At 71.3% G+C, this 113,469-nt stretch carries 111 protein-coding genes (1 of these 111 only partly in view); 67 read left to right on the top strand and 44 right to left on the bottom strand.

All coding sequences use genetic code 11. From position 1 onward, the window contains the following. The 13 genes from DEJ01_RS00550 to DEJ01_RS00490 form a co-directional block, all read left to right on the top strand. Positions 1–766, top strand: the 3' portion of a protein-coding gene (locus DEJ01_RS00550; RefSeq protein ID WP_181433136.1) for a glycosyltransferase family 4 protein. Its footprint begins 314 nt before the window's first position; only the last 766 of its 1,080 coding nucleotides appear in the window; its start codon lies off the left edge, out of view; the stop codon is at positions 764–766. After that, positions 759–1,625 carry a glycosyltransferase family 2 protein gene (locus DEJ01_RS00545; RefSeq protein WP_111091917.1) on the top strand — a complete coding sequence of 289 codons (867 nt, stop codon included), beginning with the start codon at positions 759–761 and terminating at the stop codon, positions 1,623–1,625. Before DEJ01_RS00550 ends, DEJ01_RS00545 begins: the two co-directional genes overlap by 8 nt. After that, positions 1,622–2,923 (top strand): hypothetical protein, encoded by a 1,302-nt coding sequence (locus tag DEJ01_RS00540; protein WP_111029780.1) that lies wholly within the window; start codon positions 1,622–1,624, stop codon positions 2,921–2,923. Before DEJ01_RS00545 ends, DEJ01_RS00540 begins: the two co-directional genes overlap by 4 nt. Beyond that, the gene (locus DEJ01_RS00535) at positions 2,920–3,987 is read left to right on the top strand and encodes a glycosyltransferase (protein ID WP_111091916.1); all 1,068 of its coding nucleotides are present in this window, start codon (positions 2,920–2,922) and stop codon (positions 3,985–3,987) included. The genes DEJ01_RS00540 and DEJ01_RS00535 overlap by 4 nt, the downstream gene beginning before the upstream one ends. Before the next feature lie 59 nt (positions 3,988–4,046). After that, a complete protein-coding gene (locus tag DEJ01_RS18500; protein WP_309147052.1) occupies positions 4,047–4,553 on the top strand; it encodes a DapH/DapD/GlmU-related protein in 507 nt (168 codons plus the stop codon). After that, positions 4,546–5,634, top strand: coding sequence for a hypothetical protein (locus DEJ01_RS00525; RefSeq protein ID WP_146247528.1), 1,089 nt, complete (start codon positions 4,546–4,548; stop codon positions 5,632–5,634). Before DEJ01_RS18500 ends, DEJ01_RS00525 begins: the two co-directional genes overlap by 8 nt. Positions 5,635–5,777: 143 nt before the next feature. After that, positions 5,778–6,605 carry a hypothetical protein gene (locus DEJ01_RS00520; RefSeq protein WP_111091914.1) on the top strand — a complete coding sequence of 276 codons (828 nt, stop codon included), beginning with the start codon at positions 5,778–5,780 and terminating at the stop codon, positions 6,603–6,605. Continuing rightward, positions 6,602–8,056: an oligosaccharide flippase family protein gene (locus DEJ01_RS00515; RefSeq protein ID WP_146247527.1), complete on the top strand. Its 1,455-nt coding sequence runs from the start codon at positions 6,602–6,604 to the stop codon at positions 8,054–8,056. The genes DEJ01_RS00520 and DEJ01_RS00515 overlap by 4 nt, the downstream gene beginning before the upstream one ends. Positions 8,057–8,192: 136 nt before the next feature. After that, the gene (locus DEJ01_RS00510; protein ID WP_181438313.1) at positions 8,193–9,116 is read left to right on the top strand and encodes a beta-1,6-N-acetylglucosaminyltransferase; all 924 of its coding nucleotides are present in this window, start codon (positions 8,193–8,195) and stop codon (positions 9,114–9,116) included. 21 nt (positions 9,117–9,137) lie between these two features. Beyond that, positions 9,138–10,166, top strand: a complete 1,029-nt coding sequence (gene gmd / locus DEJ01_RS00505) for a GDP-mannose 4,6-dehydratase (RefSeq protein ID WP_111053820.1) — start codon at positions 9,138–9,140, stop codon at positions 10,164–10,166. Further along, the gene (locus DEJ01_RS00500; protein WP_111091911.1) at positions 10,166–11,137 is read left to right on the top strand and encodes a GDP-L-fucose synthase; all 972 of its coding nucleotides are present in this window, start codon (positions 10,166–10,168) and stop codon (positions 11,135–11,137) included. The genes gmd and DEJ01_RS00500 overlap by 1 nt, the downstream gene beginning before the upstream one ends. Before the next feature lie 35 nt (positions 11,138–11,172). Then, positions 11,173–12,993 carry a DUF4012 domain-containing protein gene (locus tag DEJ01_RS00495; RefSeq protein WP_111091910.1) on the top strand — a complete coding sequence of 607 codons (1,821 nt, stop codon included), beginning with the start codon at positions 11,173–11,175 and terminating at the stop codon, positions 12,991–12,993. A 379-nt stretch (positions 12,994–13,372) separates the two neighbouring features. After that, positions 13,373–13,930 (top strand): hypothetical protein, encoded by a 558-nt coding sequence (locus tag DEJ01_RS00490; protein WP_111029789.1) that lies wholly within the window; start codon positions 13,373–13,375, stop codon positions 13,928–13,930. A 69-nt stretch (positions 13,931–13,999) separates the two neighbouring features. On the opposite strand, the gene DEJ01_RS00485 is transcribed toward DEJ01_RS00490, so the two are convergent. Beyond that, positions 14,000–14,464, bottom strand: a complete 465-nt coding sequence (locus DEJ01_RS00485; RefSeq protein ID WP_111046648.1) for a VanZ family protein — start codon at positions 14,462–14,464, stop codon at positions 14,000–14,002. Positions 14,465–14,723: 259 nt separating this feature from the next. Here DEJ01_RS00485 and DEJ01_RS00480 point away from each other — a divergent pair, with 259 nt between their 5' ends. The 3 genes from DEJ01_RS00480 (at position 14,724) to DEJ01_RS00470 (ending at position 21,290) form a co-directional block, all read left to right on the top strand. Continuing rightward, a complete protein-coding gene (locus DEJ01_RS00480; RefSeq protein WP_071248415.1) occupies positions 14,724–15,053 on the top strand; it encodes a hypothetical protein in 330 nt (109 codons plus the stop codon). A 101-nt stretch (positions 15,054–15,154) separates the two neighbouring features. After that, entirely contained in the window at positions 15,155–15,484 is a 330-nt protein-coding gene (locus tag DEJ01_RS00475; RefSeq protein WP_217499688.1) for a hypothetical protein, read from the top strand. A 271-nt stretch (positions 15,485–15,755) separates the two neighbouring features. Further along, on the top strand, positions 15,756–21,290 hold the full coding sequence (locus DEJ01_RS00470) for an Ig-like domain-containing protein (protein ID WP_146247526.1): 5,535 nt from the start codon (positions 15,756–15,758) through the stop codon (positions 21,288–21,290). Between the two features lie 86 nt (positions 21,291–21,376). Here DEJ01_RS00470 and DEJ01_RS00465 read toward each other — a convergent pair whose 3' ends face one another. From DEJ01_RS00465 to DEJ01_RS00455, 3 genes are all read right to left on the bottom strand, one after another. Next, entirely contained in the window at positions 21,377–22,108 is a 732-nt protein-coding gene (locus tag DEJ01_RS00465; protein ID WP_111091907.1) for an SOS response-associated peptidase, read from the bottom strand. 108 nt (positions 22,109–22,216) lie between these two features. After that, entirely contained in the window at positions 22,217–22,858 is a 642-nt protein-coding gene (locus tag DEJ01_RS00460) for a hypothetical protein (RefSeq protein ID WP_111091906.1), read from the bottom strand. 3 nt (positions 22,859–22,861) lie between these two features. Beyond that, positions 22,862–23,548 carry a hypothetical protein gene (locus DEJ01_RS00455; RefSeq protein ID WP_111091905.1) on the bottom strand — a complete coding sequence of 229 codons (687 nt, stop codon included), beginning with the start codon at positions 23,546–23,548 and terminating at the stop codon, positions 22,862–22,864. Between the two features lie 228 nt (positions 23,549–23,776). Here DEJ01_RS00455 and DEJ01_RS00450 point away from each other — a divergent pair, with 228 nt between their 5' ends. From DEJ01_RS00450 to DEJ01_RS00440, 3 genes are read left to right on the top strand one after another with little or no spacing between them, the layout of a single operon-like run. Then, the gene (locus DEJ01_RS00450; RefSeq protein WP_027465016.1) at positions 23,777–24,202 is read left to right on the top strand and encodes an organic hydroperoxide resistance protein; all 426 of its coding nucleotides are present in this window, start codon (positions 23,777–23,779) and stop codon (positions 24,200–24,202) included. 10 nt (positions 24,203–24,212) lie between these two features. Next, positions 24,213–24,599 (top strand): YchJ family protein, encoded by a 387-nt coding sequence (locus tag DEJ01_RS00445; RefSeq protein ID WP_027465017.1) that lies wholly within the window; start codon positions 24,213–24,215, stop codon positions 24,597–24,599. A 34-nt stretch (positions 24,600–24,633) separates the two neighbouring features. Next, positions 24,634–25,587, top strand: coding sequence for an SDR family NAD(P)-dependent oxidoreductase (locus DEJ01_RS00440; protein ID WP_111091904.1), 954 nt, complete (start codon positions 24,634–24,636; stop codon positions 25,585–25,587). Between the two features lie 34 nt (positions 25,588–25,621). On the opposite strand, the gene DEJ01_RS00435 is transcribed toward DEJ01_RS00440, so the two are convergent. After that, a complete protein-coding gene (locus DEJ01_RS00435) occupies positions 25,622–26,488 on the bottom strand; it encodes a shikimate dehydrogenase (RefSeq protein WP_181438312.1) in 867 nt (288 codons plus the stop codon). Positions 26,489–26,546: 58 nt separating this feature from the next. Between DEJ01_RS00435 and DEJ01_RS00430 the strand changes: the two genes are divergently transcribed. After that, a complete protein-coding gene (locus DEJ01_RS00430) occupies positions 26,547–27,554 on the top strand; it encodes an iron-siderophore ABC transporter substrate-binding protein (protein WP_258375608.1) in 1,008 nt (335 codons plus the stop codon). A 127-nt stretch (positions 27,555–27,681) separates the two neighbouring features. Here DEJ01_RS00430 and DEJ01_RS00425 read toward each other — a convergent pair whose 3' ends face one another. Then, a complete protein-coding gene (locus tag DEJ01_RS00425) occupies positions 27,682–28,086 on the bottom strand; it encodes a DUF1304 domain-containing protein (protein ID WP_111024254.1) in 405 nt (134 codons plus the stop codon). Positions 28,087–28,146: 60 nt separating this feature from the next. Here DEJ01_RS00425 and DEJ01_RS00420 point away from each other — a divergent pair, with 60 nt between their 5' ends. Beyond that, complete coding sequence (locus DEJ01_RS00420; RefSeq protein ID WP_111024253.1) at positions 28,147–28,470, top strand: chorismate mutase; 324 nt, start codon at positions 28,147–28,149, stop codon at positions 28,468–28,470. Further along, on the top strand, positions 28,467–29,555 hold the full coding sequence (locus tag DEJ01_RS00415; RefSeq protein WP_111091901.1) for a beta-propeller fold lactonase family protein: 1,089 nt from the start codon (positions 28,467–28,469) through the stop codon (positions 29,553–29,555). The genes DEJ01_RS00420 and DEJ01_RS00415 overlap by 4 nt, the downstream gene beginning before the upstream one ends. 16 nt (positions 29,556–29,571) lie before the next feature. Here the strand turns inward: DEJ01_RS00415 and DEJ01_RS00410 are convergent, their stop codons facing one another. Genes DEJ01_RS00410 through purS form a run of 4 tightly spaced genes read right to left on the bottom strand, consistent with a single transcriptional unit; the run spans position 29,572 to position 33,857 of the window. Further along, positions 29,572–30,492 (bottom strand): 2-hydroxyacid dehydrogenase, encoded by a 921-nt coding sequence (locus tag DEJ01_RS00410; protein WP_111091900.1) that lies wholly within the window; start codon positions 30,490–30,492, stop codon positions 29,572–29,574. Positions 30,493–30,505: 13 nt separating this feature from the next. Beyond that, positions 30,506–32,887, bottom strand: coding sequence for a phosphoribosylformylglycinamidine synthase subunit PurL (purL, locus tag DEJ01_RS00405; protein WP_258375607.1), 2,382 nt, complete (start codon positions 32,885–32,887; stop codon positions 30,506–30,508). A 17-nt stretch (positions 32,888–32,904) separates the two neighbouring features. Then, a complete protein-coding gene (gene purQ, locus DEJ01_RS00400) occupies positions 32,905–33,600 on the bottom strand; it encodes a phosphoribosylformylglycinamidine synthase subunit PurQ (protein ID WP_027465024.1) in 696 nt (231 codons plus the stop codon). Between the two features lie 5 nt (positions 33,601–33,605). Beyond that, positions 33,606–33,857 carry a phosphoribosylformylglycinamidine synthase subunit PurS gene (purS, locus tag DEJ01_RS00395; RefSeq protein WP_017886272.1) on the bottom strand — a complete coding sequence of 84 codons (252 nt, stop codon included), beginning with the start codon at positions 33,855–33,857 and terminating at the stop codon, positions 33,606–33,608. A 178-nt stretch (positions 33,858–34,035) separates the two neighbouring features. On the opposite strand from purS, the gene DEJ01_RS00390 reads away from it, so the two are divergent. Together DEJ01_RS00390 and DEJ01_RS00385 are read left to right on the top strand one after the other, a co-directional pair. After that, positions 34,036–34,644 carry a PadR family transcriptional regulator gene (locus DEJ01_RS00390; protein WP_111091898.1) on the top strand — a complete coding sequence of 203 codons (609 nt, stop codon included), beginning with the start codon at positions 34,036–34,038 and terminating at the stop codon, positions 34,642–34,644. After that, positions 34,641–36,185: a DHA2 family efflux MFS transporter permease subunit gene (locus DEJ01_RS00385; protein WP_111091897.1), complete on the top strand. Its 1,545-nt coding sequence runs from the start codon at positions 34,641–34,643 to the stop codon at positions 36,183–36,185. The genes DEJ01_RS00390 and DEJ01_RS00385 overlap by 4 nt, the downstream gene beginning before the upstream one ends. Positions 36,186–36,289: 104 nt before the next feature. Here DEJ01_RS00385 and DEJ01_RS00380 read toward each other — a convergent pair whose 3' ends face one another. Together DEJ01_RS00380 and DEJ01_RS00375 are read right to left on the bottom strand one after the other, a co-directional pair. Next, on the bottom strand, positions 36,290–37,111 hold the full coding sequence (locus DEJ01_RS00380; protein ID WP_258375606.1) for a cytochrome c oxidase assembly protein: 822 nt from the start codon (positions 37,109–37,111) through the stop codon (positions 36,290–36,292). A gap of 165 nt (positions 37,112–37,276) precedes the next feature. Next, positions 37,277–38,590, bottom strand: a complete 1,314-nt coding sequence (locus DEJ01_RS00375) for an acyltransferase (protein ID WP_111091895.1) — start codon at positions 38,588–38,590, stop codon at positions 37,277–37,279. Positions 38,591–38,759: 169 nt separating this feature from the next. Between DEJ01_RS00375 and DEJ01_RS00370 the strand changes: the two genes are divergently transcribed. Further along, positions 38,760–39,266: a Fur family transcriptional regulator gene (locus DEJ01_RS00370; RefSeq protein ID WP_246552610.1), complete on the top strand. Its 507-nt coding sequence runs from the start codon at positions 38,760–38,762 to the stop codon at positions 39,264–39,266. A 95-nt stretch (positions 39,267–39,361) separates the two neighbouring features. Then, positions 39,362–40,879: a catalase gene (locus DEJ01_RS00365; RefSeq protein ID WP_111091894.1), complete on the top strand. Its 1,518-nt coding sequence runs from the start codon at positions 39,362–39,364 to the stop codon at positions 40,877–40,879. Between the two features lie 76 nt (positions 40,880–40,955). On the opposite strand, the gene DEJ01_RS00360 is transcribed toward DEJ01_RS00365, so the two are convergent. Then, on the bottom strand, positions 40,956–41,522 hold the full coding sequence (locus tag DEJ01_RS00360) for a GNAT family N-acetyltransferase (RefSeq protein WP_071405850.1): 567 nt from the start codon (positions 41,520–41,522) through the stop codon (positions 40,956–40,958). A 104-nt stretch (positions 41,523–41,626) separates the two neighbouring features. Here DEJ01_RS00360 and DEJ01_RS00355 point away from each other — a divergent pair, with 104 nt between their 5' ends. The 6 genes from DEJ01_RS00355 (at position 41,627) to DEJ01_RS00330 (ending at position 46,346) form a co-directional block, all read left to right on the top strand. After that, positions 41,627–41,908, top strand: a complete 282-nt coding sequence (locus DEJ01_RS00355; RefSeq protein WP_111091892.1) for a hypothetical protein — start codon at positions 41,627–41,629, stop codon at positions 41,906–41,908. Then, positions 41,909–42,514 carry a hypothetical protein gene (locus DEJ01_RS00350; RefSeq protein WP_146247525.1) on the top strand — a complete coding sequence of 202 codons (606 nt, stop codon included), beginning with the start codon at positions 41,909–41,911 and terminating at the stop codon, positions 42,512–42,514. Next, the gene (locus DEJ01_RS00345; RefSeq protein WP_111091890.1) at positions 42,514–43,557 is read left to right on the top strand and encodes a peptidoglycan-binding protein; all 1,044 of its coding nucleotides are present in this window, start codon (positions 42,514–42,516) and stop codon (positions 43,555–43,557) included. Before DEJ01_RS00350 ends, DEJ01_RS00345 begins: the two co-directional genes overlap by 1 nt. Continuing rightward, positions 43,548–44,150 (top strand): ATP-binding cassette domain-containing protein, encoded by a 603-nt coding sequence (locus tag DEJ01_RS00340; protein WP_111053800.1) that lies wholly within the window; start codon positions 43,548–43,550, stop codon positions 44,148–44,150. Before DEJ01_RS00345 ends, DEJ01_RS00340 begins: the two co-directional genes overlap by 10 nt. Beyond that, positions 44,147–45,238, top strand: a complete 1,092-nt coding sequence (locus tag DEJ01_RS00335; protein WP_146247524.1) for a hypothetical protein — start codon at positions 44,147–44,149, stop codon at positions 45,236–45,238. Before DEJ01_RS00340 ends, DEJ01_RS00335 begins: the two co-directional genes overlap by 4 nt. A gap of 223 nt (positions 45,239–45,461) precedes the next feature. After that, complete coding sequence (locus tag DEJ01_RS00330; RefSeq protein ID WP_111091888.1) at positions 45,462–46,346, top strand: VOC family protein; 885 nt, start codon at positions 45,462–45,464, stop codon at positions 46,344–46,346. A 26-nt stretch (positions 46,347–46,372) separates the two neighbouring features. Here the strand turns inward: DEJ01_RS00330 and DEJ01_RS00325 are convergent, their stop codons facing one another. Further along, positions 46,373–47,158 carry an SDR family oxidoreductase gene (locus DEJ01_RS00325; RefSeq protein ID WP_111091887.1) on the bottom strand — a complete coding sequence of 262 codons (786 nt, stop codon included), beginning with the start codon at positions 47,156–47,158 and terminating at the stop codon, positions 46,373–46,375. Between the two features lie 127 nt (positions 47,159–47,285). Between DEJ01_RS00325 and DEJ01_RS00320 the strand changes: the two genes are divergently transcribed. From DEJ01_RS00320 to DEJ01_RS00305, 4 genes are read left to right on the top strand one after another with little or no spacing between them, the layout of a single operon-like run. Next, entirely contained in the window at positions 47,286–47,861 is a 576-nt protein-coding gene (locus DEJ01_RS00320) for a hypothetical protein (protein WP_146247523.1), read from the top strand. Then, complete coding sequence (gene lepB, locus DEJ01_RS00315; protein ID WP_111091885.1) at positions 47,858–48,505, top strand: signal peptidase I; 648 nt, start codon at positions 47,858–47,860, stop codon at positions 48,503–48,505. The genes DEJ01_RS00320 and lepB overlap by 4 nt, the downstream gene beginning before the upstream one ends. Continuing rightward, positions 48,481–49,320, top strand: coding sequence for a helix-turn-helix transcriptional regulator (locus DEJ01_RS00310; RefSeq protein ID WP_111091884.1), 840 nt, complete (start codon positions 48,481–48,483; stop codon positions 49,318–49,320). The genes lepB and DEJ01_RS00310 overlap by 25 nt, the downstream gene beginning before the upstream one ends. A gap of 38 nt (positions 49,321–49,358) precedes the next feature. Further along, complete coding sequence (locus tag DEJ01_RS00305) at positions 49,359–50,216, top strand: helix-turn-helix domain-containing protein (RefSeq protein WP_181438311.1); 858 nt, start codon at positions 49,359–49,361, stop codon at positions 50,214–50,216. Positions 50,217–50,266: 50 nt separating this feature from the next. Here the strand turns inward: DEJ01_RS00305 and DEJ01_RS00300 are convergent, their stop codons facing one another. Beyond that, the gene (locus tag DEJ01_RS00300) at positions 50,267–50,806 is read right to left on the bottom strand and encodes a hypothetical protein (RefSeq protein ID WP_111029819.1); all 540 of its coding nucleotides are present in this window, start codon (positions 50,804–50,806) and stop codon (positions 50,267–50,269) included. Between the two features lie 283 nt (positions 50,807–51,089). On the opposite strand from DEJ01_RS00300, the gene DEJ01_RS00295 reads away from it, so the two are divergent. Both DEJ01_RS00295 and DEJ01_RS00290 read left to right on the top strand, forming a co-directional pair. Then, on the top strand, positions 51,090–51,821 hold the full coding sequence (locus DEJ01_RS00295) for an alpha/beta fold hydrolase (protein ID WP_111091882.1): 732 nt from the start codon (positions 51,090–51,092) through the stop codon (positions 51,819–51,821). A gap of 81 nt (positions 51,822–51,902) precedes the next feature. Continuing rightward, a complete protein-coding gene (locus tag DEJ01_RS00290) occupies positions 51,903–53,522 on the top strand; it encodes an MFS transporter (protein WP_181438310.1) in 1,620 nt (539 codons plus the stop codon). Positions 53,523–53,544: 22 nt separating this feature from the next. On the opposite strand, the gene DEJ01_RS00285 is transcribed toward DEJ01_RS00290, so the two are convergent. Beyond that, positions 53,545–53,862: a hypothetical protein gene (locus tag DEJ01_RS00285; RefSeq protein WP_071405843.1), complete on the bottom strand. Its 318-nt coding sequence runs from the start codon at positions 53,860–53,862 to the stop codon at positions 53,545–53,547. Positions 53,863–53,950: 88 nt separating this feature from the next. Here DEJ01_RS00285 and DEJ01_RS00280 point away from each other — a divergent pair, with 88 nt between their 5' ends. Beyond that, positions 53,951–55,156, top strand: coding sequence for a PP2C family protein-serine/threonine phosphatase (locus DEJ01_RS00280; protein ID WP_111091880.1), 1,206 nt, complete (start codon positions 53,951–53,953; stop codon positions 55,154–55,156). A gap of 355 nt (positions 55,157–55,511) precedes the next feature. Here DEJ01_RS00280 and DEJ01_RS00275 read toward each other — a convergent pair whose 3' ends face one another. Both DEJ01_RS00275 and purD read right to left on the bottom strand, forming a co-directional pair. Continuing rightward, the gene (locus DEJ01_RS00275) at positions 55,512–56,381 is read right to left on the bottom strand and encodes a phosphoribosylaminoimidazolesuccinocarboxamide synthase (protein ID WP_071248348.1); all 870 of its coding nucleotides are present in this window, start codon (positions 56,379–56,381) and stop codon (positions 55,512–55,514) included. Further along, positions 56,378–57,646 carry a phosphoribosylamine--glycine ligase gene (gene purD / locus DEJ01_RS00270; protein ID WP_111091879.1) on the bottom strand — a complete coding sequence of 423 codons (1,269 nt, stop codon included), beginning with the start codon at positions 57,644–57,646 and terminating at the stop codon, positions 56,378–56,380. The genes DEJ01_RS00275 and purD overlap by 4 nt, the downstream gene beginning before the upstream one ends. A gap of 57 nt (positions 57,647–57,703) precedes the next feature. Here purD and DEJ01_RS00265 point away from each other — a divergent pair, with 57 nt between their 5' ends. Then, complete coding sequence (locus DEJ01_RS00265; protein WP_071248502.1) at positions 57,704–58,075, top strand: sterol carrier family protein; 372 nt, start codon at positions 57,704–57,706, stop codon at positions 58,073–58,075. A 320-nt stretch (positions 58,076–58,395) separates the two neighbouring features. Here DEJ01_RS00265 and DEJ01_RS00260 read toward each other — a convergent pair whose 3' ends face one another. Further along, positions 58,396–60,984 carry a LuxR C-terminal-related transcriptional regulator gene (locus DEJ01_RS00260; RefSeq protein WP_146247521.1) on the bottom strand — a complete coding sequence of 863 codons (2,589 nt, stop codon included), beginning with the start codon at positions 60,982–60,984 and terminating at the stop codon, positions 58,396–58,398. 108 nt (positions 60,985–61,092) lie between these two features. Between DEJ01_RS00260 and DEJ01_RS00255 the strand changes: the two genes are divergently transcribed. Beyond that, the gene (locus DEJ01_RS00255; RefSeq protein WP_110858851.1) at positions 61,093–61,494 is read left to right on the top strand and encodes a hypothetical protein; all 402 of its coding nucleotides are present in this window, start codon (positions 61,093–61,095) and stop codon (positions 61,492–61,494) included. Between the two features lie 84 nt (positions 61,495–61,578). Here the strand turns inward: DEJ01_RS00255 and purF are convergent, their stop codons facing one another. Further along, positions 61,579–63,036 (bottom strand): amidophosphoribosyltransferase, encoded by a 1,458-nt coding sequence (gene purF / locus DEJ01_RS00250; RefSeq protein WP_027465037.1) that lies wholly within the window; start codon positions 63,034–63,036, stop codon positions 61,579–61,581. A gap of 73 nt (positions 63,037–63,109) precedes the next feature. Between purF and purM the strand changes: the two genes are divergently transcribed. Continuing rightward, positions 63,110–64,225, top strand: a complete 1,116-nt coding sequence (gene purM / locus DEJ01_RS00245) for a phosphoribosylformylglycinamidine cyclo-ligase (protein WP_110858852.1) — start codon at positions 63,110–63,112, stop codon at positions 64,223–64,225. 219 nt (positions 64,226–64,444) lie between these two features. Here purM and DEJ01_RS00240 read toward each other — a convergent pair whose 3' ends face one another. Further along, the gene (locus DEJ01_RS00240) at positions 64,445–64,663 is read right to left on the bottom strand and encodes a DUF3073 domain-containing protein (protein ID WP_017886249.1); all 219 of its coding nucleotides are present in this window, start codon (positions 64,661–64,663) and stop codon (positions 64,445–64,447) included. 158 nt (positions 64,664–64,821) lie between these two features. Between DEJ01_RS00240 and DEJ01_RS00235 the strand changes: the two genes are divergently transcribed. Further along, a complete protein-coding gene (locus DEJ01_RS00235; RefSeq protein ID WP_111091877.1) occupies positions 64,822–65,967 on the top strand; it encodes an NAD(P)-binding domain-containing protein in 1,146 nt (381 codons plus the stop codon). A 128-nt stretch (positions 65,968–66,095) separates the two neighbouring features. Here DEJ01_RS00235 and DEJ01_RS00230 read toward each other — a convergent pair whose 3' ends face one another. The 4 genes from DEJ01_RS00230 to DEJ01_RS00215 form a co-directional block, all read right to left on the bottom strand. Continuing rightward, the gene (locus tag DEJ01_RS00230; RefSeq protein WP_071405836.1) at positions 66,096–66,536 is read right to left on the bottom strand and encodes a DoxX family protein; all 441 of its coding nucleotides are present in this window, start codon (positions 66,534–66,536) and stop codon (positions 66,096–66,098) included. Between the two features lie 120 nt (positions 66,537–66,656). After that, positions 66,657–66,932: a DUF3072 domain-containing protein gene (locus DEJ01_RS00225; RefSeq protein WP_017886246.1), complete on the bottom strand. Its 276-nt coding sequence runs from the start codon at positions 66,930–66,932 to the stop codon at positions 66,657–66,659. A gap of 97 nt (positions 66,933–67,029) precedes the next feature. Next, positions 67,030–67,785 (bottom strand): hypothetical protein, encoded by a 756-nt coding sequence (locus DEJ01_RS00220; protein WP_111091876.1) that lies wholly within the window; start codon positions 67,783–67,785, stop codon positions 67,030–67,032. Between the two features lie 11 nt (positions 67,786–67,796). Further along, positions 67,797–70,040: an APC family permease gene (locus DEJ01_RS00215; protein ID WP_111091875.1), complete on the bottom strand. Its 2,244-nt coding sequence runs from the start codon at positions 70,038–70,040 to the stop codon at positions 67,797–67,799. Positions 70,041–70,170: 130 nt separating this feature from the next. Between DEJ01_RS00215 and DEJ01_RS00210 the strand changes: the two genes are divergently transcribed. Further along, entirely contained in the window at positions 70,171–70,623 is a 453-nt protein-coding gene (locus DEJ01_RS00210; RefSeq protein ID WP_111091874.1) for a MerR family transcriptional regulator, read from the top strand. Positions 70,624–70,764: 141 nt separating this feature from the next. Here the strand turns inward: DEJ01_RS00210 and DEJ01_RS00205 are convergent, their stop codons facing one another. From DEJ01_RS00205 to DEJ01_RS00195, 3 genes are all read right to left on the bottom strand, one after another. Then, complete coding sequence (locus DEJ01_RS00205) at positions 70,765–71,346, bottom strand: PadR family transcriptional regulator (RefSeq protein WP_071405831.1); 582 nt, start codon at positions 71,344–71,346, stop codon at positions 70,765–70,767. Next, positions 71,343–72,203 carry a DUF4097 family beta strand repeat-containing protein gene (locus DEJ01_RS00200; protein WP_111029828.1) on the bottom strand — a complete coding sequence of 287 codons (861 nt, stop codon included), beginning with the start codon at positions 72,201–72,203 and terminating at the stop codon, positions 71,343–71,345. Before DEJ01_RS00200 ends, DEJ01_RS00205 begins: the two co-directional genes overlap by 4 nt. A gap of 145 nt (positions 72,204–72,348) precedes the next feature. After that, a complete protein-coding gene (locus tag DEJ01_RS00195) occupies positions 72,349–73,038 on the bottom strand; it encodes a YitT family protein (protein ID WP_111091873.1) in 690 nt (229 codons plus the stop codon). A 61-nt stretch (positions 73,039–73,099) separates the two neighbouring features. Here DEJ01_RS00195 and DEJ01_RS00190 point away from each other — a divergent pair, with 61 nt between their 5' ends. From DEJ01_RS00190 to DEJ01_RS00180, 3 genes are all read left to right on the top strand, one after another. Then, positions 73,100–74,551 carry a PLP-dependent aminotransferase family protein gene (locus DEJ01_RS00190; RefSeq protein WP_258371332.1) on the top strand — a complete coding sequence of 484 codons (1,452 nt, stop codon included), beginning with the start codon at positions 73,100–73,102 and terminating at the stop codon, positions 74,549–74,551. 87 nt (positions 74,552–74,638) lie between these two features. After that, positions 74,639–75,313 (top strand): DUF6518 family protein, encoded by a 675-nt coding sequence (locus DEJ01_RS00185; protein ID WP_111091871.1) that lies wholly within the window; start codon positions 74,639–74,641, stop codon positions 75,311–75,313. Positions 75,314–75,422: 109 nt separating this feature from the next. Further along, a complete protein-coding gene (locus DEJ01_RS00180) occupies positions 75,423–78,899 on the top strand; it encodes an efflux RND transporter permease subunit (protein ID WP_111091870.1) in 3,477 nt (1,158 codons plus the stop codon). Here the strand turns inward: DEJ01_RS00180 and DEJ01_RS00175 are convergent. After that, a complete protein-coding gene (locus DEJ01_RS00175; protein WP_111024960.1) occupies positions 78,896–79,192 on the bottom strand; it encodes a hypothetical protein in 297 nt (98 codons plus the stop codon). The two genes, DEJ01_RS00180 and DEJ01_RS00175, sit on opposite strands and share 4 nt — an antisense overlap. Before the next feature lie 110 nt (positions 79,193–79,302). Then, positions 79,303–80,319 carry an alpha/beta hydrolase gene (locus DEJ01_RS00170; protein WP_111091869.1) on the bottom strand — a complete coding sequence of 339 codons (1,017 nt, stop codon included), beginning with the start codon at positions 80,317–80,319 and terminating at the stop codon, positions 79,303–79,305. A gap of 106 nt (positions 80,320–80,425) precedes the next feature. On the opposite strand from DEJ01_RS00170, the gene DEJ01_RS00165 reads away from it, so the two are divergent. Then, positions 80,426–81,280: a polyphosphate kinase 2 family protein gene (locus DEJ01_RS00165; RefSeq protein ID WP_181438309.1), complete on the top strand. Its 855-nt coding sequence runs from the start codon at positions 80,426–80,428 to the stop codon at positions 81,278–81,280. Between the two features lie 9 nt (positions 81,281–81,289). On the opposite strand, the gene DEJ01_RS00160 is transcribed toward DEJ01_RS00165, so the two are convergent. Further along, complete coding sequence (locus tag DEJ01_RS00160; RefSeq protein WP_111091868.1) at positions 81,290–82,450, bottom strand: mannosyltransferase family protein; 1,161 nt, start codon at positions 82,448–82,450, stop codon at positions 81,290–81,292. Positions 82,451–82,524: 74 nt separating this feature from the next. Between DEJ01_RS00160 and DEJ01_RS00155 the strand changes: the two genes are divergently transcribed. Continuing rightward, on the top strand, positions 82,525–83,268 hold the full coding sequence (locus DEJ01_RS00155; RefSeq protein WP_111091867.1) for a polyprenol monophosphomannose synthase: 744 nt from the start codon (positions 82,525–82,527) through the stop codon (positions 83,266–83,268). Between the two features lie 274 nt (positions 83,269–83,542). Next, positions 83,543–85,702 carry a DEAD/DEAH box helicase gene (locus DEJ01_RS00150; RefSeq protein ID WP_111091866.1) on the top strand — a complete coding sequence of 720 codons (2,160 nt, stop codon included), beginning with the start codon at positions 83,543–83,545 and terminating at the stop codon, positions 85,700–85,702. 145 nt (positions 85,703–85,847) lie between these two features. Here DEJ01_RS00150 and DEJ01_RS00145 read toward each other — a convergent pair whose 3' ends face one another. Both DEJ01_RS00145 and DEJ01_RS00140 read right to left on the bottom strand, forming a co-directional pair. Continuing rightward, positions 85,848–86,357, bottom strand: coding sequence for a DinB family protein (locus DEJ01_RS00145; RefSeq protein ID WP_111091865.1), 510 nt, complete (start codon positions 86,355–86,357; stop codon positions 85,848–85,850). Between the two features lie 36 nt (positions 86,358–86,393). After that, positions 86,394–86,972 (bottom strand): MarR family winged helix-turn-helix transcriptional regulator, encoded by a 579-nt coding sequence (locus DEJ01_RS00140; RefSeq protein ID WP_111091864.1) that lies wholly within the window; start codon positions 86,970–86,972, stop codon positions 86,394–86,396. A 208-nt stretch (positions 86,973–87,180) separates the two neighbouring features. Here DEJ01_RS00140 and DEJ01_RS00135 point away from each other — a divergent pair, with 208 nt between their 5' ends. The 4 genes from DEJ01_RS00135 (at position 87,181) to DEJ01_RS00120 (ending at position 93,263) form a co-directional block, all read left to right on the top strand. After that, entirely contained in the window at positions 87,181–87,780 is a 600-nt protein-coding gene (locus tag DEJ01_RS00135; RefSeq protein ID WP_110864334.1) for a hypothetical protein, read from the top strand. Positions 87,781–87,848: 68 nt separating this feature from the next. Further along, on the top strand, positions 87,849–89,048 hold the full coding sequence (locus tag DEJ01_RS00130; RefSeq protein ID WP_111091863.1) for a S24/S26 family peptidase: 1,200 nt from the start codon (positions 87,849–87,851) through the stop codon (positions 89,046–89,048). A 61-nt stretch (positions 89,049–89,109) separates the two neighbouring features. After that, positions 89,110–90,273 carry an exonuclease SbcCD subunit D gene (locus tag DEJ01_RS00125; RefSeq protein ID WP_111091862.1) on the top strand — a complete coding sequence of 388 codons (1,164 nt, stop codon included), beginning with the start codon at positions 89,110–89,112 and terminating at the stop codon, positions 90,271–90,273. Beyond that, a complete protein-coding gene (locus DEJ01_RS00120; RefSeq protein ID WP_111091861.1) occupies positions 90,273–93,263 on the top strand; it encodes an AAA family ATPase in 2,991 nt (996 codons plus the stop codon). Before DEJ01_RS00125 ends, DEJ01_RS00120 begins: the two co-directional genes overlap by 1 nt. A gap of 22 nt (positions 93,264–93,285) precedes the next feature. Here DEJ01_RS00120 and DEJ01_RS17985 read toward each other — a convergent pair whose 3' ends face one another. Then, entirely contained in the window at positions 93,286–93,462 is a 177-nt protein-coding gene (locus DEJ01_RS17985; RefSeq protein WP_156463787.1) for a hypothetical protein, read from the bottom strand. Continuing rightward, the gene (locus DEJ01_RS00115) at positions 93,459–94,268 is read right to left on the bottom strand and encodes a class E sortase (protein ID WP_258375605.1); all 810 of its coding nucleotides are present in this window, start codon (positions 94,266–94,268) and stop codon (positions 93,459–93,461) included. Before DEJ01_RS00115 ends, DEJ01_RS17985 begins: the two co-directional genes overlap by 4 nt. A 94-nt stretch (positions 94,269–94,362) precedes the next feature. Between DEJ01_RS00115 and DEJ01_RS00110 the strand changes: the two genes are divergently transcribed. Next, complete coding sequence (locus DEJ01_RS00110) at positions 94,363–94,818, top strand: GNAT family acetyltransferase (RefSeq protein ID WP_111091860.1); 456 nt, start codon at positions 94,363–94,365, stop codon at positions 94,816–94,818. Between the two features lie 175 nt (positions 94,819–94,993). On the opposite strand, the gene DEJ01_RS00105 is transcribed toward DEJ01_RS00110, so the two are convergent. Further along, positions 94,994–95,917: an EamA family transporter gene (locus DEJ01_RS00105; protein WP_111091859.1), complete on the bottom strand. Its 924-nt coding sequence runs from the start codon at positions 95,915–95,917 to the stop codon at positions 94,994–94,996. A gap of 36 nt (positions 95,918–95,953) precedes the next feature. Between DEJ01_RS00105 and DEJ01_RS00100 the strand changes: the two genes are divergently transcribed. The 6 genes from DEJ01_RS00100 (at position 95,954) to DEJ01_RS00075 (ending at position 102,138) form a co-directional block, all read left to right on the top strand. Next, on the top strand, positions 95,954–97,102 hold the full coding sequence (locus DEJ01_RS00100; protein WP_111091858.1) for a CPBP family intramembrane glutamic endopeptidase: 1,149 nt from the start codon (positions 95,954–95,956) through the stop codon (positions 97,100–97,102). Between the two features lie 9 nt (positions 97,103–97,111). Next, on the top strand, positions 97,112–98,980 hold the full coding sequence (gene recQ, locus DEJ01_RS00095) for a DNA helicase RecQ (RefSeq protein WP_111091857.1): 1,869 nt from the start codon (positions 97,112–97,114) through the stop codon (positions 98,978–98,980). A gap of 87 nt (positions 98,981–99,067) precedes the next feature. After that, positions 99,068–99,814 carry a 1-acyl-sn-glycerol-3-phosphate acyltransferase gene (locus DEJ01_RS00090; RefSeq protein WP_111030846.1) on the top strand — a complete coding sequence of 249 codons (747 nt, stop codon included), beginning with the start codon at positions 99,068–99,070 and terminating at the stop codon, positions 99,812–99,814. Positions 99,815–99,949: 135 nt separating this feature from the next. Further along, positions 99,950–100,306 carry a hypothetical protein gene (locus DEJ01_RS00085; RefSeq protein WP_111039938.1) on the top strand — a complete coding sequence of 119 codons (357 nt, stop codon included), beginning with the start codon at positions 99,950–99,952 and terminating at the stop codon, positions 100,304–100,306. A 307-nt stretch (positions 100,307–100,613) separates the two neighbouring features. Then, on the top strand, positions 100,614–101,228 hold the full coding sequence (locus DEJ01_RS00080; protein WP_111091856.1) for a M23 family metallopeptidase: 615 nt from the start codon (positions 100,614–100,616) through the stop codon (positions 101,226–101,228). Between the two features lie 61 nt (positions 101,229–101,289). Beyond that, positions 101,290–102,138 carry an NAD(P)-dependent oxidoreductase gene (locus DEJ01_RS00075; RefSeq protein WP_258375604.1) on the top strand — a complete coding sequence of 283 codons (849 nt, stop codon included), beginning with the start codon at positions 101,290–101,292 and terminating at the stop codon, positions 102,136–102,138. Positions 102,139–102,192: 54 nt separating this feature from the next. Here DEJ01_RS00075 and DEJ01_RS00070 read toward each other — a convergent pair whose 3' ends face one another. Next, the gene (locus tag DEJ01_RS00070; RefSeq protein ID WP_027465064.1) at positions 102,193–102,396 is read right to left on the bottom strand and encodes a hypothetical protein; all 204 of its coding nucleotides are present in this window, start codon (positions 102,394–102,396) and stop codon (positions 102,193–102,195) included. Between the two features lie 10 nt (positions 102,397–102,406). Next, positions 102,407–102,925, bottom strand: a complete 519-nt coding sequence (locus tag DEJ01_RS00065) for a MarR family winged helix-turn-helix transcriptional regulator (protein WP_111091855.1) — start codon at positions 102,923–102,925, stop codon at positions 102,407–102,409. Between the two features lie 131 nt (positions 102,926–103,056). Here DEJ01_RS00065 and DEJ01_RS00060 point away from each other — a divergent pair, with 131 nt between their 5' ends. Further along, entirely contained in the window at positions 103,057–103,950 is an 894-nt protein-coding gene (locus DEJ01_RS00060) for an alpha-E domain-containing protein (RefSeq protein WP_071406023.1), read from the top strand. Between the two features lie 196 nt (positions 103,951–104,146). Here the strand turns inward: DEJ01_RS00060 and DEJ01_RS00055 are convergent, their stop codons facing one another. Next, positions 104,147–105,484: an MFS transporter gene (locus tag DEJ01_RS00055; protein ID WP_372444931.1), complete on the bottom strand. Its 1,338-nt coding sequence runs from the start codon at positions 105,482–105,484 to the stop codon at positions 104,147–104,149. Further along, positions 105,481–105,891: a MarR family winged helix-turn-helix transcriptional regulator gene (locus DEJ01_RS00050; protein WP_071248270.1), complete on the bottom strand. Its 411-nt coding sequence runs from the start codon at positions 105,889–105,891 to the stop codon at positions 105,481–105,483. Before DEJ01_RS00050 ends, DEJ01_RS00055 begins: the two co-directional genes overlap by 4 nt. A 95-nt stretch (positions 105,892–105,986) precedes the next feature. Here DEJ01_RS00050 and DEJ01_RS00045 point away from each other — a divergent pair, with 95 nt between their 5' ends. Continuing rightward, positions 105,987–106,739 carry an SDR family NAD(P)-dependent oxidoreductase gene (locus DEJ01_RS00045; RefSeq protein WP_071406021.1) on the top strand — a complete coding sequence of 251 codons (753 nt, stop codon included), beginning with the start codon at positions 105,987–105,989 and terminating at the stop codon, positions 106,737–106,739. Between the two features lie 180 nt (positions 106,740–106,919). On the opposite strand, the gene DEJ01_RS00040 is transcribed toward DEJ01_RS00045, so the two are convergent. The 3 genes from DEJ01_RS00040 to DEJ01_RS00030 form a co-directional block, all read right to left on the bottom strand. Continuing rightward, entirely contained in the window at positions 106,920–107,861 is a 942-nt protein-coding gene (locus DEJ01_RS00040) for an acetamidase/formamidase family protein (protein WP_111091854.1), read from the bottom strand. Positions 107,862–108,055: 194 nt separating this feature from the next. Beyond that, on the bottom strand, positions 108,056–108,325 hold the full coding sequence (locus DEJ01_RS00035) for a hypothetical protein (RefSeq protein WP_111091853.1): 270 nt from the start codon (positions 108,323–108,325) through the stop codon (positions 108,056–108,058). Positions 108,326–108,336: 11 nt separating this feature from the next. After that, a complete protein-coding gene (locus DEJ01_RS00030) occupies positions 108,337–109,494 on the bottom strand; it encodes an inorganic phosphate transporter (protein ID WP_071406018.1) in 1,158 nt (385 codons plus the stop codon). Between the two features lie 105 nt (positions 109,495–109,599). Here DEJ01_RS00030 and DEJ01_RS00025 point away from each other — a divergent pair, with 105 nt between their 5' ends. From DEJ01_RS00025 to DEJ01_RS00015, 3 genes are all read left to right on the top strand, one after another. Next, complete coding sequence (locus DEJ01_RS00025; RefSeq protein ID WP_111091852.1) at positions 109,600–110,469, top strand: alpha/beta hydrolase; 870 nt, start codon at positions 109,600–109,602, stop codon at positions 110,467–110,469. A 131-nt stretch (positions 110,470–110,600) separates the two neighbouring features. Then, the gene (locus DEJ01_RS00020; protein ID WP_027465073.1) at positions 110,601–111,650 is read left to right on the top strand and encodes a biotin/lipoate A/B protein ligase family protein; all 1,050 of its coding nucleotides are present in this window, start codon (positions 110,601–110,603) and stop codon (positions 111,648–111,650) included. Between the two features lie 165 nt (positions 111,651–111,815). Beyond that, positions 111,816–112,145, top strand: coding sequence for a hypothetical protein (locus tag DEJ01_RS00015; RefSeq protein WP_110864355.1), 330 nt, complete (start codon positions 111,816–111,818; stop codon positions 112,143–112,145). A gap of 37 nt (positions 112,146–112,182) precedes the next feature. Here the strand turns inward: DEJ01_RS00015 and DEJ01_RS00010 are convergent, their stop codons facing one another. Then, positions 112,183–112,473 (bottom strand): GNAT family N-acetyltransferase, encoded by a 291-nt coding sequence (locus tag DEJ01_RS00010; RefSeq protein WP_027465074.1) that lies wholly within the window; start codon positions 112,471–112,473, stop codon positions 112,183–112,185. A 120-nt stretch (positions 112,474–112,593) separates the two neighbouring features. On the opposite strand from DEJ01_RS00010, the gene DEJ01_RS00005 reads away from it, so the two are divergent. Beyond that, on the top strand, positions 112,594–113,466 hold the full coding sequence (locus DEJ01_RS00005; protein WP_111030830.1) for a site-specific DNA-methyltransferase: 873 nt from the start codon (positions 112,594–112,596) through the stop codon (positions 113,464–113,466). Positions 113,467–113,469: the final 3 nt, after the last annotated feature.

Raw genomic sequence — 113,469 nt, 5'->3', positions numbered from 1 at the left:
AGCGCTGTGGGGTCACGGTGCTGACGTCGTGAAGGTGCCGTCCCGCTTCGAACGCCTGTACAGCCGCCTGATCACGCGAAAGGCCGCCTGGTTCTTTGCGTACACGCCTTCCGGTGCCGAGTGGGCAGCCGAGATCGGTAGGGATCCACGGCGTACCACGATCTTGTACAACAGCATCGACGTGGGGCAGCTACAGGAGGACCTTCGATCCGTTCAGACAACGACGTCGGCGCACCAGGTCTGCTTCATCGGCGGGCTCGACGCCAGCAAGAAGATATCCGAGCTGATCGCGATCGGAGAGGCCGCACACCGTGCGGATCCTGCCTTCCGCCTGGCGGTCGGGGGCGACGGACGGCTTCGAGGTGCGGTCCAGTCCGCTGCTGACCGTTTTCCGTGGCTCGACTATCGTGGCCCCGTGTCAGGACGCGCGAAAGCGTCGATGCTCTTCGAAAGCGAGTTGCTCCTGCTTCCAGGTCGAGTCGGCTTGACAGCAATCGACAGCCTCGCAGCAGGCCGGCCGATCGTCACGCTCGCCTCTTCCCTGCACGGACCGGAGTTCGGGTACCTCGAGCCAGGCCGGACCTGCGTCGTGTCTGATGGTGTCGAGGACGCCGCCCGGTCTATCGTGACGCTCCTTCGCGATCGACAGGCACTTGCGACAATGCAAGACAGCTGCCGCCGGGCATCTCAGAAGTACTCCATCGAGAACATGGCGCAGTATTTCCACGGCGGGCTGAAGGAAGCGATCAAGGACGACGATGAGTAAGTTGCACGTGATCGTGGCCAGCCACAACCGCGCTGAGACCACCGGAAGCGCGTTGCGGTCGCTCCACGAGGCGGCTTCCGGTGCGGGTGTCGAGTACGACGTGACGTTGTTCGACGACGGTTCGTCAGACGACACCATCGCGCAAGCCACCGCCGCCGTGGGTCGACTGACGGTGCTGCAAGGTGACGGCTCGGCTTTCTGGGCGCTGTCCATGGCCACTGCAGAGGCAGCGGTGCTGGCACGGGACGACGTCCGGGACGACGACTGGTTGCTCTGGTTCAACGACGATGTCCAGCTCGAGCGCTCGGGGCTCCGGGCACTGTTCGAAGCAGCATCACGCCTCCCGGATGGCATCCTCATCGGGAGTACCGTCGACGCTGTTTCGGGCGAGCTGACCTACGGAGGTCTCCGGCGCGCGGGTGTCCACCCGCTCTCGTTCGCTCTCGTCGAGCCGTCAGGACTCGTCGAGGAAGCGAAGCGAGTCGACGCGTTCAACGGCAACATCGTGCTCCTACCCGTCCATGTCGCTCGGGCGGTCGGATCGATCGACGGAGGATTCAGTCACGCGTACGCGGATGTCGATTACGGGATGCGGGCGACCTCGGCAGGTGTGCCGATCTGGGTGACCGGGGGCACCGTCGGCTACTGCAGCCGGAACCCGACCGTCTCGCACCGATCCCTCATCACCGCCTGGCGGTCCTTCACCAGTCAGAAAGGGGCGGGCAATCCGCGCTCGCTGCGGCGTTACCTGCGCCGGCACAGTGCACGCTCGTGGTGGTTCTTCTACACAGCGTCCTACGCGCTCTGGTGGATCCGGACCCTCCGTCGGACAGCGCGCGGCGAAGGAGCAAGCCGATGACGACCTTGCTCTTCCTCGTCGTGGCGATCATCTTCATGGTCCTCGCGATCGGTCTGGTGCGGATGCAGCCGCGCGTCGTCTACTGGGTCGCGTCCTTGTACGCCGTGACGGCATGGGAGTACCCGAACTTCGGAACGATCGGCACTTTCGGAGGTACGACCATCACCCTTGGCGACGGGCTAGCGGTGAGCCTGATCGTCGCGGGACTCCTGGACGCTCGGGCGGTGGTCCGGCGTTTCCCACCTGTTGCTGTCATCGCTGGTGCGGTGCTCGTCGCACTGCTCGCGATCTCGCTCGTTCAGGGGATCGCGACCTTCGGCCTCGGCGTCGCCGTCAACGAAGCACGTGGCTTCTTGTACGTCCTCGGCATCTTGTTCTGGGCGGTGACGCGTCCCTGGCCGCAATCCGAGGTCGTCTACGCGGAGAAGTTCCTCGTCATCGTGCAGGGCGTCGGACTGTGCGTCGTGGGCCTGTACCACGTCGCGCGGTACGGGTTGGGCGGGACCGCCGACTTCGTTCTCGTCAGCGGAGAACTCAGCCAGACTGGCCGGCCTCTGGTCTCGGGGCAAGCCCTGCTCCTCACGCTCTGTGCGGTTCTTGCTCTCCGGCTCTGGCAGCGCAATGCGCAATCGCGCTGGGTCTGGTTGTTCGGCTTGTTCATGGTGTTCGTGATCGTCAGTCAGCAGCGGACTGTCTGGTTGACGGCCCTTGCAGTCGCACTCGTCCTCCTGGTCCGCGGACCTCGTGCGCTTCGCCAGAAGCTCGTGCTGCTCTTCGGGGTGCTCCTCGTCGGGGGCGTCCTGGTGTCGGCAGCCCAGTCGTCGACGAGCAGCATCGTGGCTGAGTTCGCCGGCTCAGCATCGAACACCGGAACGTACTCCGCGCGACTCACGAGCTGGATCGGGCTCATCGTGCAATCGGTGGGCGAGGGCGTGCTGACCGTCCTGTTCGGAGCACCCTTCGGTCACGGGTTCGGCAGGTTCGAGGGCGTCGGCCGATGGGTGGTCTTCGCTCCCCACAATTGGTACGTCACGGTGTACCTGCGGGAGGGGCTGATCGGGCTCGGCGCGATGTTGGTCATCTTCCTGCCCCGGTTCTTCGCCGGGTTCAGGGCCAAGCGAGATGTCTTCCTGACTGCCGTTCTCGTGTGCTTCCTCGTCTACGGATGGACGTACTCGTGGCAGTGGTGGACCTGTCTGCCCCTCGCCCTGGCGTTCCTCGACCGAGACTTCCCCGAGGCGATCTCCCCGCAGAAGCCCGCGCTCCATGGCTCCCGGCGGCTTGAGGTGCACAGGTGAAGCCCGGGATTCGGGTCCTGCACGTCCTCGGGGAACTCAAACCGAGCGGCATGGAGCGAATGCTCGTCTCCGGAGCACAGGAGTTCGAAGCGGCGGGTGTCGACGGTCATGTCCTCGGCGTGGGCCTCCATCACCCGTTCGAGAGCGCGATCCGGGACGCTGGCTACTCGGTGACCACCACCGACCGCGCGTTGCACACCGCCGCTGGGCGCGAGATGCTGCGACGCCTCCTCGCTGACGTCGAACCGGATGTCGTCCACATCCACACCGAGGGCCGGTACTTGCAGACGGTGCTCGCCTTCCGGAGGCTGAACCGGCGACTGCCCGTCGTGAGGACCATCCACAACGTGTTCGACGCGCGCGGTCGGTGGTTTGTCCGTCGTGCCGCGCAGGCGCTCGTCGCTGACCGGTTGATCAGCGCTCTCATCGCTCCGAGCCCTGACGTGGCGGAGAATGAGACGCGCTTCGGCCGTCGGCCCCAGGTGATCTACAACTGGGTGGAGGACCGGTTCTTCGATCTGGCGAGGCAGCGTGCCGAAGCGGCGGTGGCGCCCTCGGCCCCGATCGTCATCGTCGGGAACTGCTCGAGGATCAAGAACCACGAAGTGGCACTCGAGGCAGCGCTCCTCGGGAACCTCCGCGTTGCCCACGTCGGTTCCGAAGAAGATGCCGGGCCCGTTGAAGGGGAACTCCTCGAACGACTCGAGCGAGCGGGACTCCTCGTCGCTCGCGGGGTAGCGGATCCGGGAGCAGCGCTCGTCGCTGGGCGCGTGTTCGCGATGCCCAGCCGTCACGAGGGCATGCCTGTTGCGCTTGCTGAAGCGTTGGTCGTCGGCCTGCCCGCGATCGTTTCGGACGTTCCGGGGCTCCGGTGGGCCGTGGGGCAGAGTGGTGTCGTCGCACTCGCAGACCGGGAACCGGCGAAGTGGAGCGAACGTCTCCGCGCGGGAGCCGTGGCGAGTAGCGGTCCGACGATCGACTTCCATGCCTCCAGGGGAGTCGCCGAGTACACGGCGGTGTACCGAGCCACCACCACCAGACGACGAAGAAGGGCTGCCCCGTGATCCGAGGAGTGCTGACAGGCATCCGGCGGCGGCGGTGGTTCCGGGCGCTGCCGACGACCGTGGCGTGCGAGCGCGGCCTGCGCTTCGGCGCACGCGTCCGTCTCTGGGCGCCGACGTCGCTGACCATCGGCTCGGATGTCCATCTCGGGTCCGACGTCCGTATCGAAGTCGACGGCAGCATCGGCGACGCGGTCCTCATCGCCAATCGGGCGGCCATCATCGGTCGACGTGATCACGACATGACTGTCGTGGGGGTCCCCATCACCGCGAGTCCTTGGGTGGGTGACACTCCGGCCCTCAGCGCCGTCACGACGATCGGAAGTGACGTCTGGATCGGGTTCGGAGCGATCATCTTGTCCGGCGTCACGGTCGGGGACAGCTCCGTCATCGCGGCTGGCTCAGTCGTCACGCAGGACGTCGAGGCGAACACGGTCGTCGCCGGCAACCCGGCGAAGGTCCTCAGGCCTCGATTCCGCGAAGGAGAACTGAGCGCGCACTGGGACGCCTTGCGAGGACAGGGTGTCCGGCTCGCCGTTGACGAGGCGGCAGGTGCACCCGATGTCTGAATCGTCTCCACGGATCTTCTACGTGCCGAACGAGTTCGGCGGTTTCCGCCAGCTCGGCTTCCGTGATCCGCTGGAAGCGCTGGTCAGGGCCGGTCGCGTCGCTTCACTCGCGACCTTCAGCGTCCTGGACGCGATCCGGAACGGTGGAGATGCCGAGCGTCACCGGGAGGAGCTCGTGCGACGGGTGTCGGATTTCCGCCCGGACATCCTGCTCATGCAGCACCTCGGACACACCGGACTGCGTCGGCAGCACTTCGCGGCCCTGCGCGCAGCCTGCCCTGGTGATTTCATCTACCACGAGGCTGATCCCTACTCGAGGTACCTCCATCCGATCCCTCCCGAAGCTAAGGCGGCAGGCAGGGCCGCGGACGTCGTATTCACCGTGGGGAGCAGCGGGTTCAGCGAGAACTTCCGGAGGGCGGGGAGCGCCGACGTCCGCTGGATCCCCTCGGCCTACGAACCGACGAGGAGCGCCAACTTCGACCGACCGATCCGGAAGGACCGCCCGTACGACGTCGTCATCGTCGCCAATCGGAATCGTCCTCGGCTCCGAGGTCTGCCGGACTGGCGGGAACGCATTCGATTCGTCGAGTTGATGCAGCAGCACTTCGGAGACCGGCTCGCTGTCTTCGGGAGAGGCTGGGACGGAACGACGGCCAAGGGGCCCGTGCCCTTCGAAGCGCAAGACGAGGCCATCACCTCAGGCTGGGTCAGTGCCAACTGGGATCACTTCGCGGGCGAAGCGTCCTACTTCTCGAACAGGCTGCCCATCTCGTTGGCTGCAGGGTCGATCCATGCGACGACCGAACACCCCGGATACGACGAGATCTTCCCCGCGAGCAGCAGCAGATTCCTGTTGCGCGGACGGACGCCGGAGGCCCTCATCGGTTCCATCGAGCAGGTGCTGGCCGAGACCACCACGAACGACCGCCTCGACTCGATCGCCGCGGGTCGTCGCTTCGCTGACGAGAACTTTCGGCAGGACGATCTCATGGTCCAGATGCTGAACTGGCGCACCCGGTGGATCGACCCAGCGGACGCCCGCGCAGTCTGGGGCCGGACGACGGGAGGAGCGCTGTGAGGATCGGACCGATCAGTACGCTTCCCCTGCGTGCTTCGCTTCGGATCGAGCGGGGCAAGAACGCCAAAGAGCTCCGCAGGAAGAGTGATGGACGAACTGCGCCCGGGGACTGGACACCTCCGCGAAACTTGCTGGGACTCCGTGTGCGCATCGATCCGTACCCCGATCTCGGCCATCAGCTGTCGACGTGGATCGCGGGGTACCTCTGGTCCGGCGATCTCGGGGTGCCGTACCTCGGCGGGGAAGTGACGAAGGACACGAAAGGGCTCTTCGACCTGGCGCAGCTGACCGCTGCCGCACCGTCCGGGAACGTGCGCGAGCATCGCCTCGCCGCGACTGGGTTCGAGACCGACGATTGGTCGCTTCACGCTCTCCAAGAATCGACGAGCCGTGCAGCACCTCGTTCGAGCCGTCCGTGGATCGGGCGCCTGGCCTTGGACCAGCGTCGCTGGGACCAAACGACGGCTGCAGAACCGCTCCGACGCGCAGTCCTCGGAGGATACCTCGGCGACCAGCTCCGGAGCCTCGAGTCGAAGGCGGACTACATCGCTGTCCACGCTCGGCGCGGTGACATCGGCCCTCAGTCACATCCCGACCGCTGGATCGGTCTCGACTACTACCAAGGCCTGATCAACGAGATCAGGGGCGTGCCAGCACTCAGCAGCATGCCGATCAGGCTCTTCACGTCGGGAGATGCTGCGGACCTGCGCGACCTGGAGCGCGTCGGAGTGTCGATCAGTGACGGAGGGCAGCGCGATCAGGACTTCATCGAGATCGCGGCAGCTCGGGTGGTCGTAGCGGCACCGAGTTCGTTCGGTTTCCTCGCCGCGCTCGTGTCGCGTGCACCTGTCATCGCCCGGACCCCCTGGTGGCACCATGTGCCCGACTCCGGCCGCTGGCTTGCGTACCAGGCTGACGAAGGCCTCGACATCGCTCGTCTCGGCCGTCTGGTCGCCGGTGCCCCTTCGTGACCTCGAACGGGCGACGCCTCATGGCGGGGGCGTCATGGGTCTACGGGCTGCAACTCCTCACCGTCGTCGTGCAACTCGGCTACGCGGCCCTGACGTCGAGGCTCGCTGCTCCGGGCGTCTTCGGTGCGTACAGCGTTGCGCTCTCCATCGCGGCGCTCGTCAACCTCCTGGGGTCCGGTGGACTGTCGCAGACGGCCGCTCGTGCACCTGATGCGGAACGTTCGTCGACACGGCCCCTCGCGACCTACGCCCTACTCCTCGGAGTGGCGGCTGGCCTCTTCACCTTGGTCACAGCCGATCTCTGGAGCGCATTCTGGGGCGCTCCGCAGGCCGCCGGTGCTGTTCGTCTCCTCGCCGTGAGCGCGCTGGTGATGCCGTTCCTCAGCCTGAGTACGGGCCTTCTGCGCCGCCAAGGCGCTTTTCGTGAGATGGCGATCGCCACCTTCTGTTCCAACGTCGTCGGAATGGTCGCGGGTGCCGGAGCCGTGCTCCTCTTCCGAAGCCCGGAATCACTCGCCGTGTCCGCAATCATCGGACAGTGGGGCACCCTGCTCTGGGCGGCTTCCCGGCTCCGCGGCGCTCTGGTTCCGGGGCGGCTCGCCCTCCGATCGGACAACGTTCGGTTCAGCACCAAGCTCGTCGCAGTATCTGTCTTCCAGTACATCTCCGGCAACGCTCCGCGGTGGAGCGTGAGCCAGTTCGTCGGAGCCGGCGTGCTCGGGGCATGGAACCGGGCAGATGTCCTGTCAACGGTCCCGTTCTCGCAGCTGCAGAACGCGCTGATGCAGGTGATCTACCCGGAATTCCGTCGCTACGAGGTCGGCACGTCGGATGCGAAAGCCGTGTGGCTGGACATGCTGACCCTGGTCGCATGGCTCACCCTGCCAATCGGTGCCGTCATCGCTGGAGTAGGACCGGAAGTCGTCCACCTCGCGCTCGGGCCGGGGTGGGAACTCGCAGGCCAAATCCTGCCGCTGCTCGCGGTGCTGGGAGCCGTGCAACCGTTGATGATCCTCCTCGCCGGCGCCCTCGAGTCCGCGGCGCTGTTCAAAGCGATCTGGCTGTCCGAGGCCGTCGCCTTCGTCATCAGTGCTGTCGGCGTCGCGATGGTCGTGGTCCATCAGCAGTACGTCTTCGCCCTCCTAGCACTCATCGCGGCGATGATCGGTCGGCACGTGGTCCACATCATCCAGGCGCAACGCGTCCGAGCGCTCGGCTTCCGGCAACTCGCGCTCGGGTACGCACAGCCAGCGGGATTCGCCCTGGTTCTCTACGGCTCACTCGTGGTGCTGTTCCACGATTTCGGCGTCGGCCCCGTCCGCGTGGCGGTAGGACTCATCGGCCTTGCTGCCCTCGCTGCATGGGTGGGCGTGACGCGTCGATCCTTCCCGCCACTGGAGATCCTCCACCGCCGGGGGATTCTCGGTCGTCGCGGCGAAGGTGCGCCGTGAGGCTCGGAACCTCCGCGGGACGCAAAGGAGTTCGGTCTGGCGGTCTTCGCTGACGCTCGTACGGTAGATTCAGCCGATCAGGGGGCCGAGAGGTCGGATGTTCCGGTTGATCCCTCTCGATCACGAAGGGGCGGCTGTGAAACCGATCTTCCTCGTCTACACCTTCCAGGACGCGGAACACCTCCGGGAACTCGTCGAAGCGCTGTCACCGTACGAAGTGATCGTGCACGTTGACGCGAAGGTCGATCTGTCCCCGTTCGCAGTCGCTGTCGAGGACTGTGCCAACGTCCGAATGGTGAGGGACAGGGTGCAGGTCAACTGGGGTGGCTACTCGCAGGTCCGTGCGATCCGAGCCCTCGTTCGGCACGGACTCGAGTTCGCGGACGACGACGACTACCTCGTCCTGCTCTCCGGGTCTGACTACCCACTCCGTACCGTCGACCACTTGATTGCCCACCTGGAGGAGCACCAGGGTCGGCAGTTCCTCCGCGCATTCGAAATCTCGGCGAGTGAAGAGAAATACCGTAGTCAAGTCGACCGGCATCACCACCGTGACATGCGTCTCTTGTCGACCCGGACCGGTAACAAAGCTCTCCGAAAGCTCCGTAACGGGATCATCCGGCTCATCGACGGCCCCTTCAGCGTGAAGCGACCTCCGGCTCTCCCGGGCGGGCTGCGCGTTGGTCACGGCGGTACGCACTTCGCGGTGACAGCATCGTGTCTCCGCGAGATGGAAGCCCTGGTAACGCCGGAAATCGAGCGCTACTTCGCAGCGATATTCTGCCCGGAGGAAAAGTTCTACCAATCCCTGGTCATGTGCACCCGCTTCGCTTCGGCGACGCCAGCAGGCGGCTTCGAGGACTACGTCGGCCCGGGGAACTGGCGATACGCCAACCTTCACCTGATCGACCCGACTCTCATCCGGGTGTTCACCGAAGAGGATTGGCCGGAAGTGGCGTCCTCCGATGCCTTCTTCATCCGGAAGATCGTGACCGGACCGAGCACCGGTCTTCGCACCAAGATCAAGACCGAGCGGCTGACGGCCGCGCGCTCCAACTAACGACGTGAGGACGGGAACCAGTTGCCCAAGAAGGCCTTGATCACAGGCATCACCGGACAGGACGGCTCGTACCTGGCCGAGCTGCTGCTCCGGAAGGGGTACGAGGTGCACGGACTCATCCGTCGTGCGTCCACGTTCAACACCTCGCGGATCGACCACCTGTACGTGGACCCGCACAACCCCGACGCCAAGCTCTTCCTGCACTACGGGGACCTCGGCGACGGTGCGCGGCTCGTCAGTCTCCTCAGCGAGCTGAAGCCCGACGAGGTCTACAACCTCGCGGCGCAGTCGCACGTGCGGGTCTCGTTCGACGAGCCGGAGCACACCGGTGATGTGACCGGTGTCGGCACGATGCGCATGCTCGAGGCCGTCCGGGTGTCCGGCATCCACACGCGCTTCTACCAGGCGTCCTCCTCCGAGATGTTCGGCGCGACCCCGCCGCCGCAGAACGAGGAGACGCCCTTCTGGCCGCGTTCTCCGTACGGTGCCGCGAAGGTCTACAGCTACTGGGTGACCCGGAACTACCGCGAGGCCTACGGGATGTTCGCGGTCAACGGCATCCTGTTCAACCACGAGTCACCGCGTCGCGGTGAGACGTTCGTCACCCGGAAGATCACCCGCGCGGTCGCTCGGATCAAGGCTGGCCTCGAGGACCACGTGTACCTCGGCAACCTCGACTCCGTCCGCGACTGGGGGTACGCCGCTGAGTACGTCGAGGGCATGTGGCGGATGCTGCAGGTCGACGAGCCGGACGACTTCGTGCTGGCGACCGGTGGCGACTTCACGGTCAAGGACTTCCTCACCACCGCGTTTTCGCACGCCGGGCTGAACTGGGAAGACCACGTCCGGTTCGACGAGCGTTACCTGCGACCGAGCGAGGTGGACGCCCTGGTCGGCGACGCCTCGAAGGCCAAGGAGAAGCTCGGTTGGGAGGCGACCGTCGACACCGCCGAGCTGGCGAGGATCATGGTCGACGCCGACATCTCCGCGCTCGAGCACGAGGGCCGTCCCTGGATCGACACCGTCCGTCTCGAGAGCTGGGGTTCCTGATGACCACGACCGACTTCACCCCCGGTCCGATCGATCGAGCTGACCGCGTCTACGTCGCGGGGCACCGCGGCCTGGTGGGTTCGGCGGTCTGGCGCAAGCTCGCGTCGGAGGGCTTCACCGACGTGGTCGGACGGACCTCGTCCGAACTCGACCTGAAGGACCGCGGCGCGGTCTTCGCCTTCTTCGCGGACCAGCAGCCGAAGCACGTCGTGCTCGCCGCCGCCAAGGTGGGCGGGATCATGGCGAACAACACCTACCCGCACGATTTCCTGAGCGAGAACCTGCAGATCCAGGTCAACGTGATGGATGCCGCGGTGGAGCACGGTGTCGAACGGCTCGTGTTCCTCGGCTCGTCCTGCATCTACCCGAAGATGGCCGAGCAGCCGATCCACGAGGACGCACTGCTCACGGGCCACCTCGAGCCCACGAACGACGCGTACGCCATCGCCAAGATCGCTGGCATCCTGCAGGTGCAGGCCGTCCGTCGGCAGTTCGGCCGCCCGTGGATCTCGGCGATGCCGACCAACCTCTACGGCCCCGGCGACAACTTCTCGCCGACCGGGTCCCACGTCCTGCCGGCGCTCATCCGCCGGTACGACGAAGCCGCTCGCAGCGGTGCATCAACCGTTGAGAACTGGGGGACCGGGTCGCCTCGTCGTGAGTTCCTGCACGTCGACGACATGGCGGCGGCGGTGTTCCATCTCATGGAGCACTACGACGGTCCTGACCAGGTCAACGTCGGTACCGGGTCGGACGTCACGATCAAGGAGATCGCCGAGACGATCGGCAAGATCGTCGGGTTCGAGGGCGAGACGGTCTGGGACACCACCAAGCCGGACGGGACCCCGCAGAAGCTGCTCGACGTGTCGAAGCTGGCGGATGCCGGTTGGACGGCACAGATCGGCCTCGAGGACGGGCTCCGCAGCACCGTCGACTGGTACCGCGAACACGCGGACTCCGTCCGTCAGTGACGGGTGTGGGACGTACGGAACCGTAGGATCGCCTCATGTCCGACCAGCCCGAGTCGCGACGCACTGCAGTACGCCGGGGGTCCAGGGCCCGGATCGTCCTGTGGGTCGTCCTCGCCCTTGTCCTGCTGCTGATCCTCGCCGTCGCCTGGGTCGGTGTCCGCGGCCTGCTCGCAAAGGGGCACCTGGAGCGGGCCGTCGGGGACGTCGACACCCTCCGGTCGCAGCTGACCAGTGGTGACACCGGCGCCGCGCAGAAGACCGCGAGGCATCTCGAGGACGAAGCAGCGTCGGCTCGATCACTGACCGGCGACCCCGTGTGGGGCGCAGCACAGTCCGTACCCTTCTTCGGGACCAACCTGCGGGCCGTGCGCGACATCTCGGTGATCGTCGACGACGTCGCCAGCGATGCCGTCAGTCCCGTCGCCGGCGTCATCGACGGCCTCGGGTCGGATTCGTTCGCGCCGAAGAACGGCAAGATCGACCTCCAGCCGATCGAGGACGCGCAGCCGGCGGTCGCCCAGGCCACGAAGACGCTCCAGCAGGCACGCGCCGACGCGGCGCGGATCGACACCAGTGGAACGCTGTCGCCGGTCACCACCGCCGTGGGACAGCTGCGGAACGCGCTGTCGTCAGCGTCCGAGCAGGCGGTGGCGGCGAACCGCATCGTGCAGCTCGCGCCGGCCATGCTCGGTCACGACGGGCAGCGGCGGTATCTGCTGCTCTTCCAGAACAACGCCGAACTGCGAGCCGGGGGAGGTATCCCCGGTGCGGTGGCGGCGCTCGACGCGAAGGACGGTTCGCTCCGTCTGTCGGCCCAGGCCTCGAGCGGGGACTTCGGGCCGTACGAGGAACCGGTCCTGCCACTGACGGCTGACACGCGTGGGCTCTACGGGGAGATCACCGGGGAGTACATGCAGGATGTCACCCTCACACCACGCTTCGACGTCTCGGCGAAGCTCGCGCGGGAGATGTGGAAACAGAAGTTCGGCCAGCAGGTGGACGGCGTGCTCGCCATGGACCCGGTGACGCTCAGCTTCATCCTCAAGGCGACCGGCCCCGTGCAGTTGCCGACCGGAGACACTCTGACCTCCGACAACGCGGTGCAGCTGCTGCTCAGCGACGTCTACGCCAAGTACCCCGACCCGGCGGTGCAGGACGCCTTCTTCGCGTCCGCCGCCAGCGCGGTGTTCGCCAAGGTCTCTTCTGGCGGATTCGACGCGAAGGCATTCGTGTCGGCGCTGACGCAGAGCGCTGACGAGGGCCGTTTGCGGCTCTGGAGCGCCGACAAGGCGGAGCAGCGCCGCATCAGCGGGACTCCGGTCGCGGGCGAACTACCGACGGCCAGCGTCGACTCGAACCAGTTCGCCGTCTACCTGAACGACGGCACCGGCGCGAAGATGGACTACTACCTCCAGAAGCGCGTCTCCGTTGGCAGTTCGGTGTGCCGGAAGGACGGACGACCGACGTCGGTCGTCGAGATCACCGTGAAGAACGCGGCACCGGCCGATGCCGCGACGACCCTGCCGCGCTACGTCACCGGGGGCGGTGACTTCGGCGTGGAGCCCGGCAAGATCAAGACCCTGCTCGCTGCGTACGCGCCCGAGAACGCGATCTTCCTCGGCGCCACGAAGGACGGCAAGACCACTCCGGTGCAGACAGCGACCGACGGCGGGCACCCGGTGGCCCAGCTGCAGACCCTGCTCGCCCCCGGCGAGAGCCTGACCTACCGTGTCGCGTTCCTCGGCGAGGCGAAGTACGCGAAGGCGGCGGTGCAGGCGGACTCGACTCCTGGCGTCCGGCAGAACGAGACGAAGCCCCTCACGTTCGACTGCGAGCGGCCGCTCACCGCGGGCTGACAACGGAACCTCCGCAAAGCGAACCGCGAGTGTGCCCCCACTCCGAGGGGCAACGCGCCAACCTGTCCGGGCGCAAAGGTCCTTGATCGAACGCACAGTGTGCTCTGGTTCACACCGTTGAGCCCTCTCACCTGGGGTTTCTGTTATGTGAAGCCTCGATGGACCGACGGTAGGGCCGTGGGACGGGTAGTTGGCGCGGATGAACACACGTCGACCAATGAACAAAATCCACGTGATCTGGTATCAAGCTGGGAAACTCCGCTAGATTGAGACAACTTCGCCATAACAACCGCCATTTCTGTGGCTGGGGTCAACCACCGGCGAACAGCGGGCTCTGGGTGTCAGGGTCTGGATTTTCAGATCTTTAGGGGAACCATTCATGAAGAAGCTCATCGCAGCGGTGGTGCTGGCTGGCGCCGCACTGCTCGCCACTCCGGCCGTCGCCAACGCCGCCGGTTACACGCCTGACTCCGACGTCTCCGTCTCCGGCACTGCCGTCGCCGGTGGCACCGCTTCGGTGAACTTCACCGAGGGCGCGTTCCAGGACAACGAGACCGTCAACGTCCAGGTCACCGGTGCCGGTGCGGTCACGCTCGGCGCGCTGCCGACCACGACCGTCTCGAAGACCTACACGGCCGCTTCGGACGGCTCGCTCGTCGTCAAGGTCACGTTCCCCCAGGGCGCCTCGGGCACCTACAACCTGACCGCCACCGGCGCCACCTCGGGCGTCGTCGGCTTCGCGGCCTTCACCGTCGCCCCGGCCGACGCTGCTGCGGTTCCCGCCGCTGGTGCTGGCAACGGCACCGACGGCACGCTGGCCTTCACGGGTTCGACCGTCTCCGCCCTGGCCCTCTGGGTCGCCGGCGGCGCAGTCGTCCTCGGTGGTGGCCTCCTGCTGGTCCGCGGCTCGGTCCGCCGCCAGCGCGAGTCCGTCTGAGTCTCGACACACTGAACGAAGCCCCCGGAGCATCTGCTCCGGGGGCTTCTTCGTGTGCGGAGGACGTCGTCAGCGACGCCGGGCCGCCCGGCTGAGCAGCAGCACACCCGCCACGGCCCCCAGGAGCGCCCCCACGCCGTTGGCGACGACGTCGTCGATGGTCGCGGTGCGGGCGGGCAGGAACAGCGCCTGACCGGTCTCGATGCACGTGCTGACGACGAGCCCCGCGGCGATGGCGGCCCACCACCAGCGGGCACCGGCGAGCAGCACCACGAGCAGGCCGAGCGGCACGAAGTAGACCACATTCGCCAGGGACTCCACGGTGGCGTAGTCGATGCGCTCCGGCAGGCCGTGACGGTGCGCGGCTGCGAGGACGCGGGTGAGCCACGGGGCCCCTGCAGCGTCGACGGGGGAGCCCCAGAACCCGACGAGCGCCAGGGCGACGCCGTAGGCGATCGCCAGCCCCGTCGCGAACCGACGGCTGCGCCAGGTGGCCGGGGCGCGGTCGTCGACGCGGGGCTTGTCGGAGGTCACGTGCCGACGCTAGCGAGTCGCGCCTCCAGGCAGGTGTCCGCACCGTCTCGTCCCCCGATCCCGGCGATCCGGAAAACGAGTACCCCGATCCTGGCGCTGTACCCCGGAAGTGCGACGCACCTGCCCGGAAATCCGGGGCTGCCCAATGGATGGCATTGACGAAACCCGTGAATCGACGGGCCTGGCTGGCGATCCCCTCGGCACTTCTCGTAGCGTTCTGGTGTCAGCAGATGTACCCCGGATCGTGAAGGAGAGCGACATGAGCATCACCGTGAACAACGCGACGCAGGCCGAGGTCACCCTCGACACCGACACCGTGGACACCATCGCGATCCTCGAGGCCGATGCAGCGCTCTCCTCGCGCCCCAAGCGCGCCAAGGTCACCTGGGTGCAGGAAGACCAGGGCGAGTGGATCGCCGGCTACGGCGGGTACTTCGGCGGCAGCGTCGACAAGCGCGACGACCGTTACGTGGCCTCCGACACCTTCGGGCTCGTCGTGGGCGAGTTCTCCTCCCTCGAAGAGGCACAGACCAAGCTCGAGGACCAGCTGCACGTCATGCTCCCGCCGGTCATCCGGCCGGTCGAGTGACGACGACGGACACCAGCTCCACCGGCGCCGATCGTGACGCCCGCACCACCCGGAACCACCGGCACCACCCAGTACGCAGCACAGCACGAAGGAGCAGCACCATGAGCACGACCGTCGCCCACCGCCAGCAGGCCGAGGTGACCCTGGACACCCAGACGATCGAGGTCATCGCCGAGATCGAGGCCCAGGTCGTGGCTCCCGTGCAGGCAGCCCCCGTCCGCATCTCGTGGGCCCAGGCCGACACCGGTCTGTGGGTCGCGAACTACGGCGGCTACTACGGCGGCACCGTCGACCGCCAGGGCACCCACTTCTTCGTCTCCGACACCTTCGGTGAGTACGTCGGGGACTTCCGGTCCCTCGACGAGGCGAAGGCGCGTCTGTCCGAGCGCCTGCACGTGCTGCTGCCGGACGTGATCCGTCCGACCGCGTGATCCGCTGCTGATCGCTCGCTGATCGTCGAACCCCCGCCGGCCTGCCGGCGGGGGTTCTTCCGTGCGCCCGGGGCGCGAACGGGTCGCGACGGCGGACCGAGACGTGCCGGACCGCCGCGTACCCCCTGAACGAGTGGTCCCCCCTATTGGGGACCCGGATTGTCCCCATCCGAACACGAGGAACTGCCAGGATCAACCTGGCGCCAACGACCGTTCCCCCTGATCCTCCGGTCGGTCTCGGTGCCCGCATCGTCTCGACCCGAAAGTGATCATGCAGCGTACGAACCCGGGCACCGCTGTGCCCAGAAGCCGTCCCGGCCTGCGCGCCGTCGCCATGCTCGGCGCCGCGCTCCTCGCCGGCGTCGGTCTGACCCAGGCCGTCGTGGCCGACCCCGCCGCCGCAGCCGGCGCGCTCGCCTGCGACCAGAACACGCTGTACGGCATCAACACCGCCGCGAACCAGCTCGCCGCCATCGACGCCACCACCGGTGCCGTCACGAACGTCACGAGCATGGCGCCGGGCGACAACGCCCTCGCGGTCGCCCGCAACGGTGTCGCCGCGTACGCGTCGATCAACAACGGCAACACGATCACCGGGTACGACGCGGTGAACGATGCCCGGATTGCCGACGTGACCGCCGCGGACCCGAACGGCAGCCACCAGCTGCTCCGTGGTGCGATCAACCCGGCGACCGGCATCTACTACTACGCGAGCGGCGCGAACCCCGCGTACCTCGGTGCGTACGACACGAAGACCGGCGCGAAGATCGGCCAGGTCGGCACCATCGGCAACCTGCTCACCAACAAGAACGGTGACATGGCGTTCAGCACCCGCGGGCTGCTGTTCGTCGTCACCGGCAACGAGATCCGTCGTGTCGACACCGAGACGGTCCCGACGACCGCGGGCACCACGGCTCTGACGACCTCGAAGGTCGCGACCCTGCCGATCGACGCGAGCACGAGCGGCAGCCCCGGCATCGCGTTCTCGTCCGACGGCTACCTGTTCGCCTCGGTCGGCTCCACCATGTACAAGATCGATCCGGGGTCGGGCGCGCAGGTCAGCACGTTCACGATCGCGAACGGCTACGCGCCGAGCGACCTCGCGTCCTGCAACTACGCCAACACCCTGGCGGCGCAGTCGAGCGTCGACCAGCGGTGGAGTCCGTCCGACCAGTTCGGTCTGGCGGTGACCGGCGGCGGCGTCTCGACGGGCAACACGGCCACCACCAACGGCACGGCCGCCGGCACCCAGCCCCAGAAGGCGGGCGCGGTCCTGTCGACCCCGAACAAGACCTACACGGCCCGCCAGACGGCGGTGGGCACCACCGACCTGTCGAACTACACGACCACGTGGAAGGCCGTGAACCTGAACAGCGACGCGGTCGTCGCCAGCGGCACCGGCACGACGGGGACCTTCACGTTCCCGGCAGCCACCACCGCGGACGGCACGGACGTCCTGGTCACCTTCACGAACACGCTGAAGGCCACGCACGTCACCACCAGCAGCGACACCGCCACGACCCCCACCGGCACGGCGCTGTCGGTGCCGGCTGCCTCGGGTGTGCTCGCGAACGACCAGGGGACCGGCCTGTCCGTGGTCTCGAACACCACGCCGGCGCACGGCACCGCCACGGTCGCGGCCGATGGCTCGTACACGTACACCCCGGCCGGCGGGTTCTCCGGCTCGGACACGTTCCAGTACACGGCGAAGGACTCGTCGGGGCAGACCTCGACCAGCACCGTGACCGTCACCGTCGCACCGAAGGGCTCCGACGACGCCTACAGCGTGCACGCGGGCACCGTGCTCACGGTGGACGCCGCGGAGGGCGTCCTGACGAACGACCGCGGGTCGGACCTGACCCTCACCGGCCACGGTCAGCCGTCGCACGGTCTGGTGAAGATCGGCCCCGACGGGTCGTTCTCCTACGGCGCCGACAAGGGGTACTCCGGTCCGGACTCGTTCACGTACACCGCGAAGGACGGCTCCGGCGCGACCGTCACCGCGACGGTGCGACTCACCGTCCTGCCGACCGCGACGGCCGATGCCGTCACCGCGACGGCCGGGTCATCGACGACCGGCAACGTGCTCGACAACGACCTGGGCACCGGCCTGACGGTCACTGGCAACAGCACCCCCGCGCACGGTTCGGCGACGGTGCGTCCGGACGGCTCGTACTCGTACACCCCGGCCGCCGGGTTCTCCGGCACCGACTCCTTCACGTACACCGTGACCGACGGCAGCGGCGGGACCGACACCGTCACGGTCACCGTGCAGGTCGCCCCGGCCGCGCAGGACGACACCGTCAAGGTCGCCGCGGGGGGCACGGCCACGGCCGGCACCCGGGCGACCGGCGTGCTCGGCAACGACGCCGGCACCGGGCTCACCGTGGCGTCGAACACGTCCCCCTCGCACGGTGCGCTGACGCTCGACAAGGCCACCGGCACGTTCACGTACACGCCGGCCGAGGGGTACTCCGGCCCCGACGCGTTCACGTACACGGCGGTCGACGGCTCCGGTTCGCCGAGCACCGCGACCGTCACCATCACGGTCAACCCGACCATCGGCGCCGACACCGCGTCGACGGACTCCGGCGCCCCGGTGACGATCGACGTGCAGGCCAACGACCGTGGTGCGGACCTCGAGACCACGATCGTCACCGGTCCGTCCCACGGCACGGCCGTCGTCGCAGCAGACGGCTCGGTCGAGTACACGCCGACCGCCGGAGCGTCCGGCACCGACTCGTTCACCTACACGGTGACCGACGGCAGCGGAGTCACCACCGGTGCGGCGCCCGTCACGATCACCGTGCGACCCGTCGCGACCGCCGACACGGTGTCGACCCGGGCCGACCAGGCGCTGACCATCGACGCCGCCACCCTGACCGGCAACGACCGGGGCACGGGGCTGACCGTGACCGACGTGACCGCAGGCGGGGCCGCCGGCGGCGACGGCAGCGGCACCGGCAACAGCACCGGCGAGACAGGCACCGGCACCGGCGAGACCGGCGCCGCCCGCGGCACCGTCACGCTCGACCGAGCCACCGGCCACGTCGTCTACACCCCGGCCGACGGCTTCTCGGGCACGGACACCTTCACCTACACGGTGGTCGACGGAGCAGGCCGCTCCACGACCGGCACGGTCACCGTCGTCGTCGGCCCGCGCGCCACGGCCGACACCGCCACCGCCACGGCCGGCTCGACGCTGACCGTCGCGAAGGGCGACGGCGTGCTCGCGAACGACCGGGGCACCGGCCTGACCGCGGCCGTCGACCAGCAGCCCGCACACGGCACGGTCGAGCTCGCCGCGAACGGCTCGTACACGTACACGCCGAAGGACGGCTTCTCGGGCACGGACACCTTCACCTACACGGCGATGGACCCCGCCGGCCGCACCACCACCGGCACCGTGACGGTCACGGTCCGCCCCGGCACGGAGCCCGACACCGTCACCGTGGCGGCGGGCGGCAGCACCACGGTCACCTCCGGCGCCCTGACGGGCAACGACCACGGCACGGGCCTGACGGTCGTGTCCGTCACCGACGGGAAGAACGGCACCGCGACCCGCAACGACGACGGCACGATCACGTACACGCCGAAGGACGGCTTCTCCGGCACGGACACCGTCACCTACACGGTGACGGACCCGTCGGGCACCACGAACACCGGCACCGTGACGGTCACCGTGACCCCGGTCGCCAGTGGCGGGTCGACCTCGGCCGAGGCCGACGCCACCACCACCGTGCCGGCCGGCACCGGACTGCTCGACGGTGCGAAGGGCACCGACCTGGCGGTCACCGACCACACGAAGCCCTCGCACGGCGAGGTCACGGTCGACGAGGACGGCTCGTACACGTACAAGCCCGAGCCGGGCTACTCCGGCCCGGACGAGTTCGACTACACGGTCACCGACGGCTCCGGCGGGACGACCACGGGCACCGTGACCATCGTCGTCGCCCCGAAGGCCGCCGCGGACACCGCGACGACGAGCGCCGCGACCCCGGTCGACGTCGCCGTCACCGGCAACGACTCGGGCACGAAGCTCGCCGTCACCGCGGTCTCGAAGCCCGGCCACGGCACCACGACGATCACCGGCAGCACGACGGCCGGCGGAACCGGCGGCGCAACCGGCGGCCCGACCGGTGCCAGCTCGGTCACGTACACGCCCGCCGACGGGTTCTCCGGCACGGACACGTTCACCTACACGGTGACCGACCCGACCGGCGGCACCGCGACGGCGACCGTCACCGTGACCGTCACGCCGACCGCGGTCGCCGACGCCTTGCGCACCGCGGCGAACACCGCGCTGCCGATCAGCGGCGCGACCCTGACCGGCAACGACCGCGGCACCGGTCTCGCCGTCACCGCGCACGGCCGCGCCGAGCACGGCACCGTGACCGAGGGCACCGAGCCTGGCTCGCTCGTCTACACCCCGGCGAAGGGCTTCTCCGGCGCGGACACGTTCGACTACACGGTGACCGACGGCGCCGGACGGACCTCGACCGCGACGGTCACGGTCGTCGTCGGCGTCGCCGCGGTCGACCACTGGCACACCATGTCGACGAACCGCAGCATGCGCATGACCGCCGACAAGGGCGTGCTGGTCGGTGACTCCGGTCGTGGGCTCTGGGCCGCCATGGAGACGAAGCCGTTCAACGGCACACTGTCGCTCGAGAAGGACGGCTCGTACGTCTACACGCCCACGTCGAACTGGTCCGGTCGTGACTGGTTCACGTACTCGGCCAACGACGCCGACGGCACCGCGGCGTTCGCCCGCGTCGTCATAGACGTCGCCCCGGCCGCGAAGGACGACAAGGCCACGACCACGGCCGGCAAGACGGTCCGGGTCGCCGGCCACGGCGTGCTCGGCAACGACCACGGTGACGCCCTGACGGTCGTCGCGGTGGGTCAGGCCCGTCACGGCACGGCCTCCATCGCCGCCGACGGCACGTTCGTCTACACCCCGGCGAAGGGCTTCTCGGGTACCGACACCGTCACGTACCGTGCGCAGGACTCGATGGAGCAGCAGGTCGACGCCACCGTCACGATCACGGTCGGCATCGCCGCGGCGGACGACTCCGGGCACACCGTGTCCGGCACGCCCGTCACCCGTGACGCCCGCCACGGCCTGCTCGCCGACGACCAGGGCACCGGCCTCACCGCCGCCCCGGCCCGGAAGCCCGCCCACGGCACCGTGACGATCCAGCGGAACGGCGCGTACGTCTACACGCCGGCCGCCGGCTTCACCGGCACGGACACCTTCACCTACACGGTGAAGGACGCCTCGGGGCAGACGGCCACCGCCACCGCGACCATGACCGTGGTCGCCGCGGCGGTCGCCACCGACGACTCCGCCACCGGGATCGTCGGACACCGGGTCGTCGTGGATCCGCTCGACAACGACTCCGCCTCCGGCGGCGCCACGTTCGAGCCGGGCACGCTGCACCTGCTCCACCCGGAGTCCGGCGCACCGACCGACCGCGTGGTCGTCGCCGACCAGGGCACGTGGACCATCCGCGACGGCCGGGTCGTCTTCACCCCTGAGAGCGGGTTCACCGGAACCACCTTCGTCGGTTACGAGGTCACCGACAGCGCGGGACAGACAGTTACCGCGACCGTCACGGTCCGGTTCCCGACCGGGCTCGCCGCGATCGTCCACGGCACCGAGCTCGCCTTCACGGGCGTGACCGGGCTGGTCGGCCTCGGGCTCGCGGCACTCGCGCTCATGCTGGCGGGCGTGCTCCTGGTGACCCGACGACGGATCGCGGTCCGCGTCACGCCGGGCATCCGCCGCAGCGCACGTCCGTAACAGGGCACCGGACTGGAGGCCCGGACCACCGAAGCAGACCCGCTGCGGTGATCCGGGCCTCCTGTCCGCGCGCGGGGCGCGACCGCCTACTCGACGGGCGCGATGAGCTGCGGTCCGTCGTTCCGCACGCTGTTCACCGTGCGGGAGACCTCGTACTGCGCAAGGCCCGCGGCCACCGCCAGCGACTCGTGGTCGAGCAGGGCCAGCAGGTCGTCGGCGTGCAGGTCGCCGCCGAGCCAGTCGTCGTAACCGTCGGGCGTCAGGAACGCGGGCATACGGTCGTGGACCTCGCCCGGGGCGACGTGGGCGTCACGGGTGATGATCGCGAGCGACAGGCGCCACTTGTCCGGGTCGCCCTCGGGCTTCGTGGGGTCGGGCCAGGCGCTCACGACGCCGGCCATCGCCAGGGCGCCGCCTGGTTCGTGCACGAAGTGGGGTTCCTTGCCGTCCTCGCGCACGACCCACTCGTAGTACCCCTGCGCCGGGACGATGCAGCGGTTCGTGGCGAAGGCCCGCTTGAACATGCCGCTCGTCGCGACGGTCTCGATGCGGGCGTTGATCGGCTTCGGGCGCTGCTTCTGGAAGTCCTTCGCCCAGCTCGGCACGAAGCCCCAGCTGATCTGCGGCAGTTCCCGTTCGCCGTGCCGCTGGCGGACGGCGTACACGGGGTCGGTCGGGGCGACGTTCCAGCTCGGGGCGAGGCCGGGGTGCACCTCGCCGGTGTCCTCGTCGACGTGCTCGGTCCGGGCGGCGAGCTCGCCCATGAGCTCGGGCAACAGATCGGCCGTGGTGTCGGAGACGACGAACCTTCCACACATGCGCCCAGTGTGCCCGTCGCCGCCGACAGTGGTGCGCGTCGGGGTGCGCCGTTCACGCTTCGTGAGCAGGAATGGTCGCGTGCCTCACAGTGACTCGACCGCTTCTGCTCACGAAGTGGGGCGTGCGGGCGTATCGGGTGCGGGTGCGGGTGCGGGCTCGAGGGACTCGGCGGCCAGGCGGGCTCGTTCGGAGCGGCCGAGGTGGACGAAGTACTCCGACAGCCCGATCGTGTACACGGCGATCAAGAGCACGTGGAACCAGCTGGCGGGCCCGAGGACGAACGCCCCGAGGACGGCGACGAGCCCCGAACCGAGCAACGGTGTGACGCGGGCGAGCATGCCGATCAACCCCCGCCGCAGCAGGACGGTGTCGGTGCGGACGATCTCGCGGTGCTCCGGCAGGACCGGCACCGGCCGACGCTGCACGTACAGCTGCGTGGCTCCCCGGGCGGCGAGCTGCCACGAGGGCCGCACCTGCCGACCGTTGATCGTCGTCGAGGGGTCCGGCGGCTGCCACGTCGGGATGCACGCGAAGGCGAGCAGTCCGACGCCGAGCGCCAGCAGCACCATCGCGACCACGCTGCGGACCGGAGTGGTCCCCGTCCAGTCGACCCGGGCCTCCAGGACGGCCATGCCGACCAGCGCGACGACCGCCGCGATGCCGGACCACAGGGCGGCACGACGGACGCGTGCCGGATCCAGCACGTCCGTGACGTGCCGGCGGAAGACCTGCCAGCCGAGCGTGAACACGGGTCACTCCTCCGGCAGGGCGAGCTTGCTGCCGCTCCGTGCGCCGGGACGGCCTCGGGGTGGCAGGGGCGGGGGAACCGGCGGGAGCGCTTCGGCCTCGACGCGGAGCTGCTTCTGGCGGCCGAGGGTGCGCAGTCCTCCGATCGCGGTGACGGCGCCGCTCAGGGGCACGACGAACCAGAAGGCGGATAGCCCGACGAGCCCGTCGCCGGCCGGCACGGTGGCGACGTTGACCACCACGGTCCCGACGAGTGCCAGGGCCGAGCCGCCGAGCATCAGGAAGCCCCGGAACGCGCCGCGGACGATCAGGTCGCGGGTCTCGGGCATGCGGTCGAGGACGGCGTCGCGGTGTTCCGGGGCAACCGGAGGCGGATTGCGGCGGTAGTACCGGGCGACGGCCTCCTGGGTGCGCCATCCGATGCCGGGGATCGGCGGGACCGCCCACCCCTTCGGGCCGATCGGGACGAAGCACGAAACGATGCCGCCGACCCCGGCCGCGAACAGCGCCGATGCGACCAGCCACACCGCGAGGGGGACCGAACTGTCGTCGACGAGCAGCGCCAGCCCCTGGAACCCGATGAACGCGACCGCCGTGACGACGGCGGCGACGACCACGACACGACGGCGGTACTGCGGCCCGATGAGTGCGGGGAAGCGCTCCCGGAACACCTGCCACCCGATCTTGAACACTCATCATGTCTACCCGGCGCTGATGTTGGGTGCCCGCGCGCTTTGCGTTCAGTGAGCAGAAGATGTCGGGTGCTGGCGGGGGACTCGACATCTTCTGCTCACTCGATGCACGGCGCACCCGCATCCCACACCCGGACACGCCCGAGCGCTGCGCGCCCGGAGCCGCCGCACCCGCGACGTGATGCTGCCGCTCAGGATTCGTCCAGGCGAGCACGGTGACCTCGGACCATGAGTCTCGACATCGTCTACACCGCCGCTGCCCACGCCACCGGAGGCGGCCGCGACGGGCACGTCCGCAGCGAGGACGACCGGCTCGACCTCGACACCCGCCCGCCCAAGGAGATGGGCGGCAGCGGCGAGGGCACCAATCCCGAGCAGCTCTTCGCCGCCGGGTACGCCGCGTGCTTCCTCGGTGCCCTGCACGCCGCCGGCAAGGAGCTCGAGGTCGACACCACCGGCGCCGAGGTCTCCGCCGAGGTCGGCATCGGCGGCACCGGCAACGGCGCCTTCGGCCTCGCCGTGGAGCTCGACGTCTACGCCCCGAACGCCCCGCAGGAGCAGCGCCAGCGCCTGGCCGAGCGTGCACACGAGATCTGCCCGTACTCGAACGCCACCCGCGGCAACATCACCGTCACGCTGTCCATCGTCGACTAGCGTTCGGCCGGTGGTCACCGACACGACGCGCTGCCCCTGCCTGAGCGGCAACCCCTACGGGGAGTGCTGCGGCCCCCTGCACGCCGGGGCCGTGGCGCCGACCGCGGAACGGCTCATGCGCTCCCGCTTCAGCGCCTTCGCGCTGGGCCTGCCGGAGTACCTGCTGCTCACCTGGCATCCGCGCACCCGTCCGGCGGGTCTCGAGTTGGACCCGACCCAGCGCTGGACCCGGTTGGACGTGTTGGCGACCACCTCGGGAGGCCCGTTCGACTCCCACGGCACCGTCACGTTCCGCGCGTGGTGGCGTTCCGACGACGAGCGCGGCACGCTCGAGGAGACGAGCGACTTCGTCCGCGAGCAGGGACGATGGTTCTACGTGGACGGCGTGGTCGCCTGACGACTGCGCACCACGCCAGCTGACAGGAGCCCACATGCCCGCACGCGACCTCACCCGCTTCGGCGACCGGACCACGGCCGCCGAGGTCGTCGACGGCCTCGACCTGTCGGGGCGCACGGCGATCGTCACCGGTGCGGCGTCCGGCATCGGCGTGGAGACCTCCCGAGCACTCGCCGGAGCCGGAGCGCGCGTGACGCTCGCGGTGCGGGACGTCGATGCCGGCCGACGGGTGGCGGACGACATCGCCCGGACGACGGGGACGGAAGCACCGGCCGTCCTGGAGCTGCACCTGGACCGGCCGGCTTCCGTCGAGGCCTTCGCCGCAGCGTGGTCGGGGCCGCTCGACGTGCTCGTCGCCAACGCGGGCATCATGGACGCGCCCGAGTCGTACACGCCCGCCGGGTGGGAGTCGCACTTCGCGACCAACCACCTCGGGCACTTCGCCCTCGCGCTCGGGCTGCACGACTCCCTGGCCGCCTCGGGTTCGGCACGGATCGTCTCGGTGTCGTCGAGCGGACACGGTGGTTCGCCCGTCGTGTTCGACGACCTGTTCTTCCGCCGGCGCCGCTACGAGCCCGGACTCGCGTACGGGCAGTCGAAGACCGCCAACGTGCTGTTCGCCGTCGCTGCCGGCCGCCGGTGGGCCGCCGACGGCATCACCGCGAACGCCCTCATGCCCGGCGGGATCTGGACCGGGCTGCAGAAGCACTGGGACCCGGAGGTGCTGGCCGCCACGAAGATCGCCGCGGCCGACGCCGTGAAGTCCCCGGAGCAGGGAGCCGCGACCTCGGTCCTGCTCGCCACCGCACCGGAACTCGACGGGGTCACGGGCCGGTACTTCGAGGACTGCCACGAAGCGGCGGTGGTGGAGCGGATCGAGGACGGCCTGCACGGCGTGCTGCCCTGGGCCCTCGATCCGGACCAGGCCGATCGCCTGTGGGACGTCTCCGTCGCGCTCCTCGACGCCGAGGCGCGGTCCCGCGGCTGATCGAGGGCGCCAGGGTCGTCGTCGTCGTCGCCGGCTAGCTGCCGATGACGGCGGGCAGGTCGACCGCGGTGCGCATCGCCCGGCGGACCCCGGCCTCGTCGGGGAGCAGCTCGTCCTCGTCACCGGTCAGGAAGAACCGGATCTGCCCGATCGCCTGCTCGGTGAGCATGTCGAGGCCGTTCAGCACGCGGCCCCCGGCGTCGGTCCAGCGGCTGGCGACCGCGGTGGGCCACGGTTCGTAGGCGACGTCGAACAGGACGGCGTCCGGCCCCGACGGACGGAACTCGAGCGGGTCGGCGGCACCACCCGGCAGCGTCGAGAGGACGAACCCGTGGTGCGTGCCGGCGAGTTCGGTCAGGGGGTGCACCTCGAGCGTCACCCCGAGCCGGACGGCCAGGTCGACCAGCGCACGCGTCTTCGCGGTGTCGCGGACGAACACCCGGACGAGCGACGCCCCGAGCCGGACGGCAGCGGTCAGGGCGCTCGCCGCGGTGGCTCCGCCGCCCAGGATCGTGGCCTCGCCGGGCAGGTGTCCGAGCGCCTCGACCGGGCGGACGAGGCCCTGCACGTCGGTGTTCGCGCCGGCTCGGACGATCGTGGAGCCCTCGTGGCGGAACGCGACCGTGTTGGCGACCCCGAGCTCGTCGACGAGCGGAGTGGTGCGGTCGAGCAGCGGTAGCACCTCGCGCTTGAGCGGCATCGTGAGGCTCAGCCCACGCCATTCCGGACCCAGCCCCGCGACGAACGCGGCGAGCTCGCCGGACGCGACCTCGTGCCTCCCGTAGGTGAAGGGCAGGTCGAGCGCATCGTAGGCCGCAGCGTGGAGCGTGGGCGAGAGCGAGTGCGCGATGGGGGAGCCGAGCACCGCGAGGTGCGTGCGGCCTGGATCGGTGAACGCCACGGTCACCCAGCCTAGCCAGCCGTTTTCCTGCGCACCCCGTTAGGTTAGGCTACCCTTCGTGAACCGTTCTCCCTTGCGTCTCCGACGCGTGCTCGCCGCAGCCGGCGCCGTCGTCGCAGCGTCCCTCGTCCTCGCCGGCTGCGCGTCCGGCTCCGGCTCCTCGACCGACTCGGCGTCGTCGGGGTCGTCCGACGCCGCGTTCCCGGTCTCGATCACGACCGGCCTCGGCACCACCACCATCGAGTCGGCACCGAAGCGCGTCGTCGCACTCGGGTGGGGCGACGCCGAGACGGCGCTCGAGCTCGGTGTGCAGCCGGTCGGTGCGAGCGACTGGCTCGCGTTCGGCGGTGACGGTGTCGGTCCGTGGCTCAAGGGTGCGTACGACAAGTCCCCGAAGATCATCCAGACGCTCGAGCCGAGCTACGAGGACATCCTCAAGCTCAACCCCGACGTGATCCTCGACGTGAAGTCCTCGGGTGACAAGGAGCGGTACGACAAGCTCTCCGCGATCGCGCCGACCGTGGCGATCCCGAAGGGCGGCGCGAACTACCTCGCGTCGACCGAGCAGCAGACGACCATGATCGCGAAGGCGCTCGGCAAGGAGTCCGAGGGCAAGAAGCTGCTCTCCGGCCTCGACGACGCCTACGCCGCAGCACGCAAGGCGCACCCGGACTTCGAGGGCAAGACGGCCGTCGTCGGTGCCTACAGCTCCGAGGGCTTCGGGGCGTACGCCTCTACGGACAGCCGTTCGACCTTCATGCGGAACCTCGGCTTCGAGATCCCGAAGGCCATCGACGAGCAGGCCGGCAAGGAGTTCTCCGTGCACCTGTCCGACGAGAACCTCGACCTGCTCGACGCCGACCTGACGCTGATCCTGCCGATCTACGTCGACGCGTCGGAGGCCTCGTCGAACAAGCTGTTCCAGAAGGTGCCGTCGGTCGAGGCCGGGCACTCGATCGTCTTCGACGACAAGGACATCTCGTCGGCGTTCTCGATGGGCACCACGGCTGCGATCGAGTGGGCGCTCGACAAGCTGCCGGCGCAGTTCGAGGAGAAGCTCGGCTAGAGCTGGTCGTCGCTGCTGGCCGGTTCCGCTGGTCAGCACCGCTGGTCAGCGCCGCGAAAGCGACAGGGTGCCGCCGATGTTCGGTGGCACCCTGTCGCTTTCGCAGTTCGGGGGAGGGTGAGCTGGGCTAGACGCCGATGGTGGAGCCCAGCAGCGCGAAGAGCAGCGCGATCAGGGGGAGCGTGCCCTGCTTGAAGGCGGAGTTGACGTACTTGCGACCCGAGCCGATCAGGATCACCGCGGCACCGAGCATGCTCGCGGTCGAGAACACCACGAGGGTCCAGCCGCTCACGGTGTTGCCGGCCAGCACGAGCACGACGCCGAGGATCGCCCCGATCGCCAGGAACAGGTTGTAGAAGCCCTGGTTGAAGGCGAGCGAACGGGTCGCCACGGCTTCGGTCTCGGAAGCGATGCCGAAGATCCGGCGCGCTTGCGGACTGGTCCAGATGACCGATTCGAGGAAGAAGATGTACACGTGGATGAGGCCCGCGAGGACCGCACAGACACCCGAGATCACCAGCAGGACCGACATGTGCACATTCTCGCAGCAGCGGGCCGGGTTCCGCTGCACGTCCGCCAGTAGGCTCGGACCATGAACGACGACGTCACCCTGTCCGAGGCCGACGCGAGCGCCGTCGCCGAACTGCGGAGCATCCGGCAGAGCATCGACAACATCGACGCCGCCGTGATCCACATGCTCGCGGAACGCTTCAAGTACACGCAGCGCGTGGGGCACCTGAAGGCCGAGTCGGGCATGCCCGCCGCTGACCCGGACCGCGAACGGATCCAGGTCGCACGGCTCCGGTCGCTCGCCGCCGACTCCCACCTCGACCCCGCCTTCGCCGAGAAGTTCCTCAACTTCATCGTCGCCGAGGTCATCCACCACCACGAGCGCATCGCGGGCCGCGACGAATGAGCGCCGAGCTGCCGTCGCTGCTCATCGGGTCGTACACGGCGACCGGTGGCGGCAACGCCACAGGCATCTCGCTGGTCGACGCCGGACCGGTCGGAGTCGTTCCGGCACCCCGGACCGTCGCGGTGCTCGACGACCCCTCGTTCCTCGCCGTCTCGGCTGACCGGGTCTACGCGGTCTCCGAGACGAACGACGGCGCCGTGTCGGCCTTCCGGCTGCAGGGCGGCGCACTCGAACACCTGTGGGACGCCCCCGCCGGCGGAGACGCCCCGTGCCACGTGCGGGTCGACCCCTCGGGCGCGCTCGTCGTCACGAACTACGTCTCCGGCACGGTCACGGCGATCTCCCTCGCCCCGGCCGAGTCGCACGCCGCCTCGGTGACCGCCAGCGACGGTGTGGTGCTGCACGGGGACGCCGACCAGCGTTCGGTGCCGGCCGAGGCCGTCGCGGTCGCCGTGCTGCCCGACGCCACGGGTCCTGACGACGACCGCCAAGACGGCCCGCACGCCCACCAGTCGATCGCCACCCCGGACGGCACGGTGCTCGTCGCCGACCTCGGCGGCGATGCCCTGCACGAGTTCCGCGTCACGGTGTCGGCCGACGGGGTCCCCGCCATCGAGGCGCTCCGCGTACACCACGTGACCCCCGGCGCCGGCCCGAGGCACATGGCCTGGATCGACGGTGACCTGCTCGTCGCCGGTGAGCTCGACGGGCGTGTGCACCGCCTGCGCCGCGACGACTCCGGGTCGTTCGTGACGATCGCCGCCGTGCCCACGTTCGACGGTGCCGTGGGGGAGTCGCTGCTCAGCCACATCGAGGTCGACGAGGCCGGCCGCGTGTACGTGGCGGTGCGCGGGCGTGACCTGCTCGTGGTGCTCGACGCGCGTGACGGCGGGCTCGCCGTCGTCGGATCGGTGCCCTGCGGTGGGGTCTGGCCGCGACACTTCGCTCGGGTGCCCGGGTTCGTCCTGGTGGCGAACCAGATGTCCGACGCCGTCGCCGTGCTGCCGCTCGACGCCGAGGGCATGCCCGGTGAAGCCGTCGCGCAGATCCCGGTCGGCACCCCGACCTGCGTCGTCCCGCTCTGACGCCGGGAACAGCCGGCTAGAACTCGATCAGGTTCTCGAACGGGCGACCCTCGGCCAGCGCGGCGACCTGCTTGCGCATCAGCTCGATCGACCGCGGCACGCTCAGGTCGGTGTTGCCGCCGACGTGCGGGGTGAGCACGGTGTTCGGCGTCGTCCAGAGCGGGTGTCCGGCGGGCAGGGGCTCCGGGTCGGTGACGTCGAGTGCCGCGAACAGCCGCTCCGACCGCAGTTCGGCGACCAGGGCGTCGGTGTCGACGACCTTGCCGCGCGCCACGTTCACCACGAGGGCACCGTCCGGCAGTGCCGCGAGCAGCTCCGCGTCGACCAGGCGTTCGGTCTCGGCGGTGAGCGGCGCGATGAGCACGAGGACGTCGGTCGTCGGAGCCAGCTCGGGCAGCTCACCGAACGCGTGCACGTGCCGGCCGTCCTGCTCACGAGCGGTCCGGGCGACCACGGTCACCTCGGTGCGGAACGCCTCGAACCGGGTGGCGATCGCGGACCCGATCGCCCCGTAGCCGACGACGGTCACCCGGCGGTCGGCGAGCGATCGGGTCTCGCGGGCGTCCCAGACGCCGTTCGCCCGGTCGACCTGGAACGCCGAGATCTCACGGAGTGACGTCAGCGCGAGGCCGACCGCGAGCTCGGCGGTCTCGTCGTCGTGGATGCCGCGACCGTTCGCCAGCTGCGCGTGACCGGGCACGTGCGGGATCGCGTGCTCGTACCCGGCGCTCGGCAGCTGCAGCAGCTGGAGCTCGGGCAGGTCGTGCACGAACTGCCAGCGGTGCCGCCCCTCGAAGTAGAACGGCAGGAACGTGATCGCGACGTCGTCCGGGCGACCGTACGGCGACTCGACGTCCCAGACGTCCAGCTCGATCCCGTCCGGCACGGGGCCGAACCGGTCGACGAGCTCGGCGAAGGGCAGGGTGACGATCGGCATCCGCGACCCGGGCCTAGGCGTCGGTGCGCGGCGAGAAGGCACCTTCGGAGTCGAGCGGCCCGCGGCCGACGTACCCCTCGGTGACGTCCTCGACGATCACGTCGCCGAAGCGGGCCGGCAGCGTCGCGGCGTGGGTGCCGCGCAGCTCGTCGACCGTGGCCTCGAACGCGCCCTGGACCTCGAGCGTGCTCGACGTCGCGTCGGTCACGCCGATGCGCAGCACCGGGAAGCCCCGGCCGTCGCACATGCCCTGGAACCGCACGTCGTCCTCGCGGCGGACGGTCACGATGACGCGACCGGTCGACTCGGAGAACAGCGCGGTCGCGGTGTCGATGCCGTCGCGGGTCTCGAGCTCGTCGAGGACCACGCGGGCGCCGATGCCGAAGCGGAGCACGGACTCGGCGAGCGACTGGCCGAGGCCGCCGTCCGCCAGGTCGTGCGCGCTGGTGAGCAGCTGCTCGCCGGACGCCGCGTACAGCAGCTCGGCGAGGGCCTTCTCGCGCTCGAGGTCGACCGCCGGGGGACGCCCGCCCAGGTGCCCGTGCACGGTGCCGGCCCACGCGGAGCCGTCGAGCTCGAGGCTCGTGGTGCCGAGCAGGTAGATGTTGTGGCCGTCGTCCTGCCATCCGGACGGCACGCGCTTGGCGACGTCGTCGATGATGCCGAGCACGCCGACGACGGGCGTCGGGTGGATGGGGGTCGAGCCGGTTTGGTTGTAGAACGACACGTTGCCGCCGGTGACCGGGATGCCGAGCTCCATGCAGCCGTCGGCCAGGCCCTCGACCGCCTCGGAGAACTGCCACATGACCTCGGGGTTCTCGGGGGAGCCGAAGTTCAGGCAGTCGGTGACGGCGGCGGGGACGGCACCGGTGACGGCGACGTTGCGGTAGGCCTCGGCCAGGGCCAGACGGGCACCCTGCTTCGGGTCGAGCTGGCAGTAGCGGCCGTTCGCGTCGGTGGCGATGGCGACACCGAGGCCCGTTTCCTCGTCGACGCGGATCATGCCGCCGTCGTCGGGGAAGGACAGTGCGGTGTTGCCGAGCACGTAGGTGTCGTACTGGTTCGTGACCCAGTTCTTCGACGCCAGGTTCGGCGAACCGAGCAGGCTGAGGAACTGTGCCTTCAGCGCGGGGCCGTCGGCCGGTCGGTCGAGCGAGGCAGCGGTGTCGGCCTGCAGCGCGTCGATCCAGGTCGGGTAGGCGACCGGGCGGTCGTAGACCGGGCCGTCGACGGCGACGGTGCGCGGGTCGACGTTCACGATCTCCTGGCCCTGCCAGTCGATGACGAGTCGGCCGGTGCCGGTGACCTCGCCGAGCACGCTGGTCTCGACCTCCCACTTGCCGACGACGCTGAGGAACTCGTCGAGCTTGTCGGGGCGGACGACCGCCATCATGCGCTCCTGGCTCTCCGACATCAGGATCTCTTCGGCGGTGAGCGTCGGGTCGCGGAGCAGGACGTCGTCGAGCGAGATGTGCATGCCGCCGTCACCGTTGCTCGCGAGCTCCGAGGTGGCGCAGGAGATGCCCGCGGCGCCGAGGTCCTGGATGCCCTCGACCAGGTCCTTCTGGAACAGCTCGAGGCAGCACTCGATCAGGACCTTCTCGGCGAAGGGGTCGCCGACCTGCACGGCCGGGCGCTTGGTCGGGCCGCCCTCGGTGAAGGTGTCGGATGCCAGGATCGACGCGCCGCCGATGCCGTCGCCACCGGTGCGGGCACCGAACAGGACGACCTTGTTGCCGGCACCGGACGCGTTCGCCAGGTGCAGGTCCTCGTGGCGGAGGACGCCGACCGCGAGGGCGTTGACCAGCGGGTTGCCCTGGTACACCGGGTCGAAGTAGGTCTCGCCGCCGATGTTCGGCAGGCCGAGGCAGTTGCCGTAGAACGAGATGCCACCGACGACGCCGTGCACGACGCGTGCGGTGTCCTCGTGGTCGATCGCGCCGAAGCGGAGCTGGTCCATCACGGCGACGGGGCGGGCGCCCATCGAGATGATGTCGCGGACGATGCCGCCGACACCGGTGGCCGCGCCCTGGTACGGCTCGACGTAGGACGGGTGGTTGTGCGACTCGACCTTGAAGGTCACCGCCCAGCCGTTGCCGACGTCGACGACACCGGCGTTCTCGCCCATGCCGACCATCAGGTTCTTCGTCATCTCCGGCGTGACCTTCTTGCCGAACTGACGGAGGTAGTTCTTCGAGGACTTGTAGGAGCAGTGCTCGCTCCACATCACCGAGTACATCGCCAGCTCGCCCGAGGTGGGGCGGCGGCCGAGGATCTCCTTGATGCGGGCGTACTCGTCCGGCTTCAGGCCCAGCGCGTCGTACGGCTGCTCCTTGTCGGGGGTGGCTGCCGCGTCCTGCACGGTGTCGGGCTTCGGGCGAACGGGTGTCGTCACGGTGTCGTTGTTCCCTGTCACTTGACGAGCGCGTGCTCGATCACGGAGGTGAAGAAGGTCAGGCCGTCGGTGCCCGAGGCCATCGCAGCGGGGGTGTCCGGGCCGAAGCCGGCCTCGGTCGCGTGCTCGGGGTGCGGCATCAGGCCGACGACGTTGCCGCGTTCGTTCGAGACGCCGGCGATGTCGTCGATGGAGCCGTTCGGGTTCACGCCGACGTAGCGGAACACGACCTGGCCGTTGTCCTCGATGCGCTTGATGGTGTCGGCGTCCGCGACGAAGCGGCCGTCGGCGTTCTTCAGCGGGATGGTGATCTCCTGCTGGGCGCTGAAGCCGGAGGTCCAGGCGGTCGCGGTGGTCTCGACGCGGAGCTTCTGGTCGCGGCGGATGAACTGCTGGTGCGCGTTGCGGGTGTGCGCGCCGGGGACCAGACGGGCCTCGGCCAGCATCTGGAACCCGTTGCAGATGCCGAGCACGGGCATGCCCTTGCCGGCGGCGTCGATGACCTCGGCCATGATCGGGGCCTTCGCGGCGATCGCGCCGGCACGCAGGTAGTCGCCGTACGAGAACCCACCGGGCAGCACGATGGCGTCCACGCCCTGCAGGTCGTGGTCGCCGTGCCAGAGGGCGACGGGGTCGGCACCGGCGAGACGGACGGCGCGCTGAGCGTCGCGGTCGTCGAGCGAGCCGGGGAACGTGATGACGCCGATGCGCATCCGGGTCACTGGCCTTCGACGGTCACGGACACGACGTCCTCGATGACCGCGTTCGAGAAGACGTCGGCTGCGATGTCGCGGACCTCGGCGAGCTTGGCGTCGTCGACGGGGCCGTCGACGGTCACCTCGAAGCGCTTGCCGATGCGGACGTTGGTCAGGTCGGCCTTGCCGAGGCGGGCCAGGGCGTTGCCCACGGCCTTCCCCTGGGGGTCGAGGATCTCGGCCTTGGGCATGACCTCGACGACGATCGTTGGCACGTGTTCTCTCCAGCACTTCAGGGGTGGGGGGACGCGACCAGTCTACGGGGCGCGCGCGACACGCCGGGACGGCGACGGGCCTCCAGACAGGCCCTTGCTGTGCGGTTGTTCATGTCTGTTCCAACGCGTATATTCCACTTAGAATAGTCAACAACGAACAAGCGGACTGGAGGCATGTGTGCCGTCGCTCACGCCACTCGCGTTCGCCGCGCTCGGGCTCCTGGCCGAGGGGCCGACGCATCCCTACGAGATGTTCCAGACGATGACGCACCGACGGGACGGTCGGAACGTCAAGGTCCGGCCCGGCACCCTGTACCACCAGGTCGGCCGCCTGGTGGAGCTCGGCCTCGCCGAGATCGTGGGGACCGACCGGGCGGGCAACCGTCCGGAACGCACCACCTACGCCATCACGGACGAGGGGTGGACGGCCCTGCACGACGGGCTCGTCCGGCTGATCGCCGAACCGGCCGAGGAGTACCCCGTCTTCCACCTGGCCGTCGCCGAGATCGAGAACCTGTCGGTCGACGAGGCCGAGTCCGCACTCCGGGCACGGGCCGTCGCACTCCGGGCCCAGCGCGACGAGACGGACGAGATCCTCGGGGTCGTCCGTGCCAAGGACCTGCCCGAGCGGTACTGGCTCGACGTGTCGTACGTGCGTGCCATGCTCACGACGCAGATCGAGTGGCTCGCCGCCACGGCCGACCGGATCGCCGCCGGCCACATCTCCTGGGACGCCTCCGTCGCGTCCGCAGACACCACCACGAACAGCAAGGAAACCACTCGATGACCACCGTCACGCCTCCGCGGACGACCGAGAAGAAGCCGTGGCCTGCCCTGTGGGCACTCGTCGTCGGGTTCTTCATGATCCTCGTCGACTCGACCATCGTGTCGGTCGCCACCCCCACCATCGCCCAGGAGCTCGACGCGGACATCAACTCCGTGATCTGGGTGACGAGCGCCTACCTGCTCGCCTACGCCGTGCCGCTGCTCATCACCGGCCGGCTCGGCGACCGCTTCGGCCCGAAGGTCATGTACCAGATCGGCCTCGTGGTCTTCACGCTCGCCAGCCTGTGGTGCGGCCTGGCCGGCTCGATCGAGGTGCTGATCGTCGCCCGCGTCGTGCAGGGCCTCGGCGCCGCGATGATGAGCCCGCAGACCATGTCGGTCATCACGCGCATCTTCCCGCCGCAGAACCGCGGCGCGGCCATGGGCCTCTGGGGCGCCGTCGCCGGTGTCGCGTCGCTCGTCGGCCCGATCGTGGGCGGCCTGCTGGTCGACGGCTTCGGCTGGGAGTGGATCTTCTTCGTGAACGTCCCCGTCGGTGTCGTCGCGTTCGTGCTCGCGCAGCGCTTCGTGCCGTCGTTCGAGCGGCACGGACACCGCTTCGACTACCTCGGCATCTTCCTGTCGGCAGCGGGCCTGTTCCTGCTCGTCTTCGGCATCCAGGAGGGCGAGACCTACGACTGGGGCGTCATCGCCGGCCCGATCTCGGTGTGGTCGCTCATCATCGTCGGCCTCGTGGTGCTGGCCGGCTTCGTCGTCTGGCAGGGCGTGCAGAAGGGCGAGCCGCTGCTGCCGCTCGGCCTGTTCAAGGACCGCAACTTCACGCTGGCCAACGTCGCCATCACGGCCGTCGGTGTCGCGATCGCCTCGTTCGCGCTGCCGATCATGCTGTGGGCACAGGACGTCCTGCGCTTCTCGCCGACCCAGGCCGCACTGCTCCTCGTGCCGCAGGCCGTGCTGTCCGCCGCACTCGCGCCGATCGTCGGCAAGAACCTGAACCGCTGGAACCCGCGCTGGGTCGCCTCGTTCGGGCTCGCCTGCTTCTCGGTCGGCCTGTTCTGGTTCGGCGCCCTGCTGTCGAGCGGTGCCGAGTGGGGCTGGGTGCTCCTGCCGAGCGCGCTCCTCGGCCTCGCCAACGCCTGCATGTGGGGACCGCTGTCCGTCTCGGCGACGCGCAACCTGCCGCCGAAGCTGGCCGGTGCCGGCTCGGGCGTCTACAACACCACCCGCCAGATCGGTGCGGTGCTCGGTTCCGCCGGCATCGCCGCCCTGATGGAGGCCCGGATCACCGCGAACTTCCCGGCGTCGTCCGGTGGGGCCTCGGCCGGTGGCGCGGAGCAGCAGGTCGGCGCGCTGCCGGGCTTCCTGCTCGAGCCGTTCTCCAAGGCCATGGGTGAGTCGCTCTACCTGCCGGCGATCGTGCTGATCGTGGCCATCGTCGCGGCGCTGTTCCTGGCGAAGCCGAAGCAGACCGTCGCGTGGCAGCAGACCGGCTCGGTCACCACGCAGCCCGACGCCGAGCCCGCGGGGGCCCCGTCGAAGTAGGGCACGAGCGCTTCGGCGCCCAACGAGTGAGCAGAAGAAGTCGAGTCACCTCCGGGTACTCGACTTCTTCTGCTCACTCGTGTCGGGGACTCACCCCCCGACCGTCAACTGCGGCGCTGCAGGTGCGCTCGGGTGAGCTCGTCCATCTGTTCGTCGGTCAGGGCGTCGACGTCCCGGGCCTCGCGGCGGTCGGTCCGCTGCCACCGGATGAACAGGGCGACGAGCACGGGGATGTCCGCCACCTCGGCGATGAACCACAGCAGGTCGCCCGCCAGGTGCTGGTCCTGCAGGGGCGACGGGTACCAGGCCCGCCCGACCACCGGCACGAGGGACCCGTCGAGCACGTGGTTCGTGATCCGCAGCACGATGCCGGGCACCGCGTCGATGACGAGCTCGACGAACGCGAGCAGGAACTCGGCCGTGGCGAACGTCGACGAGACGAGCACGCCGACCTCGGACAGCGGCGCGAGCAGGCCGAACCCGAGTGCCGGCACGGTCACGGTGATGACGGCGGCCCAGGCGGGGGACTCCCGGATCACCGCCGAGAACGGGGTGAGCAGGACGGCGAACAGCGCGAGCGCGACCAGCGGGGCGACGATCGCGTTGCCGAGCAGGCGCACCGGTCGTGACCCCATGACCGCGTCGGCGACCTGCGCGAGGCGAGCCGGGCCTCCGATCCGGAGCAGTACGACGGGCGCACCGAGCGCGGCGAAGGTGGGGACCGCGAAGAAGAGCAGGGCGGCCCGCAGGACGAACGCCCAGCGCAACCGCTCGTCGTCGACGCCGACGATGCCGAACTGCAGCACGCCGAACAGCACGAGCGCCGTGGCGAAGGCGAGCGTGCGCCACCACGGCCACCGGGCACCCCGTCGAGCCGCGCCGACGACCCACCCGCCGTAGGCGACCGCGGCGACGACGAGGAGCACCGCCGCCAGGGGGTCGAAGCGCCAGGTGCTCCAGAACTCGGGTGTCGACGGCGTGGGAGCCTCCTGGGGGTCAGGCGGACTCGTCCTTCGCGCCGCCGGAACCATCCTCCGCCCGCCCAGCGGCCACCGGGGGTCCGTCGTGGCCCCGCGACGGTGAGAACCGGTTCAGATCCGGGCGACCCCGGGTGCCGGGACGGTCCGTGACAGCAGCCAGACGCCCACCGGGACGGCCACGGCGCCGACGAGCGCGACGCCGAACGACAGGTGCAGCTGCATCACGAGGAACGCCGGGCCGATCGTGCAGAGGGCGGCGACCGCGACGACCGGCCACGACGGACGGTCGGCCGACGGCAGCAGCCGGGGGAGCGGCCGGTCGAACCAGCGCAGGGCCCGCGCCACCCCGATCGCGACGGCGAGCACCACCACGAGTGCGACGATGCGCGACGCCCACCACGGACCGGAGCCCGGCGCCGGGAACGGCACCCCGACGAGCAGGGCGATGCCGTTCAGTGCGATGAACAGCGGCAGGTGCCACAGGTAGATCGTCATGCCGTCGCGGCCGAGCACGAACACGGCCCCGAGCGCGGCACGGGTGCGCATCAGCCGGGTGAGCGGCGCGTGCACGAGCTGGACCAGGCAGGCCTGCGCGATCGCCAGGAACGCCAGCGGGAGCATCGGCGGGTTGAGGTCCTGCAGCATGTCCGGCGCCCAGAGCCCGACCGAGGTCATCGGCACGAGCACGGCGTACGCGGCGACGGCGATGCCGAGCAGGAGCACCTTCGACCGGCGAGCGAACCAGCCGTCGGCCCAGAGGAAGCCGAGCTGCTGCGCGAAGAGCCACACCGGCCCGAGGTTGAGCAGGCCGACCTCGGCGACCCCGGTGGCCAGGCGGACGGCGTCGACCGCCCCGGCGAGCACGAGCAGCACGGCGAGGGTGGCCCACGGTGCTCGCTCGTGCAGGCGCATCATCACGGGGACGCAGCACTGGGTGATGCCGTAGGCCGCCAGGAACCAGAGCGGCGAACCGATGCCGAACGCGACCTCGGCCAGGAGCTCCGGCGGCGTGCCAGCGGCCGTGGCGACGCCGAGCCCGAGCGCGAGGAACACGAACAGCGGCACCGCGGGCCGGAACAGCCGCACCAGGCGGGTGGCCAGGAAGTCGCGGGCGGGGCTCGGCTCACCACGGGCGACGGTGCTGCGCCAGCCGACGGCACTCGCGAACCCGCCGACCACGAAGAACAGCGGCATCACCTGCCCGACCCAGGTGGCGGCGACGTACCAGGGGAGTTCCTGCAGCGGGCTCGTGACCCGCACCCCCTGGTCATCGGCGGCGACGCCGACCATCGTGACGTGCACGATGACGACGAGGACGACGCAGGCCGTCCGGATGAGGTCGACGACCAGGTCCCGCTTCGCGATGATCCCCCGGACGTCCGCGGTGCTGTTCGCCTGTTCAGGCAGACCCTGGCTCGTGGACATGTCCGGACGTTAGCGTGCGGAACGGTCGGTCCAGTGTCGTCCCAGCTGATCGCGACCGGATCGTGACACTTCGTATTCCGGTAGCGGCATGTGGGTCCTCGCTGGTCGGCAGCAGAAGCTCGTGTACAGTGAACGCGTTGTCTTGATTCCTGCAAAAGAAAGGCTCAGCATGGACGCCGACGCCGATCTGCTCCGTTCCTCGGGGCTCCGGGTCACGACCCCGCGACTCGCGGTGCTCCGAGCGACCGACTCGATGCCGCACGCCACCGCGGACGACATCGTCACCGCGCTCGCCGTGGAGCTGCCGACCACCAGTCACCAGGCCGTCTACGGCGTGCTGAACGCCCTGACCGGCGTCGGGCTCGTCCGCCGCATCGAACCGGCCGGTAGCCCTGCGCGGTACGAGCGCCGCACCGGTGACAACCACCACCACATCGTCTGCACCCTGTGCGGCGCGATCGAGGACGTCGACTGTGCGGTCGGCCACTCGCCCTGCCTGACCCCGTCCGAGACCCACGGCTTCGCGGTCACCACCGCCGAGGTCACCTACTGGGGCATCTGCGAACGCTGTGCAGCGGCAGAGCGCGACGACGCGGAACACGACGACGCAGAGCGCGATCACCCAGACGCGCCCGGCGCGAACGCGCAGGCCCCCGGAGCCCCCACGCCCGCCTGACGGCGACCGCCCACCGCACCGGCCGCACGACGCGCCGGACCCCGAACCACCCGAGCACCCCTGACCGAACCAACGTCCCACCTCCAGGAGGAACCGTGTCCGACCAGAACACGCCGACCGGCACCCCGACCACCACGACCAACAGCGGCGCCCCCGTCTCGAGCGACGAGCACTCGATGGGCGTCGGGGCCGACGGCCCCCTCGCGCTGCACGACCACTACCTGGTCGAGAAGCTCGCCCAGTTCAACCGCGAGCGTGTCCCGGAGCGGGTCGTGCACGCCAAGGGCGGCGGCGCCTTCGGTACCTTCACCGTCACGCAGGACGTCTCGCGCTTCACCCGTGCCGCGTTCCTGCAGCCGGGCAAGCAGACCGAGATGCTGGCCCGCTTCTCCTCCGTCGCTGGTGAGCAGGGCTCCCCGGACACCTGGCGCGACCCCCGCGGCTTCGCGCTGAAGTTCTACACCGAAGAGGGCAACTACGACCTCGTCGGCAACAACACCCCGGTGTTCTTCATCCGTGACGGCATCAAGTTCCCCGACTTCATCCGCTCGCAGAAGCGCCTGCCGGGTTCGCACCTGCGCGACCACGACATGCAGTGGGACTTCTGGACGCTGTCGCCCGAGTCGGCGCACCAGGTCACGTGGCTGATGGGCGACCGCGGCCTGCCGGCGAGCTGGCGCGAGATGGACGGCTTCGGCTCGCACACCTACCAGTGGATCAACGCCGAGGGTGAGCGCTTCTGGGTGAAGTACCACTTCATCACCGAGCAGGGCCACAAGACCCTGACGCAGGAGGACGCCGACCGCATCGCCGGTGAGGACGCGGACTTCCACATCCGTGATCTGCACGCCGCGATCGAGCGTCAGGACTTCCCGCGCTGGACCCTCAAGGTGCAGGTCATGCCCTACGAGGACGCCGCGACCTACCGCTTCAACCCGTTCGACCTGACGAAGGTGTGGCCGCACGCGGACTACCCGCTCATCGAGGTCGGCACGATGGAGCTCAACCGCAACCCGGAGAACTACTTCGCGCAGATCGAGCAGGCGACCTTCGCCCCCTCGAACTTCGTGCCCGGCATCGCGGCGAGCCCCGACAAGATGCTCCTGGCGCGCATCTTCAGCTACGCGGACGCACACCGGTACCGCGTCGGCACGAACCACGCCCAGCTGCCGGTGAACGCCCCGAAGAACGAGGTCCACTCGTACTCGAAGGACGGCGGCATGCGCTTCGACTTCCAGAAGTCCGAGGTGCCGGTGTACACGCCGAACTCGCTCGGCGGTGCGCACGCCGACCCGAACGCGACCGACGACGCCCCGGGCTGGGAGTCCGACGGTGCGCTGCAGCGTTCCGCCGCGACCCTGCACCCGGAGGACGACGACTTCGGCCAGGCCGGCACGCTCGTCCGCGAGGTCCTGGACGACGCCGCCCGTGAGCGCCTGGTCGGCAACATCGCCGGTCACGTCTCGAAGGTGACGCGCGACGACCTGCGCGAGCGCGTGTTCGCCTACTGGACGAACGTCGACGCCGACCTGGGTGCGCGCGTGCGCGCCGCGGTCGCGCCGAGCGCGCCGGGCTCCAACGAGGACCCGGAGAAGGTCGCGGTCGAGGCGTAAGCCCCACTTGACGACCTGACGGACGGGAGGCCCGGTACCAGCTGGTACCGGGCCTCCCGTCCGTTGGTCGTTGCGTCTAGACCTGCTGGCCGTTGAGCCAGATCGGGCCAGCGGGCCAGTCCTCGAGCTGCGCTGCCACCGGCAGCGCCATCCAGCCGCCCTGCTCGGTGTTGCTGACGCCCGCGCCCTCGGCGGTGAACGCCGAGAAGGTGCCGACAGCCTCGGGGAACTCGTGCCAGCCGAGCTTCGCGTAGAAGGGGATCCGGTCCTCGCCCGCGCCGAGGAACCCGAAGGGCACGCGGAGTCCCTCGAGGACCGCCGCGGTCCGGGTCATCAGCTCACGGCCGACGCCGGTGCCCTGCAGTCGGGGCGACACGGCGACCAGGCCGGTGTCGCCGACCAGGACGTCTTCGCCGCCGACGGAGATGTACATGCGGCGGATGCCGACGTGGGCCAGGACGACCCCGTCGGCGTCGTGCGCGAGCACCCGGCGTTCCGGCTGCATGCCGGACCAGCTCCGGCCGCCCACGTACCAGTGCGACCAGTCGGGGAAGGCCTGCCCGAGCAGCGCTGCGATCGCTTCGTGGTCGGGGAGCGACAGTGTGCTCTCCTCGACCACCTCCCACCGGATGTCGTCAGTCACGGGTCCATCCTGCACGGATGTGGTGGTGGTCGTTGCATTCTTGCCCCGTCCGGTAATACGTTAACGGTGACATCTGAATGGTGTCACAACGAAAGGGGAGATCGATGTCGATCAAGAACGTCGTACTGGGTGCGGTCGTGCTGGGGAGTGTCGTGGGCGGTGGGATCGCGGTCGACACCGTGACGGCGCCGGAGGCGAGTGCTGCGTGCTACGGGTCTGTCTCGATCTGGAAGGGCAAGAACAACTCCTGCTCGAGCGCGCGGCACTGGGACGCCATCAAGAACAAGGATCCGCGGTACGGCAAGTGGGTCACCCGAGGGAAGTGGTCGCAGCAGACCGCGTGTTGGGCGAACGTCGTGTCGTACGGCATGACCGCGCGCAGCTGAGTGTCCGGCGGGACGAGTGGCCGCGTCGCACTGTGCGTCGCGGTCGCTCTCACTCTTGGTGCGTCTGGCTGCAGTGGTGCGGGAGGAGCGGGCTCCTCACCGGCTCCTTCCGTCTCGGCAGGCCCGTGGGCGGCCGACTTTGTGTCCGCATTCGACGACAGCGAGTCTGCGTACGAACGCGGGGTACTCAGTGACGGTCGCGTCACGACCCAGGAACTCGAGGACGCTCACGCGAAGGTCGACACGTGTCTCCGCGATTCGGAGCTCACGATCTCCTACTTCGCCGACGGCGGGTTCGAAGTGGGAAGCACGGTGGGCGAGTCGCCGAGCAACGACATCGGGAGGACCAACAAGATCCTCGAAGCGTGCGAGTCGAAGTTCGACCAGAGCATCACGTTCCTGTTCGAGGAGACGCGCAGGAACCCCGGCAAGCTGGACGATGCGAAGATCACCGTTCCGTGTCTGCGGAAGGCCGGCCTCGTCGGAAGGGACTACACCGAGGAACAGTGGCGGAAGGACCAGGACGCCGACGCCTTCCCGTTCGACTCGATGGGCGAGCAGGCGAAGCAGTGCGCCCTTGATCCGCTCGCGCTCTGGCGGCAGTGATGCGCTTCCCGTCTGCCGCACTCCTGGCGCTCGGCGCGATGGTGGTCGCAGCGGCGACGGCCGCAGTCATCGTCGTCGCTGTGCCGGCCGAGGTCCCGGCCGCACTCCGGACGGCTGCCCCCGCGAGCACCGTCCGGGTGACCGAGCGCACCGATGCCGATGAACGACAGGTGCAGCTCGCACTCGACACCGGTGCCCCACGGGCGGTCGTGACGTCGCGGAGCGGCACGGTGACGACATCGACGTGCTCGACCGGGGCACCCGTGCGGAGCGGGGACGTCCTCGCGCGGGTAGACGGACAGCCGGTGCTCGCACTTGCCAGTGACGAGCCGCTGTGGCGCGACCTCGAGCTCGGCGACCGCGGGGCCGACGTCAGGGGGTTGCAGCGGGAACTCACGCGACTCGGTGCTGGATTGAGCATCGACGGCATCCTCGGTCGGGGCACACTCCGTGCTGCGCAGCAGTTCCTGGTCGACCGAGGCGTCGACCGCGACGACCTGCCCGACGACGTCGTACTGCGGGACCCGTTCGCATGGGTGCCAGCCGCCGAGAACGCCGTCCTGGCGTGCGTGGCTGTCGTCGGGGCAGCGGTCGGCGCCGACGGTGTCCTCGTCGAACTCCCGGCCGAACTCCGCGGTGCACGCATCGAGGCGCTCCCGGTCGATCCGGCGCCGGGGGAGCGCGTGCTGCGGATCGGGAACGCCGACGTCCCGATCGACACCGAAGGGGTGGTCTCCGCGCCGACGGACCTCGCTGCGATCACCGCCCTGCCGGAGTACGCGGCGACGGTCGCTTCGGCGGACGGCGCACCGACGGTGGCCGCGACGTGGACGCTCAGTCGCCCACGAACCGTCCAGGTGGTGCCACCGACGGCCCTCTGGGACCTCGAAGGTGACCGGGCGTGCGTGCAACCGACGACGGGGCGGCCGCTCCGGGTCGAGGTCCTCGGGTCGGAACTCGGGCAGGCGTTCGTCCGGGTGCCCGGCGGACGAACGCTCGACCGGATCCGTGCCGTGCCGGACCGGTCCAGCTCGTGTCGGTGACGCTCGAGGGCGTCGGACACGTCTGGTCGAACGGCACCGTGCTGTTCGACCGCGTCGACCGCACCTTCGCCGAGGGGACCGTTACCGCGGTCGTCGGGCCGAGCGGTTCCGGCAAGTCCACGCTGCTCGCGATCCTCGCCGGGATGCTCCGTCCGACGCGCGGTGCCGCCGTCCGTCCGCCGGGCTGTCGGCCGCTCTGGGTCTTCCAGAACCCGTACGGGGTGGCCCGCCGCCGCGTGCTCGACCACGTCGCGCTGCCGTTCGTCGCCCAGGGCGCGGATCGTCGGACCGCGGACGTCCGCGCGTTCGGGGTCCTCGAGCGCTTCGGGCTCGGTTCGCGGGCGCACGCGCGGTTCGCCGAGCTGTCCGGTGGTGAGGCGCAACGCCTGATGCTCGCGCGCGCCATCGCCAGCGCGCCGGGTCTGATGCTGGTCGACGAGCCGACGGCGCAACTCGACCGGGCGACCGCGATCGAGGTGAACCGTGGGATCGGTGCGCTCGCCGCGTCGGGGACGGTCGTCGTCGTCGCCACGCACGACGACGCGACCCGTGACGCCTGCGACGGGGTGCTCGATCTCGGGCGGTACCGATGAGCCCTCGCCGGATGCAGGTGACCGAGGTCTGGCGGGAGGCGTGGCGCGACATCGATTCCGGAGCCTCGTGGGCAGCCACGGCCGCTGTCGTCCTCGCGGTGCTGCTCAGCGGCGTCGTGGGCATGCGCGCCGGAGCGGTCGCCGGTGACGTCCGAGCGGCTGCGGTGTTCGTCGCGAGCGGTGCGGCGACGACCGTCCAGCGGGCCGAGGGCCGGATCGACGGCCGCGTGTGCGATGCGCTCGTGGACACCGAAGGGGTCATCGCGTCCGGTGCGTTCCGGCGCCTCGACGCCGGGGTCGTCCCCGCCGCGCTGCCGGGCTCGGCGATCCCGACCTACGAGGTGACCGCCGGGGTGCGTGGTCTGCTCGGCGGCTCCGATGCCGACGGCACCGCGGGAGTGATCGTCTCGCCCGCGGTGCACGAGACCCTGGGCCTTGCTGCCGGCGATCGCCTCGTGACGGTGGGCGGCGCGGGCACCGGAGTCGCCGGCGTGTACGACTACCCCGACGACGGCCGGGACCCCGACCTGGAGTACTCGGTCCTCGCGCCGACGGTCGACGACGGGTCGCCGTTCGACGCCTGCTGGGCGACGGTGTGGCCGCAGCGCGACGACACGGTCTCGATGCTCCGGCGCACCGTCTTGCCGGCGAGCGGGGCCGAGGGCGAGGACCGACCGACCGCCGGGCAGCTCAACCCGACGCTGGGCGCGGTCTTCACCCCCGCGGCGCGGCAGCCAGTCCTCGTCCCGTTCGGTGCAGCGGCCCTCGTGGGGCTGACGATCGGCGGGGCAGCGGTCGCACGGCGTCGGCTCGCCCTGGCCTCCGATCGGCACGTCGGGGTACCGCGGAGTGCGCAGGTCCTCGGCGTCGTCCTGCAGCACCTGGTCTGGGCATCGGTCGGGGCGGTGGTCGCGACGAGCGTCGCGGTGGTGTCGGTGCGTGGCCTCGACGTCGACGACGCGCTGCCGATCGTGCGCGAGGCAATCGCGATCGCGTCCCTCGGGCTCGTGGGCGCGCTGCTCGGTGGGGCGCTCGCCGCGGCCGTGATCCGCGAGCGCGCGCTGCACCGCTACTTCCGCTCCCGCTGACCGCGGCCGGCGGGGCGGACGCGCGCCGGGCCTCCCGTCGCCTGCGCGCCCCGTCCGCTGTGCGCCCCCGTGCGCCAAAGCGACAGATCGCCGCGAACCGTTCGCAGCGATCTGTCGCGTTGGCGGGTGCCTCGCGCCGGGATTGCGTGGATCTGTCGCTCTGGCGCAGGCGACCGACACTCATTTGGTTGACGCATCAACTAAATGGGCGCACACTGGTGCCATGCACACGCAGGACCTCCTCGCCGCCGACACCGGGATGGGTGCCGTCACCCTCCGCGTCGCGAACCTCGACCGGATGATCGGCTACTACCGCGACGGCGTCCAGCTCTCGCTGCTCTCGAACGAGGGCGGCGTCGCTGTCCTCGGGCGACCGGGCGCCGGTGGCCTGGCGGTGCCGATCGTGATCCTCGAGCACGCGCCGTCCATGCAGCACGCCGGCCCGCACGACGCCGGCCTGTTCCACACCGCGGTCCTGTTCGACACGAGGGCCGACCTGGCCGCCGCGCTGTACTCGGTCGCGACGAAGTTCCCGCAGACCTTCACCGGCAGCGCCGACCACTTGGTGAGCAACGCGTTCTACTTCACCGATCCCGAGGGCAACGGCGTCGAGCTGTACTGGGACCGCGACCGCACCGAGTGGTCGTGGACGCACGGCATGGTCGACATGGACACGAAGTACGTCGACCCGAACGCGTTCCTGCAGGAGCACCTGACGCAGGACGCCCTGGACGCCGCCGCGGCACGCCCGGGCAAGGTCGGCCACGTGCACCTGTCCGTCGGCGACGTCGACGCCGCGCGCTCCTTCTACGTGGACACCCTCGGCTTCGAGACCACCGCCGGCTTCGGCGAGGCTCTGTTCGTCAGCGCCGGCGGCTACCACCACCACATGGCGATGAACACCTGGAACTCACGTGGGGCCGGGCGCCGCCAGCTCGCGCTCGGGCTCGGACTCGTGCGGATCGAGGTGCCCGGGTCGGACGACCTCGGTGCCCTCGTCGCACGCATGCACGACACCGGGGTGCAGACCGCGGACGACGGCCGGACGGTCGCGTTCGAGGACCCGTGGGCGAACCGCATCGAGGTGACCGCGCCCGGTCGCGGCTGACGAGCGGGTCGCGAGGGGCCGACAGGTCAGGCGCTGTTCGAGATCCCGCCGTCCGACTTCAGCAGCTGCCCGTTCACCCAGGCGCCCTGCTCCGAGCAGAGGAACCCGACGAGCGCGGCGGTGTCCGACGGGCGTCCCAGCCGACCGAGCGGGGTGCCCTCGACGGCCCACCCCTTGACCTCGTCGGACATCCAGCCGGTGTCGTTCGGGCCCGGGTTCACCACGTTGGCGCTGACACCGAGGCTGCCGAGCTCCTTCGCGGCGCCGAACACGATCCGGTCGAGCGCGCCCTTCGACGCCCCGTACGGCAGGTTGTACGCGATGTGGTCGCTCGTCAGGGCGACGATCCGGCGGCGGCCGCGCGGTGCGGCGTCCCCGGCGAGCTCGAGCCCGGCCGCGTAGGCCTGCACGAGCAGGAACGGTGCGCGGGCGTTCACGGCGAAGTGGCGGTCCCACGACTCGACGGTCGTGGTGCGGAAGTCGGAGTCGACGGACTCGCAGTGCGACATGACGAGGGCGGTGACCGGGGCGCCGGCTTCCGCCTCGGCGCGGCCGACGAGTGCGGCCGCCTGCTCCGGGTCCTCCAGGTCGACCGGGAGGCGCGTCACCCGTGCTCCCGCCGCCTCGCACTCCTGCACCACCGACTCGACCCCGTCCGGGTCCGCCCCGCCGCTCACGCGGTCGTCGTAGGGGCCCCACCACGAGATGGCGAGGTCCCAGCCGTCGGTCGCCAGCCGGGTGGCGAGCGCTGCGCCGATGCCGGCTCTGCGGCCCACGCCGGTCACCAGGGCGAGTGGTCGTGCGGACGTCATGCGTGCCTCCTGTCCGGCGCTCCGTCGCACCGATCGGGACCCAGTCTGCCGGAACCGGCCACCCGTGTGACCATCGCACCCGGTGTCCTGTCGGCGGACGGCCGACCGCGGGGGCCAAGATGGACGGATGCCACGCACACGACGGCCCTCCCGACCGGGGCGCGGACCCCGCGGCGGTCGCCCGGACCCCCGCGACCTGCCGCTCGAGCACGTCCGCGACCGGATGTCGTCGTACATCTACGGCAACATCACGGTGCTCGCCGTCGCGATCGCGGTGAACCCGGAGCAGATCCACCACGGCGCCGCGGTGGCGACCGTCCTGGCGACCGCGGTGCTGACGTACCTGGCGCACGTGCTCGCGCACCTGGTCGCGCACGGACTCGGCGACGACGGCGAGGAATCCGCTGCGGACCGCGCTGCGCGCCGCGACTCGGTCGCGACGATCATCCGGAACGCCAACCCGATCGCGACCTCCGGGCTGATCCCGGCGGTCCTCTACGCGGCGGCCTGGATCGGGTGGCTGCCGGCGGAGTGGGCACAGATCGCGGCGACGGTGATCCTGGTCGTGCGCATCGGGCTGGTGGGCGTGTTCATGCAGCGGTTCAGCGGGAAGCAGCCCACGTTCCTCGGGCTGTGGGGCGGGATCGTGCTGGCCGCGGTGGCGTTCGTGATCGGTGTCGTCAAGGTGGTGTTGACGCATTGAGTGACACGCACGCCCACGCCGAACCTCACTCCGAACCCGCCCCCGACAGCGAGCCGAAACGCGGCGGGCTGCGGTTCCTGCGCGACCTCGTCATCATCGTCGTCGTGGCGCTGCTGGCGTCCTTCCTGGTCAAGGCGTACCTGGTCCGCGCGTTCTCCATCCCCTCGGGCTCGATGCAGAACACGCTGCTCATCGGGGACCGGGTGCTCGTCAACGAGCTCGTGCCCGGGGTCGTCCCGCTGCAGCGCGGTGACGTCGTGGTGTTCCAGGACCCGGGTGGCTGGCTCGGCATGGGCCAGGGCGACGACCTGATCAAGCGGGTCATCGGCCTGCCGGGTGACACGGTGTCGTGCTGCGACGCCCAGGGCCGCCTGTCGGTGAACGGGCACGCGGTGGACGAGCCTTACGTCGTGCTCGAACGCGGGTCGGACCGTGTCGCCGGGAAGGACTTCGAGATCACCGTGCCGAAGGGGCGCATCTGGGTGATGGGCGACAACCGGTACGACTCCGCCGACTCGCGCGTGCACGGCACCGTGCCGGTCGACGACGTCGTGGGGCGGGCCTTCGTGACCACGTGGCCGATCTCGAGGTGGTCGGTGCTGTCCCGGTACGGCGACGAGTGGGACCGGGTCCCGACGCCGTGACCGCGGACGACGAGGGCTTCGGCTACGAGACCGGCGGGGACGACGACCTGTCGATCCACCGGATCGCGACACCGGGCAAGCGGTCGGGGACGATCGGTCCGCGCCCCGACCACGTCGTGTTCTGGCTCGCCGACGGCCGGGCCAGCCTGACCGCCGACGACGGCGAGCACTGGGAGGTCGGTGCCGAGCGCCCGATGATGCTCTCGGCGTCCGTCGCGTACGGCTTCGAGACCGACGCGACCGCCACGACGCTGCTGCACCTGTCGCCGTCGCTGCTCGGCGACACGGGGGAGTCCTCGGTGTTCGGGCAGCCGGACGCGGCCGATCCCGCACTCGAGCCGCTGCGGGCACTCCTGCGCGAGGCCTCCGGGCGCATCCTCGACCCGGCCCTGCCCGCCGACGACCGAGCGGCCCTGAACCGGCGGATCGCGACCGTCGTCCTGTCGACCTTCGCCCGGTCGCGATCGGACGTCGCGGACCGGATGCGGCGGGCGATCGGCTTCGTGCACGACCACGCCGACCGGACGCTGACCGTGGCGGACGTCGCAGCGGCCTGCGACCTGAGCGAGCGCGGCCTGCAGGACCTGTTCCGCCGTCGTCTCGGCGTCACCCCCATGCAGTACCTGCGCGAGGTCCGGCTCGACCGGGTGCACCTGGAGCTGGGGCGGCCGGGTTCCCGCGCGCTGCTCGTCAGCGAGGTCGCGCGGCGGTGGCGGTTCACCCACCTCGGGCGGTTCGCGGCGTACTACCGGGAGCGGTTCGGGGAGCAGCCGCACCAGACCATCGCGCGGAGCGGCACACCCGGAGAACGGTAGTTCTCGCGTTCTTTGCGGATTCCGGCTATCCTGCTCGCGTGGATGCGCGACGGTCCGAACTGGGGCAGTACCTCCGCGCCCGTCGGGCACTCGTCCAGCCCGAGGACGTCGGCCTCACTCGCGAGCCCGGACGACGAGTGGACGGCCTGCGCCGTGAAGAGGTTGCGCGGCTCGCGGGCATCAGCCCCGAGTACTACCTGCGGCTCGAACGCGGCCGCGACCACCAGCCGTCCGACCAGGTGCTCGTGGCGCTCGGCCGGGCCCTGCGGCTCGACCACGAGGCGGTCGACTACCTGAGCCGCCTCGCACACGCCGAACGCCGCCGCCCCGAGGGGGTCGTGCCGCCGGGACTCGACGACTCGGTCCGGTCGCTGCTCGCGCAGTGGTCGCACACCCCGGCGTTCGTGATGGACCGCAACCAGGACATCATCCTGTCCAACGCCCTGGCGAGCGCACTCGGCCCCGGGTACATGGAGCCGGGCGCGAACCTCGTCCTGCAGATGTTCTCCGAGGCGTCCCGGCAGCACGCGGCCGACTGGGACCCCACCGCGCACCGGGTCGTCGCCGCGCTCCGGCTGCACGCCGAGCCCGAGGACCCCCGGCTGCAGGAGATCGTCGGCACCCTGACCCTGCAGGACCCGGACTTCGCCCGCATCTGGGCGCGGCACGACGTCGCCGTGCAGCGCACCGGGGTCTCGCGGCACTGGATCGACCCGATCGGCTGGGTCGAGTTCCGCTGGCAGAACCTTGCGATCCCGGGCAGCTCGCACGTGCTCGTGACCTTCTGGGCCGACCCCGGCACCCCCGCAGCCGCGGCCGTCGCGTACCTCGCCGCGCAGGTGCAGCAGGGCACCGCGCGCCGGCAGCCGGTCGCGGGCGAGACCGCGGTGGGCTAGCCAGGCGCTCGCAGCGGGCGTCGCAGCCGCGGCGGTCGCTGCGCTCCCGGTCAGGCGGTCGTCGCGCCCTCGTCGAGCAGCCCCCGGAGCGTCGTGAGCCGAGCGGCGGACTCGTCGTCCGCCGCCGTCCACACCACGAGCACGTGCTCGGGGTCCTCCAGCCGGCGCAGCTGCTCCCACCGCAGGTCGATCCGGCCCACGAGCGGGTTCTCGAACGCCGACTCCCCGCGGCGAGTCGGCCGGACCGCTCCGCCGGCCCACTCGGTCGCGAACGTCGTGCTCCGGGCCATCAGCTCGCCCAGGAGCTCCTGGAACCGGTCGTCGGCGTCGTGCTCGTCCAGCGAGTCCCGGAGCATCGCGGCGGTGCGGTGCGCCTCGGCCTCCCAGCCGTCCACCGAGTCCTCGACCCAGGGGTTCAGGAAGGTGAACCGCGCCAGGTTCGTGCCGACGGTGAGGGACGCGGACAGGGCACCGGCGAGCCGGTTCGCCGCCACGACGTCCAGGTGGCGGTCGAAGACCACGACCGGTTCGGCGAGCGCGTCCACGAAGTCCTGGGCCGACGTCGTCGTCGTGCCGTCCTCGTGTTCCATGCGATCACGCTAACCGGCCGGGCCGTGGAGCAGGGGGGAGAAGGGGGCCCCGGCGGGGACCCCGTCGCGGTGCCTCCGCCCCGCAGGGGGACCCCGGCACGGTGTGTCCGACTGTCGGAGGGCACCGTGCGCCGCACCCGGAGCCGCCGGCACGGGCTGTCGTCGGGGGTGACGGGCAACGACAGGGACACGACGACGCAGCACCCCCAGCCGTAGCGTGACGACGCCGAGACCGCCCGGTCCCCGCACCACCCCAGACGTTCGTCACGAAGGAGACCCGCACATGGCTGCACCCACCATCGTCCTCGTCCACGGCGCGTTCGCCGACTCCGCCAGCTGGGCACCCGTCACCCGCGAGCTGCTCGACCGCGGCCACACCGTCCTCGTCCCGCCGGTCTACAACCGGAGCCTCGCCGAGGACGCCGCCTCGATCCGCGCCGTCGCCGAGCACGTCGACGGGCCGGTCGTCCTCGCCGGTCACTCGTACGGCGGGGCCGTGATCACCGTCGCCGGCGAGGCCGAGAACGTCGTCGGACTCGTCTACGTCTCCGGCTACGTGCTCGAGGTCGGCGAGAGCCTCGGGCAGCTGCAGGGCGGGTTCCCCGACTCGGACCTCGCCGCGAACCTGGTGTACACGCCGTACCCGGTCGCCGGCGCCGAGGACGGCACCGACGTCTCCGTCGCGATCGACGCGTTCCCGCAGGTCTTCGCCGCCGGGGTCGACCCGCGCGTCGCCGAGCTGCTCGCCGTCTCGCAGCGCCCGCTGTCCGGTGCCGCCTTCGGCGAACCGGCCTCCGCCGCTGCGTGGAAGACCACCCCCGCATGGGCGATCGTCTCGTCCGACGACCACACCATCAACCCCGAGGTCGAGCGCTTCGGCTACTCCCGCGCCGGCATCACCGACGTGACCGAGCTCGCCGCCCCGCACCTCGTCATGCAGACCCACCCGAAGGACGTCGCCGACGTCATCGAGCGCGCCCTCGCCGCGACCAGCGCGACCGACGCCGCCGCCTGACCCGACCATCCCTGGAGGCGCGGCGTGCGCCCGGCGCGCACCGCGCCTCCAGGATGTCCCCGTCCCACCCCAGGAGGCGACGTGACCACGGAACGCACCACCCCAGCACCCCGCGGCGGCGCCCTGGCGCCGCTCGCGATCCCGGTCTTCCGCGCCCTGTGGATCGCGGTGCTGGTGAGCAACATCGGCAGCTGGATGCAGACCGTCGGCGCGCAGTGGCTGCTCGTCGACGAGCACGCCGCACCCGTCGTCGTCGCCCTCGTGCAGACCGCGTCGAGCCTGCCGGTGCTGCTCGTCGGGATCCCCGCCGGGGTGATCGGCGAGTTCGTGGACCGGCGGCGGTTGCTCATCGGCGTGCAGGCGTTCCAGGTGGTCGTCGGCGTCGTGATGACCGTGCTCACCGCGACCGGCGACATGACCCCGGCGCTCCTGCTCACCGTCACGTTCTTGCTCGGTACCGCCTCGGCGCTCCAGCTGCCCGCGTACCAGGCGCTCGTGCCCGAGATCGTGCCGCGCGCCGCGATCACCGACGCCGCGGCGCTCAGCTCCGTCGGCGTCAACGTCGCCCGGGCGATCGGACCGGCGCTCGCCGGGGTGGTGATCGCGCAGCTCGGCGTGCCGTTCGTGTTCGCCGCCAACGCGCTGTCGTTCGCGCTCTTCCTGGTGGTGCTCGTCGCCTGGCGCGGCTACCAGCGCCCCGAGACGCGGGCCGAACCGTTCATCGACGCCACCCGCGCCGGGCTGCGGTACGTCCTGCACGCGGCGGTCGTCCGCCGGCTGCTCGTGCAGCTCGCCGTCTTCATGGTGCCCGCGAACGCGCTGTGGGCACTCCTGCCGCTCGTCGCCGACGGCTCGCTCGGCCTGTCCTCCGGCGGGTACGGGCTGCTGCTCGCCGCCGTCGGCATCGGGTCCGTCGGCGGGGCGTTCCTGATGCCGGCGGTCCGTGCGCGGCTCGGCATCGGCCGCACGGTCGGCATCGCCTCGGTGGTGTTCGGCGTCTGCACCACGGTCGTCGCGCTCGTCCCCGTGCTGGCGGTCGTGCTCGTCGCGCTGCTGGTCGGCGGGGTGGCCTGGATCGCCGTGGTGACGACGCTGAACGGCACCGTGCAGGCGTTCCTGCCCGCCTGGGTCCGGACCCGCGGGCTCGCCGCCTACCAGCTCGTGCTGTTCGGCTGCACCGCGATCGGCGCGGCGCTCGCCGGCGCGGTCGCCACGCCGCTCGGGGTGACGGGGGCGCTCGCCGGGGCCGGTGTCCTCACCGCGCTCAGCGCCGCAGCGCTGCTCGTGTCCGGGTTCCCGGTGCTCACCGACCGGCAGCGCGCCGTGACGCCGATGCCGTTCGGGGACGAGGTGTTCGTGGCGGACGACCACGGCGCGGCGACGGGGGAGACCCTCGTGCTGCTGCATTGGACGGTCCCGGCGGACGCGGTCGACGAGTTCCGGGCGCGCGCCGAGCGGCTCGGGCGGAGCCGCCGGCGGACCGGTGCCCGTGACTGGAACCTCTACCGCGACGCCGCGACCGGGCCGGACGCCTGGGTCGAGGCGTTCCGGGTGGGGTCGTGGCAGGAGCACGTCGACCAGCACGAGGTCCGGCAGACCGGGGACGACGCGCGGACCCTGCAGGCGGTGCGCGAGGTCGCGGGTGAGCCGCGGGTGGAGCACCTGGTCGCGGAGGGGGTCGGCAGCCCGTCGTCGTGGTGACGGGTGGTGTCAGCGGCCGGTGTCAGCAGCCGGTCGTGGTGAGGGTCACCGTCGCGACCGTGCCGTCGGACACCTTGGTCGTCTGCGGGCAGAGGTCGCCGGCGCGGACCGTGACCTTGCCGAGGGGGACGCCCGCGAAGTCGGCCGTGCCGCCCGGGAACACCCGCTGGTGCTCGGAGAGCTTGCCGGTCGAGGCGAACACCTTGACCTCGTACGGGTGGTCGGCGGCGTTCGACGACACCGTGACCGACACCTGGCCGGTGGAGTCGTGGGCGCCACAGCCGGCGAGGGCCAGGAGCGCGGCCACGCCGAGGACGGTTGCGGGGACGACTCGGAGCACGACGACCAGGGTACGCCGACGCGCCCGACGATCTGCGCCCTCCGGACTGGGGCCAGGCCCTGTCCGTTCAGCGCGTTACCGTGGGAGCATGCAGCCGGAAACCGCGATGTCCGTGCCCGCGCCGACCGGGGCCGATGCCGTCCGGCGAGCGGCCCTGATCGCGGCACTCGACGTGGTCGACGGTGGCGTCGAGGAACGGTTCGAACGGATCACCCGCATCGCGCGCGAGGCCCTCGGGGTCTCCGGCTCGTTCCTCAACCTGGCCGGCGAGACCACGCTGACGATCAAGTCGCAGCAGAGTGACGCCGCCTTCGGGCCGATCATCCCGCTGCAGGACACCTTCTGCGGCCGGACCCTGGGCGAGCAGGGGCCCGTGGTCGTCCCGGATGCCCGCGAGGACGCGCGGTACGCGGACCTGCCGATGGTGCTCGGCGACCCCAACGTCCGGTTCTACGCCGGTGTCGGGCTCCGTGCCGGCGACGACGACCTGAAGGTCGGCACCCTCTGCCTGATCGACCCCGAGCCGCGCACCCTCGACGCCGACGAACTCGAACTGCTGCAGGAACTCGGCATCTGGGCGGAGCGCGAACTGCTCGCCGGAGCCGACGAGGACCGCCTGCGCACCGTGCTCAACGGCCTGCAGCCGACCGAGGTGCAGGTGCCCGGCTACCGGATCACGGGGATGTCGATACCGCACGGGCTCGTCTCCGGTGACTTCCACGACTGGCACCGCTCCGGCGAGGACTCGATCCACCTGACCGTGTCGGACGTCATGGGCAAGGGGATGTCCGCCGGGCTCCTCGCCGCGAACATCCGCGGAGGCCTGCTCGCCCGCGGCGACCAGGACCCGGGCACCGCCGTCGCCGAACTCGAGGCGCAGGTCGCCCCCGAGCTCAGCCGTGCCGAGTCCTTCGCGACGATGTTCCACGGCCGGCTGACCCCGTCGACCGGGCGACTCGACTTCGCCGACGCCGGCCACGGGCTCGTGCTCCAGCTCCGTGACGACGGTGCCGAGCGGATCCTGCGGTCGTCGGACCTGCCGATCGGGCTGCACCCCGCCGGGATGCCCCGCGCGGCCGGGTCGCTCGTGCTCCGGCCCGGTGACGTGCTCATCGTCGTGACCGACGGCGCGCTCGAGCTCTGGGACTCCACGCTCGCGGCGCTGTCCGAGCTGGGGTCCCTGTACCGGGAGTCCCCGGACGTCGAGACGTTCCTGCAGCGGGTGCGCGCACGTGTCGCCGAGCACGACCCGGGCGACGACCTGACCGTCGTCGTGGTGGCGCGCGAGGCCTGACCGGTCGAGAACTGTCCGGCTCGTCGGCGGTCGCGCGGCGAGTCGTCGCCGGTCGAGTGGTCGCGACGTGTCGTGGGTGGGCCGCCGGGTGGTCGCGAACTGTCTGTTGGCGGGGCCTCGGGCGACGGTTCGTGACCGTTCGCCGGACCTGAGCGGGGTGTCGTGACCATTCGGCCGGCGACGGGCCTCACGCGGCGAGTGGTCGCGACGTGTCGTGGGTGGGCCGCCGGGTGGTCACGAACCGTCGGTTGGCGGGGCATCGACCGACGGTTCGTGACCGCCCGACGGACGTGAGCGGGGTGTCGTGACCGTCCGGGCCACGCCACGCCACACCACGCGCCGGCCGGGCGCGGCGTCAGGCGCCGAGGCGCTCGATCAGCTCGGCGTAGCGCGCAGCCGTGCGCTCGACGATCTCGTCCGGGAGCACCGGCGGCGTGCCCTGGCGGTCCCAGTGCGCGCTGAGCCAGTCCCGCACGATCTGCTTGTCGAACGAGTCGGTGCGGTCGGCGGAGCGGGCGTCCCAGTAGCGGCTGGAGTCGCTCGTCAGGACCTCGTCGGCGATGCGGATCCGGCCGGTGGCGTCCTGCCCGAACTCGAACTTGGTGTCGGCGATGACGACGTCCCGCTCGAGGGCGATGGCCGCGGCCTCGGTGTAGACGTGCAGCGAGAGCTCGCGCAGGGTGGCCGCGGTCTCGGCACCGACCAAGTCGACGGTCTGCTCGTACGAGATGTTCTCGTCGTGCTCGCCCTGGGCCGCCTTGTACGCCGGCGTGTAGATCGGTTCCGGCAGGCGGTCACCGTTGGACAGGCCCGCGGGGAGCGCGACGCCGCACACGCTGCCGGTCTCCTGGTACTCGGCCCAGCCGCTGCCGACCAGGTACCCGCGCACGACGCACTCGACGGGGAACATCGTGAGCGGCATGACGTGCATCGACCGTGCCTCGACCTCGGCCGGCACGGGGGTGCCACCGGAGGACGGACCGATGATGTGGTTCGGGACGTCGCTCAGCTGGGTGAACCAGAACCGCGACAGGCGGGTCAGCAGCTCGCCCTTGCCCGGGATCGGCGGCTCGAGCGCGAAGTCGTACGCGCTGACCCGGTCCGAGGCGACGAGCAGCAGCTCGGACGCACTCGCCAGGTCGGCGGTGCCCTCGGGCACGTAGAGCTCGCGGACCTTGCCGGACGAGACGTGGCGCCAGCCGGCGATCGGCGCAGGGGCGGTCACTTCGCGACCTTCGCGGCGATGTCGGTGCGGAACTGCGCGCCCTCGAGCGTGATGTCGCCGAGCCCGGCGTAGGCGCGCTCGCGGGCCTGGGCGAAGTCCGACCCGGTCGCGACGACGCTGAGCACCCGGCCACCCGTGGCGACGAGCGTGTCGTCGAGGACGCCGGTTGCGGCGTGCGCGACCGAGACGCCGTCGCGGGCGTTCGCGTCGTCGATGCCGGTGATCGGTCGGCCGGTCTGCGGGTTCTCCGGGTAGCCCTCGCTCGCCAGGACGACGGTCACGGCGACCTCGTCGCGGAACACGGGTGCGGGCACGGCACCGAGCTGCCCGGTGGCGGCGGCCAGCAGGAGTTCGCTGAGCGGGGTCGCCAGGCGGGGGAGCACGACCTGCGTCTCCGGGTCACCGAAGCGCGCGTTGAACTCGATCACGCGGACGCCCTGCTCGGTGACGATGAGGCCGCAGTACAGGAGCCCGACGAACGGCGTGCCCTCGTGCTCGAGGCGGCGGACGGTCGGCAGCGCGACGAGCTCGGTGACCTCGTCGACGAAGGCCTGCTCGGACGGCCAGCGGTCGGCGAGCCACGGCAGCGGCGAGTACGCGCCCATGCCGCCCGTGTTCGGTCCGAGGTCGCCGTCGGCAAGGCGCTTGTAGTCCTGCGCCGGGCTGAGCGCACGGACGTCGTGCCCGTCGCTCAGGAAGAACAACGAGACCTCTTCGCCGTCGAGGAACTCCTCGACCACGACGTGCCCGTGCTGGAGCCAGTAGGTGGCGTGGTCGATCGCGGCCTGGCGGTCGTCGGTCACGAGCACGCCCTTGCCGGCGGCGAGCCCGTCGGCCTTGACCACGTACGGGGCGCCGAGCTCGTCGATCGCGGCGACGGCTTCGTCCGCCGTGCCGGCGTAGACCGGGCGCCCCGTGGGCACACCGGCCTCGCCCATGATCCGCTTGGCGAACGCCTTCGAGCCCTCGAGCTGCGCGGCGGCCTTGCCCGGCCCGAACACCGGGATGCCGCGGGAGCGCACCGGGTCGGCCACGCCGGCGATGAGCGGGGCCTCGGGGCCCACGACGACGAGCTCGACGTCGTTCTCGATCGCGTACTCCGCGACGAGCGCACCGTTGGTGGGGTCGAGGGAGACGGTCTCGACGTCGGCGGCGATGCCGGCGTTGCCGGGCGCTGCCGTGATGACGTGACCCGCATGCTCAGCGAGGAGGGCCGTGATGATCGCGTGCTCGCGGGCACCGGAACCGAGGACGAGGATTCGCACCCGATCACCCTACCCAGCCCGACTCGCCGCCCGCGATGCGAGGGCTAGCCTGTGGAGATGCCACCCAGGAGGATCGAGGACGCCGACGGGCGCGCGGCACTGGCCGCGGTGCGTCGTGGGGAGACGGCCCGACCGGCCGTCGCGACCGCGGTTCGGTGGACGTTGCAGTGCCTGGCGGACGAGGTTCCGGGCAACAGCGTCGAGGTACGGGTGCCGCCGTTCGCCGCCGTCCAGGCCGTGCCCGGACCCCGACACACCCGTGGCACACCGCCGAACGTGGTCGAGACGGACGCCACAACGTGGCTCGCCCTCGCGTCCGGCGAGCTGACCTGGGCCGAGGCGGTCGCGCAGTCGCGCGTCAGTGCCTCGGGCTCGCGCGCCGACCTGACGGCGTTCCTGCCGGTCCGGCTGCCCGCCCCCGGCGCCTGACCCTGCGAGTCGCCGGCACCGATCCGCCGGCACTGATCCGCCAGCACGGAGCCGCCGCGGCGAAAGCGCCTGCGGAGAACTCCCGCGCGAATTAGGTAGTGCCTACCGATGCGCCCGCATCGACCGGGTTCCTAAGCTTGAAGTCGCCGGGATTCGGACCCGACCCGAACGGGTCCGAACCCGGCGACAGGCACCAAGGTACGCGATGTTCCACACAACGTGTCAATCGTGGCGGCGCGTCGTGCTGCAATCCGCAACGTTCTTGCGTGCGCGACAGCCGACGCGGAACGCGGAACCGGCCGTGCCGAGTACCGAGCAGCTCAGAGCAGCTCGCTGAGCTCCGACCGCGCGTGCAGGTCCCACTTCGCGAAGACACGCGACAGGTGCGCGTCGATCGTCCGCGTCGAGAGCCCGAGGGACTCCGCGATCCGCCGGTTGCTCAGCCCCTGCGCGGCGAGTTCGGCGACCTCGTACTCGCGCTTCGTCAGCGGCGGTTTCGAGTGTCCCGCGGTCACGGAGATGCCGTGTGCCGCGAGCAGTCCCTGCGCCGCGATCACCCGCGTCCGGTCGCCGGCGCGTACGGCGTCGGCGTACTCGATCACCGCGGCCGCGAGCGGTCCGTCGACGCGGGTGGCGGCCTCGCGCATCCGCTCGAGCGAGCCGGTCGAGTCGCGCCCCTGCGCCATACCGACCGCGTGGTGCAGGGCGTACCCGTACATCACGTGCGTCCACGAGCCGTTGGCCGTGCTGCGTTCGATGATCTCGTCGGCGTGCTGCAGCCCCGCCGGGTTGCCGAGCACGGCCTCGGTCCAGGCGATCGACACGGCGACCTGCTCGCCGGTGATGCGCATCGCCCGTTGCGGGGTGGTCCGGGCACGGTCGAGCGCGCTGGCGGCTGCTTCCGGGCGTCCGCCGTACGCGAGCGCCAGGGCCAGACGTGCCCAGGGGTAGGCCGCGAACCCGCCGTGGTCGGCGATGTCGTACCGTTCGCACGCCGCCGAGAACGCGGCGACGGCGTCGTCCCAGCGGCGCTGTGCGATCGCCAGGTTGCCCTGACCGATGAGCTCGAGCGTGAAGTCGTACTTCAGGTAGGGGCTTGACCGACCCGCGGGTACCTCGATGATCAGGTCGTCGAGGTCGCCGCGCCACATCTGCACCTGGTGCAGGACGGAGGAGTTCTCGCCGACGCTCCAGGGTGCTGCCTCGACGTGGGCCACGGCGGTGGCCAGGGCGCGGTGACCGAGCGCGGACGCGTCGTCCAGCCGGCCGGCGGTCGCCAACGCCATCACCGCGCAGGGTGCGACGGCGAGGAACGACATCGGCATCGTCGGGGCGTCCACGATGCCGCTGCGCTCGATCTCGGCCCGGACCTCGGCGAAGTCGCCGCCCCAGCCCTGGTGCGCCATCCGCAGCAGCCGGAGCCGTTCGACGGCCTCGTCGGACACCACCAGGCGCGTGGCGGCATCGGTCAGGGCGACCGCCGCCGCGATGTCGTCGTCGTGGAACTGGCGGATGTTCGCCAGGGTCTCGCACGCTTCGATGACGGCCTCGTCGGTGACGTCGCCGACGTGCCGCTTCGCCACGGCCCAGGCGGCTTCGGCGTCGGCGCGGCCGGCTTCACGGCCGTCCGAGTACGAGTACGCCAGCGAGCGGAGGCAGTGTGCCGCGACCTGTTCGGTGGGGGTGAGCGTCGTGCGGAGCGCTGCCGAGGCCAGGGCGATCGCGCTCTCGTGCTCCTGCAGCCGCACGGCGACCTGCGCCGCGTCGAGCAGCTGGTCGACCGACGGCAGGACCCCGCACTCGAGCGACCACAGTGCGGCACGCAGGCGTGCGGCGGGCGGTGCGCCCTCGGGCCGGTCGGTGCGGAAGGCGTTGGCGCGCGCGAAGAGTGCCGTTCGCCGGGCCACCGGCACCAGGGTGCGGATGACCTCGCCGACGAGCGGGTGCGACGGCCGGACGACCGCGGCGCCGTCGTCGAGCGAGTCGATGCGGACCAGGCCGAGCGCGACGACCCGGTCGACGTCCCCGCCGGTCACCAGGCCGAGCAGGCGGGCGAGCGGGATCGGGTCGGCGAGGGCGACGATGTCGACGACGTCGCGCAGGTCCTCCGGCAGCGACCCGAGTTCGGTGCGGTACATGTCCGCGAGGCTGTCCGACGCGGTCACGCGCCCGCGCCAGTACCACCCGGTCGCGGTGTGGTCGAGGGCGCCGGAGACCCGCGCCGCACGGACCACCTCGCGCAGGTACAGCGGGTTGCCGGCGGTGGCGCGGTGGACGCGCTCGGCCGAGGCGTTCTCGAGCGGCGAGCCCAGCGCCTCGGCCACGAGCGCCGCGGTCTCGTGCAGCGCCAGGGGCTGCAGGTCGATGCGCTCGAGCAGGTCGTCCTGCCACAGCGCGCGGAGCGGCTCGGGGAGCGCCGTGAAGTCGCGGCAGGTCAGGACGAGCCGAGCACCCTGCCGGCGGACCAGCCAGGCGACGTACCGCGCGGAGATCGCGTCGAGGTGGTCGGCGTCGTCCACGCGGAGCAGGACGTCGCGGTCGACGAGGTCCTCGATCGCCCGGAAGCGCTGCTCGGCGCCGGTGTCGTCGGACAGCTCCGAGATGGACGCCGGCAACTCGCCGAAGCGCTCGGCGACGGCGCCGAAGGGCATCGACCGGCTCGCGGCGACCGCCGTGATCGGCACGACGACGGTGCGGCCGGTGCCGTCGCGACCGGCGACGCGGTCGGTGACCCGCGCCGCAGCGGTGCTCTTGCCGATGCCGGGGGCACCGACGAGCGCGACGCTCCACCGGTGCTCGGCGACGACGGCGACGGCGCGGTCCTCTTCCGCGCGCTGTGCGACGGGCCAGGCCACGCGGGCGGGGGCGGCCGGTCGGCGTCGGCGGGCGGGTGCGGTTCGTTCACGCATCCGACACACCTCCTCCGCTTGGGATACCGACCAGTAGCGACCATCCTCTCCCGGATCGGTCGCCGCGCACAGGCCGCGGGACGTCCCACAGTGGGGGACAATGGACAGGTGAGCAACACCGATCAACCCGACGAGCAGCCGCTCCCCACGCCGGCACCGGCTCCCAGTGCGGTCGCCAGCCCCGACGAGGTCACCATCCGCCGTGCACCGAAGTTCGGCGTGTTCATCGTCGGAGGTGCCGTGCTCGGGTTCCTCGCGACCCTCGTCGTGGTCGCCCTCACCATGAACCTCGGCGGCCAGCGGGACCAGACCAGCTTCGGCAGCCTGGTCGGCTACTTCAGCCTGTGGGGCGTCACGATCGGCGCCTTCGTCGGTGCGGTCGTCGCCGTCGTGTTCGACCGGGTCTACGCCCGGCGGTCGGCCCGCCTGACGGCGGAGCGCGTCGAGGTCGAACTGCCGCCCGAGACGGTCGACGGCGAGCTCGACGACCACGGTGACCAGCGGCCGTAGCCGCTCCCGATCAACGGACTGGAGGCCCGGTGCCAGCTGGCACCGGGCCTCCAGTCCGTCGTCTGGTCGCGTCTCGGACGCGACCTAGCTGAGCTGGTTCGCCTCGACCCAGGACAGGTACTCCGGGCTCACGGTGCCCGTGACGTACTCGCCCGTGAAGCAGCTCATCTCGAGGTCGGTCACGTCCGAGCCCTCGATGATGGCGTCGCGCATGTCCCCGACCTCCTGGTAGATCAGGTGGTCGCTGCCGAGCACGCGGTTGATCTCCGGGATCTTCCGGTCGTGCGCGATGAGCTCCGCACGCGTCGGCATGTTGATGCCGTAGACGTGCGGGAACCGGACAGGGGGAGCGGCGCTCGTGAACGTGACCTCGTTCGCGCCCGCGGCCCGGGCCATCTCGACGATCTCGCGGCTCGTGGTGCCGCGGACGATCGAGTCGTCGACGATCAGGATGTTCTTGCCCTTGAACTCGGACGACATCGCGTTGAGCTTCTGGCGCACCGAACGCTTGCGCTCCGCCTGCCCCGGCATGATGAAGGTGCGGCCGACGTAGCGGTTCTTGTAGAAGCCCTCGCGGTACTCGATGCCGAGCTTCCGGGCGACCTGCATGGCCGCCGGACGGCTCGAGTCCGGGATCGGCATGACCACGTCGATGTCACCGGTCGGCGCGTACTGCTCGATGGTGTCGGCGAGGCGGTTGCCGAGGCGCAGACGCGCGTCGTAGACCGAGATGCCGTTCATCACCGAGTCGGGACGCGCCAGGTAGACGTACTCGAACGAGCACGGCACCAGGCGCGGGTTCTTCGCGCACTGGCGGGCGTGCATCTGGCCGTTCATCTCGATGAACACGGCCTCGCCCGGGGCGATGTCGCGGACGATCTCGTACCCGCCGGACTCGAGCACGAGCGACTCGCTCGCGACGACCCACTCCGGCTGCCCGGCCTCGTCGAACTTGTGGCCGAGGATCAGCGGGCGGATGCCGAACGGGTCGCGGAAGGCCAGCAGCCCGTGCCCGGCGATGGTCGCGATCGTGGCGTAGGAGCCCTCGACCCGCTCGTGCACGCGCTCGACGGCGTCGAAGACCTGACCCGGGTCGAGGTTCGCGCCGCGGACCTGGCCCTGCAGCTCGTGCGCCAGCACGTTCACCAGGAGCTCGGTGTCGCTCGTCGTGTTCAGGTGACGACGGTCGATGTCGAACAGTTCACGCGTGAGTTCCCGCGTGTTGGTGAGGTTGCCGTTGTGGACGAGGACGATGCCGTACGGCGCGTTCACGTAGAACGGCTGGGCTTCTTCTTCGTTCGTCGCGGCGCCCTTGGTGGCGTAGCGGACGTGTCCGAGCCCCATGGTGCCGAGGAGGGCACGCATGTCGCGGGTGCGGAACGCCTCACGCACGTGGCCGCGGGTCTTGTGCATGTGGTGCACGTGACCCTCGACCGTGGCGATGCCCGTCGAGTCCTGCCCGCGGTGCTGCAGGAGGAGCAGTGCGTCGTAGATGGATTGGTTGGCGGGGCCCTGCGCAACAAGGCCGACGATGCCGCACATTCGCGGGTGTGCTCCAGACCGTAGAATCGGGGGGTACCGAACAAGTCTGCCATGTCACCGCGAAGGACTCCGCATGCCCAACCCGTACGCCGAAGCCGGAGTGGACACCGCTGCCGGTGACCTGGCCGTCGAACTGATGAAGTCCGCGGTCGCGGCCACCCACAACGCCTCGGTCCTCGGTGGCGTCGGTGGGTTCGCCGGGCTCTACGACGTCTCGTTCCTGAAGGACTTCTCACACCCGTTGCTCGCGACCTCGACCGACGGCGTCGGCACCAAGGTCGCCATCGCGCAGGCGATCGACAAGCACGACACCATCGGGCAGGACCTGGTCGGCATGGTCGTCGACGACATCGTCGTGGTGGGCGCGAAGCCGCTGTTCATGACCGACTACATCGCGTGCGGCCGAGTGGTGCCGGGCCGGATCGCCGACATCGTCGCCGGCATCGCCCGCGGCTGCTCGGAGACCGGCACCGCCCTGGTCGGCGGCGAGACCGCCGAGCACCCGGGGCTGCTCGGCCCGGACGACTACGACGTGGCCGGTGCGGCGACGGGTGTCGTCGAGGCCGACGCGCAGCTCGGCGCGCACCTGGTGCAGGACGGCGACGTGGTCCTCGCGATCGAGTCGTCGGGCCTGCACTCCAACGGGTACTCGCTCGTGCGGCACATCCTGGCGTCGCGGGGCGTCGGCTTCACGGACCAGCTGCCCGAGCTGAGCGGCGTCGGGTTCGGCGGCGCGGTCTCCGTCGGCGAAGCCCTGCTCGAGCCGACCCGCCTGTACACCGCACCGCTCCTGGCGCTGCTCGAGCAGCACCCGGGCGCGGTGCACTCGCTCTCGCACGTGACCGGTGGTGGCATCGCCGCGAACCTGGCGCGTGTGCTGCCCGTCGGCTCCTGGGTCGAGGTCGACCGTTCCACCTGGCAGCCGCTCCCGGTGTTCCGGGTCCTGGCCGACATGGCCGGCACGCCGATCGAGGACACCGAGGGCACCTGGAACCTGGGCATCGGCATGTTCGCCGTCGTCTCGGCCGGGGCTGCTGCCGAGGTCATCGCGTCACTCGGCGCCGCCGGCATGCCCACGTGGCCCGTCGGCACGATCGCCACGTCCGCACGGGACCTGACCGGGTTCGAGCAGGGCGCCAAGGGTGTCGACGGCGGCGCGGTCCGGCTCGTCGGGAGCTACGCGGGCTGACCCGCCGGGTGGCGTGCTGCCGCCGCGCCGTTCTGCGTGCGGTGAGTGGTCACGAACCGTCGCCTGGCGGGCCTGCAACCGACGGGTTGTGGCCCCTCGGCGTCGTGCGCACGGTGAGTCGTGACCACTCGAGGCCGGGACCCGAGCGCGCCGACGGGCGTTCGGGCACGCGGAAACGCCGCGCTGCCCGAGGGCGGCGCGGCGTCACTGCAAGAGAGGTCAGGCGGACTTGTTCTGGTCTGCCTGGGTCTCGAACTCGTCTTCGTCTTCCGCCGGTTCCGGACCGTACTGGTCCGCCCAACGGTCGACGTAGTTCTCGTCGGAGTGTTGTCCGGCGGAGAGCTCCTGCTCGAGCGCACCGTAGTTCGTCTGCGGACTGAAGTACTTCAGCTCACGGGCGACCTTGGTGTGCTTCGCCTTCTGACGGCCGCGCCCCATGCGTGACCCCCTCGTTCGGCTCTGGTCCGGTCCTGGCGAATGACGGAAGATCACTCGGGGAACCAGACGGTTCGTGGTTTGAAATCTGCCGATCACTCTACCATGTACCTCGATCTGGACGTCGCGCGACGGCTGGCCCGCACAGCAGAATCGAAGTGATGACGGAACCCCTCGAGCCCCCGGTCGACCAGCACGCCCGCGTGGTGGTGATCGGTGCGGGGCAGGCGGGGCTCTCCGTGGGATATCACCTGCGCCGTCTCGGGCTCGTCCCCGGCAGTGACCTGGTGATCCTCGACCGCGCGCCGAGCACCGGTGGGGCGTGGCAGTTCCGGTGGGAGGCCCTGCGGCTCGGAGCGGCGCACCGGGTACACGACCTGCCCGGCATGCGCGCGATGGGCCTGGAGTTCGACGACGCCGACCGGTCACGACCCGCGCGGGACGTCGTCGGCGAGTACTACCGGCGGTTCGAGCAGCACTACGACCTGCGGGTGCGGCGCCCGGTCACGGTGACGTCCATCTCACGCATCGGCGGCGACGGCGGCGTGGCGGGCGACGTTCCGGCGGACGGCGGGCTCTGCGTCACGACCCGGAGCGCCGACGGCACCGTCACACGCATCCGTGCCGAGGTCGTGGTGAACGCATCCGGCACGTGGGGCACCCCGTTCGTGCCGTGGTACCCGGGGCGCGACGTGTTCCGCGGACGCCAGGTCGACACGACCGAGTACGGCAGCGCCGCCGAGTTCGCCCGCCAGGACGTCGTGGTGGTGGGCGGTGGGACGAGCGCGATCGGGTTCCTGCTCGAACTCGACGGCGTCGCCCGTTCGACGCGCTGGTTCACCCGGCGCCCGATGGTCTGGGCCGGGACCGCGTCGCTCGACGTCGAGTCCGCCGTGGCCGCCGTCGACGAACAGGACCGGGCCGCCCGCGCCGGCGAGGTCCTGCCGAGCATCGTCAGCGGCACCGGGGTCCCGGTGTCGCGACGGATCCGCGCCGGCATCGACCGCGGCGTGCTGCGCGACGAGCCGATGTTCACGCGGATGGACGAGACCGGGGTGGTGCGGGCAGACGGCACCCACGTGCACGCCGACGCGGTGATCTGGGCGACGGGGTTCCGGGCCGACCTGCGGCACCTCGCGCCGCTGCACCTGCGGACCACGGCGGGCGGGGTGGTGGTCGAGGACGGCCGGTCGGCCGAGGAGCCGCGCTTGTTCCTGGCCGGCTATGGCCCCCAGGCGTCGACCATCGGGGCGAACCGGGCCGGACGGCGCATCGCCCGCCAGGTCATCGACGCACTGGCGGGCTGAAGAGCTGCGCGGCCCCTCGCACGGTGCGAGGGGCCGCGCGAACGGTGCGAGGTTCCGTTCCCGGTGCGGGCCTCGTGATCTCTCACCGGGAACGGAAGCTCGCACCAGACGAAACCGGGACGCGCGGCTCAGGCGGGGAGGGGCTCCTCGACGCCACGACGACGGCGCGAGGACTTGAGCACCAGGGCGTCGAGCGAGAACCGCCCGGGCCCGGTCAGTGCGACAGCGAGCGAGGCCACCGCGAGCACGAGCACGTACTCGAACCCGCCGTCCTGCGAGTAGAAGCCCGCGGTGCCGTGGGCCAGGAACCCGGCGACGACCATGTCGACGGCCAGCAGCACGCCGACGACGCGGGTCGCGACGCCGAGCACGAGCAGGACGCCACCAACCAGCTCGAGGCCGGCGACGAGGGGTGCTGCGACCTCGGCGAGGGGAACGCCCATGCCCGAGAAGCCCTGCACCACGTTGGGGATGCCCTGGGCGAACTTCTGGGCGCCGTGGGCGATGAACACCACCCCGAGGACGATGCGGAGCGCGGTCAGGCCGATGGAGGTCGATGTCGTTCGCATGGCCACGAAGGTAGCCGGTGACGCGTCATCGATCGTCCTCGAACAGGGGACTGACCGCGCTTCGCCAGAACATGCCCAGAGCATGCCCAGACAGCGGTCCGCCGAAGGGCGGACTGCTTCTCAGGAATCGGCGCCGCGGCCGGTCTGCTGCTGGAGGCGGTCGATGTGCTCCGACGCCTGCGCCTTGGTGAGGTCGGCGGGGAGCTCCTCGCCGGCTTCACGGGCCAGGGTGTCGAGGTAGCTGCGCTGCGGTCCGGTCATCGGCTCGTCGCCGGTGACCCACTGCTCCGGGTCCTTGCTCGCGTCGGTGGAGGGGTCGGGTCGGGGGCCGCCGAGGGTCTCGCCCTGGATCGGTGCGTCCGGGGTCTGCTGCTGGTCGCGGTCTGCGTCACTCATGTCCGCGACGGTACGCCGCGCCCCCGTCACGACACGCAGCAGCGGCGTCCCCCGAAGCGGCCCAGCGGCACAACGGCACCCATCTGCCCGAAGCGGCTCAGACGGCCGTCGCCGCGTACCGCACCAGGTCGGGCCCGACGGCACTCGCGGCGATCGGCACGACGCGGTCGTCCCGCCGGATCCAGATGGTCGCCGCACGCTCGTCGATCCGGTCGACCTCGTGCAGCTCGCCGTCGAGCAGCACCGACGCCGTGACCCGGACGTGCCCGCTCGCCGGACGTGGGGGCAGCCCCACAACGTCGTCGCCGTACGCCGGGTGCTCGCCGGGCTGCAGGAACGGGGACACCGGGGCCGTGACGACCTCGAGTCCCTCGTCGACCGCGGTCACCGCCACCAGGCGGACGGCCTGGTCGGTCGGCAGCGGCACGTCGACGACTGGCTCGGCGGTGGGGCCGGCCAGTGCGCGGAAGGCGGGTCGACCGTCGGGGGCGAGGTGGGCCTCCAGGCCGTCGATCCGGACGCGACCGCGCCCACGGGAGTCGGCGTAGACGCCGGGCTCGATGCCGGACTGCCGCGCCTCGAGCCGGGTGAGGACGACGCGGTCCGGGCGGTACCAGTCGCGGAGCGCGGCCGGGTCCACCCAGCCGACGCTCGGGACGCCGCGGGAGAGCGCGGCGGACTCGTCGGCTGCGCGCTCGTCGCGCGCGCCGAGGGGGTGCTCGCCGCGCACGGCGACGAGTCCTTCGAGCGGGCTGCCGGCCGGCGGTTCGTGGTCGAGCACCTCGACGCGCTTCGAGACCTTGCCGCCGTGTCCGTCGAACGTGGCGAACGTCCGCAGGTCACTGATGGTCATGGGGCCACATGCTACGACTCGTCGGCTCCCCGTCGCGGCGGGGAGGGCACGAGGGCGTGGATCTCGCCCGTGCAGAGCGCGGGGTCGATGCCCTCGGCGGGGCCCGCCGGACGGGTCGCGCGGCGCGGCTGGATGCTGTTGCGCTCGGCGGACCGGAGCAGGCGGTCCGAAGCCGAAGCCGAAGCCGACGCCGCGGCCTCGGCCGACGAACCGGGCTGCACGGGGCGGCGGAGCGGGGGCCGGACGGGCTCGCCGCGGCGCTCCTGGCCGGGCAGCGGGCGGGAACGGCGGCCGTACAGCAGCTCGGACGAGTCGAGCAACCACGGCACCAGGGCCACGGTGACGCCGTGCACGAGCAGCAGCTTCTTGCGGATGCGGCGGCCGCGGTGGTTGTGGAGCAGACCCTCCCACCAGTGCCCGACGATGAAGATCGGGGTGTAGACGGTGACGACCTCGGAGCCGTGCTCGGCCCGGTGCGCCTTGATGTACTTGATCAGGGGCATCGAGATGTCGCGGTACGGGCTCGGCACGATCGTCAGGGGCACCTGGATGCCGTACTCCGCCCACTGGTCGCGCAGGCGCTGGGACTCGGTGTCGTCGATCGCGACGTGCACCGCCTCGATGCTCGCGTGCTCGGCGGCGACCGCGTAGTCGAGCGCCTTGAGCACGGGCTTCTGCAGCTTGTTCACCAGGACGATGGCGTGGTCCCCGGTGGCGCCGAACTTCGTCTCGACGTCGGCCTCGATCTCGTGCGAGACGTCGCGGTAGTAGCGGTTCACGCCGAGCATGAGCACGTACAGCACCGGCATGATCAGGAAGACCAGCCAGGCGCCGTGGGTGAACTTCGTGATCGTGACGATGACGAGCACCACGAGGGTGAAGGTCGCGCCGATCGCGTTGATCGTGCGGGAGCGGACGACCTGCCCGCGGTTCACGGCAGGGGCACCCGCGGGCACCGTCCCGTCGCGGTCTGCTCGCAGCAGCCGTGTCCAGTGCACGACCATGCCCGTCTGTCCGAGCGTGAACGACACGAAGACACCGATGATGTAGAGCTGGATGAGGCTCGTGACGTTCGCCCGGTAGACCACGAGCAGCGCCGCGGCGACGAGGGCCAGGACGATGACGCCGTTCGAGTAGATGAGCCGGTCGCCGCGGGTCGAGAGCGCCTTCGGGGCGTACGAGTCGCGCGCCAGGATGGAGCCGAGCAGCGGGAACCCGTTGAAGGCCGTGTTCGCGGCGAGGAGCAGGACCGCCGCCGTGGTCGCCTGGATCACGAAGAACAGCACCGAGTTGTTGCCGAACGTCGCGGCCGCGATCTGCGCGATGAGCGAGCGCTGCGGCGTGGTCGCACAGTTCGCGAAGCCCTGCAGGTCGCAGGCGCGCTCGGCGTAGTGCACGTGCGACACGAGCGCCAGGGTGATGAGCCCGATGAACAGGACGATCGCGATGCCGCCCATGGCGACCAGGGTGGCCTGCGCGTTCTTGATCTTCGGCCGGCGGAACGCCTGCACGCCGTTCGCGATGGCCTCGACGCCGGTCAGGGCCGAGCAGCCCGAGGCGAAGGCGCGGAGGAGCAGCAGGATGAACGCCGCCTGCGTGGTGTGCTCGACGTTCTGCACGGTGTACGCCGCGGACTCGGCGACCGGGGCGTTGCCGGCGGCGACCCGGACGAGCCCGGTGACGACCATCACGAAGACGCTCGCCACGAACAGGTAGGTCGGGATCGCGAAGGCCTTGCTCGACTCCCGCACACCCCGCAGGTTGGCGGCGGCGAGCAGCACGACGAACAGCAGGGCGAGCTCGACGCGGAAGTGGTCGAGCATCGGGAGCGCCGAGATGATGTTGTCGACACCGGAGGCGACCGACACGGCCACCGTCATCACGTAGTCGACGAGCAGCGCACTCGCGACGACCAGCCCGGCCTTCTCGCCGAGGTTCCGGTGCGCCACCTCGTAGTCGCCACCACCGGACGGGTACGCCTTGATGAGCTGCCGGTACGAGGCGACGACGACCACGAGCAGCAGCACGACGAGTGCGGCGACCCACGGCGCGAACGTCAGGAAGGCCATGCCGCCGAGCAGCAGGATCATCAGGAGTTCCTGCGGCGCGTACGCGACAGAGGACAGCGGGTCACTCGCGAAGATCGGCAGGGCCAGGTGCTTCGGGAGGAGCTGTCCTTCGAGCTTCTCAGAGGGGAGGGGATCCCCGATCAGTCGTGCTTTCAACGACCGGATCTCGTTCGTCACGAGCGGCAAACCTACTCAGTTCCGGGCGCGAGTCAACACGGTTCGCCTGCCGCACATTCCCGGTCGGCTGCGGGCGCGCCACCCTGGGTGTCGCACACCCCTGGCGGTTGACGCAGCGTCAAGCATTACAGTCGCCAGCATGAGCGCATCGACAGGCCCGGGGGACGCAGCTGCGAAAGCTCCCCACGCCATCACCGAGGTGGCGCGTTCCGCCGGTGTCTCGAGTCGGACGCTGCGGCACTACGAGGCCGTCGGGCTGCTGCCGGCGACGGCGGTGGGTGCGGGTGGCCTCCGGCGCTACGACGACCGTGCGCTCGTCCGGTTGCAGCGCATCCTGCTGCTGCGCGGGCTCGGACTCGGGCTGCCGGAGATCGCGCGACGGCTCGACGACGAGGGCGACGACGTCGCGGCGCTCACGGCGCACCTGACGTGGCTCGAGCACGAACGGGACCGCCTGGCCCGGCAGCTGGCCGCGGTCCGCACCACCGTGGCGCGCGTCGAGCACGGGGAGGACCTGACGGCAGGCGAGGCGTTCGCCGGCTTCCCGCCGACGCGGCTGCCGGACTCCGATCCGCCGGGTGCAGGGCGCTGAGGAACCAGGTTCCGGACACCACACCGCGCATCTGCACGGTGCTGTGTCCGGAACCTGGTTCCGGGGGTGGTCCCGGTTCCGCAGGCGGTCCCGGTCACGGCCGGGAGGCCCTGGTCGCCACCGCCTGTCGGCCGCGGGCCGTCAGAGCGACTTGCGCAGGGCCTCCAGGCCGTCACGCAGACGCGTCACGGTGTCCGCACCGAGCGTGCCGCGGGTCGCTCGACGGCGCAGGTCCGCACGCACCTGCTGCCGGAACGACGACAGTGCCATCTCGAGCTCGCGCAGGGCGCGGGCGCTGTCCGACGGGACGGACACGGGCTCCTCGGCGGAACCCGTCGCCGGGCTCTCGGCGGCGGCAGCCAGGTCGGCACGGAGCGAGCGCATGGCCTCGCCGACCGAGGCGCGCACGCCGTCGGCCAACGACTTCACCGAGTCGCTGACGCCGGACTCGACCGTGGCGATCTCGTCGGCACGTGCCGCGAGCTCGGCACGGCCGGCGTCCGTGATCGCGTAGACGGTCTTGCGGCCGTCGGCGGTCTTCGTGACCAGGCCGTCGTCCTCGAGCTTGGCGAGCCGGGGGTAGACGGTGCCGGCACTCGGCACGTAGGTGCCGCCGAAGCGGTCGCCGAGCGCCTGGATGAGCTCGTAGCCGTGCATGGGGTGGTCGGCCAGCAGGACGAGCAGGTAGAGGCGCAGGTGGCCGTGTGCGAAGACGGGGCTCATTCGGGCACCTCGCTCTCGTTCGTCGGGGTGGTCGGCGTCGTCGGGGGCGTCGGCTCGGCGACCGGCGGGGCGTGCAGCACCGCGATGTCGCCGGAGACGGAGTTCACCCGCAGGTCGAGCCACTGGCCGGACAGCTCGCCGCCCTGCTTGACGTACGAACCGCGCACCCCGCGGATCTCGGCGTCGTCGAACTGCAGCTTGCCGGTCGCGGTGTTCACCGTGCACTTGTAGGCGACGCCGTCCGCCAGGCGGACGCTCACCGACCCGGACACCGTGTTGACGCGGGCGGACTCGGGGACCCCGTGCAGGTCGAGCACGACGTCGGCCGAGACGCCATCGGCCTGGAACCGCGGGATCTCGCCGGTGGCCACGACGTCGCCGGAGACGGTGTGCACCGCGAGCGCGCCGTCGAGGTCGCGGATCGTGGTGGCGCCCGAGACGGCGTTGACCGTGACGTCACCCGCGACGCCGTCGACGACCAGGTCGCCGGACACCGTGTTGAGCGTGGCACCGCGGTTCGTGCCGGACAGCAGCGCACCGGCCGAGACGACACCGAGCGTGATGCCGGCGTCGCGGGGGACCAGGATGCTGACGTCGGCGTGGGCCTTGCCGCGGAAGGACTTCAGGAACCCGATGGGGTCGTCCCACCGGACCTGGGGGTGGTCGACGGTGAGGGTGTCACCGTCGACCTCGATGAGCATCTGCTTGCCGGACACGCTGTGGATCTCGACCCGGGCCGTGGGTTCGTCGTGCGCGACGACGTCCACCTGCCCGCCGACGAGGCCGACACGCACGGTGCGCACGATGCCGGTGTCGATGACCTTGGGCTCGTCGACGAGCCACTTCTCCTGCGCCATGTTGCCTCCTGGAAATCGCGATGTATCGCGTCTGTGGAGGTCACGCTATATCGCGTTCCGCACGGCCGCAAGGGGTCGCACGCGATCGCCGGGCGATCGTGAGCAGGGATGGTCGGGTGAGGGCCGTGGACCCGACCGTTCCTGCTCACGAAGCGGGCGTGGCGGGGGTGGGGCGGGCCTCCAGGGTGGGTGTGACGGCGGGTGCTGCGCCGTCGCGCGCTGCGGCCGTGCGCTCGGGGCTCCACGGGAACCGGCGGAAGTGCGGCATGAGCGGTTGGACCATCGGGCCGATCGCGAACGCCGCGATGACGGTGCCGGCACCGACGTCCCCGCCGAGGATCCACCCGACGATCACGACGGTGACCTCGACCAGGGTCCGGGCGAGCCAGATCGGCCAGCCGAGCCGCTGGTGCAACCCGACCATCAGGCCGTCCCGCGCCCCGGTGCCGAACCCCGCACCGATGTAGAACGCCGTCGCGACCGCGAGCAGCACGAGTCCCGCGGCGAACAGCCCGATCCTGGCGACGATCCCCGACGGCTCCGGCACCAGCCAGAGCACCAGGTCGGCACTCGGCCCGATCGCCAGGGCGTTCAGCAGCGTCCCGATGCCCGGCTTCTGGCGGAGCGGGATCCACAGCAGCAGGATGACGCCGCTCGACACCACCGTGATGACGCCGAACGACCACGGCACGACGTTCTCGAGCCCCTGGGTCAGCACCGTCCACGAGCTCACACCGACCACCGCGCGGACCTGCAGCGCGGTCGAGGCGCCGTAGAGGAACAGTCCGACGAAGAGCTGGACGAAGCGCAGGGTGAGGGCGGTGCGGCGGGGCATGTGGCCATGGTCCCGACAGATTGGCCTGCTGGTCGAGAGCCAATCGCGCTACCGTGGACCCGTGCCCCCTGTCCTGATCAGTGCCCGCGCCGCCGCCCACCTGCTGACCGACTGGCGCGCCGGGACCGACGCCCCGGCCTACGAGGCGCTCGCCGATGCCCTCCGGGTCCTCGTCATCGACGGACGGGTCGCCCAGGGCGTCCGGCTGCCGGCCGAGCGCGGACTGGCCGCAGCCCTCGGCGTCTCGCGCACCACCGTCGCGAACGCCTACGCCCGCCTGCGCTCCGACGGGTTCCTGGTGTCCGTCCGTGGCTCCGGCAGCGTGGTCCACCTGCCCCGTGACCTGGTCGGCCGGCCCGACCCCGAACGCCTGGGCGGGGTCGTCGAGGGGGACCTGCTCGACCTGCGCAAGGCGGCCCTGCACGCGGCCCCCGGCATCGACGAGGCGGTCGAGCGGGCGGTCCGGCACGTGCCCGCGGCGCTCGCCGGGATCGGCTACGACACCGTCGGCGACCCCGGCCTGCGCGCCGCGATCGCCGCGCGCTACACCGAGCGCGGACTGCCGACCGAACCCGCCCAGGTCATCGTCACCCTCGGCGCGCAGCACGCGATCGCCCTGCTCGCGCGCGTGCTCGTCCGCCGTGGCGACGCCGTGCTCGTCGAGTCCCCGACCTACCCGCACGCGCACGAGGCCTTCCGCGAGGCCGGCGGCCGCCTGGTCGGCGTCCCCGTCGACGCGCGGACGGGGTGGGACGCCGCCGCGCTCGAGACGACGCTGCGTCGCACCGCGCCCTCCGTCGCGTACGTCATGCCCGAGCTCCACAACCCGACCGGTGCGACCATGTCCGCGTCGACCCGCCGGCTCCTGCTGTCGGTCGCGTCCTCGGTCGGCACGATCGTGATCGCCGACGAGACGATGGGGGAGCTCCGGATCGACGGGGAGCCGTCGCCGCCGTTGGCGGCGGCGGACCCGTCGGGGTCGTCGGTCGTGATGATCGGTTCCGCCGCCAAGGTCTTCTGGGGCGGCCTGCGGATCGGCTGGATCCGTGCCGACCCGGCGTTGCTGCAGCGGCTGCTGCTCGCCCGCCCCACGGGCGACCTCGGCACCCCCGTGCTCGACCAGCTGGTCGTGCGCGAGCTGGTCCCGCGCACGGCGGCCTTCCTGGAGGCGCGGCGTGCGTCCCTGCGCGAAGGTCGCGACGCGGTCGTGGGGGCGCTCCGGGCGCGGCTCCCGGAGTGGGACGTCCCGGCGCCGGCGGGCGGGTTGACGACGTGGGTGGGGCTCGGCCGACCGGTGTCGAGCGCGCTCGTGCTCGCCGCGCGGGCCGAGGGAGTGGTGCTCGCCTCGGGCGGGGTGTTCGGGCCGGACGGTGGGTTCGAGCGGTTCCTGCGGGTGCCGTTCACGATGGCCCCGGCCGATCGGGGGCGGTTGGTGGACGTGCTGTCGCGGTCGTGGGAACGGGTGGGTGGCGAGACGAGCGGCGTGCGGGGGTCGTTGGCGGCGGTGGTCTGAGCCGTCATCCTCTGGGGTGAGGTCGGGTCGGGGGTTCTCGCTCCTCGGGGTGATGCGGCGTCGGCGGGGTCCGGCGAGGCTGGTGCCATGAACGCGACCCTGTCCGCCGGAACCCGCTCCGCTGTGCCGACGCCCGTCGAGCCGCCCGCGGCGGTCCCCGCCGTGGTGCGGGTCACCATCGCGCTGAGCGGGGCGTTCCTGGCGGGCGTCCTGACCTCGTTCGGGCAGGCCGTGCCCGCTCTCGCTTCCGTGTCGAACTCGGCCGGGCCGTGGTTCCTCGTCGCCGCGCTGCTGTGCCTGGTGGCCGGAGCACGAGGGGGCCGGGTCGCCCTGCCGCTGGCGATGGTGCTCGGCGTCGTGCTCCTCGAGCTCATGCACGTCGGGTACTGGGCCACGACGGTCCTGCGCGGGTTCCCCGACGTGCTGTCGATCACGAACCCCTGGGTGCTGCTCGGGGTGCCGGCCGGGCTGCTGGGCGGAGCGGTCGCCGTGGCGGTGCGGTCCCGCGACGCCCGGTGGCGCGCGGGGGCGTTCGGGGTGACGGCCGCGGTGCTCGTCGGTGAGGGGATCCGCGGGCTGCTGCAGGTCGCCGCGACGACGGGGCACGTCACCTGGGCCGTCGAGATCGTCGTCGGCGTGCTCCTCCTCGGCATCGGGGTCCTCGGCACCCGCTCACCCGTCGGGCGCGTGGTGGCGCTCGGCACTGGGGTGGTCGGCACGGTGGCGGTGCTCGGGGCGTACCTGTTGCTCGGCGGGTTCTGATCCTGCAGTCCTGATCCGACGGCAGGTCCTCGCCGCTCCGTCCTGATCCGACGGCGGGTTCTGGCTGCCAGCCGAACGTTCGTCGGTCGGTCCTGCGAGGATCGATGACGTGCACCTCCTCTCGGTCTTCAGCCTGCGCAACCGGGCCCTCATCGCGCTCGTCACGATCGTGGTCGCGGTCTTCGGCGGCATCGCGCTCTCGAGCCTCAAGCAGGAGCTGATCCCCAGCGTCGAGTTCCCGCAGGTCGCGATCGTCAGCGCCTACCCCGGAGCCACGCCAGAGGTCGTGTCGAACGACGTCTCGACCAAGATCGAACAGGCGATCCAGGTCGTCCCGGACCTCGAGTCGACCAGTGCGACCTCGTCGACCGGGCAGAGCGTGGTGTCGGCGTCGTTCCAGTACGGATCGAACCTGGCCAGCGCCGAGGACAAGATCCAGACCGCGGTGAACGCGCTGTCGCTGCCCGACTCGGTGCAGACGCAGATCGTCACCGGGTCCTTCGACGACCTGCCGGTGCTGCAGGTCGCCGTCTCGGCGTCCGGCAACCAGGAACAGCTCGTCGACCGGCTGCAGGCCTCGGCGATCCCCGACCTCGAGAAGCTCGACGGCGTGCGGCAGGCGGACGTCTTCGGCAACCCGGGTCGTCGCGTCGTCATCACGCCGGACCAGGACGAGCTCGCCGCCCGCGGCCTCAGCCAGACGGCGATCTCGGACGCGCTCGACGACAACGGCACCCTGATCCCCGGCGGCACGATCACCGAGGACGGCTCGACCCTGTCGGTGCAGACGGGCGAGCGGATCGCTTCGCTCAAGGACATCCGCGCCCTGCCACTCAGGAGCTCGTCGAGCTCGTCGAGTTCGGACGGATCCGGGTCGGGTGCCGCCGGTGCCGACGGGACGGCCTCGTCCGGTGACGGCACGGCTGCGGGTGCGACCGGCACGGGGGCGACCGGCGCCGGTGCGACCGGGACCGGCACGGGCGCGACCGGCACGGGCGCGACCGGTGCCGCGCCCACGGGAGACGCCGCGACGGGCGGGTCGACGACCGCGGCCACGCCGACGGACACCACCCTGGGCGACGTCGCGAAGGTCGCCATCACCGAGTCGCCGCGCACCTCCATCAGCCGCGTGGACGGGCAGCAGGCGCTGACGATCTCGATCACGAAGACGCAGGAAGCCAACACCGTCGACGTCTCGAACACCGTCCGTGACGCCCTGCCCGGCATCGAGGACAAGATCGAGGGCGACCCCCGCTTCACCGTCGTCTTCGACCAGGCGCCCTACATCCAGCAGTCCATCGACTCCCTGGCCGAAGAGGGCCTGCTCGGGCTCGCCTTCGCGGTGCTCGTCATCCTGGTGTTCCTGCTGTCGTGGCGCTCCACGCTCGTCACCGCGATCTCGATCCCGACGTCGGTGCTCCTCGCGGCGATCGGCATGCGCGCCGCCGGGTACACGCTCAACATCATCACGCTGGCGGCCCTCACGATCGCGATCGGCCGCGTGGTCGACGACTCCATCGTCGTCATCGAGAACATCAAGCGGCACATGCTCCCCGGCGTCGACCGCGGCCAGGCCGTGCGGGACGCCGTTCGCGAGGTCGCCGGAGCGGTCACCGCCTCGACCCTGACCACCGTCGCGGTGTTCCTGCCGGTCGCCTTCGTCGCAGAACTCGTGGGGGAGCTGTTCCGACCGTTCGCCGTGACGGTCACCCTGGCGCTCGTCGCGTCGCTGTTCGTCTCGCTCACCATCGTGCCGGTGCTGGCGTACTGGTGGCTGCGCCCGCCGAAGGCGAAGCCGGGCGACGCGACGGCGGCAGCGGAAGCGCCCACGGACGCGGAAGCGACACCGTCGGCGATCGATGCCGAGCGCGGGCACGAAGGCGACCGCTCGGAGGGTGCGCTCGCCTCCGCCGCGGACCTGCACGACGCCGGCCGGGTCGACCGCCTGCGACGCGTCTACCTGCCGGTGCTCCGGTGGGTCGTCCGCAAGCCGGTCGTCGTCATCCTGCTCGCCGTGATCGTGCTCGGCGGAACGGTCGCCACGCTGCCGTTCGTCACCACGAACTACCTGGGCGACTCGGGGCAGAACACGTTCACGGTCACGCAGGACCTGAAGGCCGGTTCGAGTCTCGCCGTCCAGTCCGAGTCCGCACGCAAGGTCGAGCGGGCACTGCAGGACGTCGACGGCGTCGAGACCGTGCAGACCACCATCGGCACGAGCGGCCAGTCGATCCAGGCGGCGTTCGGCGGGGGCGGCAGCGCCTCGGTGCAGTACGCCGTCACGACCGACGCCGAGGCCGACCAGCCCACGATCCAGGCCGACGCGCGGAAGTCGATCGGGACGATCAAGGACGTCGGCGAGGTCACCATCGCGTCCTCCGGCGGCGGGTTCGGTGGCAGCAGCGACATCGAGGTCGACGTGACCGCGCCGACCCAGTCGCAGCTCGAGACGGCGTCGCGCCAGGTGCTGAAGACCATGCAGTCGGTCCCGGACACCACGGGCGCCACGAGCAACCTGTCCGCGGCAGAACCGTTCCTCGCCGTCCGGGTCGACCGCCAGGAGGCAGCGTCACTCGGCCTCACCGAGACCCAGGTGGGTGGCCTCGTCGCCGCCGCGGTCTCGCCGCGGGACACCGGCAGCATCGAGATCGACGACGCGACGCTCGACGTCTACATCGCCGACCCGGAGCCGCCGACCACCATCGCCGCGCTCCGTGCACTCGACGTGCCGACGAGCACCGGCACGGTCCCGCTGTCCGACGTCGCCACGGTCGAGGAGTCCGAGGGCCCCACCACGGTCACCACGACGAACGCGGCCCGCACCGCCACGATCACCGTAACGCCGGACGCCACGAACCTCGGTGCGGCCGTGCAGTCCGTCACGACCGCCGTCGACAAGCTCGACCTGCCGAAGGGTGCGACCGCCTCGATCGGTGGCGTCGCCGCCAGCCAGTCGTCGGCGTTCTCGCAGCTCGGGCTCGCGGTGCTGGTCGCTGTGCTGATCGTCTACGTGATCATGGTCGCGACGTTCCGGAGCCTGCTCCAGCCGCTGCTGCTGCTGGTGTCGGTGCCGTTCGCGGCGACGGGCGCGATCCTGCTGCAGATCGCGTCGGGCGTCCCGATCGGTGTCGCGTCGCTGATCGGTCTGCTCATGCTCGTCGGCATCGTCGTGACGAACGCGATCGTGCTCATCGACCTCGTCAACCAGTACCGACGGCGCGGGTTGCGGGTGCGCGAGGCGTTGATCGAGGGCGCCACACGACGCCTCCGTCCGATCCTGATGACGGCGATGGCGACGATCTTCGCGCTGCTGCCGATGGCGATCGGGCTGACCGGCAAGTCCGGCTTCATCTCGCAGCCGCTGGCACTGGTCGTGATCGGTGGCCTGGTGTCCTCGACGCTGCTGACGCTCGTGGTGCTGCCGGCGCTGTACTTCGTGGTCGAGCGGGCTCGCGAGCGCAACGACGACCGGATCGCCGCGGGCAAGACCCGGAAGCAGGCGCGCGCTGAGCGACGCCAGGAACGCGTGGAACTCCGGCAGGAACGACAGCGGCGACGAGCGGCGCGTTCCGGCAGCGCTGGCTAGCGGCGGTACTCGGCGTCGATCGCCGCGAGGGGCGAGACGACGACGCGCTCGGTCCGCTCCTCGCGCTCGACGGCCCGGAACCAGGACACCAGCACGAGGGTCAGCGTCACGAGGAACACCACGGCGGCGACCTGCGACACGACGGCCAGCTGTCCGGTGACCGAGGCGTACCCGCCGAACGACACCGCGGCGACGAACGACAGCCCGAGCAGCAGCTCCCCGAACGTCTGCAGCGCAGGGCGGTCCCAGCGGGTCGCAGCGGCGCGGGCAGGGCGGGTCGAGGTGTCGGTCACCCCCGAAGTCTGCGGCCAGGGGGTCGGCAGCGGCAGTCCCGACTCCGGGTGGCACCCACCCGGGGCACGCGGTCGGCCTCCGGCAGCCGGCAGCTGGTCGGCGCCCGCAGTCAGCCCAGCTGCGTCCGCAGGAACGTGACCACGCGGCGGCTCATCGCCTCGTCGAGCTGGGCGATCGAGTGGGCCGTGCCCTCGACCGCCACGAACGTCACCGGGACGTCGTGGGACCGGAGCGTCGCGGCGAACTCCTGCGACTCCCACATCGGGATGAACTCGTCGGTGGAGTGCCCGATGAAGAACGGCGCGGTGTCCGAAGTGACGTGGAACTCGGGCGACGCCCGCGTGGCCGCCGGACACCTGGCGTACGACCGGCACCCGAGGTAGAGCAGCTGCTTGCGCTGGAAGGCCGCGGACACCCCGTCGGGCTCGGTGGACCGGGTGGTCAGGTTCGTCGGCCCGCTCAGGTCCACCACGGCACGGATCCGGTCACCGTCGGCGTACGCGGCGGAGTCGTGGTCGGTGACGGCGAGCATCGCGGCGAGATTGCCGCCGGCGCTCCCGCCGAACACGCCCACACGCTGGGAGTCGACGTCGTAGGTCTCGAGCGTCGCGGGACGGAACACGTAGTCGAGCGCACGGCGGACGTCGTCGAGCCCGGCCGGGAACGGATCCGTCGGGGCCAGGCGGTAGTCGACGTTGAACGTCACGAAGCCCTCGGACGCCAGGTACTTGCACACGGACCGGTACGCGGCCGTCGCCTTGTCGCCGTGCGACCAGCTGCCGCCGTGGATCATCAGGACCGCCGGGCGTCCGGTGGTGGCCTCGACCGCTTCGGCATCGGGGTCGGCGGTGGCCGAGGCGGACGGCGTCGCAGTGGGCGTCGCCGTCGTCGCGGGGTCGCTGTCGGCGGGCAGGCACACGTCGAGGCGCTGCAGCGGGTCGGTGCCGTAGGGCACGTCGGCCACCACGTCGATGCCGTGGTAGCGCAGCGACAGCGGGTAGATGACGCTGTCCGCGGTCACGGTGGCGTTCTCGTCGCCGACCGGGTCCGTGCTGCAGGACGCCATCGCGCCGAGCGCCACGACCGCGGCGACGAGCGCGAGCACTGAGCGGCGGCCGGACTTCATCACGTCCACGCTAGCCGCCCCGGCGACCGCCCACGTCACCCGAGCGGAGGACGGCAGTGCGAGGATGAGCACGGCAGCCGCCGACCGGAGCACCGCAGGAGGACCCGTGAGCAATCGCAAGGCCTGGAACGCCGATCCCGAACCACTGCTCCGCGTCGAACCCGGGTTCCGCCTCGACCAGGTGGACCCGGACGGCACCCCGGGCTTCCCCGGCCGAAAGATCGACGGCCTCGAGGCCCTCGCCGCCGGCGCCTCCCGTCTCGCCGCCCTGCAGGAGCGCCTGTACGCGGCATCGACGGCCGGCGACGATCGCCGGGTGCTGCTCGTACTGCAGGCGATGGACACCGCGGGCAAGGGCGGCATCGTCTCGCACGTCGTCGGTGCGGTCGACCCGAACGGCGTGCACTACGCCGGCTTCAAGGCCCCGACGGCCGAGGAGCGCGAGCACGACTTCCTCTGGCGCATCGAGAAGCAGCTGCCGGCAGCCGGGCAGCTCGGCGTGTTCGACCGCTCGCACTACGAGGACGTGCTCGCCCAGCGCGTCCGCGGGCTCGCCGCACCGGACGAGATCGAACGCCGCTACGGCGCGATCACCGCGTTCGAGGACGGCCTCGCCGCCTCCGGCACGACCATCGTCAAGGTGATGCTGCACATCTCGAAGGACGAGCAGCGCGAGCGTCTCGGCGACCGGCTCGACCGCCCCGACAAGCACTGGAAGTTCAACCCGGGCGACATCGACGACCGCCTGCTCTGGGACCGCTACCAGCAGGCGTACCAGATCGCCCTCGACCGCACGTCGACCCCGCAGGCGCCCTGGTACGTCGTGCCCGCGAACCGCAAGTGGTACGCCCGCCTCGCCGTGCAGCAGCTCCTGCTCCGGGCGCTGGAGGACATGCACCTGTCCTGGCCCAAGGCGGACTTCGACGTCGCCGAGCAGCGTCGGCGGCTCGCGGAGTCCTGAGCCACCGGCTCAGGGATTGTGGGTGAGGAACAGCACCCAAACCGCCGCGGGCTGCGCGAGCACGCAGCCACCGAGCACGACCCCCCGTCGCAGCGCGCTGCGGTGCAGGATCGGCGCACCGAGCAACGGGGCCGCCGGCAGCAGCAGCCGCGGCAGGCTCTGTTGGGGCAGGAACGTCGCGAAGAGGTAGAGCAGGTACGACGTCGAGCCGAGCAGCGGCACCGAGCCGATCCGGCGGGTCGAGCGTGACGACAGCCACCACCCGGTGGCGCCGACCGCGACGAGCACAGCGACCACGCCGAGCGCGCCCGCGACCCGGTCGGCCTGCAGGAACCACGGTGTCAGCGGCACGAAGTGCTGCACGTCGAGGTGGAGCCGCCACCACGCGAGTTCGGTCTGCAAGTAGGCGTCGGGAACCCCGGTGACGAGCGCCGCGACGACCGGCCACGCCAGGCCGGCCGCTGCCGTGACGAGGCCGGTGACGACGATCGCGACACGCTCCCGCACGGGCACCGGGTCGTGCTGCACGAGCCGGAGCACGGCGTGCAGCGCGAGCGCCAACGGGATCGCGAGCGCCCCGGGCCGGGTGAACGCGAGAGCCGTGACGATCGGCAGGACCGTCCAGTAGTGCCGCCGCTGCATCGCGATGAGTGCGGCGAACGCGAGCAGCAGGCCGAGCGACTCGGCGTAGGCGAGCTGCAGGACGAACGACATCGGCCCGAAGGCGAAGAACACGCCCGACCACAGCGCGGTGGTCCGTCCGACATGTGGACGGACCAGGACCATGAGTGCGACGGACGCCGCGCCGCCGAACGCCGTCGCGAGCAGCACCGCGACCACCGCGGGGTCGGCGCCGGTCGTGCTGGCCGCCCGCACGACCGCCGGGAACACGGGCAAGAACGCCCAGGCGTTCTGCTGGACGGCGCCGGTGTCGTCGACGGGCAGCGCGCTCGGGTAGCCCTGCCGCGCGATCTCGAGGAAGTACTGGCCGTCCCAGGCGGCCGAGCGTTCGAAGAACCCCTTCCAGCCGAGCGGGTCGCCGAACCCGACCGGGTCGCTGAACGCGAACCCCACCGTGAGCGTGACGGTCGTCACGACCCGCGCGAGTGCGTAGAGCGCGAGGGTGATGAGGCAATCGGGCAGGGTGCGGGTCGCCGTGCTGTCTCGCATGCTGGCCTCCGTGGTGTCGTTGCGTATATGTTGTTCTGATATCCAATTCGAACCACACAGCAACGGGGTAATCCTTGAAACTTCGCAGTGGCGGTGGAGGGGTGCTCGTCGTCATCCCCACGTACGACGAGCGCGAGAACATCGAGTCGGTCGTCGCCCGCGTCCTCGCGGCACGCCCCGAGGTCACCGTCCTGGTCGTCGACGACGGCAGCCCGGACGGCACCGGCGCGATCGCGGACGACCTCGCCCGGGACGACGAGCGTGTGCACGTCCTGCACCGCACCGAGAAGGCCGGTCTCGGTGCCGCCTACCTGGCCGGGTTCGCCTGGGGGCTCGAGCGCCACCACGACGTCCTGGTCGAGATGGACGCCGACGGTTCGCACCGGCCCGAAGAACTCGGCAGGTTGCTCGAGCGCTCGGCGGCGGGTGCCGACCTGGTCATCGGCTCGCGCTGGGTGCGCGGTGGCTCGGTCGTGAACTGGCCGTGGCACCGGATCGCCCTGTCGCGCGGCGGCTCGCTCTACAGTCGGCTCGTGCTCGGTGTCCGGGTCCGCGACCTCACCGGGGGCTACCGCGCGATCCGCGCGGACCTCCTCCGTTCGCTCATCGCAGAGGGCATCGCCTCGGCCGGCTACTGCTTCCAGGTCGACCTCGCCCGACGCGCGCTCCGGGCGGGTGCCGTCGTCGCCGAGGTCCCCATCACCTTCGTGGAGCGCGAGCGGGGCGAGTCGAAGATGAGCGGGGGGATCGTGGTCGAAGCACTCGTGCGCGTCACCGGGTGGGGGCTGCAACGGCTGTTCCGGCTGGGCTCGCCGTGACGCGTCGCGTCCGGTGCGGCCAGGAGGCGCGGATCACCCCGCTCGACCGGCCTGCGTTCGCCTCGGGGCTGGCGTCACGGCACCGGCTCGCGTAGACTCGATCGGTCGGCCTTCGACGTCGTGACATTGTGATCACGGAAATTCTGCTGGGTGTGTGTTGCTCGAGGGCTGGAATCACGTCGACTCGCGACGGGATGAACCCCCTCTCCGCAAGCAGCCCCCGCCGATGTCGCTGTCGGGCGCTGCGGTACGTTGCGCACCCGAGAAAGCAGCCATGGCCCCGTACAACAAGGGCGGCGCGGACAACCGCGCCTCCGACCGCGTCCGCCACCCGAACGGCACCCCCGCCGCCCGCAGCAGCAAGCACCGCGGGTTCCGCGCCGCCGACTCGTCGCAGCCGCGCCAGAAGCAGCGCTGGGACGCCGAGGAGCGTCGCGGTCGCGCGTCGCAGGGCGAGCGTCCGGCCCGTCCGAACTGGGAGCCGCGTGACAGTGGCGGCCAGCGTCGACCCGACCGCGACGACCGTGGTGGTCGCGGCTTCAACCGTGACGACCGCGCCCCGCGTCGCTTCGATCGTGACGACCGTGCGCCCCGTCGTGACAATGACGACCGTCCGCGTCGTTCGTTCGACCGCGACGAGCGCGCTCCGCGTTCGTTCAACCGTGACGACCGTGCGCCGCGCAGCTTCAACCGCGATGACCGTGCGCCCCGTCGTGACAACGATGACCGTCCGCGTCGCTTCGACCGCGACGACCGCGCCCCGCGCAGCTTCAACCGTGATGACCGTGCCCCGCGTCGTGACAACGACGACCGTCCGCGTCGTTCATTCGACCGCGACGACCGTGCACCGCGTCGTGACAACGATGACCGACCGCGTCGTTCGTTCGACCGTGACGACCGCGCGCCGCGCAGCTTCAACCGCGATGACCGTGCGCCCCGTCGGGACAACGACGACCGTCCCCGTCGCAGCTTCGACCGTGATGACCGCGCTCCGCGCAAGTTCGACCGTGATGACCGTGCTCCTCGTTCGTTCAACCGTGACGACCGTGCGCCCCGTCGTGACAACGACGACCGTCCCCGTCGCAGCTTCGACCGTGACGACCGCGCCCCGCGCAAGTTCGACCGCGACGACCGCAGCGACCGCACCCCGCGCCGCTCGTTCGACGAGCCCGAGCGCGGCAAGTTCGTGCCCGCAGACGACGTCAAGCTCGAGAAGCTCCAGGCCGAGGCCACCATCGCGGCCGACGTCGAGGGCGTGACCTTCGGCGACCTGGGCATCGGCGGCAACATCTCACGCGCCCTCCAGGAGCTCGGCGCCTCGAGCCCGTTCCCGATCCAGGCGGCGACGATCCCCGACGTGCTCGCCGGCAAGGACGTCCTCGGCCGTGGCCGCACCGGCTCCGGCAAGACCATCGCCTTCGGTGCGCCGCTGGTCGAGAAGCTCATGGAGCACGGCGGCGGCACCAAGCGCAAGATGGGCCGCGCCCCGCGTGCGCTCATCCTCGCGCCGACCCGTGAGCTCGCCCTGCAGATCGACCGCACGGTGCAGCCGATCGCCCGCTCGGTCGGCCTGTTCACGACGCAGATCTACGGCGGCGTCCCCTACGGCCGCCAGGAGGGCGCACTCGAGCGCGGCGTCGACATCATCGTCGGCACCCCCGGTCGTGTGCAGGACCTCATGAACAAGGGGAAGCTCGACCTCAGCGAGGTCATCATCTCCGTGCTCGACGAGGCCGACCACATGTGCGACCTCGGGTTCCTCGAGCCGGTGCAGGAGATCCTCTCCGCCACGGCCGAGGTCACCCCGCAGGGCAACCGCGCGCAGAAGCTGCTGTTCAGCGCGACGCTCGACACCCAGGTCGCGGCGCTCGTCGAGCAGTTCCTGCACGAGCCGAGCGTGCACGAGGTCGCGGGTGAGGACCAGGCGTCCTCGACCATCGACCACCGTGTCCTCGTGGTCGAGCAGCGCGAGAAGGACCGTCTCCTCGAGGAGCTGGTCGCCGGCGACGGCAAGACCATCGTCTTCGCCCGGACCCGTGCCTACGCCGAGCGTCTGGCCGACCAGTTCGAGGACGCCGGCATCCGCGCGACCTCGCTCCACGGTGACCTGAACCAGTCGCGCCGCACGCGTAACCTGCAGCTGCTCACGAGCGGCCGCGTGAACGTGCTCGTCGCCACCGACGTCGCCGCCCGCGGCATCCACGTCGACGACGTCTCGCTCGTCGTGCAGGCCGACGCCCCGGACGACTACAAGGCGTACATGCACCGCTCCGGCCGCACGGGTCGTGCCGGCAAGGAGGGCACGGTCGTGACGATCGTCCCGCGTGGCCGCATCCGCAAGATCGAGGGCATCCTCGAGCGCGCCGAGATCGAGGCGGACCTGGTGCAGGCCGCACCCGGTGACGGCATCGTGTCGGAGCTCGCCGCGCGCTAAACGCGACTAGACGACGGACGGGAGGCCCGGTACCAGCTGGTACCGGGCCTCCCGTCCGTCGTCGAGTGAGCAGAAGACGTCGGGTCGCCGCGGCAGACTCGTCGTCTTCTGCTCACCGGACGCGCGACCGCGCGGCCGCGCGCGCTCAGCGGTTGAAGAACAGCAGCCCGCGCACGAAACCGGCCTGTCCTGCGTGCTGCGTGCAGTCGTCCAGGATGCTCACGAGCCGCGCGCCGGCCGTGACGGGCGGGTCCCACGCGTCGTCGATGACGGGGTCGAGGTCGTCCGGGCCGAGCGTGCCGAGGTACGCGACGGTGCGCTCGTGCACCGCGCGCAGGTACCCGGTGAGCAGCTCGGCGGAGGCCCGCACCCGACCGACGTCGTCGCGGGACATGCCGTAGCCGAGCGCCTCGGCCGGGAACGGCAGCCCGAACCGGTCGTACCAGCCGTCCGCCGTCCAGACCTGCTCGGAGCCGGCGAGCTCGGCGATCTGCACGTCCTGGCCGCGGGCGATGTGCCACGCGAGCCACGCCAGCGTGTTCGCCCCGGCTGCCGGTCGTGCCGCGAGCTGGTCTTCGGAGAGCCCGTCGACGGCCCGCTCGATCGTCTCGGGGACGCGGGAGAACGCTTCGGTGAGGAGTTCAGAGGGGGTCATGGCGCTCACGCTACGCGCGGGCCGTGACACCGGCTGTCACACGGCGGCGCTGCGGTGGTGGTGCTCCAGGGCGGCGCCGAGGCCCTCGAACGCGGCGGCGACCACGGCGCGGTCGGACGGTGCGACGACCTGCCGGAACGCATCGGAGTACACGGCGCCGACCTCGCGGGCGACCGCCGTGCCCGACGGCGTGAGGTGCAGCAGCACGCTCCGGCGGTCCTCGGGGTTCGGGCGACGCTCCAGGTGTCCGTGCTTCTCGAGCCGGTCGATCAGCGACGTCATCGCGCCGGTGGTGAGCTCGAGGTACTCGCCGGCCTGCTTCGGGGTGACGCCGTGGCCGCCGGCGGCGCTGAGGAAGAACACGAACCGGGTGTCCGTGGCGTTCAGTGCGCGGACCGTGCTCTCGTGGTGCAGGACGCGCGCGTGCTGCATCTGGAGCACGCGGAAGGCGGTGAGCAGTCGCGGCAGGTCGGCGTCGGGGTCCGTGTCGGCGGTGACGGGGTCGAGCGCAGTGACGTCGGGCGACATCGGTGCCGGCGGTGTGGTGGGGGCGACGCGTGCCGCGGGGACGGCGGGTGCGTGCGGGGGGAGGACGACCGGGTCGGTGTCCGTCATGGGAGCTCTTCTCGGGTACAGGGTGGGAACTTCAGTCAACAAGTAACTCACTCGTCAAGATACCCCCATCAGTGGGGACATCTCAGGTCTTGTGAGCTGCTCGAGGGCCAAGTAGCTTGATCGTCGTACCACCTCGGCACGTAGCGCGACCAACCACCGCGGGCCCGTCCGAACCACCGATCAGATCTCTTCCTCACGGAGTCCAACCATGTCTCGTGTCACGCCTCGTGCTGCCCGCCTCGCCGCCTGGATCGCCATCCCCGCCGCCCTCGTCGCCTCGGGGGTCGTCGTCTCGACGGCCTCGTACGCGGCCTTCTCCTCGACCACCGTCAACCCGACGAACAACTGGACGGCCGGCAGTGTCGCCCTGTCCGACGACGACAACAACACCGCGCTGTTCACGGCGAACAACCTGAAGCCCGGCTCGACCGGTGCGAACTGCATCGCGGTGACCTCGACCGGTTCGCTGCCCTCGGCCGTGAAGCTCTACGGCACGAACGTCTCGACCACGAAGGACCTGGCGGCGAACGTCAACCTGACCGTCGAGCAGGGCACCGGCGGCGGCTTCGGCTCCTGCTCCGGCTTCACCCCGGCCGCCACCGGCGGCTCGCTCTACAGCGGCACCGTCGCGGGCTTCGGGGCCGCCTCGACCAACTACGCGACCGGCGTCGGCACCTGGGCCCCGACCGGCACCGCGTCCGAGACGCGCGTCTACCGCGTCACCTACACGGTCTCGAGCACCGCCCCGAACACCGTGCAGGGCGGCACCGCAGCCCTCGGCTTCACCTGGGAGGCCCAGAACAGCTGAGCCGGGACCGGGGCCGAACCAGCCCCGTCCGTTCCCTCCCCGCAACGCGCCCCCGGTCGAAGGCAGTCATGAGCAGCATCGCAGTGCACGGTGGTCCCGCACCGCACGCAGCGGTCCGTGACGCCGTCGACTGGGGGCGCGTCGTCGTCGCCACCCTCGCCCGGGGCGTGGTCGCGACGCTGCTCGGCCTCGCGCTCTGGGCGGCCGCGCCGGCGCTCATCGGCTGGCAGCCGACCACCGTGATGACCGGTTCGATGGAGCCGCGGATCGTCCCCGGCGACGTGGTCGTCTCGCGTCCGGTCGGCTCGGGCGAGATCGCCACGGGCAAGGTCCTGCTGGCCGACGACCCCGACCAGGCGGACCACCTGCGCATGCACCGCTACGTCGAGGACGGCCCAGGCGGCACCATGGTCACGAAGGGCGACGCCAACCCGCAGCAGGACTCCACGCCGATCGAGCGCTCCGCCGTGCACGGCATCGCCTTCCTGCGCATCCCGTTCATCGGGACACCGATCCGCTGGATCAGCGCGGGGGAGTGGGGCCTGGTCGCGATGCTCGCGCTCGGTCTGACCGCGGTGCTCGCGCTCTGCACGATCGACGGGTCGCTCCGGCGACTCGTCGAGGACGACGACGAGACCGACGGTGCGGCCGGTGGCCCCGACGACGCGGCCGGTCCGGACGACGCTGCCGGTCCGGTGGGCGGTACGGACGACGGCCTGGAGGCACGGGACGGCGCCGCCACGGGCCTCCCGACCGCCGCGCCCACCGTCCTCACCCGTCGCGCGCTGCGTCGACGAGTCCGTCGCAGGCGGCGCCTGCGCCGCCTCGGCGGGGGCGCCGCGGTGCTCGCGCTCGCGGCGGCCGCCGGCGTCCTGCTGCCCGGAGCGGCGGACGCGGCCCCGTGGTCGCGGACCACCGTCGCACCGACCGCGGCCTTCACGGCGGGCACGGCGACCGGTGTCCCCACCCTGACCTGCGCCCCGGCCGGGTCGAACACGGTGACGATCGCCTGGACCTACGACAACGGCGCGACCGTGCCGGTGTCGTTCGACCTGATGAACGGGACGACGCAGGTGGCCAGCACGACCACCGTCGGTGCCCGTTCGATGGTCTACGGGGGCGCCGGACTCCTGAACCTCGGCACCACCTACACGCTGCACCTCCGCACGAACCTCGGCAACAACTGGACGGCGACGAGCACACCGACCGTCAAGGTCCGGGTCGTCTCGGTGCTGGGCCTGGCGTCCGCCAGCTGCGTGACCGCCTGAGTCCTCCACAGGGCACCGCGAGGTGTCCGGAGATGTCCCCGGCCGGCGTTACCGTGGCCGCATGCGCATCCTGCACACCGGCGACTGGCACCTCGGCCGCACACTGCTGGGTGCCGACCTGCTCGAGCACCAGGCCGCGTTCACCGACTGGCTCGTCGACCTCGCCCGCGAGCGCGCGGTCGACCTCGTCGTCATCGCCGGCGACGTCTACGACCGTGCGATCCCGCCGGTGGACGCCGTCCGCATGCTCTCCCGCGTGCTGGAACGCCTCGCCGAGACCACGACGGTGGTCCTCACGCCGGGCAACCACGACTCCGCCGCACGGCTCGGCTTCGGGGCCGGCGTGATGGGGCAGCGCGTGCGCATCCTCGCCGAGCCCGCCCACGTGGCCGATCCGGTGCTCGTGCCCGACGACGACGGCCCGGTGGCCGTGTACGGCATCCCGTACCTGCACCCCGACCTCACGCGGTACGCCCTGGCGGCGGTCCCCGACGAACCCCTCGCCCGCTCGCACCACGCCGTCGTGCACGCCGCCACCGAACGGATCCGCGCCGACCTGGCGACGCGGGCCGACACCCGGAGCGTCGTCGTCGCGCACGCCTTCGTCGGGGGCGCCGACCCGAGCGACAGCGAGCAGGACATCCGCGTCGGCGGTGTCGACCGCGTGGCCGAGTCGGTGTTCGACGGGTTCGACTACGTCGCCCTCGGGCACCTGCACGGCCCGCAGCGCGTCGGCGACGACGGCCGGATCCGGTACGCCGGGTCGCCGCTGGCGTTCTCGTTCGGCGAGCGGCACCAGCGGAAGTCCGTGACGATCGCCGACCTCGACGCGGCGGGTGCCGTCACCGTCGAGCTCGTACCGACCCCGGTGCCGCGGCGGCTCGTCGACGTGCGGGGCAGCATCGACGCCATCGAGTCCGGGGAGTTCCGGGCCGATGCCGACGCCTGGGTCCGCGTCGCGGTGACCGACACCGTGCACCCGGAACGCATGTACGCCCGCGTGAAGGACCACTTCCCGCACGCCCTGGCGATCACGCACGAACCGGCGGACCGGCCGGCCGCCACCGCAGCGCGGGCCGTCACCGCGACGTCCGACCCGGTCGAGGTCGCCGGCGACTTCGTGGCCTTCGCCACCGGCGGGCTGCCCGACGACGACGAACGGGCGGTGCTGACCGAGGCGTACGAGGCCGCGGTGCTCGCCCTGCAGCGTGAGGTGGACCGCTGATGTACCTGCACCGACTCGAACTGCGCGCCATCGGGCCCTACCCCGACCTCGTGACCATCGACTTCGCGGCGCTGGCCGCCTCCGGGGTCTTCCTGCTCGAAGGGCCGACCGGTTCCGGCAAGTCGACGATCATCGACGCCGTCGTGTTCGCCCTGTACGGCGGACTCGCTGGTTCCGACGCCAGCTCCGACCGGTTGCACAGCCAGCACGCCGACCCCGCGGTCGAGCCGTTCGTCGAGCTCGTGTTCGAGACCGGTGCGGGCACGTACCGGGTCCGGCGCACCCCGCAGTACGACCGCCCGAAGCAGCGCGGGACCGGCACGGTGAAGCAGCAGGCGTCGGTGCAGCTGTTCCGGCTCGCCGCGCCGACCGACGTCGCCGGCGAACCCATGTCGTCCCGCATCCCCGAGGTCGGGGTCGAGATCGCCCGGATCGTCGGGCTCGACCGCGCGCAGTTCCTGCAGACCGTGGTGCTGCCGCAGGGAGAGTTCGCACGGTTCCTCCGCTCCCCGGGGGAAGACCGCCGGAAGCTCCTGCAGTCGCTGTTCGGCACGCAGGTCTACGACCGCACCGCCGACGAGCTCGCCGCTCGCCGCCGGGCCGTGCAGGCCGAGGTCGAGGGGGCCGACGACCGCGTCCGCGAGGCCCTGGCCCGGTTCGCGCAGGCCGCCGACCTCGCTGACGCCGACGAGTCCGTCGTCCCCGGCACGGTGGCGTCCCTCCGCGCGACGGCCGACGCCGCCGGGGCGGCCCGGACGGCTGCGGCTGCCGCTGCGACGGCGGCGACCGAACACGAACGATCGGTGACGGCCCGTGCGGCCGCCCTCGAGCGACGAGCGGCGCTGCTGCGGCGGCAGGCGCTCCTCGACGACGACGCCCCGGCGATCGAGCAGGCACGGGCCGCGGTCGCGACGGCCGAGCGCGCCGCCCGGGTCGCCGCGGTGGCCGACGGCCTCGACGCCGCGACCGTCCGGGCGGACGACACCGCCGCGGCAGCCGCCCGACTGCGCGAGCAGCACGCACTCGGCGCCGTCGACGCACAGCAGGTCGCCCGGCGCCGCGACTCGCTGACCGACGCCCTGTCCGACGTCCGGCACCTCGTCGCGGTCGAGGCCGACGCAGACGCCAGGCGCACCGCCATCGCCGAGGCCACTGCGACCGCATCGCGCCTCACAGACGACCTCGCCGCCCTCGACACCGCGCTCGAGGCCCGGCCGACGGAACGAGCCCGGATCGTCGAGGCCGCCCGCACCGCCTCGACGACCGCTGCCGACGCCGACGCCGCCGCGCACGAGGTCGCCCGGGTGCAGTCGCTCCGCGCCGACCTGGCCGCCCGCGACCGCGCCGAACAGCGGGTCGCCGGTGCCGAACGCATCGTGGCCGAGGCCCGCCGTCGGGCCACCGAGGCGCTCGACGCCGAACGCTCCCTGCGCGAGCGGCGGATCGCCGGACTCGCCGGAGAGCTCGGTGCCGCGCTGACCCCCGGCGACCCCTGCCCGGTGTGCGGATCGACGGCGCACCCGTCGGTGGCCGCGCCACAGGACGACCACCCGACGATCCAGGCGGTGGAGTCAGCGGGCGACGCCACGCGTACGGCCGACCAGCAGCTCGCCGACGCCGCGGCCGACCTGGCCGTCGAGCGCGCCGAGCACCTCCGGCTGACCGACGTCGTCGGCGCCGTCGACACGGTCGCCCTCGACGCCATGGCGGTGGCCGCCGACGAGCGGGTCCGAGCGGCGCACGACGCCGCGGCGCTGGTGCTGGAGCACGAGCGCGAGCGGACGGCGCACGACACCGCGACGCGGGCGCTCGAGCGCGAGCGGAACGACCTCGACGCCCGGCGCACGGTGCTCGCGTCGACCGCGGCCTCCGACGCCGAGCGGCTCGAGGCCGACCTGCGATCCGTGCACGAGGCGATCGACCGGCTCGCAGCACTGCTCGACAGCGACGACGGCAGCTCGCCTGTGTCGCTCCGGGCCGTGGTCGACGAGCTCGACGGACGGCTGACGGTGCTCCGCGCCGTCGCCGAGGCCGACGACCGCGCGGCTGCCGCTGCCCGCGCCCGCGACGAGCGCAGCGCCGAGGTCGCCCGGGTCCTCGACGAGCAGGGGTTCCCCGACGTCGACGCCGCACGAGCCGGCCTGCTCGACCCCGACACCGTCGCACGCTTCCGCAGCAGCATCAGCGCCGCCGAGGCCGAACGCGCCGTCGTGCGGGCAGGGCTCGACGATCCCGCGGTGGTGCAGGCCGCCGACGACGATCCGGAGCAGCTCGACGTGCCGGCGGCCCAGGCCGAACGGGTCCGCGCGACGGCCGAGCTCGACGAGGCCACCCGGCTCGCGGTGACCGCTGCCCACCGCGCCGAAGCCGTCGAGCAGTGTGCGACCGAGGTCGACCGCACCGTCCGTGCGCGACAGGAGACCTCGGCCCGCAGCCGTGCGGTCGTCCGGCTCGCCGACGTCGCGAACGGGGTGGCATCGGTCAACCCGACCGGCATCACGCTCGGCACCTACGTGCTCATGCGGCGCTTCGAGGACGTCGTGGCGGCGGCGAACGACCGGTTGCGCGGCATGCTCGCCGGGCGCTTCACCCTCGAGACCTCCGACGAACGGGAATCCGGGTCACGGGCGCGACGGACGGGGCTCGCCCTCGCCGTGCACGACCACACGACCGACACCGTCCGCGATCCCCGCAGCCTGTCCGGCGGCGAGACGTTCACCGTGTCGCTGTGCCTGGCGCTCGGGCTGGCCGACGTCGTGCAGGCCGAGGCCGGCGGGGTCTCGCTCGGCACCCTGTTCGTCGACGAGGGGTTCGGCACGCTCGACCCCGAGACCCTCGACGACGTCATCGGGCAGTTGTCGCGACTCACCGCGGGCGGGCGACAGGTCGGGATCGTCAGCCACGTCGAGGAACTCAAGCAGCGGATCCCGGAGCGGATCGCGGTGCGACGCACCCCGGCCGGCGGGTCGCAGGTGACGACCACGGTCTGACCCGACCCGACCTGACCCGACGCTACGGGGTCGGCGTCGACTCCACCGTGCCGTCGGGCGGCGGCAGGATGTCCGCCGCGATCCACGGGAACACCCACTGGAACAGCACGAACACGATGGCGACGAGGAGCACGAGCAACTCGAGCACCTTCAGGGCGGTGGGGCCGGGCAGCAGCCGCCAGACCAGGGGGAAGATCACTTGGCGGTCTCCGAGAGTTCCTTCGGGGTGCCCTCGGACGCGGGCATCCAGTAGTCGAGCTTCGCGTGCGTCACGAACCGCTCCGCCGCCGACCACATCGGGTGGCAGGCGGTCAGCGTGAGCCATCGGTCCTGGGGGGTCGGTTCCACACCGGGCCTGTTCGGCACCGGCGCGATCGTCTCGATCTTGTCGGGCGTCACGATCTGGCTGTCGGTGACCTTGTAGACGTACCAGACGTCGAACTTCGTCTTCGCGTCGGTGACCCGGACCACGACCGAGTCGCCCTTCTTGAGCTCCGCGATCTGGTTGAGGGGCTTGCCGTAGGTGACCCGGTGTCCGGCGACGGCGAAGTTGCCGGGTGCGCCGGGCATCGCGGTGTCCTGGTAGTGGCCGAGCCCGATGGTGTTGAGGACCTTCTCACGATCCGTGCCCTCGCCGATCGGCCGGTTGTAGTCCTTGCCGAACCGGGGGATCTGCATCGTGCCGAAGACGTCCGACAACCCCGGCGGTTCGTCCAGCACGGGTGCGGTGCCGCGGTGCTCGGTGCCCTCGACCTTCGGGGTCTTGACCTGGTCGAGGCCCTGCACGAGCTTCGTCTGCTCGTTCACGGCGACCACGTCGGTCCACCACGCCGTCCACACGACGTACAGGCCGGTGCCGGCGCCCGCGATGATGAGCAACTCGGCGACGAGCGACACGATCGCGCCGCCGACCGTCTGCCGTCTGCGCGGGGAACGCCGGGACCGCGAACCGGCTTCGTCGTCCCGTGCGCTGCGGCGCGACGGGAGGGTGTCGTGTGCGGTCACGGGGCTCCTGATCGGCTGGGTGGTCGGACAGGTCTATCAGATCACGGCGACAGGCCGGTGACGACGTTCTCCCCACCCCCGTTAACGTGGGGGCATGGAGTACCGGATCCGCCCCTTCCGCACCGAGGACACCGACGCGGTCGTCGCCCTGTGGGAATCGTGCGGCCTCGTCCGACCCTGGAACGACCCCCGACGTGACATCGCCCGCAAGCTGACGGTCCAGCCCGAGCTCTTCCTGGTCGCCGAGCCCCAGGCCGACGACACCGGTACCGACGACACCGACACCGGCGTCGTCGCCGCGGGCATGGCCGGCTTCGACGGGCACCGCGGCTGGGTGAACTACCTCGCCGTGCGCCCCGACCTGCAGGGCTCCGGCCTCGGTCGCACCCTGATGGCTGAGTTCGAGCGGCTCCTGACCGACCTCGGCTGCCCGAAGCTCAACCTGCAGGTGCGTGCCGGCAACGAGCAGGTGCTCGGGTTCTACGCGTCCCTCGGCTACACCGACGACCGCACGGTCTCGCTCGGCAAGCGCCTCATCCCCGACGCCTGACCGCGCCCGCCCGTCGCACCGTGCGGGTTCGCTCATCCGGTGCGGCGTTGGCGGCTCGGTGCGGTGCTGCAAGTCCGCACCGGGTGGTCAACCTCGCACGGTTCGAACGACTCGGCACCGTGCCGGCCCCGCCCGGCCCCGCCCGGCCCCGCCCGACCCCGCCGCGACCCACGCGCTACGCCAACGCCAGCGCCACCGACGCGACGAACGCCAGCACGATGCCGATCCACTGCTGCGCGGTCAACCGTTCCCGCAGCACGACCCCGGCCAGCACCACCGTGCCGATCGGGTAGAGCGCGTTGAGCACACTCACGACGGGCAGGGTCGCCGGGTCGTCGCTGCTGTGCAGCCCCGCCTGGATGAACACGTTCGCCATCGCGTCGAAGACGCCGCACACGGCGACGGTGACCAGCAGCCGCGGACCCCATGCGCGACCCGACCGAGGCTCGCGGGCGGCGGCAGCCCCGTCGGGGCGGGCCGACGTCGGGGCGGACACCGGGCCTCCCGTCCGGAGCACGACGACGATCGCCGCCGCACCCAGCAGCACCGCCTGCAGCACCCGCGCGACCACGAGGGGCGCGATGCCCGAGTCGGACGGCGTCATGTCGTAGGCCAGCACGATCCCGCCGAAGCCGCACCCGGCGACGGCGGCGGCGATTACGCCCCGGGCGGTGAGCCGCGCGCCCGAGGGGTCCCGGACCACCGCGACCAGGACCACCGCGACGACCGCGACCACGAGCGCGCCGGTGGCCACGGGCGACAGCACCGTGCCGCGGAACACCGCGACGAGCACCGGCACGACGGCCGCGAAGACGGCGGTGACGGGGGAGAGCACGCTCATCGGTCCGATCGCGAGTGCGGCGTAGAGCAGCAGCACCCCGACGCCGCCGGAGAGTCCGGCGACCGCACCCCAGACCGCGGCCGGCCACGAGAACACGCCACCCAGGACCACCAGTCCGACGAGCAACGGCACGATCCCGATCGCGGCGGCCACCGCCGTGACGACGATCGGGCGGACCCGGCGCGAGGCGAGTCCGCCCAGGAAGTCGGCGAACCCGTAGACGATCGCGCCGGACAGGCCGAACAGGACGGTGAGCACGGCTCCCATCCTGCCCGGCCCGGTACCCTGCGGTGCGTGAGTGTTCCCTACCAGCGCCTGCCCCGGATCGACGGACGGTGGAGGTGGTGGCGGCCGCTCGTCGCCCTCGCGTTCCTGGCGGGGTGGTACCTCGTGTCGCAGATCGTCATCGCGGTCGCGTACTTCGTGCCGATCGGCGCAACGCAGGGGCCGCAAGCCCTGATCGACCTGCAGAACGACCTGGCCGGTGGCGCGCTCGACCCCACCGACCCGCTGATCCTGTCGCTGTCGCTCGTCTCGCTCGTGGTCCTGCTGCCGGGCATCCTGCTCGCCGTCAAGATCACGCGGATCGGACCGGCCGGCATCCTGTCCTCGACGCGGTTCCGGGTCCGGTGGGCCTGGACTGCCTGGTGCCTGCTGCCGACGCTCGTCATCGCCGCGGTCATGTTCGTCGTCCAGACCGGCCTGTTCTGGGACGGCGGGATGATCACGACCGACGGCGGCTTCGCCTGGAACCACGACGCGATCGGCCAGTCGACGGTCTCCCTCGGCACCCTCACGCTGACGATCGTCCTCGTCGTGCTGCTCGTCCCGTTCCAGGGCGCTGCCGAGGAGTACATCTTCCGCGGCTTCCTCATGCAGACCGTCGCGTCGTGGATCCCGCGTCGCGTCGGCACGATCATCGCCGTGGCGGTCTCGACGGTCGTCTTCGCGGTGCTGCACATCCCGAACGGCTACAACGTCTGGGGCATCCTCGACGTCGGCTCGTTCGGTCTGATCGCGGCGATCATCGTCCTCCGGACCGGCGGGCTCGAGGCCACGGTCCTGCAGCACGCCTTCAACAACATCATGATCTTCGTGCTGCAGGCGCCCGGCTGGTCCGGGATCGACCTGACCTCGTCGGACGCCAACGGCACGTGGCAGGGGACGCTCGTCACCCTCGTCACGTCGCTCGCGTTCTGGGGCATGGTCGAGTTCCTGGCGTGGTGGCGGGGGCTGGACCGCCGGTTCGCCGGCCACGAGGCGCCCCGGTTCCGCGGTGTGACCCCGGCCTGGGCGGGCGGCGTCCGCTGGACCCGGCCGGGAGGCACGGGCTGGGCGACCACGCCGGCCCGCGCCGACGACGTGGCCGGCTCCGACCACCGTGCCGGCTCCGACACGGACGGTGCTGTGGACAGTGCGGTGGGTGTCGCCGGTCGCCCGTAGGCTCGTGGCATGAGCACCACGCCCGCGTCCGCTGCCGTGCCTGCTCCCGCCGCCGTGTCCGCACCCCGTGCCGCTGCGCTCGACGTGCTGCACCGTGTGTGGGGCTACGACGACTTCCGCGGCGAGCAGGCGGCCATCATCGACCAGGTGGTGGCCGGCGGCGACGCCCTGGTGCTCATGCCGACCGGTGGCGGCAAGTCCCTCTGCTACCAGGTGCCATCGCTCGTCCGCGACGGCGTCGGGGTCGTGGTGTCGCCGCTCATCGCCCTCATGCAGGACCAGGTCGACGCCCTGGCCGCGAACGGCGTGCGCGCCGCGTTCCTCAACTCCACGCAGGGCCCCGACGAACGGTCCCGGGTCGAGCGTGCCGTGGTGCAGGGCGAGGTCGACATGCTCTACCTCGCGCCCGAGCGGCTGCGGCTCGAGTCCACCCGTGCGCTCCTCGACCGGGCGCGCGTCTCGCTGTTCGCCATCGACGAGGCACACTGCGTCGCCCAGTGGGGCCACGACTTCCGCCCGGACTACCTCGAGCTGAGCGTCCTGCACGAGCGGTGGCCGACGGTGCCGCGCATCGCCCTGACCGCCACCGCGACGCCGCAGACCCACCGCGAGATCTCCGCGCGGCTCGGCCTCGACGACGCCGCGCACTTCGTCGCCGACTTCGACCGGCCGAACATCCAGTACCGCATCGAACCGAAGACCGGCGCGCTGCAGCAGCTGCTCACCTTCATCCGCACGGAGCACAGCGGCGACGCGGGCATCGTGTACTGCCTGTCCCGCAACTCCGTCGAGCGCACGGCGTCCGCCCTGGCCGAGCAGGGGATCAACGCCCTGCCGTACCACGCGGGCCTCGACGCCCGGGTTCGTGCCCGCAACCAGTCGACGTTCCTGCGCGAGGACGGCGTCGTCATGGTGGCGACCATCGCGTTCGGCATGGGCATCGACAAGCCCGACGTCCGGTTCGTGGCGCACCTCGACCTGCCGAAGTCGGTCGAGGGCTACTACCAGGAGACCGGCCGTGCGGGTCGTGACGGGCTGCCGGCCACCGCCTGGCTCGCGTACGGCCTGAACGACGTCGTGCAGCAGCGGCGGATGATCGACCAGTCCGAAGGTGACGCCGCACACCGTCGGCAGCTCAGCGCCCACCTCGACGCCATGCTCAGCCTGTGCGAGACGATCGAGTGCCGCCGGGTGCGGCTGCTCGCGTACTTCGGGCAAGAGAGCACGGCGTGCGGCAACTGCGACACGTGCATCGCGCCGCCGGAGTCGTGGGACGGCACGGTCCCCGCGCAGAAGCTGCTGTCCACCGTCGTGCGGCTCGAGCGTGAGCGCCGCCAGCGGTACGGCGTCTCGCACCTCGTCGACATCCTGGTCGGCAAGCGGTCGCCCCGCGTGCAGGAACTCCAACACGACACCCTGGCGACCTTCGGCATCGGCGCCGACCTGTCCGAGGGCGAGTGGCGCGCGGTCGCGCGACAGGTGCTGGCCCAGGGCTACGCGGCGGTGTCGGGCGACGGCTTCGGCACGGTCGTCCTCAGTCCCACGAGCGCCGAGGTCCTGACGGGCAAGGTGCAGGTGCGGATGCGTCGCGACCCTGTCAAGGCTCCGCGAGCCGGACGCAGCAGTCGACGGACGGTCGTCACCGACATGCCGCAGGAAGCCGTCGGCCTGTTCGAGGCCCTGCGTGCCTGGCGCGCTGCCGAAGCCCGCGAGCAGGGCGTCCCCGCGTACGTGGTGTTCAACGACGCGACGCTCCGGGGGATCTCCGCCGTCCGACCTGCCGACGTCGACCAGCTCGGCGAGATCTCCGGCGTCGGCGCGGCGAAGCTCGAGCGGTACGGACGCGCGGTCCTCGACGTCGTCGCCGCGGCCGACTGACCCCCGACCAGCACTGCATGCCGTTCCGGGCATGTGCCCTCCGCGCGCCTCATTACACTCGGTAGCTCGTCACCACGAGGAGGTCCGGTGTCCGGTTCGACGAAGTTCGCCACCGTGCTCAGTCGCGCGGTGGTGACCCCGCTGGCCCGGTTGCTGTGGCGCCCGAAGATCATCGGTCGTCGGAACGTCCCGAAGCGTGGTGCGGTGATCCTCGCGAGCAACCACCGCTCGTTCATCGACTCGCCCGCGATCACGCTCATGGCACCGCGCAAGGTGTCGTTCCTGGCGAAGCAGGAGTACTTCACGGGTTCGGGTCTCAAGGGAGCCGTCTCGCGGGCGTTCTTCGGGGGCATCGGCGCCATCGGGGTCGAACGTGGCGCGGGTGCGGCGGCGCAGCAGGCCCTCGACCTCGGGCTGGCACGCCTGCAGGAGGGCGAGGCGTTCGCGATCTACCCGGAGGGCACACGCTCGCTCGACGGCCGGATCTACAAGGGCCGCACGGGTGTGGCGTGGTTGGCGCTGACGAGTGGCGCCCCAGTGGTACCCGTCGCGCTCACCGGCACCGAGGACGTCCAGCCGGTCGGGTCCCGGCTGCCGAAGCTCGCCCGCGTGACGATCGAGTTCGGGCAGCCGATCGACCTGTCGTCCTTCGGCGAGGCGTCGTCCGGTCGAGCTCGGCGCCACGCGACCGATGCGGTGATGGCGGCGATCCAGGAGCTCAGCGGCCAGGAGCCGGCGAACACCTACAACAACCCGCCCGCGACGATCGTGGAGCGGGTCCGTCGTGCGCTGCAGCCGGACGACCCGACCGCTGCCGCCGTCGACCCCGACTGATCGCTGCAACTGTCCGGTCACTATTGCACATCTGAAATATCGATGGTTGAATGGCGGACGTGCCGCTCGGCACGCCGCCATCGCCGGTCGCCCGAGAACGACCAGCCACGACATCCAGATCGGACCGTCCGCAGCATGTCCTCCACCCCGCTCTTCGACTCCATCGCCCAGCGTCGCGATCAGGCCGACGCTCCGCACTCCACCGTGCGCTCCACCCCGTCGCCGGCGATCGCCGTCGTGACCCCGGTACCGACCTCACCGATGTCCGCACCCGTCCGCCCGGGCGACTCCACGCTGGTCCCGGCCGCCCTCGTCGCCGCGATCGACGAGATCCCGGTGCGGGTGGCATCGGCCCTGGTGACCGAGGTCACGATCCGTCCCGAGCACCTCGTCCTGGTCGAGACCGTCGCCGACGCGATCACCCGCGCGGTCGTCGACGCCGTCGTGTGCGAGCTGGACCGGATCGCCCGTGACGGCGTCGTCCGCGTCTGACCGGGCTGGTCACCGCACGATGACGACCCCCGACGACGGCCTGCCCCGGCGCCCACGCGGTGCCGAGCGCCGCGCCGCCGCCCGACCGACCGCGCCCCGGCCGCGCCGTGCACGGCACGCTGCACAGCCGGGGCCGCTCCGAGCCGCCGGGGTGGCGGTGCCCCCTCCCGCCACCCCGGCTTCCACCCAGCCCACACGACGCATCCGGCCCACGCAGCCTGCCGCTCCCGAGCATCCCGCCGCTCCCGCGCGCCGCCGCCCCGCGTCCTTCCGGATCCCCGCCCGGCGGACCCTTCCCGCCGCGGCGGTGACCGCCGTCACGTGCCTGTTCGTCGCGGTCGGCTCCCCGCAGACCGCCGTCGCCGCTCCGGCCGCTCCGGAACCCACGTCGGCAGCCATCGGCACGCAGCACTTCGTCGCCGACGGTTCGACCGGTCCGACCGCCGGCCGCGACGACTTCTCGGTCGGCCGTGCTGCCGCAGCGCTCCGGGTCCCCGGTGGCTCGGGCTCGACCGGTGGCGCCGCCCGCCCCACGGTCGGTGCGATCCCGGACGCCGGTGGCTTCGGCTCCCGCTGGGTCGTCGGCTGCGCGGCCTGCTCGTCGAACCACCAGGGGGTCGACTTCGCCGCGGCCATCGGGACCCCGGTCGTCGCCGCGCTGCCCGGCCGGGTCGTCTCGGCGGGTGTCCTCGGTGGGTACGGCAACCAGGTCCTCCTGCAGCACGCCGACGGCACTGCGACCCGGTACGGGCACCTGTCGGCGATCGACGTCCGCCCCGGCCAGGTCCTCCGCGCGGGGGAGCGCCTCGGGGCCGTCGGCAACACGGGCGTCTCGACCGGCGCCCACCTGCACTTCGAGGTCATCGTGGCCGGCACCCCGATCGACCCGGCCGCCTGGCTGCAGGCTCGCGGGCTCCTCTGACGGCGTCGGGCGTAGCGTCGGAGCGGTCGCGGCACGGTGTCGCGCCAGGACGGAGACGCACGTGCGAGTGACGGTGTTGGGGACGGGTGCGATGGGCGCCGGCGTGGCGGGATCACTGCTCCGCGACGGCCACGAGGTGACGGTCTGGAACCGCAGTGCCGACAAGGCCTCGCCCCTGGGTGACCGCGGCGCGACGGTGGCGAGCGACCCGGGCACTGCCGTCGAGCACGCCGAGGTCGTCCTGCTCACCCTGTTCGACACCGATGCGGTCGTCGACGTCCTCGAGCAGGCCGCTGGCGACGCCCCGGCCGACGCCGTGTGGGTGCAGGCCTCGACGATCGGGGTCGACGGCACCGCGACGATCGTGCAGCTGGCCGAGAAGTACGGCATCACCCTCGTCGAGGCGATGATGCTCGGCACGAAGGCCCCCGCCGAGCAGGGCAAGCTCACGATGCTCGCGGCCGGCCCGGCGGACCTGCTCGACCGCGTCGACCCCGTGCTCGACGCGATCGGCGCGAAGACCGTCCGCGCCGGTGACCACGTCGGCGACGGCACCGCCCTCAAGCTCGCCGCCAACGCCTGGATCGCTTCGATCACCGCGGCGACCGGGCAGTCCCTGGCCCTCGCGGCGGCGCTCGGGCTCGACCCCGCGCTGTTCCTGCAGGCCATCGAGGGCAGCGCGAGCGACTCCGCCTACGCCCACACCAAGGGCGCCGCGATGATCGCCCGCGAGTTCCCCGCCCAGTTCGCACTCGACGGCCTGCGGAAGGACATCGAGCTCATCACCGATGCCGCCCGGACCACCGGGGTGTCCACCACGCTGCTCGAGGCCCTCGGACGCGTCTACGCCGATGCCAGCGCAGCCGGCCACGGGGGCGACGACATCGCCGCGGTCGGCACCGCGTTCTGACGCACGCACCGGCGAACGCGCACGCACGGGCACATGCACGGGTCGGCCGAGCGATCAGCCTCGACGGAACAGCCGCCGCAGGCGCTTCGTGAGCCGCCCCACGGCCTCGTCGTTCATGGTGTTGGCGAGGTCGAACGCCTCACGAGCCGGATCTGACCCGGCCTGGATCCGTCGGAGCGCGGCGTCGGCGCGAGCCCGCGAGTCGAGCTCGGCGAACGGCATGTCGTCCTCGGGGTGGTGTTCGCCGCGAGGGTCCATGCGGTCCAGGCTACGCGCGACGGAGGTGGTCCGACCCGGCGTCGAGCTCGTCCACGACGCGGACCATCTCGTCCAGGAAGTCCACGACGACGGCCATCTCGTTGCTCGGCAGGTGCTCCGTGACCTCGAGCGCGCGGGCGTCGAGCTCCTCGATGACCCGGAGCGCGTGCCGCATCGAGGTGCCGGTGGCGGTGAGGATCACGCCACGGCGGTCGTTCGGGTCGGCGTGCCGTTCGACGTGTCCACTGCGGACGAGCCGGTCGACGAGCGCCGACGTCGACGCCGCGGTGATCTCGAGCCGCTCGGCGAGGTCCTTCGCATTGACGGTGCGGCCGTCGCGCTCGGCGTCGATCAGGAACCGGAGCGCCAGCAGGGCGTTCTCGCCGATCCCCAGTGCCTCGCGCGCTCGGCGCTGCGCAGCGCTCTCGGCCGTCCGGTACCGCCGCAGGGCGTTGAGGACGTCCACGGCGGAGACCGCGGAGTCCTCGTACCAGTACCCCGCGGTGCTGGTCATCACCTCGGACGTCATGCCCCAATGCTAGACGCTCTAGTTAGATTGTGTAGCGAGCGCGGAGACGGGACACCTGCAACACCCGTGACGCGGTTCTGTAACACCCCGGCAACGCCGGCTCGTTAGGTTCTGGACATGCAGGAGCAGCCGTGCTGAGCCGCCTCGCGGGGAACGTCTTCCACGTGGGGAGCGCGGTGGAGCGCACCGACGTCGTCGCACGCTTGCTCGACGTCTACGTCGCGCGTCGCGAACCGGGCACCCTCGACGACGACCGGCTCGTGTCCACCGAGCTCCGCAGCGTCATCGGGACCACCGGCCCCGCGAACGACCCGGACCGTGCCGCCACCGTCGACGCCCTCGCACTCGACCGGCACGAACCCGCGTCCATCGCCGCCGCGGTCGCCGTCGCCCGCGACCACGCACGCCGCGCCCGCGAGGTCGTCTCGAGCGAGCTCTGGGACTGCCTCGACGTCACGCGGTCGCGGATGCCCCGGAAGATCGCCCCCGACCGGGCGCACGAGTTCCTCGGCTGGGTGAGGGAGCGCAGTGCCCTCGCCATCGGGGTGGTCGAGGGGGATGCCAGCCGTGACGAGGTGTGGGAGTTCTTCACCCTCGGACGCTCGCTCACCCGCTGCGCCTCCACCGCACGGCTGTTGGCGTCGCGGCTGCTCGAGCCGGATGCGGTCACCTCGTGGACGGCGGCGCTCCGGGCGTGCGGCGCGGGCGAGGCCTTCCTGCGCGGCCGTGACCACGCCCCGGTGCCGTCCGACGCCGCCGCCTTCCTGCTCCTCGACGCGCACAGCCCGCGGTCGTTGCGCTTCACGGTGCACCGCGCGGCCGAGTGCCTGGCCGACGTCGCCCCGTCCTGCGTCGCGGACGAGGTCGCCGGGTTCGACGAGGTCCGCGCCCTGCTCGACGGCATCCCGGAAGAGTCGGCGCTCGCGGTGGCGGGTGACGTCGGGCAAAGGCTGGCGGTGGCTGCCGACCGCGTCGCCGCGGCCCTCGACGAGCGCGTCTTCGCGTCGTCCGCACCCGTGCTCTGAGCCCGCCCGGCGCGCGTGTCCGGTGCCGGGTCGGCGCGTGTGTGGCGGGACCGGGCCGGTCCGCGCATCGTGACCGCGGCCGTGTGCCCGGGTGGCGCCGGACGGGAGGCCCGTGGCGGCGCCGGTGCGGGCCTCCCGTCCGACGGTCGGTGCGTCACGGGCCGTCGGCGGACGGGCAGGGCGACCCGCCGGTCCGTCAGACGGCGCTGGAGCGGTCGGCGAGCGTCTCGTCGCGTTCCAGCTCGCGGCGGAGCGCCGCGCGCGAGCCGACCACCGGCACGGCGTGCGTGATCGCCAGGTGCAGCCGCGAGTCGGCGTCGTAGCGCAGCCGGACCCGCTGGTACCGGACGAGCCAGACGAGCGCGATCCCGAGTGCGACGAAGCCCGAGGCCGCGCCGACGACGATCGCCCAGCGTGGGCCGAAGGCGTCGGCGACGGCACCGACGAGCGGGGCGCCGATGGGGGTGCCGCCCGCGAAGATCGCCATGTAGAGCGCCATGACGCGTCCGCGCATCGCGGGCTTCGTCGTCGTCTGCACCAGGGCGTTCGCCGTGGTCATGAAGGTCAGGGACGCGAGCCCGACGAACACCAGCACGATCGCGAAGGTCCAGTACGTCGGGGCGAGGGCGGCGGCGGTGCACGCGAGCCCGAACCCGCCGGCGGCGAGCACGAGGGTGCGCATCCGCGGCTTGTCCCGGCGCGCGGAGAGCAGCGCACCGAGCACCGAGCCGATGGCCATCACCGAGTTGAGCAGCCCGAACTCGCCGGCGCCCTGGTGGAACTCGACCCGCGCCATCGTCGAGGTGAAGATCGGGAAGTTCACGCCGAACGTCCCGACGACGAAGATCATGCAGAGCACGACGACGATGTCCGGTCGGGTGCGGACGTACCGGAAGCCGGCGACGATCTGCCCCTTGCCGCGGCCCGCCCGGACCCGTTCGGCGAGCTGCGCGGGGTCGACGAACCGGAGTGCGAGCAGGACGGCCAGGAACGACCCGGCGTTGATGACGAACACCCATCCGGAGCCGATCGCCGCTATGAGCACACCGGCCACCGCGGGGCCGATCAGGCGTGCGGCGTTGAACGACGCGGAGTTCAGGGCGACGGCGTTCGAGACGTCCTCGCCCTGCACGACGTCGGAGACGAAGGCCTGCCGGATCGGGGCGTCGAACGCGGCGACGATGCCGAGTGCCAGGGCGAAGCCGTACAGCGCGAGCAGGGTGGCGGTGTGCGTGAGGACCATGACGCCGAGTCCCAGCCCGAGCAGCCCCATCAGGCCCTGGGTGAGCATGAGCATCTTCCGGCGGTCGAACCGGTCGGCGGCGAGCCCGGTGAGCGGCAGGAGCAGCAGCTGGGGGCCGAACTGCAGGGCCATCGTGATGCCCACCGCGACGGCGTTGTTGTCCGAGAGCTGGGTCAGCACGATCCAGTCCTGGGCGGTGCGCTGCATCCAGGTGCCGACGTTCGACACCAGGGCTCCGGCGAACCAGATGCGGTAGTTGCGTCCGGCGAGGGAGCGGAACATGGCGGTCACTGCTGGGCCAGCCTCCTCATGATCTCGGTGGCGTCGGCGAGGGTGCTCCGCTCGTCGGCGGTGAGTGCTGCGAGTCGCGGGGAGAGCCAGCCGTCACGGCGGCGTCGGGTCTCCTCGACGAAGGCGGCTCCGGCTGGCGTCGCACCGAGCAGCACCTTGCGGCGGTCGTCGCCGTGTCCGCACTTGGACACCAGGCCCCGCTCGACCAGCACCGCGACCGTCTTCGTCATCGAGGGCGGGGTGACGCCGTCCTGCCGACTCAGGTCGGCCAGGGTCATGGCGCCGTCGCGGTGCAGGCGGGCGAGGGCGGAGAACTGCGCGTCCGTGACGCTCGAGTCGGCCTTCTGGGCACGGAGGGTGCGGGACAGCCGGTTCACCGCGATGCGGAGATCGGTGGCGTCGGTCATCGGTCGTTAGCCTATCTCATTAGTTCAGCGAACGAACTTCATTTCGGGTGTACCGTGGTTGTAGACAACACGTGTTGCCGAGAGAGAAGGAGAACATGTCCGAGTTCGAGGGCAAGGTCGCCGTCGTCACCGGTGGTGGCAGCGGCATCGGCGAGTCGGTCGCGAAGGAGCTCGCCGCGGCGGGCGCCACGGTGGTCGTCGCCGACATCAACCTGGCGGGCGCCGAGCGCGTCGCCGCGTCGATCGTGGAGGCCGGTGGCACCGCCCGCGCGTTCGAGGCCAACTCCGCGGTCGCCGCGGACAACGAGCGCATGGTGCAGTTCGCGGTCGACACGTTCGGCGCGCTGCACCTGGCCGTGAACAACGCCGGCATCGGCGCAGCACCGCAGCCGATCGGCGAGTACGACATCGCCGCCTGGGACCGCGTCCGTGCGGTCGACCTGGACGGCGTCTTCTACGGGCTGCGCTACGAGATCCCCGCGATGGTCGCCGCCGGCGGTGGCGCGATCGTGAACATGGCGTCGGTGCTCGGCACGGTCGGCATGGCGCAGAACGCGGCCTACGTCGCCTCGAAGCACGCGCTCGCCGGACTGACCAAGGTCGCCGCGCTCGAGTACTCGTCGCAGGGCGTCCGCACGAACGCCGTGGGCCCCGGGTTCATCGACACCCCGCTGCTCCGGAAGTCGCTCTCGCCCGAGGCCATCGCGGCACTCGAGGACGAGCACGCCTCGAAGCGGCTCGGCACCGACGCCGAGGTCGCCGCGCTCGTGCTGTTCCTGCTGAGCGACAAGGCCTCGTTCATCACGGGCAGCTACCACCTGGTGGACGGCGGCTACTCCGCCCACTGACGGGTCGGGCGTTCCTGGTCGTTCCGGGCATACCTGGTCGAAACGGGCGTACCTGGTCGGTTCTCCCGACCAGGTACGCCCGTTTCCGCTTTCCAGCGCGGATGCGATGGGAAGGAACGTCGGACGGGAGGCCCGCCCAGCGTGCGCCGGTCGGCTCGCGCTGGGCGGGCCTCCCGGTCTTCAGAGCCGCGCGTCCGTCAGGATCGCGTCGTGCGGGAGCAGGGCGTGCACGCCCCACGTGCGGTTCGCGACCTGCGTGATGCGCATGCTCACCGCGACGCTCGCCATCGCGAGTGCCTCGGCGCGGCCGATGCCGTGCAGCCCGGCGATCCAGTCGACCATCCGGTCGAGCGCCGTGGCCGTCGCGACGTTGAGATCGGCGTCGAAGCCGAAGGTGATGCGTCCTGCGGGGGTGTCGGCGTGCACGCCCTCGACCGGGGCCGCATCGAGGAGCGTCAGGGTCATCGTCGTGGTCATGCCGCACTCGACCGCCGTGCCGGAGACCTCGCCGTCGCCCTGGGCCGCGTGCCCGTCGCCGATGTGGAGCAGGGCGTCCGGCACCGTCACGGGCAGGTACAGGGTCGAGCCGGCGATCAGCTCGCGGCAGTCGACGTTGCCGCCGCCGACCGTGCGGGGCGGGATCGTGGAGTGTTCACCGGTGGGCTCGGGTGGGACGCCGACGACGCCGAGGAACGGTGCCGTCCGCACCCCGAGGCCGAGCTGGTTCACGGCGACTCCGGCGGGCACGTCGATGTCCCAGAGCAGCGGGCCGCGCGACGCCGGGTCGGTCAGGCCGAGTGCGCGGTTCACCGGGGAGTCGACCCCGCCCGAGGCCGTGTAGCCCCAGTCGTCGGGCACGAGGTCGTCGAAGTGCACCGCCAGGACCATCCCCGGACGTGCTCCCGCGACGGCGATCGGCCCGACCAGGCAGTGGCCCCGGCGCGGGTCGATCAGGGTCGGGGCGTCGACGCCCGGGCCCGGCTGGCGTTCCGTGTAGCCCGCGGCGCTCAGGGTGCGGACGGTCACCGTGTCGCCCGGTTCGACGGTCAGGACCGGCTGGCGTTCGGCGGTGAAGACGTCGACGGCGGAGTCGACCGTCGCGTCGAGGTGGTGGGTGGTCACCCGTCGATCATCCCAGGCGGGGCGGTTGCGGGGCGGTTCCGGGCGTACCTGGTCGGATCGGGCGTACCTGGTCGGATCGGGCGTGCCTGGTCGGAAGGGGCGTACCTGGTCGATTCGGGCGTACCTGGTCGGAAGTTCTGACCAGGTACGCCCGATTCCACCAGCCATCGCGGGTGTTCTGGGAAGGAACGTCCTCAGTGGAACTGGGGGATCGTCAACCAGATGCCGGCCAGCACGGCGATGATGCACAGCGCGAAGCACAGCACGGCTCCCGCCAGTGCCGCCGGCGGGGTGTGCCCGGAGCGCGGGGTCTCGTCGGAGTACTGCGTGCGCTCGCCGCCCGCGTCGTCCGGCTGCCCCGTGCCGAGCAGCCGGAGGCCGAGCGTGTACACGAGCACCAGGCCCACGGCGGCCACGAAGCCGACGCCGGCGACCGTGCCGATCGCGGTGAAGTCGATGTCCATCGTCGTTCCCCTCAGTTCGTCGCGCCGGTCGGCTGCGGCTCGGCCTGCTCGGCCGGCCCGGACTCGGTCGTGATGTCCTCGTGCGAGATCGGCTTGCGCTTGGCGAGGACGTAGAAGGTGAGCCCGCCGGCCAGGGCGAGGACCGCGACGAGCACCAGCCCGAAGGCCGAGGTCGACGCGAGCCAGGTCGCGAGCGCCCCGACCACCGCAGCGGCCGGCAACGTGATGACCCACGCGATGACGATGCGGCCGACGACCGACCAGTGCACGTCGGCGAGCTTCTTGCCGAGGCCCGAGCCGACGACCGCGCCGCTCGTCACGTGGGTCGTCGAGAGCGCGAAGCCCAGGTGCGACGAGATGAGGATCGTCGCGGCGGAGCTCGTCTCGGCGGCGAAGCCCTGCGGCGACTGCACGTCGGAGATCTTCTTGCCGACCGTCTGCATGATCCGCCAGCCGCCCATGTACGTGCCCAGTCCGATCGCGAGCCCGCAGGCCAGGATCACCCAGAGCGCGGGACCGGTGCCGGCGGCCTGGTAGTTCGCGGCGATGAGGGTCAGCGTGATGACGCCCATCGTCTTCTGCGCGTCGTTCGTGCCGTGTGCGAGCGACACCAGCGACGCCGAGATCGTCTGCCCGTGCCGGAACCCGGTCGCGGCACCGTGCGTCGTCGCGTTCTTCGTGAGCACGTACGCCAGGTACGTCGCGACCAGGGCGATCACCCCGGCGATGACCGGGGAGAGCAGCGCCGGCAGCACGACCTTCGACACCACCGTCGCCCAGCTGATCGAGTTCAGCCCCGCCCCGATGATCGAGGCCCCGATGAGCCCGCCGAACAGCGCATGGGTGGACGAGGACGGCAGCCCGAGGTACCAGGTCGCCAGGTTCCAGAGCACCGCGCCGACGAGCCCCGCGAAGATCATCGTGGGCGAGATGTGGATGCCGTCCTGCCCCTCGCGGATGATGCCCTGCGAGACGGTCTTGGCGACCTCGGTGGACAGGAACGCGCCGACCACGTTGAGCACGGCGGAGATGAGCACGGCGGTCCGGGGCTTGAGCGCTCCCGTGGCGACCGACGTGGCCATGGCGTTCGCGGTGTCGTGGAAGCCGTTCGTGAAGTCGAACACGAGGGCCACGACGATCACCAGCGTGACGATGACGATGACGTCCATGCGCAGGACGCTAGGCCCGCCTGGAACCCCCTGCGTGAACGCCGGGTGAACAGGTCCGTGATGGAGCGCGTCTGCGAGGATGGCAGTGTCTGGAAGGATGCGGGTGTGCCCACCTTCTCCGCCGCTCGCGGCGACGCCTCGTTCACCGACGCCCACGGCGTCGAGATCGTCTACTCGACCTGGCGTGCGGCACGGCCGAAGGGTGTCGTGCAGATCGCGCACGGGGTCGGGGAGCACGGGCTCCGGTACGAGCCGCTCGCGCAGGACCTGGTGCGCGCCGGCTACACCGTGCACGCCAACGACCACCGCGGGCACGGACGCACCGGCCTGACCCAGTGGGACGGCGACCACACCAAGCTCGGTCGGCTCGGCCCCGGCGGCCTGCGCGCGGCGATCGCCGCGGTGGAGCAGATGAGCGCGGTCGCGCGGGCCGACGAACCCGGGCTGCCGCTCGTGCTGCTCGGGCACTCGTGGGGGTCACTCATGGCGCAGCGGATCGTGAACACCTCGTCGGACCGCTACGACGGCGTCGTCCTGTCCGCGAGTGCCTACCGGCTGCCCGGCTGGATGAACAGCGGCGACCTCAACGCCCGGCACGCGGGGTCCGGGCCCACCAAGTACGAGTGGCTCACCCGCGACCGGACGATCATCGACGCGATGGCGCTCGACCCCCTGGCGGTCGAGGCCGACGTCATCGGGCTCTTCGGGCTCGCCGACACCCTCCGGCTGCTCGGTGTGCCGCGGCGGGGGATCCCGCACGACCTGCCGATGCTGCTGCAGGTCGGCTCCGACGACACCCTCGGGGGTCCGCGCTCGATCGAGCGTCTGGCGCAGGCGTACCGCCGACGCGGACGACTGTCCGACGTGACCGTGCAGGTGTACGAGGGCGCGCGGCACGAGGTCTACAACGAGACGAACCGCGCCGAGGTCATCGGCGACCTGGTCACGTGGCTCGACCGGGTGACGGCGCGCTGACGGCGCTCGCCGCGTCCTGCGACGCGACCGGCGACGGACTGGAGGCCCGTGGCGGCGCCGCGACGCGCCTCCAGGCCGTCACCTGGCAGGCCCACTGCCGGGCCGTCGGCCGTCCGGAATAGGGTTGCGGCATGCACGGTGAGTACAAGGTCCCCGGAGGCAAGCTGGTCGTCGTCGACCTCGAGGTCGTCGACGGCACGATCCAGCAGTTCCGCCTGGCGGGTGACTTCTTCCTGGAACCCGACGACGCGCTGCCGCTCATCGACGCGGCCGTGAACGGGCTCCCCGCCACCACCGACGCCGCGGGCATCGCCGCAGCCGTGCGGGCGGCCCTGCCGACCGATGCGGTGCTGCTCGGCTTCACGCCCGAGTCCGTCGGCGTCGCGGTGCGCCGTGCGCTGTCGCGGGCCTCGACCTGGCGCGACCACGACTGGCAGATCGTGCACGAGGGGCCGATCAGCCCGAACGAGCACCTCGCGCTCGACCAGGTGCTGACCGAAGAGGTCGGTGCCGGCCGTCGCGGTCCCACGCTGCGCATCTGGGAGTGGGACCAGCCGGCCGTCGTGATCGGGTCGTTCCAGTCGCTCAAGAACGAGGTCGACCCCGCCGGCGCCGAGAAGTACGGCGTGCAGGTGGTCCGACGCATCTCCGGCGGTGGCGCGATGTTCATGGACGCCGGCGCCGTCATCTCCTACTCGCTCTACGTGCCGTCCGACCTGGTGCAGGGCATGACGTTCGCCGACTCGTACGCGTTCCTCGACGAATGGGTGATCGAGGCGCTCAAGTCGCTCGGCATCGAGGCCTACTACCAGCCCCTCAACGACATCACCTCGACCAAGGGCAAGATCGGCGGGGCCGCCCAGAAGCGCCTCGGCACCGGGTCGCTGCTGCACCACGCCACGATGAGCTACGACATGGACGGCGAGAAGATGGTCCAGGTGCTGCGCATCGGGCGCGAGAAGATGAGCGACAAGGGCACCACCAGCGCCGCGAAGCGTGTCGACCCGCTCCGCTCGCAGACCGGGCTGTCCCGCGCCGAGATCATCGAGCGGCTGATCGGCACCTTCACCCGCCTGTACGGGGCGACCGAGGGGCACGTGACCGAGGCCGAGCGGGAGCGCGCGCAGGAGCTGGTGCGGACGAAGTTCGCGACGAAGGAGTGGCTCGAGCGGGTGCCGTGAGCCCTGCTCGGTCGACGGTGGACGCGACGGCCGGAGCTGAGGGGGGACGTCCCGGCCGCCGCTGCTTCGAGTGTGCGCCTCGACCTCATGAACCAGACGTGTGGATGATGAGAATCCCCCGCGCGGCTGATCCGCTCGCCGCGCAGCCCACGTAGCGTCGCTGCCGTGAACTGGTTGATCTTCCTGGGGGCGGTGGCCGCCGTGGCCGTCGTGGTGTGGATCGCCGATCGCATGGGGTGGATCGACCTGTCGAACAAGTCCCAGCGCAGCGGCGGATCCGGAGGCATGGGCGGGATGCTGGACGAGGTGTTCGCACCGACCCGGCACGAGACGCAAGCCGAGTACGAACGGCAGGCGCGCCTGCCGAAACAGGCCCCGTCACCGGCGGACCACGACCACGACCTGCTCAGCGGCAGCGTGCTCATCCGGGTGCCGGCGGTGCGGAGCGCCGGTCGGCACGAGGCCCGCGCGGGGACGCACGACCGGTCGTACTGAGCTGACGGGCGCCGCGCTCGTGTGTGCGTCGCTCGCTTCAGCGCGTCGTGAGCTCCTGGTAGTCCGGGTGTCGCTCGATCCACGCGTGCACGTAGCTGCACTGCGCGACGACCCGGCGTGACGAACTCGCACGCACGTCGTCGAGGGCGTGCTGCACCAGGATCGACGCGTGCCCACCACCGCGGTGCTCGGGATCGACCTCGGTGTGCACGAAGCGGATCTCGTCGCCGTCGATCTCGTACGCCGCGAGGCCGATGACCTCGCCGTCCTCGATCAGGGAGTACTGCTGCTTGTCGGTGTCGTTGCGGACCTCGGGTGCTGCTGCCATGCACTCGACCGTACGCCGGGGCCGAGGCGTGCGGTGCGTGTCCGCTCGGTGCGGCGCGGTGCGGCGCGGTGCGGTGCGGTGCGCGTCGAGCGTGCTCGCTCGGTGCGCGACAATGGGTCCGTGCGCAGGGGAGACGACCGAGGCCCGGACCGCGTCGTCCTCGGCGACGCCCTCGACGTGGTCCCCGCCTACCCGGACGGCTCCTTCACGCTGGTGTACCTCGACCCGCCGTTCAACACCGGCCGGTACCAGCGTCGGCACGCGACGTCCGCCGTGCCGAAGGCCGACGGCCCGGTGATGGGGTTCCACGGCCGGACCTACGAGCGGGTGCGCGGCGACCTGATGCGCTTCGACGACCGGTTCGAGGACTACTGGTCGTTCCTCGAACCCCGACTCATCGAGGCCTGGCGGCTGCTCGCCACTGACGGCACGCTGTACCTGCACCTCGACTACCGCGAGTCGCACTACGCCAAGGTGCTGCTCGACGCGCTGTTCGGCCGCGAGTCGTTCCTGAACGAGATCGTGTGGGCCTACGACTTCGGCGCCAAGTCCAAGACGCGCTGGCCCACCAAGCACGACACGATCCTGGTCTACGTGAAGGACCCCTCGCGGTACTGGTTCGACTCCGAGGCCGTCGACCGCGAGCCGTACATGGCGCCGGGGCTCGTCACCCCCGAGAAGCGCGAGCGCGGCAAGCTGCCCACCGACGTCTGGTGGCACACGATCGTCTCGCCGACGGGCCGCGAGAAGACCGGCTACCCGACGCAGAAGCCCGAGGGGGTGCTGCGGCGGATCGTGCAGGCGTCCTCACGCGAGGGCGACTGGGTGCTCGACTTCTTCGCGGGCAGCGGGACCACGGGCGCTGTGGCGCAGGCGCTGGGGCGGCGGTACGTGCTGGTGGACGACAACCCGGCGGCGATCGACGTGATGCGGAAGCGGTTGCCGGGTGCGTCGTTCGAGGTGGCTGCGGCCGGGGCGGGGTCGGCCGTCTGAGGG

The organism is Curtobacterium sp. MCLR17_040, from assembly GCF_003234735.1.
Lineage (GTDB): Bacteria > Actinomycetota > Actinomycetes > Actinomycetales > Microbacteriaceae > Curtobacterium > Curtobacterium flaccumfaciens.
Note: the sequence above shows the minus strand (reverse complement) of the source record. Positions and strands in the feature narration are given on the sequence as shown.

Coding starts and splice junctions, on each gene's coding strand:
- DEJ01_RS00545 (WP_111091917.1), top strand. CDS start 759: ATGAGTAAGTTGCACGTGATCGTGGCCAGCCACAACCGCGCTGAGACC.
- DEJ01_RS00540 (WP_111029780.1), top strand. CDS start 1,622: ATGACGACCTTGCTCTTCCTCGTCGTGGCGATCATCTTCATGGTCCTC.
- DEJ01_RS00525 (WP_146247528.1), top strand. CDS start 4,546: ATGTCTGAATCGTCTCCACGGATCTTCTACGTGCCGAACGAGTTCGGC.
- DEJ01_RS00500 (WP_111091911.1), top strand. CDS start 10,166: ATGACCACGACCGACTTCACCCCCGGTCCGATCGATCGAGCTGACCGC.
- DEJ01_RS00495 (WP_111091910.1), top strand. CDS start 11,173: ATGTCCGACCAGCCCGAGTCGCGACGCACTGCAGTACGCCGGGGGTCC.
- DEJ01_RS00490 (WP_111029789.1), top strand. CDS start 13,373: ATGAAGAAGCTCATCGCAGCGGTGGTGCTGGCTGGCGCCGCACTGCTC.
- DEJ01_RS00480 (WP_071248415.1), top strand. CDS start 14,724: ATGAGCATCACCGTGAACAACGCGACGCAGGCCGAGGTCACCCTCGAC.
- DEJ01_RS00475 (WP_217499688.1), top strand. CDS start 15,155: ATGAGCACGACCGTCGCCCACCGCCAGCAGGCCGAGGTGACCCTGGAC.
- DEJ01_RS00470 (WP_146247526.1), top strand. CDS start 15,756: ATGCAGCGTACGAACCCGGGCACCGCTGTGCCCAGAAGCCGTCCCGGC.
- DEJ01_RS00465 (WP_111091907.1), bottom strand. CDS start 22,108: ATGTGTGGAAGGTTCGTCGTCTCCGACACCACGGCCGATCTGTTGCCC.
- DEJ01_RS00450 (WP_027465016.1), top strand. CDS start 23,777: ATGAGTCTCGACATCGTCTACACCGCCGCTGCCCACGCCACCGGAGGC.
- DEJ01_RS00440 (WP_111091904.1), top strand. CDS start 24,634: ATGCCCGCACGCGACCTCACCCGCTTCGGCGACCGGACCACGGCCGCC.
- DEJ01_RS00425 (WP_111024254.1), bottom strand. CDS start 28,086: ATGTCGGTCCTGCTGGTGATCTCGGGTGTCTGTGCGGTCCTCGCGGGC.
- DEJ01_RS00420 (WP_111024253.1), top strand. CDS start 28,147: ATGAACGACGACGTCACCCTGTCCGAGGCCGACGCGAGCGCCGTCGCC.
- DEJ01_RS00415 (WP_111091901.1), top strand. CDS start 28,467: ATGAGCGCCGAGCTGCCGTCGCTGCTCATCGGGTCGTACACGGCGACC.
- DEJ01_RS00410 (WP_111091900.1), bottom strand. CDS start 30,492: ATGCCGATCGTCACCCTGCCCTTCGCCGAGCTCGTCGACCGGTTCGGC.
- purQ (WP_027465024.1), bottom strand. CDS start 33,600: ATGCGCATCGGCGTCATCACGTTCCCCGGCTCGCTCGACGACCGCGAC.
- DEJ01_RS00385 (WP_111091897.1), top strand. CDS start 34,641: ATGACCACCGTCACGCCTCCGCGGACGACCGAGAAGAAGCCGTGGCCT.
- DEJ01_RS00375 (WP_111091895.1), bottom strand. CDS start 38,590: ATGTCCACGAGCCAGGGTCTGCCTGAACAGGCGAACAGCACCGCGGAC.
- DEJ01_RS00370 (WP_246552610.1), top strand. CDS start 38,760: ATGGACGCCGACGCCGATCTGCTCCGTTCCTCGGGGCTCCGGGTCACG.
- DEJ01_RS00355 (WP_111091892.1), top strand. CDS start 41,627: ATGTCGATCAAGAACGTCGTACTGGGTGCGGTCGTGCTGGGGAGTGTC.
- DEJ01_RS00345 (WP_111091890.1), top strand. CDS start 42,514: ATGCGCTTCCCGTCTGCCGCACTCCTGGCGCTCGGCGCGATGGTGGTC.
- DEJ01_RS00335 (WP_146247524.1), top strand. CDS start 44,147: ATGAGCCCTCGCCGGATGCAGGTGACCGAGGTCTGGCGGGAGGCGTGG.
- DEJ01_RS00330 (WP_111091888.1), top strand. CDS start 45,462: ATGCACACGCAGGACCTCCTCGCCGCCGACACCGGGATGGGTGCCGTC.
- DEJ01_RS00325 (WP_111091887.1), bottom strand. CDS start 47,158: ATGACGTCCGCACGACCACTCGCCCTGGTGACCGGCGTGGGCCGCAGA.
- DEJ01_RS00320 (WP_146247523.1), top strand. CDS start 47,286: ATGCCACGCACACGACGGCCCTCCCGACCGGGGCGCGGACCCCGCGGC.
- DEJ01_RS00300 (WP_111029819.1), bottom strand. CDS start 50,806: ATGGAACACGAGGACGGCACGACGACGACGTCGGCCCAGGACTTCGTG.
- DEJ01_RS00295 (WP_111091882.1), top strand. CDS start 51,090: ATGGCTGCACCCACCATCGTCCTCGTCCACGGCGCGTTCGCCGACTCC.
- DEJ01_RS00280 (WP_111091880.1), top strand. CDS start 53,951: ATGCAGCCGGAAACCGCGATGTCCGTGCCCGCGCCGACCGGGGCCGAT.
- DEJ01_RS00265 (WP_071248502.1), top strand. CDS start 57,704: ATGCCACCCAGGAGGATCGAGGACGCCGACGGGCGCGCGGCACTGGCC.
- DEJ01_RS00260 (WP_146247521.1), bottom strand. CDS start 60,984: ATGCGTGAACGAACCGCACCCGCCCGCCGACGCCGACCGGCCGCCCCC.
- purF (WP_027465037.1), bottom strand. CDS start 63,036: ATGTGCGGCATCGTCGGCCTTGTTGCGCAGGGCCCCGCCAACCAATCC.
- purM (WP_110858852.1), top strand. CDS start 63,110: ATGCCCAACCCGTACGCCGAAGCCGGAGTGGACACCGCTGCCGGTGAC.
- DEJ01_RS00240 (WP_017886249.1), bottom strand. CDS start 64,663: ATGGGGCGCGGCCGTCAGAAGGCGAAGCACACCAAGGTCGCCCGTGAG.
- DEJ01_RS00235 (WP_111091877.1), top strand. CDS start 64,822: ATGACGGAACCCCTCGAGCCCCCGGTCGACCAGCACGCCCGCGTGGTG.
- DEJ01_RS00230 (WP_071405836.1), bottom strand. CDS start 66,536: ATGCGAACGACATCGACCTCCATCGGCCTGACCGCGCTCCGCATCGTC.
- DEJ01_RS00225 (WP_017886246.1), bottom strand. CDS start 66,932: ATGAGTGACGCAGACCGCGACCAGCAGCAGACCCCGGACGCACCGATC.
- DEJ01_RS00220 (WP_111091876.1), bottom strand. CDS start 67,785: ATGACCATCAGTGACCTGCGGACGTTCGCCACGTTCGACGGACACGGC.
- DEJ01_RS00210 (WP_111091874.1), top strand. CDS start 70,171: ATGAGCGCATCGACAGGCCCGGGGGACGCAGCTGCGAAAGCTCCCCAC.
- DEJ01_RS00205 (WP_071405831.1), bottom strand. CDS start 71,346: ATGAGCCCCGTCTTCGCACACGGCCACCTGCGCCTCTACCTGCTCGTC.
- DEJ01_RS00200 (WP_111029828.1), bottom strand. CDS start 72,203: ATGGCGCAGGAGAAGTGGCTCGTCGACGAGCCCAAGGTCATCGACACC.
- DEJ01_RS00195 (WP_111091873.1), bottom strand. CDS start 73,038: ATGCCCCGCCGCACCGCCCTCACCCTGCGCTTCGTCCAGCTCTTCGTC.
- DEJ01_RS00185 (WP_111091871.1), top strand. CDS start 74,639: ATGAACGCGACCCTGTCCGCCGGAACCCGCTCCGCTGTGCCGACGCCC.
- DEJ01_RS00170 (WP_111091869.1), bottom strand. CDS start 80,319: ATGAAGTCCGGCCGCCGCTCAGTGCTCGCGCTCGTCGCCGCGGTCGTG.
- DEJ01_RS00160 (WP_111091868.1), bottom strand. CDS start 82,450: ATGCGAGACAGCACGGCGACCCGCACCCTGCCCGATTGCCTCATCACC.
- DEJ01_RS00150 (WP_111091866.1), top strand. CDS start 83,543: ATGGCCCCGTACAACAAGGGCGGCGCGGACAACCGCGCCTCCGACCGC.
- DEJ01_RS00145 (WP_111091865.1), bottom strand. CDS start 86,357: ATGACCCCCTCTGAACTCCTCACCGAAGCGTTCTCCCGCGTCCCCGAG.
- DEJ01_RS00140 (WP_111091864.1), bottom strand. CDS start 86,972: ATGACGGACACCGACCCGGTCGTCCTCCCCCCGCACGCACCCGCCGTC.
- DEJ01_RS00135 (WP_110864334.1), top strand. CDS start 87,181: ATGTCTCGTGTCACGCCTCGTGCTGCCCGCCTCGCCGCCTGGATCGCC.
- DEJ01_RS00130 (WP_111091863.1), top strand. CDS start 87,849: ATGAGCAGCATCGCAGTGCACGGTGGTCCCGCACCGCACGCAGCGGTC.
- DEJ01_RS00125 (WP_111091862.1), top strand. CDS start 89,110: ATGCGCATCCTGCACACCGGCGACTGGCACCTCGGCCGCACACTGCTG.
- DEJ01_RS00120 (WP_111091861.1), top strand. CDS start 90,273: ATGTACCTGCACCGACTCGAACTGCGCGCCATCGGGCCCTACCCCGAC.
- DEJ01_RS00110 (WP_111091860.1), top strand. CDS start 94,363: ATGGAGTACCGGATCCGCCCCTTCCGCACCGAGGACACCGACGCGGTC.
- recQ (WP_111091857.1), top strand. CDS start 97,112: ATGAGCACCACGCCCGCGTCCGCTGCCGTGCCTGCTCCCGCCGCCGTG.
- DEJ01_RS00085 (WP_111039938.1), top strand. CDS start 99,950: ATGTCCTCCACCCCGCTCTTCGACTCCATCGCCCAGCGTCGCGATCAG.
- DEJ01_RS00070 (WP_027465064.1), bottom strand. CDS start 102,396: ATGGACCCTCGCGGCGAACACCACCCCGAGGACGACATGCCGTTCGCC.
- DEJ01_RS00065 (WP_111091855.1), bottom strand. CDS start 102,925: ATGACGTCCGAGGTGATGACCAGCACCGCGGGGTACTGGTACGAGGAC.
- DEJ01_RS00050 (WP_071248270.1), bottom strand. CDS start 105,891: ATGACCGACGCCACCGATCTCCGCATCGCGGTGAACCGGCTGTCCCGC.
- DEJ01_RS00045 (WP_071406021.1), top strand. CDS start 105,987: ATGTCCGAGTTCGAGGGCAAGGTCGCCGTCGTCACCGGTGGTGGCAGC.
- DEJ01_RS00035 (WP_111091853.1), bottom strand. CDS start 108,325: ATGGACATCGACTTCACCGCGATCGGCACGGTCGCCGGCGTCGGCTTC.
- DEJ01_RS00030 (WP_071406018.1), bottom strand. CDS start 109,494: ATGGACGTCATCGTCATCGTCACGCTGGTGATCGTCGTGGCCCTCGTG.
- DEJ01_RS00020 (WP_027465073.1), top strand. CDS start 110,601: ATGCACGGTGAGTACAAGGTCCCCGGAGGCAAGCTGGTCGTCGTCGAC.
- DEJ01_RS00010 (WP_027465074.1), bottom strand. CDS start 112,473: ATGGCAGCAGCACCCGAGGTCCGCAACGACACCGACAAGCAGCAGTAC.